Source organism: Xanthomonas sp. CFBP 7698 (assembly GCF_003600855.1).
Lineage (GTDB): Bacteria > Pseudomonadota > Gammaproteobacteria > Xanthomonadales > Xanthomonadaceae > Xanthomonas > Xanthomonas cannabis.
Genome location: NZ_PRDN01000001.1, coordinates 867,585 through 982,927 on the forward strand (window position 1 = coordinate 867,585; position 115,343 = coordinate 982,927).

97 protein-coding genes and 5 tRNA genes (1 of these 102 only partly in view) are annotated in these 115,343 nt (G+C 63.1%); 13 read left to right on the plus strand and 89 right to left on the minus strand.

Features of this window, described 5'->3' with window-relative positions:
- Positions 1-13: 13 nt before the first annotated feature.
- The 9 genes from XnspCFBP7698_RS03640 to thrS all read right to left on the minus strand — a co-directional run bounded on the left by XnspCFBP7698_RS03640 (position 14) and on the right by thrS (position 7,926).
- A tRNA-Pro gene (locus XnspCFBP7698_RS03640) sits at positions 14-90 on the minus strand.
- A gap of 60 nt (positions 91-150) precedes the next feature.
- Complete coding sequence (locus XnspCFBP7698_RS03645) at positions 151-507, minus strand: MerR family transcriptional regulator (RefSeq protein WP_005995911.1); 357 nt, start codon at positions 505-507, stop codon at positions 151-153.
- Positions 488-787 (minus strand): integration host factor subunit alpha, encoded by a 300-nt coding sequence (locus tag XnspCFBP7698_RS03650; protein ID WP_002811076.1) that lies wholly within the window; start codon positions 785-787, stop codon positions 488-490. The genes XnspCFBP7698_RS03645 and XnspCFBP7698_RS03650 overlap by 20 nt, the downstream gene beginning before the upstream one ends.
- A 21-nt stretch (positions 788-808) precedes the next feature.
- The gene (gene pheT, locus XnspCFBP7698_RS03655) at positions 809-3,187 is read right to left on the minus strand and encodes a phenylalanine--tRNA ligase subunit beta (protein ID WP_104580437.1); all 2,379 of its coding nucleotides are present in this window, start codon (positions 3,185-3,187) and stop codon (positions 809-811) included.
- A 126-nt stretch (positions 3,188-3,313) separates the two neighbouring features.
- The gene (pheS, locus tag XnspCFBP7698_RS03660) at positions 3,314-4,309 is read right to left on the minus strand and encodes a phenylalanine--tRNA ligase subunit alpha (RefSeq protein WP_039410829.1); all 996 of its coding nucleotides are present in this window, start codon (positions 4,307-4,309) and stop codon (positions 3,314-3,316) included.
- A gap of 303 nt (positions 4,310-4,612) precedes the next feature.
- Entirely contained in the window at positions 4,613-4,972 is a 360-nt protein-coding gene (gene rplT, locus XnspCFBP7698_RS03665) for a 50S ribosomal protein L20 (protein ID WP_003484828.1), read from the minus strand.
- A gap of 10 nt (positions 4,973-4,982) precedes the next feature.
- The gene (gene rpmI / locus XnspCFBP7698_RS03670) at positions 4,983-5,180 is read right to left on the minus strand and encodes a 50S ribosomal protein L35 (RefSeq protein WP_002811096.1); all 198 of its coding nucleotides are present in this window, start codon (positions 5,178-5,180) and stop codon (positions 4,983-4,985) included.
- 250 nt (positions 5,181-5,430) lie between these two features.
- A complete protein-coding gene (gene infC / locus XnspCFBP7698_RS03675) occupies positions 5,431-5,958 on the minus strand; it encodes a translation initiation factor IF-3 (RefSeq protein WP_074052463.1) in 528 nt (175 codons plus the stop codon).
- A gap of 63 nt (positions 5,959-6,021) precedes the next feature.
- Entirely contained in the window at positions 6,022-7,926 is a 1,905-nt protein-coding gene (gene thrS, locus XnspCFBP7698_RS03680; RefSeq protein WP_005930235.1) for a threonine--tRNA ligase, read from the minus strand.
- Positions 7,927-8,248: 322 nt separating this feature from the next.
- Here thrS and XnspCFBP7698_RS03685 point away from each other — a divergent pair, with 322 nt between their 5' ends.
- Positions 8,249-9,370: a LacI family DNA-binding transcriptional regulator gene (locus tag XnspCFBP7698_RS03685; protein ID WP_184371447.1), complete on the plus strand. Its 1,122-nt coding sequence runs from the start codon at positions 8,249-8,251 to the stop codon at positions 9,368-9,370.
- Between the two features lie 146 nt (positions 9,371-9,516).
- Here the strand turns inward: XnspCFBP7698_RS03685 and XnspCFBP7698_RS03690 are convergent, their stop codons facing one another.
- From XnspCFBP7698_RS03690 to XnspCFBP7698_RS03700, 3 genes are read right to left on the minus strand one after another with little or no spacing between them, the layout of a single operon-like run.
- Positions 9,517-11,142 carry an alpha-amylase family glycosyl hydrolase gene (locus tag XnspCFBP7698_RS03690; RefSeq protein WP_199680092.1) on the minus strand — a complete coding sequence of 542 codons (1,626 nt, stop codon included), beginning with the start codon at positions 11,140-11,142 and terminating at the stop codon, positions 9,517-9,519.
- A gap of 47 nt (positions 11,143-11,189) precedes the next feature.
- A complete protein-coding gene (locus XnspCFBP7698_RS03695; RefSeq protein WP_104580440.1) occupies positions 11,190-12,671 on the minus strand; it encodes an MFS transporter in 1,482 nt (493 codons plus the stop codon).
- Positions 12,668-14,854, minus strand: coding sequence for a Six-hairpin glycosidase-like protein (locus XnspCFBP7698_RS03700; protein WP_104580441.1), 2,187 nt, complete (start codon positions 14,852-14,854; stop codon positions 12,668-12,670). The genes XnspCFBP7698_RS03695 and XnspCFBP7698_RS03700 overlap by 4 nt, the downstream gene beginning before the upstream one ends.
- A gap of 242 nt (positions 14,855-15,096) precedes the next feature.
- On the opposite strand from XnspCFBP7698_RS03700, the gene XnspCFBP7698_RS03705 reads away from it, so the two are divergent.
- Positions 15,097-17,178 (plus strand): glycoside hydrolase family 97 protein, encoded by a 2,082-nt coding sequence (locus XnspCFBP7698_RS03705; protein WP_104580442.1) that lies wholly within the window; start codon positions 15,097-15,099, stop codon positions 17,176-17,178.
- A 309-nt stretch (positions 17,179-17,487) separates the two neighbouring features.
- On the plus strand, positions 17,488-20,262 hold the full coding sequence (locus XnspCFBP7698_RS03710) for a TonB-dependent receptor (protein ID WP_047693120.1): 2,775 nt from the start codon (positions 17,488-17,490) through the stop codon (positions 20,260-20,262).
- 855 nt (positions 20,263-21,117) lie between these two features.
- Here XnspCFBP7698_RS03710 and XnspCFBP7698_RS03715 read toward each other — a convergent pair.
- The 19 genes from XnspCFBP7698_RS03715 to uvrB all read right to left on the minus strand — a co-directional run bounded on the left by XnspCFBP7698_RS03715 (position 21,118) and on the right by uvrB (position 41,620).
- Positions 21,118-22,734, minus strand: coding sequence for an alpha-glucosidase (locus tag XnspCFBP7698_RS03715; RefSeq protein ID WP_104580443.1), 1,617 nt, complete (start codon positions 22,732-22,734; stop codon positions 21,118-21,120).
- Positions 22,735-23,049: 315 nt separating this feature from the next.
- Positions 23,050-24,348, minus strand: coding sequence for a peptidoglycan-binding protein (locus XnspCFBP7698_RS21870; RefSeq protein WP_123137255.1), 1,299 nt, complete (start codon positions 24,346-24,348; stop codon positions 23,050-23,052).
- 104 nt (positions 24,349-24,452) lie between these two features.
- On the minus strand, positions 24,453-25,259 hold the full coding sequence (locus XnspCFBP7698_RS03725) for a PliI family lysozyme inhibitor of I-type lysozyme (RefSeq protein ID WP_233548920.1): 807 nt from the start codon (positions 25,257-25,259) through the stop codon (positions 24,453-24,455).
- A gap of 20 nt (positions 25,260-25,279) precedes the next feature.
- Positions 25,280-25,771, minus strand: a complete 492-nt coding sequence (locus tag XnspCFBP7698_RS03730) for a DUF4189 domain-containing protein (RefSeq protein ID WP_104580445.1) — start codon at positions 25,769-25,771, stop codon at positions 25,280-25,282.
- A gap of 32 nt (positions 25,772-25,803) precedes the next feature.
- Positions 25,804-26,871, minus strand: coding sequence for a type IV secretion system protein (locus XnspCFBP7698_RS03735; protein WP_104580446.1), 1,068 nt, complete (start codon positions 26,869-26,871; stop codon positions 25,804-25,806).
- Between the two features lie 93 nt (positions 26,872-26,964).
- Complete coding sequence (locus tag XnspCFBP7698_RS03740; protein ID WP_233548921.1) at positions 26,965-27,789, minus strand: hypothetical protein; 825 nt, start codon at positions 27,787-27,789, stop codon at positions 26,965-26,967.
- The gene (locus tag XnspCFBP7698_RS03745; RefSeq protein ID WP_104580448.1) at positions 27,782-30,235 is read right to left on the minus strand and encodes a VirB4 family type IV secretion/conjugal transfer ATPase; all 2,454 of its coding nucleotides are present in this window, start codon (positions 30,233-30,235) and stop codon (positions 27,782-27,784) included. Before XnspCFBP7698_RS03745 ends, XnspCFBP7698_RS03740 begins: the two co-directional genes overlap by 8 nt.
- 98 nt (positions 30,236-30,333) lie before the next feature.
- A complete protein-coding gene (locus tag XnspCFBP7698_RS03750) occupies positions 30,334-30,645 on the minus strand; it encodes a VirB3 family type IV secretion system protein (protein ID WP_104580449.1) in 312 nt (103 codons plus the stop codon).
- Complete coding sequence (locus XnspCFBP7698_RS03755) at positions 30,638-31,048, minus strand: TrbC/VirB2 family protein (RefSeq protein WP_104580450.1); 411 nt, start codon at positions 31,046-31,048, stop codon at positions 30,638-30,640. Before XnspCFBP7698_RS03755 ends, XnspCFBP7698_RS03750 begins: the two co-directional genes overlap by 8 nt.
- A 58-nt stretch (positions 31,049-31,106) precedes the next feature.
- The gene (locus tag XnspCFBP7698_RS03760) at positions 31,107-31,931 is read right to left on the minus strand and encodes a lytic transglycosylase domain-containing protein (RefSeq protein WP_199680093.1); all 825 of its coding nucleotides are present in this window, start codon (positions 31,929-31,931) and stop codon (positions 31,107-31,109) included.
- 60 nt (positions 31,932-31,991) lie between these two features.
- Positions 31,992-33,032 carry a P-type DNA transfer ATPase VirB11 gene (gene virB11 / locus XnspCFBP7698_RS03765; protein ID WP_040942284.1) on the minus strand — a complete coding sequence of 347 codons (1,041 nt, stop codon included), beginning with the start codon at positions 33,030-33,032 and terminating at the stop codon, positions 31,992-31,994.
- Between the two features lie 14 nt (positions 33,033-33,046).
- Complete coding sequence (locus XnspCFBP7698_RS03770) at positions 33,047-34,216, minus strand: TrbI/VirB10 family protein (protein WP_104580452.1); 1,170 nt, start codon at positions 34,214-34,216, stop codon at positions 33,047-33,049.
- The gene (locus tag XnspCFBP7698_RS03775; protein ID WP_047693135.1) at positions 34,213-34,980 is read right to left on the minus strand and encodes a TrbG/VirB9 family P-type conjugative transfer protein; all 768 of its coding nucleotides are present in this window, start codon (positions 34,978-34,980) and stop codon (positions 34,213-34,215) included. The genes XnspCFBP7698_RS03770 and XnspCFBP7698_RS03775 overlap by 4 nt, the downstream gene beginning before the upstream one ends.
- A complete protein-coding gene (locus XnspCFBP7698_RS03780) occupies positions 34,977-35,996 on the minus strand; it encodes a type IV secretion system protein (protein ID WP_179454060.1) in 1,020 nt (339 codons plus the stop codon). Before XnspCFBP7698_RS03780 ends, XnspCFBP7698_RS03775 begins: the two co-directional genes overlap by 4 nt.
- Positions 35,997-36,119: 123 nt before the next feature.
- Complete coding sequence (locus XnspCFBP7698_RS03785; RefSeq protein ID WP_047693136.1) at positions 36,120-36,530, minus strand: TcpQ domain-containing protein; 411 nt, start codon at positions 36,528-36,530, stop codon at positions 36,120-36,122.
- Positions 36,531-36,862: 332 nt separating this feature from the next.
- The gene (locus XnspCFBP7698_RS03790) at positions 36,863-38,536 is read right to left on the minus strand and encodes a type IV secretory system conjugative DNA transfer family protein (protein WP_104580454.1); all 1,674 of its coding nucleotides are present in this window, start codon (positions 38,534-38,536) and stop codon (positions 36,863-36,865) included.
- A 34-nt stretch (positions 38,537-38,570) separates the two neighbouring features.
- The gene (locus XnspCFBP7698_RS03795) at positions 38,571-38,813 is read right to left on the minus strand and encodes a hypothetical protein (protein WP_104580455.1); all 243 of its coding nucleotides are present in this window, start codon (positions 38,811-38,813) and stop codon (positions 38,571-38,573) included.
- A 615-nt stretch (positions 38,814-39,428) separates the two neighbouring features.
- A tRNA-Val gene (locus tag XnspCFBP7698_RS03800) sits at positions 39,429-39,503 on the minus strand.
- Between the two features lie 95 nt (positions 39,504-39,598).
- Complete coding sequence (uvrB, locus tag XnspCFBP7698_RS03805; protein WP_104580456.1) at positions 39,599-41,620, minus strand: excinuclease ABC subunit UvrB; 2,022 nt, start codon at positions 41,618-41,620, stop codon at positions 39,599-39,601.
- A 141-nt stretch (positions 41,621-41,761) separates the two neighbouring features.
- Between uvrB and XnspCFBP7698_RS03810 the strand changes: the two genes are divergently transcribed.
- The gene (locus tag XnspCFBP7698_RS03810) at positions 41,762-42,304 is read left to right on the plus strand and encodes a GspH/FimT family pseudopilin (protein ID WP_104580457.1); all 543 of its coding nucleotides are present in this window, start codon (positions 41,762-41,764) and stop codon (positions 42,302-42,304) included.
- A 50-nt stretch (positions 42,305-42,354) separates the two neighbouring features.
- Here the strand turns inward: XnspCFBP7698_RS03810 and XnspCFBP7698_RS03815 are convergent.
- The 12 genes from XnspCFBP7698_RS03815 to grxD all read right to left on the minus strand — a co-directional run bounded on the left by XnspCFBP7698_RS03815 (position 42,355) and on the right by grxD (position 57,726).
- A tRNA-Asn gene (locus XnspCFBP7698_RS03815) sits at positions 42,355-42,431 on the minus strand.
- Positions 42,432-42,490: 59 nt separating this feature from the next.
- Positions 42,491-42,922, minus strand: coding sequence for a type IV pilin protein (locus XnspCFBP7698_RS03820; RefSeq protein WP_052076965.1), 432 nt, complete (start codon positions 42,920-42,922; stop codon positions 42,491-42,493).
- A 5-nt stretch (positions 42,923-42,927) separates the two neighbouring features.
- Positions 42,928-47,955, minus strand: a complete 5,028-nt coding sequence (locus tag XnspCFBP7698_RS03825) for a PilC/PilY family type IV pilus protein (RefSeq protein WP_233548922.1) — start codon at positions 47,953-47,955, stop codon at positions 42,928-42,930.
- 2 nt (positions 47,956-47,957) lie between these two features.
- Positions 47,958-48,431 carry a PilX N-terminal domain-containing pilus assembly protein gene (locus XnspCFBP7698_RS03830; protein WP_104580458.1) on the minus strand — a complete coding sequence of 158 codons (474 nt, stop codon included), beginning with the start codon at positions 48,429-48,431 and terminating at the stop codon, positions 47,958-47,960.
- A 2-nt stretch (positions 48,432-48,433) separates the two neighbouring features.
- Positions 48,434-49,690: a PilW family protein gene (locus XnspCFBP7698_RS03835; RefSeq protein ID WP_047693143.1), complete on the minus strand. Its 1,257-nt coding sequence runs from the start codon at positions 49,688-49,690 to the stop codon at positions 48,434-48,436.
- Entirely contained in the window at positions 49,687-50,166 is a 480-nt protein-coding gene (gene pilV / locus XnspCFBP7698_RS03840) for a type IV pilus modification protein PilV (protein WP_047693144.1), read from the minus strand. The genes XnspCFBP7698_RS03835 and pilV overlap by 4 nt, the downstream gene beginning before the upstream one ends.
- Positions 50,166-50,681 carry a GspH/FimT family pseudopilin gene (locus tag XnspCFBP7698_RS03845; RefSeq protein ID WP_047693146.1) on the minus strand — a complete coding sequence of 172 codons (516 nt, stop codon included), beginning with the start codon at positions 50,679-50,681 and terminating at the stop codon, positions 50,166-50,168. Before XnspCFBP7698_RS03845 ends, pilV begins: the two co-directional genes overlap by 1 nt.
- 289 nt (positions 50,682-50,970) lie before the next feature.
- Positions 50,971-52,356: a nucleotide 5'-monophosphate nucleosidase PpnN gene (gene ppnN, locus XnspCFBP7698_RS03850; protein WP_104580459.1), complete on the minus strand. Its 1,386-nt coding sequence runs from the start codon at positions 52,354-52,356 to the stop codon at positions 50,971-50,973.
- Positions 52,357-52,462: 106 nt separating this feature from the next.
- Positions 52,463-55,708: a TonB-dependent receptor gene (locus tag XnspCFBP7698_RS03855; protein WP_104580460.1), complete on the minus strand. Its 3,246-nt coding sequence runs from the start codon at positions 55,706-55,708 to the stop codon at positions 52,463-52,465.
- 361 nt (positions 55,709-56,069) lie between these two features.
- Positions 56,070-56,669, minus strand: coding sequence for a YhgN family NAAT transporter (locus XnspCFBP7698_RS03860; RefSeq protein ID WP_039407493.1), 600 nt, complete (start codon positions 56,667-56,669; stop codon positions 56,070-56,072).
- Positions 56,666-57,409, minus strand: coding sequence for an SDR family NAD(P)-dependent oxidoreductase (locus XnspCFBP7698_RS03865; RefSeq protein WP_104580461.1), 744 nt, complete (start codon positions 57,407-57,409; stop codon positions 56,666-56,668). Before XnspCFBP7698_RS03865 ends, XnspCFBP7698_RS03860 begins: the two co-directional genes overlap by 4 nt.
- Positions 57,406-57,726, minus strand: coding sequence for a Grx4 family monothiol glutaredoxin (gene grxD / locus XnspCFBP7698_RS03870; RefSeq protein WP_039407489.1), 321 nt, complete (start codon positions 57,724-57,726; stop codon positions 57,406-57,408). The genes XnspCFBP7698_RS03865 and grxD overlap by 4 nt, the downstream gene beginning before the upstream one ends.
- A gap of 120 nt (positions 57,727-57,846) precedes the next feature.
- On the opposite strand from grxD, the gene XnspCFBP7698_RS03875 reads away from it, so the two are divergent.
- The gene (locus tag XnspCFBP7698_RS03875; protein WP_039563610.1) at positions 57,847-58,425 is read left to right on the plus strand and encodes a Fe-Mn family superoxide dismutase; all 579 of its coding nucleotides are present in this window, start codon (positions 57,847-57,849) and stop codon (positions 58,423-58,425) included.
- 143 nt (positions 58,426-58,568) lie between these two features.
- On the opposite strand, the gene XnspCFBP7698_RS03880 is transcribed toward XnspCFBP7698_RS03875, so the two are convergent.
- Both XnspCFBP7698_RS03880 and purE read right to left on the minus strand, forming a co-directional pair.
- Entirely contained in the window at positions 58,569-59,714 is a 1,146-nt protein-coding gene (locus XnspCFBP7698_RS03880; protein ID WP_104580462.1) for a 5-(carboxyamino)imidazole ribonucleotide synthase, read from the minus strand.
- Positions 59,711-60,214 (minus strand): 5-(carboxyamino)imidazole ribonucleotide mutase, encoded by a 504-nt coding sequence (gene purE / locus XnspCFBP7698_RS03885; protein ID WP_104580463.1) that lies wholly within the window; start codon positions 60,212-60,214, stop codon positions 59,711-59,713. The genes XnspCFBP7698_RS03880 and purE overlap by 4 nt, the downstream gene beginning before the upstream one ends.
- 58 nt (positions 60,215-60,272) lie before the next feature.
- Between purE and XnspCFBP7698_RS03890 the strand changes: the two genes are divergently transcribed.
- The 3 genes from XnspCFBP7698_RS03890 to XnspCFBP7698_RS03900 all read left to right on the plus strand — a co-directional run bounded on the left by XnspCFBP7698_RS03890 (position 60,273) and on the right by XnspCFBP7698_RS03900 (position 62,554).
- The gene (locus XnspCFBP7698_RS03890; RefSeq protein ID WP_039407479.1) at positions 60,273-60,542 is read left to right on the plus strand and encodes a Trm112 family protein; all 270 of its coding nucleotides are present in this window, start codon (positions 60,273-60,275) and stop codon (positions 60,540-60,542) included.
- The gene (gene nadC / locus XnspCFBP7698_RS03895) at positions 60,539-61,420 is read left to right on the plus strand and encodes a carboxylating nicotinate-nucleotide diphosphorylase (RefSeq protein WP_047693155.1); all 882 of its coding nucleotides are present in this window, start codon (positions 60,539-60,541) and stop codon (positions 61,418-61,420) included. Before XnspCFBP7698_RS03890 ends, nadC begins: the two co-directional genes overlap by 4 nt.
- Positions 61,421-61,483: 63 nt before the next feature.
- Complete coding sequence (locus XnspCFBP7698_RS03900; RefSeq protein WP_104580464.1) at positions 61,484-62,554, plus strand: DUF2272 domain-containing protein; 1,071 nt, start codon at positions 61,484-61,486, stop codon at positions 62,552-62,554.
- A 509-nt stretch (positions 62,555-63,063) separates the two neighbouring features.
- On the opposite strand, the gene pnp is transcribed toward XnspCFBP7698_RS03900, so the two are convergent.
- From pnp to tpiA, 25 genes are all read right to left on the minus strand, one after another.
- Positions 63,064-65,178 (minus strand): polyribonucleotide nucleotidyltransferase, encoded by a 2,115-nt coding sequence (gene pnp, locus XnspCFBP7698_RS03905; protein WP_047693157.1) that lies wholly within the window; start codon positions 65,176-65,178, stop codon positions 63,064-63,066.
- A 167-nt stretch (positions 65,179-65,345) separates the two neighbouring features.
- On the minus strand, positions 65,346-65,606 hold the full coding sequence (gene rpsO, locus XnspCFBP7698_RS03910; RefSeq protein WP_005991399.1) for a 30S ribosomal protein S15: 261 nt from the start codon (positions 65,604-65,606) through the stop codon (positions 65,346-65,348).
- A 156-nt stretch (positions 65,607-65,762) separates the two neighbouring features.
- The gene (truB, locus tag XnspCFBP7698_RS03915) at positions 65,763-66,689 is read right to left on the minus strand and encodes a tRNA pseudouridine(55) synthase TruB (RefSeq protein WP_104580465.1); all 927 of its coding nucleotides are present in this window, start codon (positions 66,687-66,689) and stop codon (positions 65,763-65,765) included.
- A gap of 78 nt (positions 66,690-66,767) precedes the next feature.
- Positions 66,768-67,160 carry a 30S ribosome-binding factor RbfA gene (gene rbfA / locus XnspCFBP7698_RS03920; RefSeq protein WP_104580466.1) on the minus strand — a complete coding sequence of 131 codons (393 nt, stop codon included), beginning with the start codon at positions 67,158-67,160 and terminating at the stop codon, positions 66,768-66,770.
- Between the two features lie 142 nt (positions 67,161-67,302).
- Positions 67,303-70,011, minus strand: coding sequence for a translation initiation factor IF-2 (gene infB, locus XnspCFBP7698_RS03925; protein ID WP_166745163.1), 2,709 nt, complete (start codon positions 70,009-70,011; stop codon positions 67,303-67,305).
- Between the two features lie 95 nt (positions 70,012-70,106).
- A complete protein-coding gene (gene nusA, locus XnspCFBP7698_RS03930) occupies positions 70,107-71,618 on the minus strand; it encodes a transcription termination factor NusA (protein WP_039407455.1) in 1,512 nt (503 codons plus the stop codon).
- 4 nt (positions 71,619-71,622) lie between these two features.
- Positions 71,623-72,213, minus strand: a complete 591-nt coding sequence (rimP, locus tag XnspCFBP7698_RS03935) for a ribosome maturation factor RimP (RefSeq protein ID WP_047693160.1) — start codon at positions 72,211-72,213, stop codon at positions 71,623-71,625.
- 197 nt (positions 72,214-72,410) lie between these two features.
- Positions 72,411-72,487: transfer RNA gene (locus XnspCFBP7698_RS03940), tRNA-Met, on the minus strand.
- Positions 72,488-72,689: 202 nt separating this feature from the next.
- Positions 72,690-74,150 carry an NADH-quinone oxidoreductase subunit NuoN gene (nuoN, locus tag XnspCFBP7698_RS03945; protein WP_039407547.1) on the minus strand — a complete coding sequence of 487 codons (1,461 nt, stop codon included), beginning with the start codon at positions 74,148-74,150 and terminating at the stop codon, positions 72,690-72,692.
- A gap of 35 nt (positions 74,151-74,185) precedes the next feature.
- The gene (locus XnspCFBP7698_RS03950) at positions 74,186-75,688 is read right to left on the minus strand and encodes an NADH-quinone oxidoreductase subunit M (protein WP_104580468.1); all 1,503 of its coding nucleotides are present in this window, start codon (positions 75,686-75,688) and stop codon (positions 74,186-74,188) included.
- Between the two features lie 20 nt (positions 75,689-75,708).
- The gene (gene nuoL / locus XnspCFBP7698_RS03955; RefSeq protein WP_104580469.1) at positions 75,709-77,883 is read right to left on the minus strand and encodes an NADH-quinone oxidoreductase subunit L; all 2,175 of its coding nucleotides are present in this window, start codon (positions 77,881-77,883) and stop codon (positions 75,709-75,711) included.
- A gap of 7 nt (positions 77,884-77,890) precedes the next feature.
- Positions 77,891-78,196: an NADH-quinone oxidoreductase subunit NuoK gene (nuoK, locus tag XnspCFBP7698_RS03960; RefSeq protein ID WP_039407444.1), complete on the minus strand. Its 306-nt coding sequence runs from the start codon at positions 78,194-78,196 to the stop codon at positions 77,891-77,893.
- On the minus strand, positions 78,193-78,855 hold the full coding sequence (locus tag XnspCFBP7698_RS03965) for an NADH-quinone oxidoreductase subunit J (protein WP_184371547.1): 663 nt from the start codon (positions 78,853-78,855) through the stop codon (positions 78,193-78,195). The genes nuoK and XnspCFBP7698_RS03965 overlap by 4 nt, the downstream gene beginning before the upstream one ends.
- Before the next feature lie 4 nt (positions 78,856-78,859).
- Positions 78,860-79,348 (minus strand): NADH-quinone oxidoreductase subunit NuoI, encoded by a 489-nt coding sequence (gene nuoI / locus XnspCFBP7698_RS03970; protein WP_003485557.1) that lies wholly within the window; start codon positions 79,346-79,348, stop codon positions 78,860-78,862.
- Between the two features lie 3 nt (positions 79,349-79,351).
- Positions 79,352-80,443, minus strand: a complete 1,092-nt coding sequence (gene nuoH, locus XnspCFBP7698_RS03975) for an NADH-quinone oxidoreductase subunit NuoH (protein WP_047693164.1) — start codon at positions 80,441-80,443, stop codon at positions 79,352-79,354.
- Positions 80,440-82,674 carry an NADH-quinone oxidoreductase subunit NuoG gene (gene nuoG / locus XnspCFBP7698_RS03980; RefSeq protein WP_104580470.1) on the minus strand — a complete coding sequence of 745 codons (2,235 nt, stop codon included), beginning with the start codon at positions 82,672-82,674 and terminating at the stop codon, positions 80,440-80,442. The genes nuoH and nuoG overlap by 4 nt, the downstream gene beginning before the upstream one ends.
- Entirely contained in the window at positions 82,671-84,005 is a 1,335-nt protein-coding gene (gene nuoF / locus XnspCFBP7698_RS03985; protein ID WP_047693166.1) for an NADH-quinone oxidoreductase subunit NuoF, read from the minus strand. Before nuoF ends, nuoG begins: the two co-directional genes overlap by 4 nt.
- Positions 84,006-84,008: 3 nt before the next feature.
- Positions 84,009-84,536: an NADH-quinone oxidoreductase subunit NuoE gene (gene nuoE / locus XnspCFBP7698_RS03990; protein ID WP_003485548.1), complete on the minus strand. Its 528-nt coding sequence runs from the start codon at positions 84,534-84,536 to the stop codon at positions 84,009-84,011.
- Entirely contained in the window at positions 84,533-85,840 is a 1,308-nt protein-coding gene (locus XnspCFBP7698_RS03995; protein WP_047693168.1) for an NADH-quinone oxidoreductase subunit D, read from the minus strand. The genes nuoE and XnspCFBP7698_RS03995 overlap by 4 nt, the downstream gene beginning before the upstream one ends.
- Positions 85,837-86,589 (minus strand): NADH-quinone oxidoreductase subunit C, encoded by a 753-nt coding sequence (locus XnspCFBP7698_RS04000; RefSeq protein WP_039407413.1) that lies wholly within the window; start codon positions 86,587-86,589, stop codon positions 85,837-85,839. Before XnspCFBP7698_RS04000 ends, XnspCFBP7698_RS03995 begins: the two co-directional genes overlap by 4 nt.
- A 36-nt stretch (positions 86,590-86,625) precedes the next feature.
- Positions 86,626-87,180 (minus strand): NADH-quinone oxidoreductase subunit B, encoded by a 555-nt coding sequence (locus XnspCFBP7698_RS04005; protein WP_010371165.1) that lies wholly within the window; start codon positions 87,178-87,180, stop codon positions 86,626-86,628.
- Positions 87,171-87,527 carry an NADH-quinone oxidoreductase subunit A gene (locus XnspCFBP7698_RS04010; protein ID WP_047693170.1) on the minus strand — a complete coding sequence of 119 codons (357 nt, stop codon included), beginning with the start codon at positions 87,525-87,527 and terminating at the stop codon, positions 87,171-87,173. Before XnspCFBP7698_RS04010 ends, XnspCFBP7698_RS04005 begins: the two co-directional genes overlap by 10 nt.
- Before the next feature lie 102 nt (positions 87,528-87,629).
- Positions 87,630-87,714, minus strand: a tRNA-Leu gene (locus XnspCFBP7698_RS04015).
- A gap of 49 nt (positions 87,715-87,763) precedes the next feature.
- Complete coding sequence (secG, locus tag XnspCFBP7698_RS04020) at positions 87,764-88,237, minus strand: preprotein translocase subunit SecG (protein WP_104580471.1); 474 nt, start codon at positions 88,235-88,237, stop codon at positions 87,764-87,766.
- Between the two features lie 33 nt (positions 88,238-88,270).
- Complete coding sequence (gene tpiA / locus XnspCFBP7698_RS04025) at positions 88,271-89,026, minus strand: triose-phosphate isomerase (protein WP_047693172.1); 756 nt, start codon at positions 89,024-89,026, stop codon at positions 88,271-88,273.
- Positions 89,027-89,138: 112 nt separating this feature from the next.
- Between tpiA and XnspCFBP7698_RS04030 the strand changes: the two genes are divergently transcribed.
- The gene (locus XnspCFBP7698_RS04030) at positions 89,139-89,939 is read left to right on the plus strand and encodes an SDR family NAD(P)-dependent oxidoreductase (RefSeq protein ID WP_104580472.1); all 801 of its coding nucleotides are present in this window, start codon (positions 89,139-89,141) and stop codon (positions 89,937-89,939) included.
- Positions 89,940-90,145: 206 nt separating this feature from the next.
- Here the strand turns inward: XnspCFBP7698_RS04030 and XnspCFBP7698_RS04035 are convergent, their stop codons facing one another.
- From XnspCFBP7698_RS04035 to trpB, 10 genes are all read right to left on the minus strand, one after another.
- Positions 90,146-90,574 carry a group 1 truncated hemoglobin gene (locus XnspCFBP7698_RS04035; protein WP_047693174.1) on the minus strand — a complete coding sequence of 143 codons (429 nt, stop codon included), beginning with the start codon at positions 90,572-90,574 and terminating at the stop codon, positions 90,146-90,148.
- On the minus strand, positions 90,574-91,446 hold the full coding sequence (locus XnspCFBP7698_RS04040; RefSeq protein WP_104580473.1) for a DUF3034 family protein: 873 nt from the start codon (positions 91,444-91,446) through the stop codon (positions 90,574-90,576). The genes XnspCFBP7698_RS04035 and XnspCFBP7698_RS04040 overlap by 1 nt, the downstream gene beginning before the upstream one ends.
- Positions 91,443-93,809 (minus strand): EAL domain-containing protein, encoded by a 2,367-nt coding sequence (locus XnspCFBP7698_RS04045; protein WP_104580474.1) that lies wholly within the window; start codon positions 93,807-93,809, stop codon positions 91,443-91,445. The genes XnspCFBP7698_RS04040 and XnspCFBP7698_RS04045 overlap by 4 nt, the downstream gene beginning before the upstream one ends.
- On the minus strand, positions 93,806-94,489 hold the full coding sequence (locus tag XnspCFBP7698_RS04050; RefSeq protein ID WP_047693177.1) for a methylamine utilization protein: 684 nt from the start codon (positions 94,487-94,489) through the stop codon (positions 93,806-93,808). Before XnspCFBP7698_RS04050 ends, XnspCFBP7698_RS04045 begins: the two co-directional genes overlap by 4 nt.
- Positions 94,490-94,740: 251 nt before the next feature.
- The gene (locus XnspCFBP7698_RS04055; protein WP_104580475.1) at positions 94,741-95,679 is read right to left on the minus strand and encodes a 2-oxoglutarate and iron-dependent oxygenase domain-containing protein; all 939 of its coding nucleotides are present in this window, start codon (positions 95,677-95,679) and stop codon (positions 94,741-94,743) included.
- Positions 95,680-95,802: 123 nt separating this feature from the next.
- On the minus strand, positions 95,803-97,152 hold the full coding sequence (glmM, locus tag XnspCFBP7698_RS04060; RefSeq protein ID WP_104580476.1) for a phosphoglucosamine mutase: 1,350 nt from the start codon (positions 97,150-97,152) through the stop codon (positions 95,803-95,805).
- On the minus strand, positions 97,149-98,036 hold the full coding sequence (gene accD, locus XnspCFBP7698_RS04065; protein ID WP_047693180.1) for an acetyl-CoA carboxylase, carboxyltransferase subunit beta: 888 nt from the start codon (positions 98,034-98,036) through the stop codon (positions 97,149-97,151). The genes glmM and accD overlap by 4 nt, the downstream gene beginning before the upstream one ends.
- Positions 98,037-98,485: 449 nt before the next feature.
- A complete protein-coding gene (gene trpA / locus XnspCFBP7698_RS04070; protein ID WP_104580477.1) occupies positions 98,486-99,304 on the minus strand; it encodes a tryptophan synthase subunit alpha in 819 nt (272 codons plus the stop codon).
- Positions 99,301-99,768 (minus strand): hypothetical protein, encoded by a 468-nt coding sequence (locus XnspCFBP7698_RS04075; RefSeq protein WP_199680028.1) that lies wholly within the window; start codon positions 99,766-99,768, stop codon positions 99,301-99,303. The genes trpA and XnspCFBP7698_RS04075 overlap by 4 nt, the downstream gene beginning before the upstream one ends.
- Positions 99,769-99,815: 47 nt before the next feature.
- The gene (trpB, locus tag XnspCFBP7698_RS04080) at positions 99,816-101,033 is read right to left on the minus strand and encodes a tryptophan synthase subunit beta (RefSeq protein ID WP_104580479.1); all 1,218 of its coding nucleotides are present in this window, start codon (positions 101,031-101,033) and stop codon (positions 99,816-99,818) included.
- Positions 101,034-101,140: 107 nt separating this feature from the next.
- On the opposite strand from trpB, the gene XnspCFBP7698_RS04085 reads away from it, so the two are divergent.
- Entirely contained in the window at positions 101,141-102,067 is a 927-nt protein-coding gene (locus tag XnspCFBP7698_RS04085) for a LysR family transcriptional regulator (RefSeq protein WP_104580480.1), read from the plus strand.
- Between the two features lie 348 nt (positions 102,068-102,415).
- Here the strand turns inward: XnspCFBP7698_RS04085 and XnspCFBP7698_RS04090 are convergent, their stop codons facing one another.
- The 8 genes from XnspCFBP7698_RS04090 to prmB form a co-directional block, all read right to left on the minus strand.
- A complete protein-coding gene (locus XnspCFBP7698_RS04090) occupies positions 102,416-103,084 on the minus strand; it encodes a phosphoribosylanthranilate isomerase (RefSeq protein WP_047693184.1) in 669 nt (222 codons plus the stop codon).
- The gene (gene truA, locus XnspCFBP7698_RS04095) at positions 103,081-103,854 is read right to left on the minus strand and encodes a tRNA pseudouridine(38-40) synthase TruA (RefSeq protein ID WP_104580481.1); all 774 of its coding nucleotides are present in this window, start codon (positions 103,852-103,854) and stop codon (positions 103,081-103,083) included. Before truA ends, XnspCFBP7698_RS04090 begins: the two co-directional genes overlap by 4 nt.
- 177 nt (positions 103,855-104,031) lie before the next feature.
- Positions 104,032-104,424 (minus strand): VOC family protein, encoded by a 393-nt coding sequence (locus XnspCFBP7698_RS04100; protein ID WP_104580482.1) that lies wholly within the window; start codon positions 104,422-104,424, stop codon positions 104,032-104,034.
- The gene (locus XnspCFBP7698_RS04105; protein ID WP_199680030.1) at positions 104,421-106,442 is read right to left on the minus strand and encodes a FimV/HubP family polar landmark protein; all 2,022 of its coding nucleotides are present in this window, start codon (positions 106,440-106,442) and stop codon (positions 104,421-104,423) included. The genes XnspCFBP7698_RS04100 and XnspCFBP7698_RS04105 overlap by 4 nt, the downstream gene beginning before the upstream one ends.
- 176 nt (positions 106,443-106,618) lie before the next feature.
- Complete coding sequence (locus tag XnspCFBP7698_RS04110; protein ID WP_039566622.1) at positions 106,619-107,644, minus strand: aspartate-semialdehyde dehydrogenase; 1,026 nt, start codon at positions 107,642-107,644, stop codon at positions 106,619-106,621.
- A gap of 83 nt (positions 107,645-107,727) precedes the next feature.
- Complete coding sequence (locus XnspCFBP7698_RS04115) at positions 107,728-108,801, minus strand: D-glycerate dehydrogenase (protein ID WP_104580485.1); 1,074 nt, start codon at positions 108,799-108,801, stop codon at positions 107,728-107,730.
- The gene (aroC, locus tag XnspCFBP7698_RS04120) at positions 108,794-109,897 is read right to left on the minus strand and encodes a chorismate synthase (RefSeq protein WP_104580486.1); all 1,104 of its coding nucleotides are present in this window, start codon (positions 109,895-109,897) and stop codon (positions 108,794-108,796) included. The genes XnspCFBP7698_RS04115 and aroC overlap by 8 nt, the downstream gene beginning before the upstream one ends.
- Positions 109,898-109,907: 10 nt before the next feature.
- Positions 109,908-110,834 carry a 50S ribosomal protein L3 N(5)-glutamine methyltransferase gene (gene prmB, locus XnspCFBP7698_RS04125; protein ID WP_104580487.1) on the minus strand — a complete coding sequence of 309 codons (927 nt, stop codon included), beginning with the start codon at positions 110,832-110,834 and terminating at the stop codon, positions 109,908-109,910.
- 80 nt (positions 110,835-110,914) lie between these two features.
- Here prmB and XnspCFBP7698_RS04130 point away from each other — a divergent pair, with 80 nt between their 5' ends.
- On the plus strand, positions 110,915-111,565 hold the full coding sequence (locus tag XnspCFBP7698_RS04130) for an SCO family protein (RefSeq protein ID WP_104580488.1): 651 nt from the start codon (positions 110,915-110,917) through the stop codon (positions 111,563-111,565).
- Complete coding sequence (gene asd / locus XnspCFBP7698_RS04135; RefSeq protein WP_104580489.1) at positions 111,562-112,404, plus strand: archaetidylserine decarboxylase; 843 nt, start codon at positions 111,562-111,564, stop codon at positions 112,402-112,404. The genes XnspCFBP7698_RS04130 and asd overlap by 4 nt, the downstream gene beginning before the upstream one ends.
- A 407-nt stretch (positions 112,405-112,811) precedes the next feature.
- On the opposite strand, the gene XnspCFBP7698_RS04140 is transcribed toward asd, so the two are convergent.
- The gene (locus tag XnspCFBP7698_RS04140; protein WP_047693195.1) at positions 112,812-114,395 is read right to left on the minus strand and encodes a transglycosylase SLT domain-containing protein; all 1,584 of its coding nucleotides are present in this window, start codon (positions 114,393-114,395) and stop codon (positions 112,812-112,814) included.
- A gap of 285 nt (positions 114,396-114,680) precedes the next feature.
- Between XnspCFBP7698_RS04140 and XnspCFBP7698_RS04150 the strand changes: the two genes are divergently transcribed.
- A protein-coding gene (locus XnspCFBP7698_RS04150; protein ID WP_104580491.1) for a helicase HerA-like domain-containing protein crosses the window boundary here: on the plus strand, positions 114,681-115,343 show its beginning. 843 nt of this gene lie beyond the right edge of the window; 663 of the gene's 1,506 nt are visible here — the first part of the coding sequence; it begins with the start codon at positions 114,681-114,683; its stop codon lies off the right edge, out of view.

Here is a 115,343-nt window from a genome sequence, read left to right on the forward strand (position 1 = left end):
GGGCTTTGCTGTCTGGTCGGGGTAGCCGGATTCGAACCGACGACCACTAGTCCCCCAGACTAGTGCGCTACCAGGCTGCGCTATACCCCGAAGATGCTGCACCCGTCGCGAGGACGGCCTGCGATTATAGCGGCTTTGTGAAGCGTTTTCCTAGCGGCGCAGCAGTTGAAGCACTTCTTCCAGCTCCATCCGCACCTGCTTGATGATCTGGTTGCTCAGTGCCGACTCGCTCTTGGCACCGTCGCCTTCCAGGCGCAGGCGTGCGCCACCAATGGTGTAACCCTGCTCGTACAGCAGTCCCCGGATCTGACGCACCATCAACACGTCGTGTCGCTGGTAGTACCGGCGATTGCCACGCCGCTTGACCGGCTCCAGGCTGGGGAATTCCGTCTCCCAATACCGCAATACATGCGGCTTGACGTCGCACAGCTCGCTGACCTCACCGATGGTGAAGTAGCGCTTGGCCGGGATTGGCGGTAGCTCGCGATTACTGCCCGGATCCAGCATAAGCCTCCACCCGTTCCTTGAGCTTCTGGCCCGGGCGGAAGGTCACCACCGTCCTGGCCGAGATCGGAATTTCCTCGCCGGTCTTGGGATTGCGACCGGGCCGTTGATTCTTGCGCCGCAGATCGAAGTTGCCGAAACCCGACAGCTTCACCTGACGACCCTGCTCCAGGGCATCGCGCAGCACGTCGAAAAACGCGTCGACAAATTCCTTTGCCTCGCGCTTGTTCAGACCGACCTCGTCAAACAGACGCTCGGCCATCTCTGCTTTCGTCAATGCCATGCCACTCCCCTGATTACCGCCTCAACTCCGGATCCGGGCGCGATGCTCGCGCTCGATCACGGCCACCACGTCGGTGACAACCGCGTCCACGTCCCGGTCAGTGAGAGTGCGCGAGTTATCCTGCAAAATCAAGCCCATAGCCAGACTCTTGAAACCTGGCTCGACCCCCTGCCCGACATAGCGGTCGAACAGCTGCACCTCGCGCAACAACGGGCCCACCGTGGTCTGCACGCTCGCCGACAGCGCCGCCCAGCTCACCTGCTCGGGTACCAGGAAGGCCAGATCGCGACGCACCGACGGGAACCGCGACAGCTCGCCGGCGCGTGGCAATGCGCGCTGCACCAGCGGTGCCAGCTGCAGTTCGAATGCGATCACATCCACATCGATCTCCAGCGCCTTGGCCAGGCGTGGATGCACCTGCCCGATCCAGCCGATGCGAACGCCGTCGCGATAGACGTCGGCCGACCGCCCCGGATGCCCGAACGGCTGGGCGGACGGCTGGAATTCCAGCTTCGCGCCGCTGGCCGCCGCCAAGGCCATCAGGTCGCCCTTCACGTCGTGGAAGTCCACCTTGCGCGACGGTTCGCCCCACTGCAGGGCCAGCGCATCGCCGCACACGGCCGCGGCCACGTGCTGGGATTCCTGCGGCGCGGCGCCGGACTGCTCGGCTGCGGCAAATACCTTGCCCAGCTCGAACAATCGCACCCGCCCGGCCTGACGGGCGACATTGCGGCCCAGCGTCGCCACCAGGCCCGGCAGCAGGCGCGGACGCATCACGGCCAGCTCGGCGCTGAGCGGATTGGCTAGCGACACCAGGCCCTCATCCAACTGCCAGCGCTGCAGCAGCGCGGCATCGACAAACGCGTAGTTGATGGTTTCCTGCAGCTCGCGCGCCACCAGCTGGCGGCGCACGCTCAATTCGTCCAGTTGGGTCTCGCTTGGCATTGCGATCCGGCTGGCGCCGCCGGGCAGCGTGGTCGGCACGCGATCGTAGCCGTGGATACGCGCCAGCTCCTCGATGAGATCTTCTTCGATGGCGATATCGAAGCGCCGGCTCGGCGCCATCACCTGCCAGCCCTCGGAAACCGCATCGACCTGCATGCCGAGCGCGCTCAGGATGCGCACCACCTCGGCATCGTCGATCGCGATGCCGAGCACGCGCGCGATGCGCGCGCGACGCAACAGGATGGGCGCGGCCTGCGGCAGATGCTCCGGCAACTGCGCGTGCACCACTGGGCCTGGCGTACCGCCGGCCAGTTCCAGCACCAGACGCGTGGCGACCTCGATTGCCTGCGGCGGCAAGGCCGGGTCCACGCCGCGTTCGAAGCGATGCCCGGCGTCGGTGTGCAGGCCGAACTTGCGGCCACGGCCCATGATGGCGGCCGGGTCGAAGTACGCCGATTCCAGGAACACATTGCGCGTGGTCTCGGTGACGCGCGTGTCCAGCCCGCCCATCAACCCCGCCAGCGCAACCGGACGCCCGGCATCGGTGATGGTCAGGAAGCTGTCGTCCAGGGTCACCTGACGCCCATCCAGCAGCGCCAGCTGCTCGCCGCTGCGCGAATGCCGCACGCCGATCGGCCCCTGCAAAGTATCCAGATCGAAGGCATGCATCGGCTGGCCCAGTTCCAGCATCACGTACTGGGTGATGTCCACCAGCAAGGACACCGGACGCACACCACTGCGGCGCAGGCGCTCGGCCAGCCACACCGGCGTTTTCGCGGCCGGGTCGATGCCCTCGATCACCCGCCCGCAATACCGCGGGGCATCCTTGCCGGCTTGCAGTTCGACCGCGAGCGTGCGCGTGGACGCCGGCGCCACCGCACCGGCGTCGAAAGCCACCACTTCGCTGGCGCACGCGGCCGCCACGTCGAAAGCGATGCCACGCACGCTGAAGCAATCGGCGCGATTGGGCGTGAGTTTGATTTCGATGCTGGCATCAGGGAGCCCCAGATAGTCGGCCAGCGCCTGGCCCACCGGGGCATCGTCGGGCAGCTCGAACAGGCCGGACGCATCGCTGTCCAGACCCAGCTCCTTGGCCGAGCACAGCATGCCGTTGGAGGCCACGCCACGCAGCTTGGCCGCGGTGATGGTCAGCTCGCCGATCTGCGCACCGACCAGTGCCAGCGGCGCCACCAGACCGGCGCGCGCATTGGGCGCCCCGCACACGATCTGCAGCAACGCGCCCTGCCCGGCATCGACACTGCACACCTGCAGACGATCGGCTTCTGGATGACGCACCGCCTCGACGATACGCGCCACCACCACCTGCCCCAGCGCCTCGCCCAACGGCGTGACGTCTTCGACTTCCAGACCGATCGCCGTCAGCGTCGCAGCCAGTTCGTCGCGCGTGGCCTGGGTCGGGACGTGGCTACGCAGCCAATTTTCAGAGAATTTCATGAGGAACCGGGAATCGAGAATGGGGAATGGGGAATCGCAAAAGCGAGGTTGCCGGGCCTTCGGAACCGAACCGATGGAGCGCGCGGCTCTTGCGATTCCCGATTCCCAATTCCCGAATCCCCGCCGTCAAGCAAACTGCCGAAGAAAACGCACATCGTTTTCGAAGAAGGCGCGCAGGTCGTTGACGCCGTAGCGCAGCATCGCGAAGCGCTCCACGCCCAGGCCGAACGCGAAACCGGTGTAACGCTCGGGGTCGATGCCGACGCTGCGCAGCACGTTGGGGTGCACCATGCCGCAGCCCAGCACTTCCAGCCAACGGGTGCTGCCGTCGGGCTGCTGCCAGGCGATGTCCACTTCCGCCCCCGGCTCCACGAACGGGAAATAGCTGGGACGGAAACGCATTTCGAAGTCGCGTTCGAAGAACGCGCGCACGAACTCGGACAAGGTGCCCTTGAGGTCGGCGAAGTTGGAATGCTCGTCCACCAGCAGGCCTTCGACCTGATGGAACATCGGCGAGTGGGTCTGGTCCGAATCGGAGCGGTACACCTTGCCGGCCGCGATCATGCGCAGCGGCGGTGTGTGCGCATCCATGTAACGCACCTGGACGCCGGAGGTATGCGTGCGCAGCAGGCGGCCATCGCCGAAGTAGAAGGTGTCGTGCATCGCACGCGCTGGATGGTGCGGCGGAAAATTCAGCGCCTCGAAGTTGTGCCAGTCGTCTTCGATTTCCGGGCCATCGGACAACTCATACCCCAGCCGCGCGAAGATTTCGACGATGCGCTCCAGCGTCCGCGTGACCGGATGCAGGCCGCCACGTTCGCTGCGGCGGCCCGGCAAGGTGACGTCGATAGTTTCGCCGGCCAGACGTGCGTCGAGCGCAGCCGTTTCCAGGGTGTTCTTGCGTTCGGACAACGCGGCGGTCAGCACATCGCGCGTCTGGTTGATCGCCTCGCCCGCCGCCTTGCGCTGCTCGGGCGGCAACGTGCCGAGCTGCTTGAGCTGGGCGGTGATGCTGCCGCTCTTGCCCAGCAAGGCCACCCGCAATGCTTCCAGTTGGTCCGGCGTCTGCGCCGCGGCAACATCGGCCAGCGCACGCTCGGTCAGGGATTGAATCTCACTCATTGCACTTGCGCCTCAACTGCTCAACCGAACGGTGTTTCCGGATGCACCGGAACGCATTGTCACTGCATTGACCTGTCATCGCCCACTTGGCGACGTCGCTAAAACGCAAAAAGGGAAGGACTCGCGCCCTTCCCCCTGCATCTGTGCGTCTCACCTCACCGAAGGCATGCACACCAGGTGTGACTACATCCGATGACCCGCTTCTTCAAGCAGTCCGCACATGGATGTGCGGGCTCCTGCGAGGGACTATCTCATTAAGAAGTCCGCACACGGATGTGCGGGCTCTTGCAGAGGGATCTGCATTTACGCAGCCAGCGCGCCCTTTGCCTTCTCGGCCAGCGCGGCAAAGCCGGCGGCGTCGTGCACGGCGATATCGGCCAGCACCTTGCGGTCCAGGGTGATACCCGCCTTGAGCAGGCCATTCATGAAACGGCTGTAGCTCAAGCCGTTGATGCGGGCAGCCGCATTGATGCGGGTGATCCACAGCGAACGGAAATTACGCTTCTTCTGCTTACGGCCAATGTAGGCGTACTGCTGCGCCTTGATGACCGCCTGCTTGGCAACGCGGAACACCTTGCGGCGAGCGTTGTAGTAACCCTTTGCCAGGGTCAGAATCTTCTTGTGGCGGCGACGCGCCTGTACGCCACGCTTTACTCGTGCCATGGGTCAGTCCTCAGAGGTAGGGAAGCATACGATCGAGACGGCCAGCGTCCTCGGCACGGACGTGATTCGTCTGCCGCAGGTTGCGCTTCCGCTTGGTCGCTTTCTTCGTGAGGATGTGGCTACGGTTTGCGTGGCCGCACTTGTACTTGCCGGAGGCGGTCTTGCGGAAACGCTTGGCCGCCGCCCGGTTGGTCTTGATCTTGGGCATTGCAATGTCCTTGATGGTGTTTTGTCACTGACACGGGCGGCAGTCTTGCGACCACACTTTCCATCCTTGCCCTTGCCTGCTTGTAAGTCCTTGATCGAACACGATCCGGACAGGTCCTGGTGCCGCTCGCACGGCGCCCCCGATAAAGCGGGCCGCGCAGTCTACCCGTTGCCGGGAATTGTTGCAAGTCGTTGATCTTGCGGCTGCGACGGACCCGCCAGGGGCGCCGTCGCAGGACGAAAGAAGATCCTCAGATCTTCTTCTTGGGCGCGATCATCATGACCATCTGACGCCCTTCCAGGCGCGGGCGGGATTCGATGACGATGTCTTCGCCCAGGTCGGCCTCGATCCGCGCCGCCATCTCGCGGCCGAGCTCCTGGTGGCTCATTTCGCGCCCACGGAAGCGGATGTTGACCTTGACCTTGTCGCCCTCTTCCAGGAAGCGGCGCATGTTGCGCAGCTTGATCTGGTAGTCGCCCTCGTCGGTGACCGGACGGAACTTGAGTTCCTTGATCTCGACCTGCTTGGTCTTCTTCTTGGCCTCATTGGCCTTTTTCTGCTGCTCGAACTTGAACTTGCCGAAATCCATGATCTTGCAGACCGGCGGATCGGCCTGCGGCTGGATTTCGACCAGATCCAGGCCTTCTTCTTCGGCCTTGGCGAGCGCTTCGTCGCGCGACAACACGCCGACCATCTCACCGTCGCTGCCGATCACGCGAACGCGCGGCACACGGATTTCTTGGTTCTTGCGGTTCTGTTTGTTGTCAGGGGTACTGATATTGCAATCTCCCAGAGGAATCGAACCGGCGCATCCGGATCATCCAGACCGGCCGGGGTTGGCTCACGCTGCCTGCTCTGCCTGCAGGCGTTCGATAAAGGCCGAGACCGTCATGGTCCCGAGGTCCTCCCCCGAACGCGTCCGCACGGCGACAGCGCCATTTTCCTTCTCACGGTCGCCGACCACGAGCAGATATGGCACGCGTTGCAGCGTATGCTCGCGAATCTTATAACCGATCTTCTCGTTACGCAAATCGGCGCTGACACGGAAGCCTTGATTTGCAAGGGTTTTCCTAACCGAGTCGACATATTCAGCCTGAGCGTCGGTGATGTTGGCGACAACGACCTGCACCGGGGCCAGCCAGGACGGGAAGGCGCCGGCGTGGTGCTCGATCAAAATGCCGATGAACCGCTCCATCGAGCCGACGATGGCCCGGTGCAGCATGACCGGATGCTTCTTCTGGCTGTTTTCGTCCACATACTCGGCGCCGAGGCGGCCCGGCATCATGAAATCGACCTGCATGGTGCCCAGCTGCCAGGTACGGCCGATGGCGTCCTTGAGGTGGTACTCGATCTTGGGGCCGTAGAAGGCGCCCTCGCCCGGCAGCTCCTGCCATTCCACCCCGCAGACGCCCAGTGCGCTGCGCAGCGCGGCTTCGGCCTTGTCCCAGGTGGCGTCGTCGCCCAGGCGCTTTTCCGGACGCAACGCGATCTTGATCTGGATGTCGTCGAACCCGAAGGCGGTATAGACCGCCAGCGCCTGCTGGTGGAAGGCGGTCACCTCGGATTCGATCTGCGATTCCAGGCAGAACACGTGGCCGTCGTCCTGGGTGAAGCCGCGCACGCGCAGGATGCCGTGCAGCGCGCCGGAGGGCTCGTTGCGGTGGCAGGCGCCGAATTCGCCGTAGCGGATCGGCAGGTCGCGGTAGCTGTGCAGGCCCTGGTTGAACACCTGCACGTGGCCGGGGCAGTTCATCGGCTTGACCGCGTAGGTGCGCTTCTCCGATTCGGTGAAGAACATCGCGTCCTGGTAGTTGTCCCAATGGCCGGATTTCTGCCACAGCGAGACATCCAGGATCTGCGGGCAACGCACCTCGCCGTAGCCGCTGTCGCGGTAGACCTTGCGCATGTACTGCTCGACCACCTGCCACAGCGACCAGCCCTTGGGGTGCCAGAACACCAGACCGGGCGCTTCTTCCTGCAGGTGGAACAGGTCCTGCGCCTTGCCGATGCGGCGGTGGTCGCGCTTGTCGGCTTCTTCCATGCGCAGGATGTAGGCGTCCAGCTGCTTCTTGTCGGCCCAGGCGGTGCCGTAGATGCGCTGCAGCTGCTCGTTCTTGGCGTCGCCGCGCCAGTAGGCGCCGGAAATGCGGGTCAGCTTGAACGCCTTGAGGAAGCGCGTATTGGGCACGTGCGGGCCGCGGCACATGTCCACGTATTCCTGGTGGTAGTACAGGCCCATCGCGGTGATGTCCTCGGACATGTCCTCGATCAGGCGCAGCTTGTACTCTTCGCCGCGCTGGGCGAACACCTCGATCACCTCGGCGCGCGGGGTGACCTTCTTGATCACGTCGTAGTCCTGCGCGATCAATTCCTGCATGCGCTGCTCGATCGCCGCCATGTCTTCGGGCGTGAACGGGCGCTCGCTGTAGATGTCGTAATAGAAGCCTTCGGCGATGACCGGACCGATCACCATCTTGACCTCGGGGTAGAGCTGCTTGACCGCATGCCCGACCAGATGCGCGCAGGAGTGGCGGATGATCTCCACGCCCTCGGCATCCTTGGCGGTGATGATGCGCAGGCTGGCATCATGGTCGATGACGTCGCTGGCATCGACCAGCTGGCCATCCACCTGGCCGGCGATGGTGGCCTTGGCCAGGCCGGCGCCGATCGACTGGGCGACCTGCATCACCGAGACGGGGGATTCGAATTCGCGGCGGCTGCCGTCGGGGAGCGTGATGTTGATCATGGGCAAGAATGAGGTCTGGTCTGGCTGCAGCGCTCGGCTGCCATGGGAGATCTGGCCATTGCTGGGCAGGCTCGGGAAAAAGCGGGAAAGGTCATGCGAAAGACCGCGTCGCGGGCGCCACGGAAATGGGCGCCGGTCGGGATCAACGGTGGGCGGTGGTAGTGCTCATGTCGCACGCTGGGCCGGCGCTGGGCGCGGGCCACCTTCTCGCAAGGGGTCTTGGGCGTGAATGGTAAACCAATCAGCCGGCCGTTGCGTGCGGCGGCACGGCACCGGCGGGCGCATGGCATGATGCCGGCCACTTGTCCTGCCGTTGCCGACCATGACCATCAAGGGTAAAGCCACCTCGCTGGATATCGCCTACCTGGCCGGCGTCTCGCAGCCGACCGTGTCGCGCGCCCTGCGCGGCAGCCCGATGGTCAACGAGGAAACCCGCCAACGCATCCTGCGCATTGCCCGCGAGCTGAACTACAAGGTCGACAAGAACGCTTCGTCGCTGCGGCTGCGCAATGCCGGCACGCTGGCGCTGCTGTTCTTCGAAGACCCCACCGCCGACGATTCGCTGATCAACCCGTTCTTTCATTCCATGCTGGGCTCGATCACCCGCGCCTGCGCGCTGCAGGGCTACGACCTGCTGGTGTCGTTCCAGCAGCTGTCCAAGGATTGGCAGGCCGACTACGAAGACAGCAACAAGGCCGACGGCATCATCCTGCTGGGCTATGGCGACTACCAGGAGTCGCGGCAGCGCCTGCAGTTGCTGGTGGAGCAAGGCACGCACTTCGTGCGCTGGGGCGCTGCATTGCCGGGGCAGCCGGGCATCTCGATCGGCAGCGACAACTATCAGGGCGGGCTGGACATCACCGAGCACTTATTGGCTCAGGGCTGCCGGCGCATTGCGTTTCTGGGCCATGCCTCCAATCACTACCCCGAATTCGAGGAACGCTACCGCGGCCATGTTGCCGCGCTGGCGCAGCAGGATCTGGTTGCCGATGCAGCGCTGCAGTTCGATGCGATCACTACCGAGTCGTCCGGCCACGCCGCCTGCCTGGCCTTGCTCGACAGCGGCAAGGCGTTCGATGCGGTGTGTGCGGCCAGCGACCTGATCGCCATCGGCGCGATGCGCGCACTGCGCGAACGCGGCCTGCGCGTGCCGCAGGACGTGGCGGTCAGCGGCTTCGACGACATCGCGTTGGCCGCATCGGTGGCGCCGGCGTTGTCCACCGTGCAACAGGACACCAAGCAGGCCGGCACGTTGCTGGTGGAAAGCCTGGTGGCGCTGATCCGTGGCGAAGCGGCGCAGAGCCGTACGATTCCGGTGCGGCTGGCGTTACGCGACTCGTCGCGCAGCAGCGGCTTGCAGCCGCCGCTGGGGTGGACCCCGTCCGGCGCAGACACTGGCGAGGCGGTGGCGGGCCGGGCGGCGGAAGGGGCCGTCAGGCGCTGAATCGGGATTCGGGGTTCGGGGTTCGATTCGGGACAGCATGCACCGCAGGTTGCGAGATCGGCCGCGGCCCGCTAAGCGCTGCGTAGGAGCGCACCCGGGCGCGACGGGGCGTTACCGGCCATGCCTCGTCGTGCCCAGCCACGCTTCTACCTATCGCGGGCGTCGCGTGCGGCTTGTTCGGCCATCTGCGCATCGAGTTGCTTGCGTAATGCCGGATCGGTGACCGGCGCATCCGATAGCAACACCCGTACGCCATGCGCCGGCACCTGCGTCAGTAACCGCCCCCGCACCTGCACCTGCTCGCCGCTGACCGCATCGCGCCACGTGCCAGATTGCAGGAAGCGGCTCACCGTGATCGCGGTTGCCGCATCGCCCTTGTTGAGCAGCACCAGCGCCATCTGGCTGGTTCCGGCGTGCTGGTACACGCGCAGGAAGGCCGCCTGTTCGCCGCGCAGGGCAATATCGACCTGCACGCCACGCTGCAGCGCCGGCGTGTCGCGGCGCACCCGTGCGATCTGTTGCAGCGGGCCGAAGATGGGGCTATGCGGTGCATCGCGGATGCGCTCGACGCCGAAGTAGTTGCGATTGCCGGCGTGCTCGGCGCGCCCACGCATGAAGCCGATCTCCGAGCCGTAGTAGATCACCGGAATGCCGCGCGCAGTGAACAACCAGTTGTGCGCATCGATAAAGCCGGTATCGCTGGCATCCAGCCGCGCCATGTCGTGGTTGTCGTAAAAGCTCATCAGCTCGTAGGGGTTCGCATACGGCCCCTGACGCAGGAACAGCGGCGTGGCGAGCGTTTCGAAACCCGCCTGCGCATGACCGAAAACCGCGGAAAGCTGCTGCTTCAATGGAAAATCCAGCACGCTGACGCCGGCATTGCGCGCCCAGGTATGCCCGGCAATCTTGTCGGCGTCGTAATCGAAGGCTTCACCGAACATGAAAAAGCCCGGGTGCCGCTCACGGATGCGCGCAACAAACGCATGCCAGAAGCGATCGGGCATCCAACCGATCGTATCGATACGGAAGGCATCGGCGCCCTGCTCCATCCATTGCAGATATGCGCCCGCCAGGTAGTCGAGCACCGCCGGATTGTTTTCGTTGAGGTCGGACAGTTCCGCCAGGCCACCACCGGTGTTGTAGAACGCATGCAGCGGGTTGTGCTGCGGGTCCAGCTGCGCCGGCGGCAGGTTCTGGTGGTCGGCCACCAAGCGCCCCTGCGCGTCGTAGAGCTTGCCGAAACCCGGCTGCGCCACCGGCATGGTGTAGGCGGGCGAGCCGTGGTTGCCCACGATGTCCAGCACGACCTTCAATTTGTTGGCGTGCATGGCGCGGGTGAAGCCGGCAAAATCCAGGCCCGGGCTGGGAAGATGCTCGTCGAGCTTGTAGAAGTTGACGCCCCAGTAGCCGTGATACCCGGTCTTGCCGTGGTCACTGAGCGTGCTGCCGCAGGTGATCGGCTTGCCGCCGGTAAACGCCTGATCGGGGTTGTCGACGATCGGGGTGATCCACACCGCACCGAACCCCAGGCCGCGAATGTAGTCGGCATGCTCGACGATGCCTTTGAAGTCGCCACCCAGGTAACCGATGTTGTCCTCGCTGCCATCGGCGCACGGTGTTGGCACGTCGAACGTGCGATGCGCCCCGCCCTGGTCGCGATGATCGTTGCCGGTGTCGCCGTTGACGAAGCGGTCGGTGACCACGAAATACACCGCATCTGCAGCGAACGGTTCCAGGGTGCCGTAATAGTCCTTGGCAGCAGGCGCCGCGATTGCCACGCCTGCGTACATCGTCAACGCCACATACATCGCACTGCGCATCACTGCCCTCCCGCGGCCACTGGAACCCGCACCACGCACACGCCTGCAATCAGCAGGCTGAGCCCACCGATGGCCAGCGCGTAGATCGGTTGGCCGCCCAGCCATGCGCGAAGCACGAAGCCCAATGCGCTGGCGGCCACCAATTGCGGAATCACGATAAAGAAATTGAAGATGCCCATGTACACGCCCATCTTGGCGGCGGGCACGCTGTCGGACAGCAAGGCGTACGGCAGCGACAGGATCGAGGCCCAGGCAAAACCGACGCCCAGCATCGACAGCAGCAACCACTGCGGGTCGCGGATCACCAGCATCGACAGCAGCCCTGCAGCGCCCAGCCACAGATTGCACAGGTGACTCCAACGCAGGCCGATCGCCCGTACCAGCAACGGAATGACCAAGGCGGCCAGCGCAGCAAACCCGTTGTAGGCACCGAACAGCACGCCCACCCAGTTGGCGCCTTCGTTGTAGGCGGCCGATGCGGTGTCGTCACCGGCACCGAAGTGCACCTGGGTGACTGCGGCGGTGGTGTAGATCCACATCGCAAACAGCGCAAACCACGAGAAGAACTGCACCCACGCCAGCCGCCGCATCGTTGTCGGCATGCTGCGCACGTCCTGCACGATGACCACCAGCATGTTGGTCGACGGCAAGGCACGTGCCAGCGCCAGCAGTGCGCCATAGGCAATGCACAGGCCGGCCAGGACGTACAGCATGCGATCGCCATGCTGCCAGGCAATGGCTGCGGCAAGCAGCAGGCCGGCGACACACCACCAGGCACTCGCTAGCCGCGGCGGCAGGATGCCGGTATTAGCCGGAGTCGCGGCAGGCGCATGTGCGTCATCGAACGCGGCCATCTGCGCGGGGCTGTATTCGCGCGTGCGCAACACCGTCCAGGCGATCGAAAGGAACAGCACCGCCGCGCCGAGATAAAACGCGTACCGCACGCTGTCGGGCAGCTGGCCCGGCGCGGCGGTATTGGCAACGCCCCAATGCGTCAGCAGCCATGGCAGAAAGCTCGCCACGATCGCCCCGACACCGATGAAGAAGCTCTGCATCGCATAACCGGTCGGCCGTTGCGAGGGGGGTAACTGATCGCCGACCAGGGCACGGAACGGCTCCATCGAAATATTGATCGAGGCATCCAGCACCCACAGCGTGCCGGCGGCGATCCACAGCAGTGGTGCGTTCGGCATCACCACCAGCGCAAGCGTGGTGAACAGCGCGCCCACCATGAAATACGGACGCCTGCGGCCCCAGGGGGTCCAGGTGCGGTCGGACAGGTACCCGATGATGGGCTGCACGATCAGCCCGGTCAGCGGCGCAGCAATCCACAGCCCTGGCACGTCATCGACCTGCGCACCCAGGGTCTGGAAGATGCGGCTGGCATTGGCGTTCTGCAGTGCGAACCCGAACTGGATGCCCAGAAAACCGAAGCACATGTTCCAGATGTGCCAAAAGCTCAAGCGCGGTTTGGCCGTCATTGCACGCCCTCCGCCGCTGCGGCTGGGCCGATCAGCAACGCACTCACCTGCGCGGTGTTGACCACACCGTCGCGGCCACCCCGGCCGCCGTTGTACTGCACGAAGTGCGCCAGCGCACTCATGTTGAAGCCATCCTCCAGCCGCAACGTACACGACTGCCCGGCCACCACATCGAAGCTCACTTGCGTGGACAGCTGCTCGCCCACGCTATGCGGCATGACGATGACCTGCGACTGCATGGGCTTGCCCGGGCAGTCGAGCAACAGCCGTTTCACTGCCGCGGTGACACCGGTGTTGATCGGGCCAGTGTCGTTGCGATAGCGCAGCGCGACGCGATGCTGTCCGGTGCGTTGGGACCGCCACTGCCAGGACTGCTCGCCTTGCAGTTCCTGCACCGGCCCAAGCGTCAGTGCAGGACTGTGCAGTGATTCGAGCCCATTCCTGCGTCGGGTCAGGCTGAGCACGTGCAGCAGGCCATCATCGGGCAGATCCCAGGCCCCGGTCGCCTCCAGCGCGCGGCCATCCAGATGCAGCGTGGTGCCGGCCGGAATGCCGATGCGAGACCCATTGCCGCGACGTTGCGCAATCGGAGCAGCCGGGGCTTCCGGTGCGAACACCTGGCTGGGTTGCGGCGGAGCGGTCGGATCGGCCTTGCGTCCAATCAGCTGCACGTGGGTGGTCTGGCCGTGCCGGGTGACCGCTCCGGCGACCAGCAACTCGCCGTCTGCACCAGCCGGGCGCTGCAGCACATACCGCTGTGCGCCCTGCTCCAGCACGATCTGCTGGCGCTCGCCAAACACCAACGGCATCAGGCGACGCGGCAACTTGGGGGCCACGCTGCCATCGGCCGCAACGCCAAACACGCCGTCCAGTACCGCAGACAGATAGCCTGCAACCGACCACAGCTGGCGTGGCGAATTGACCACCGGGCCGCTGCGTGCGCCCTCCTCCAGATGCACCGCCAGGCTCTGCATCTCGTAGTTTTCCATGTTGGACCCTGCCAGTGCAGCGCCGCGCATCAACGACTGCAGTTCCAGCGCAATACGCGGTGCGTCGTCCAGCGCGCGTGCCGCACGCAAGGCATAGGCACTGACGAATGGCCAGACAGCGCGGTTGTGGTAGATCGGCTGCGCAGCCTCCTGCGGCCACACCACCGGGCTGCCACCGGCCACCATGGGGTAGTTGCGCAATGCCAGGCGTGCCCGCTCGGTGGGAAAGACATCGGCCAGCACCCCCAGCGACACGCCCAGCAGATCGACCTTGGCATAGCGCACCGGGTGCGCCGCATTGCCGAGATAGCTCACGTACTGGTTGCTGCCCGCATCCCAGAAGCGCGCATCGATGGACTGGCGAAGCGCATCGGCCCATTGCGCGTAGTGCGCGGCGCGTGCATCGCCATGCTGGCGTGCGAGCTGTTCGGCCAGGCGTAGCGCCTGGTAATGCAGCACATTGGTGGAGAGCGCGAAGGATTCGGCGATGAAGCGCACGTCCTGGCGCGTCCACTCCGGGTAGGTCTGCTCGCGCCAATCCAGAAACGAGGTTTCGCCGCGATACAGACCGATGCGCGCATCGAACACCGCAGTGCGATCCTGCGCGATCGTTGCCTGCAGTGCCTGCCAGACCTGGTCGGCAAACGATTGGTCGTCCAGCAGCCCACGTGCGGCCAGAAACCACACCACCCGGTCGCTGCTGACCGGCCAGCTACCGCCGGAGCCGGTGTCCTGCGCAACGAACAGGCCGGGCGTGCGGCCGTCGCGCGCGCTCGACAGCTTGAACCGCAAGGCATTGCGCGTGCGTTCCGGCTCCAGCCGCGCCAATGCCAGATCGGCGGCAAAACTGACGTCGCGGGTCCATACGTAGGGCCAGCGTTCGCCGGTCTCGAAGCACCGGCAGGGCACCGGCTTGCCGTCGTTGAATGCCGGATCGCGGATTGCATCGACGCGGTCGTCGGCCATTTCCTGTTGCGCCAGCGCAAACAAGGCGTCGAACATCGGGCTGGCGGTGTGCGAGCGCATCGGTTGTGCAGCGATGCGGCGCTCGCCTTGCGGCCAACGCAACACGAAACCGCCATCGTCCAGCGCCTGCGCTTGTGCCCGGCGCCCCTGAAATTCCAACACGTCGGCCAATGCCGGCGAGCTTGCCGCCACGCCAAGCGTGGCGGCCATGCAGATCATCTTCAGCATCGAAGCGGCAAGACGGCTCGCACCGTCGGCCTTCCTCCCTCGTTGCACGCGTTATGGTGCGCGGCACTGTCGTGCCACGGGCGCGGACCCTCCCAGGTGCCGTGGCGCCATGGTAGACGCGCGCCCTGCCCCAACGCATCACTGCATACGTATTCATGGCCGTCGACAGCACGCAGCGCGGCCCAGCAGCTGCAGGCGGCTGCATAGTCGCCACTTGTGCAACGGTTGCCTTGGGAGGGGATATGCCGCTGTCTTCACGTCGAGCACGCTCGACACTGGGCGCCGCCTGGATCGCGCGGTTGCTGGTGCTGAGCTGCCTTGGCAGTCTTGCGCCATTGGCCCACGCCGAGGTGACTGCCATTGAGGTGCACTCACCCGGCAACGTCTTGCAGGTCAGCCTGGAGCTGGACGGCGGCACGCCGTACTACCGCGTGCAACGCCTCGGCCAGCCGGTGCTGCAGCGCTCGCGGCTGGGCTTCAACCTGCGCGACGGGCGCCTGGACCGCGGATTGGTGGTGCTCTCGCAGGCACGTCAGGATCACGACGACACCTGGGAACAACCCTGGGGCGAAACGCGCCTGATCCGCAACCACTACGCCGAATTGCGCGTTCGGCTGGGCGAGCGCGACGGTGCGCGGCGCCGCTTCGATGTGATCTTTCGCGTCTACGACGATGGCGTCGGCTTGCGCTATCACTTTCCGCAACAAGCGGGATGGCGCGAAGCGATCATCGACGACGAACTGACCGAGTTCGCCATCGCGCAGCCGGCCCAGGTGTGGTGGATTCCGGCAGGCGAACCGATCCACTACGAATACCTGTACAACCGCACGCCGCTGAACCAGCTCACCCTGGCGCATACGCCGATGACGTTGCGCACCGACAGCGGGTTGCACATTGCGCTGCACGAAGCCGCGCTGGTGGACTACGCCGGCATGTGGCTGCGTCGAACCGACAATCAGCGCCTGCGCGCGCAACTGTCGCCGGCCGCCGAAGGCTGGAAGGTGCGGCGCAGCCTGCCCTTCGACACGCCGTGGCGCACGCTGCAGATCGCCGATCAGGCCACCGGCCTGGTGGAATCGAATCTGATCCTCAACCTCAACGAACCCAATGCGTTGGGGGCCGTGGACTGGGTCAAGCCGTCGAAGTACGTCGGGGTGTGGTGGTCGATGCATCTCAACCAGCAGACCTGGGCCACCGGCCCCACGCATGCCGCCACCACCGCCACCACCCGGCGCTACATCGATTTTGCCGCCGCGCACGGATTTCGCGGCGTGCTGGTCGAAGGCTGGAACCCGGGCTGGGACGGCGAATGGTTCGGCAATGGCGGCAGTTTCGATTTCACCCGGCCAACGCCGGATTTCGACCTTCCCGCACTGAGCAAGTACGCCGCAACCAAGGGCGTGCATCTGATCGGCCATCACGAAACGGGGTGCGCAGTGGACCATTACGAAGACCAGATCGCCGAGGCGATGGACCTGTATGCACGCTTCGGCGTGGACTCGGTGAAGACCGGTTATGTCTGCGACGACGGCCAGGTGGAGCGCCGCAATCCTGCCGGCGGCACGCCGCTGCGCGAATGGCACGACGGCCAATGGATGGCGCGCCACCATCTGCACGTGGTGCAGGAAGCGGCGCAGCGGCATATCGCCGTCAACGCACACGAGCCGATCAAGGACACCGGCTTGCGCCGGACCTATCCGAACTGGATCTCGCGCGAAGGCGCGCGCGGCATGGAATACAACGCCTGGGGCCAGCCACCCAATCCACCCGAACACGAGGTCAATCTGGTTTTCACCCGGCTGCTCGCCGGGCCGATGGACTACACGCCCGGCATCGTCAGCCTGAAGGGCCGCAACGGCCAGGCCATCCCCAGCACGCTGGCGCGGCAGTTGGCACTGTACGTGGCGCTGTATAGCCCGATCCAGATGGCCGCCGACCTGCCCGAGCATTACCTGCAGCACCGCGAGGCGTTCCGCTTCATCGAGGACGTGGCGGTGGACTGGGATCAGACCCGGGCGCTGAATGGCGAGGTGGGCGATTACGTCACCATCGCGCGCAAGGACCGACATAGCCGCGACTGGTTCCTGGGCAGCATCACCGACGAGCATGGCCGCCTGCTGCAGGTACCGCTGGGCTTCCTGGAACCCGGTGTGCGCTACACCGCGCAGATCTATCGCGATGGCGACGACGCGGATTACGTCAGCAAGCCCTTCGCCTTCGTGCGCGAAGAGCGCCTTGTGAGCAGCAGCGACACCCTGGAGCTGCGTCTGGCGCCGGGCGGCGGCCAGGCGATTCGCTTTGTGCCGCTGGAGGCCAAGCGCTGAGCGACACCGCTACGAGGCTGCCGCAGCGCCTGCAAGGCCAACGCGCGAACCACAGCGGCGCCGCGATGGCGTGAGCGCCGCGCCCGCATGGCGGATCGGCAGCCACCGTGGCGCATTGCGTGAACAGCGTGCGTGGAATCGATTTCATCGCGATCAGCACGGTTGAATACGTATGCAGCCCGCGTTTGCACACAGGCGCGGTGTCTACCATACGTTGCCGTCGTGACGTCCGTCCGGGCGTGCGACGCATGACATCCAGGCGTCTGCCGGATCAAAAATCAAAGAACAACATGTACCTGGGAGGGGAAAATGTTGAAGCACAAGCGCTCCGCGCTGAGTATCGCCCTGGCCGTTGCCATGGCACCGACGTTGGCTGCCGCGCAATCGGCAACGCCAGCACAGACCGGCAGCACCGAACAATCCGCTACCGAACAACCCGCCGGCGCCGTCACCGAATTGGACAAGGTCCAGGTCACCGGCCTGCGCCGCGCCATCGAGGGTGCCATTTCGGTCAAGCGCGACTCCACCTCGATTGTGGAAGCCATTTCCGCTGAAGACATCGGCCGCCTGCCGGACGTGAGCATCGCCGAATCGCTGGCACGCCTGCCCGGCCTGGCTGCGCAACGCGTTGCCGGCCGTGCGCAGGTCATCAGCGTGCGCGGCCTGTCACCGGACTTTTCCACCACGCTGCTCAACGGGCGCGAAGTGGTCAGCACCGGCGACAACCGCAGCGTGGAATTCGACCAATACCCGTCCGAGCTGGTCAGCGGCGTCACCGTCTACAAGACGCCCGACGCCGGCCTGGTCGGCCAGGGCCTTTCCGGCACCGTCGACATGCAGACCGCACGCCCGCTCAGTTACAACGAGCGTGTGATCGCCATCGGTGGCCGCTATCAGCGCAATTCGCTTGGCAAGGCCGCCAACGTCGACCCGTACGGCAACCGCTTCAACGTCAGCTATATCGACCAGTTCGCCGACCGCACCATCGGTCTGACCATCGGCTACGCGCACACCGACATGCCGATCCAGGAAAACCAGGTGGGTCTGTACGAACCCTGGCAGCAGGTCAACGCACAGCGTCAACGCCCCGGCGTGGCCGATGGCGTGTATTTCTCCGATGGCATCAAGGCGTTGCGGCGTACCGGCAACCAGAAGCGCGACGGCGTGATGGCCACCCTGCAGTACCGCCCTTCCAACGCCTGGACCAGCACGTTCGACGCGTTTCATACCGAAGCCGAGCAAATCGACACCGCCAACCAGTTCGAGCTCAACCTGAGCAACTACAACGGCGGCTATACGCCGGGCTTGAACATCACCGACGTGCGCGTCAACGATAACGGCAGCTTCGTCGGCGGCACCGCCAGCGGCGTCTATCCGCTGGTCCGCGGCATGTACAACAAGCGCGAAGACAAGATCGAGGCCTTCGGCTGGAATAACGAAATCACCGCCGGCGCGGTCAAGATCGTCGCCGACCTGAACTACTCCAAGGCCACCCGCGACGAATTGAACCTGGAGAACAATCTCCAGCGTGCCCCGATGCCGCAGTTGGACACCGTGGGCGTGTCGGTCGTCGGCAACGGCTTCTCGCAGCTGGCGCCGGGCATGAATTATTCCAATCCCGATGAGCTGTTCCTCACCAACACCATCTACGGCTCCGGCTACGGCAAGGTGCCGCGCGTGGAAGACGTGCTCAAGGGCGCGCGCCTGCAGGCCAGCTTCCCGATGCCCGAGGCGCTGAGCTGGTTCTCGGACCTGGATGTCGGCGTCAATTACGCCAACCGCGAAAAGCAGAAGACCCAGCCGGAAGGCAACATCACCCTTGGCGCACAGGGCGAAGCCACCGTCGGTGCGGACCTGCAATATGCACCGGTCAATCTCGGCTTTGCCGGTCTCGGCTCGCTGCCTGCATGGAATGTACCGGCGGCCGTGTCGCGCTACATGCTGTTCAATCCCAGCGACGATGCCTCGTTCCTGGTCTCCAAGGCCTGGACGGTCGAAGAAAAGATCACCACTGCCTGGCTGCGCGCCAACATCGATACCGAATGGGGCCAGGTGGGCGTGCGCGGCAATATCGGCGTGCAGCTGCAAAGCGCCGACCAATCGTCACAGGCCAATTATTGGGATGCCTCGCAGCCGGCTGGCAGCGAAGTGCGGCCCATCGACGATGGCAAGACCTACCGCGACTGGCTGCCCAGCCTGAACCTGGCCTTCCAGTTCCCGTACGAGCAGACCCTGCGTTTTGCGATGGCCAAGCAGGTCGCACGCCCGCGCGTGGATCAACTGCGTGCCTCGCTGGAATTCGGCGTCGACACCTCCACCGGCCGCCCCGGCGCCAGCGGCGGCAACCCGATGCTCGACCCGTGGCGTGCCAACGCCCTGGATATTTCCTACGAGAAGTATTTTGCCGATCGCGCGTATGTAGCTGCGGCGTTCTTCTACAAGGACCTGAAGAGCTACATCTACACCCAGAGCCGCGACAACTACGACTTCTCCGCACTGGTCGCCGGCTACGTGCCGCCACCGGGGTCTGCGCCGGTGCTTACGACCGGCACCTTCAGCGCCCCGTTCAACGGCAAAGGCGGCACCCTGCGCGGCGCCGAACTCACCGCCTCATTGCCGCTGGACCTGATCTTCGCCCCGTTGGAAGGCTTCGGCATCCAGGCCAGCGCCACCTTCAACGACAGCGACGTCAAGATCCGCGACCCGGAAAGCGCCTCCAGCGTGGGCGACGGTGAAATCAGCCTGCCCGGCCTGTCCAAGCGCGTCTACAACCTGACCGCCTACTACGAGCACAAGGGCTTCGAAGCGCGTGTGAGCCAGCGCCGGCGCTCGGACTTCATCGGTGAAATCGGCAACTTCAATGGCAACCGCACGTTGCGCTACGTCGTAGGCGAAAACATCACCGACGCGCAAATCAGCTACAACTTCAGCGAAGCCAGCAGCCTGTCCGGCCTGACCCTGCTGCTGCAGGCCAGCAACCTCAGCAACTCGCCGTATCGAACCTACGCAGAAACCAAGGACCGTCCGCTTGAATACATCGAATGGGGCCGCACCTTTGTGCTGGGTGTGAACTACAAGTTTTGATGTGAAGTGAACTGGAAGTTTCGATGTGAAGTGAACTAAAAGTTCTGATGTGACGCGAACTGGACGTTCTCCTGTGACATGAACTGGAATTTTTGATGTGACGTGAACTGGCAGTTGTGATGTAACGCGGACTGAAAGTTCTGACGTGACGCGAACTGGACGTTCCGCACCGATTGACCAGTGAACCACTGACCAGCGATGCGCTACTTTGCGACGTCAACCCTTGCCGCTCGAGGCGCCAAAGCCCCTCTCCCACCGGGAGAGGGGTTGGGGTGAGGGTACGCCACCCAAGGAAACAGAATCATCGCCCGAGATGCACCGCGTCACCCGCCTGCATATTCCTCGGCAGAAGCATTGAACTACTATCGCAATGCAATCACGGGCACATCGGTCTAGACGTTGAAAATTTCGTTCCAAGAAAAGCCGCCGTTTAGACAATGGCGGCTTTCTCTTTGCAAGTGCAACATCGCAATTCGGACAAACGGGATCGCCATAGCCCAGACGGGCTCAGCGCCAAGCAGACATGTCTATGTCCCACTGCCTGCCACCCAAACGCAAGACAGGCTGCAAGACAGGAGACACTGCGCTGACTGGCAGGGCCGCCAGTTGCAGTCAGCTTGATCGGGCAACCATTTGAAGCAGTTTGATCAGGCCAAAATTAGACCGGTTCAACAGAGATGCATCACCGTCGCCTGCAACAGCAGCGGCATGTGACGCGTCTTGAACCGCTTGCCAGGCACGCTGCCCTGCGTGCGTGCCGTTTCGCAACCTGACGACCTATAAAAGAAGCGAGGCATCCCAATGGAATGCCTCGCTGGTATCACTCAATCGCGTCCACACCTGCACGCGATGGCGTCACTCCCCGCCCGTCGCGCAAACCACCGCGTGCCCAGGCAAGCCCATGCGGCCATGCTCAATCACGCCGCGCTCCACCCCCGGCACATCGATCTGGCTCCACGCACCTGCAGGCAGCGCAAGCTCGGCAACGTTGGAGGACAAGTTGAAAGCCAACAGCATGACCTGCCCTGCATGCTCACGCCGGAACATCAGCACCGGCTCTGCCGTGTCGTAAAACGTGATCGCGCCTTCGCGCAGTGCTGGCAAGCTCTTACGCCAGGCAAGGAACGCCTGCACGGCGCTCAGCACGGAGTGTGCATCGCCCTGCTGCACGCTCACCGCCGCGAGCCGATGCGGCTCGGACAACGGCAGCCACGGCTTGCCGCTGGTGAAGCCCGCAGACGGCGCGTCGGTCCATGGCATCGGCGTACGGCACCCATCGCGCCCCTTGAACGTCGGCCAGAACGTGATGCCGTAAGGATCCTGCAGATCCTCGAACGCCACGTCCGCCTCGCCCAACCCCAGCTCCTCGCCCTGATAAAGACAGATTGAACCACGCAGCGAACACAGCAACGCCACCACCATCCGCGCAAAGACCGGCGACGCATCGGCGCCGCCCCACCGCGTCACAGCACGCACCACATCGTGGTTGGAAATCGCCCAGCACGGCCACCCTTCCAGCATGGTCGCCTCAAGTCGGCTCACCGTCTCGCGGATGTAGGCCGCACTGTAATCCTGCACCAACAATTCGAAGCTGTAGCCCATGTGCAAGCGGCCGTGGGCGGTGTACTCCGCCGTGGTCGCGAGTGAATCTTCGGAAGAGATCTCGCCCAGACTCACCGCATTTGGGTAGCGATCGAGCAACGCACGAAGGCGCTCCAGGAAGACCAGATTCTCCGGCTGCGTGTTGTTGAAGTAGTGATACTGGTACGCGTACGGATTGTCCGCACTGAAGCCACGCCCCACCCGCTTGTCCGCCGGCTTGGCCGGGTTGTCGCGCAGCTGCGCATCATGGAAGCAGAAGTTGATCGCATCCAGCCGGAAACCATCTACCCCGCGATCCAGCCAGAACCGCACATTGTCCAAGGTCGCCTGCTGCACCTCGGCGTTGTGGAAATTGAGATCGGGCTGATCCACCAGGAAATTGTGCAGATAGTACTGCTCCCGCCGCGGCTCCCATTGCCACGCCACACCACCGAACAGCGACAACCAGTTATTGGGCGGCGTGCCGTCCTCACGCGGATCCGCCCAAACGTACCAATCCGCCTTCGCGTTGGTTTTATCCTGACGGCTTTCCTGAAACCACGCGTGTTCGATCGAGGTGTGGCTCAGCACCTGGTCGATCATCACTTTCAGCCCGAGCGTATGCGCCTTGTCGAGCAATCGATCAAAATCATCGAGCGTGCCGAACAAAGGGTCCACCGCACGATAGTCGGCAATGTCGTAACCAAAATCGGCCATCGGCGACTTGAAGAACGGCGAGATCCAGATCGCATCCACCCCCAACCCGGCAATGTAGTCGAGCTTGGCGATGATGCCCGGCAGATCGCCCACCCCATCGCCATTGGAATCCAGAAAACTACGCGGATAGATCTGATAGATGACGGCCCCGCGCCACCATGGTGTCTGCAACATGCACGCCCCTCCCGGGCAAATGCGGGCGCTGGAATAAGCACCCGGCCAAGGCCATTAGCGTAGCTGCGCTACCGACATCGGGCGTAACCGTGCATACGTATTCATGGGCAGACATTCGTCACACGGGCGTAGGTTTCCTTGCCATCCAGGATCTTCCAGAACCCGTCCATCACATAGATCAGCGGACGGCTGTTGATCAAAGTCTCCAGGCGATGCCCACAGGAAAAACCCTGGCAATGCCAGGGCCATTGATGTCGCCCCACACATAAATGGCACCGGCAACGCCAGAGCCATCGATTCCGCACTATCTAGCCCTTACATCGTTGGGCCGCGCGTCTCGGTGTGCTGCTGTGTCTGCGCCTGTTGCTGCACCTGACGCTGACTCTCCTCAGCCAACTGCCGGCTGCTGTGTTCCAACGGCTGCCCTTGCGCCTGACTGCGATCCACGAAAACCCGCTGCATCGCCGGGTCGGTCATCTCGCCCTGTACCGCGAAGAAGCCGTCGCCACTTTTGTTGGGCACCACGTGGTCGATGCGGTGTAGACCGCTAACCTTGGACTCAAACACGATTTGCCCGGCTGCCTGCTCAAGTTCTTTGCGGCTGGCAAAGCCGCCACGCTCGCCTAACGCCTCCAGCTTGCTGACTGCGCCGTTGTACATCGCATTATCTGGATGGCGGGAATCGGATAACAAGGGGCTGGATGTCTGCACCGGCGCTGCCGGAGTGACTGTCTGCTCGGCCTGCTTGGCGGTGTGCTGCGACAATGCCTGGCCTAATGCAGCTTGCGTCTGCCGTCCCACCAAGCCATCGACCTGCAGTCCATGCTCGCGCTGGAATTGCTCGACCGCATATTTGGTATTGCCACCAAAATCGCCATCGGCGTGAAGCGGCTTGCCGTCACGGCCGGTGGCACCGAGTTGGGCAAGTTGACCTTGGAGCTGCTTCACTTGCTCGCCGCGCTCGCCTTGTTCTAGGCGGCTGTCGTGCGACTTTGCGGCATGATGGGAGGCCGAGCTCGGTGCCACGCTGGCTTTAAGATCAACACCATCCCGCTTAACGCTTTCGATCAAATCGGGAACACGACGTTCCCAACTTTCCGCGTGTCGTTCGCAGTCCTTAGCGGCTTCGATACTCCAAGGTTTACTAGGCGTCACACCGTTAACCACACGCCTGGCGTTGTAAACGTCGTGGTTGTCAGCATCAATATAACGATCGAGCGGCTTGCCAGTAAACAAGCCATCGCGCATACCGACAACCAATACCTTTGCCGCAACTTCAGGGTCTTTCGCCATGTCCGGGTTGCGGACCATTTCGCCATTTAGGCCAAGTAGCTTGTCAAACTTGGCATAATTGTAATCGTGCGTGAGATGCACATAGCCACGGCCATAAAATTCTTCGCCGCCGCTATATCCAAGTTTGCGCGCCTGGCTGCGTCCGAAATCTTCTTCAGGCGCTTGAAAGTTACGCGTCTCATGCTGAGCCGTCGCCAGCATGTAAGATATTTGCTTTGGATCGGTCACACCGTTCTCAAGAGCGGTTTTGACGATCAACCTAACGGAGGATTCCCGATCTACACCAAAGCCTTCGGTGCTACGACCACGTCCATCGCTCATAGTATACTCCGTACGTGCATGTCATTAGAATTTGTTGTTGCATCGCCGGCATTACAGATCCGAAGATGCGTTGCATGTACTCATTACAAACCACTCACCACTTTCTAGTTAACCACCTCCCTCATTTCACCATTTTGAAGCCGCTCAGTCCGCTTTTTGGGCTTAGCCGGATCATTAGTATCTTCGGTTACGCGCTCAATCAGCACCGCCTCATTGTTGTTGAGCTCGTAGGTATCGACCACATGGATGCAGCACCCATCACCAGATGTTGACGTCAGCACATTCCCTTTTACAGAGAACAGACCGTTTGCCATGACCGTGATATCGGATAGCGACTGATTGAAAACCAAGCGTTGCTTAGCGATATCAAAAAGATAGACACTAAATGAAGGGCCGCCATAATTACCCTCCTTACCAGACCACACCACTAAATCTTCATGCCCGTCGCCATTGATGTCAGTCAATATAATAGAATGACGATTCTTCTTGTAGCTTTCGTCCAACGGGCCATTATAAAGCGTTGCATTACTATCCAGATACAGTGCTTCTGGTTCTACCGTGATCGGTGCGCCTCCTAAGAAAGTCAACTCCACAATCGGTGAGCGATTGCAAAGCATGATTCCCGGGCTATCTTCAGTGCAGTTCTGAGCCTTGATTAAAAGGGCAATTTCGTTAATCTTTTCTTTTAATACACCTTGGTCATTCAGGTTAGAATTAATTGCAACCGGCATTTTCAAATCCTTTTGCAGTAGTGATCCAGAACTCCTTTGAACTTGATCTTGAGCGGAGGCCTCCGTTGCACCAGCTTTTATAGAAGTCGCGCTATCAAGCTTACACGCTGAAATCAAGAGGAAGCATGCACCAACAATAGGAAAAAATAAATATTTCACATTTCCAATCAAACAAATCATGAATACCCTTATTTTTAATATTAATACTTTCTAAAAACAGGATCAGAGCAGCCTGAATATCTAACCTCACAAGATCCATTTCGACTGGCTTCACATGACTTAGTTACCAATTCTATAGCGCGCTGCTCGCTAGATGAAGCCTGAAAAAAAGACTCAGAACTAGAGATGGCAAAGGCAGCACATTGATTGCGATAAACGAGATCAACCCTGCAATCACGCGCACCACCCAAAGCGCATTGACGGATCGCTGCTTGTTTTGCATCAGACTCAGATAGCTTGCCGACGGTCGTGCCCACTTCTCCTGTAGAGTCCGATCCTGCGATCGCCCCCCAAGTTTTCAACCATTCACCTGTTGGCCTAGCCGGAGGCGTAGGAATATCACCTCTTGACGTACCAGAATCTGGGCCGCACTGCGGGCTTCCAGGAGCAACGCCAGCAGGGCATGCAGTTTGAGCAAATGCGGAAGAAAAAAAATTTAGCGAGATAAAGAAAATTGTAAAAAAAATGCGCATCAAATTCTCCGAAATCGTTAAAGCAGCACAAATTACTTTTGCGCGAGACCACGGCTACCCACGCTAGATTCTTGAGGCGCAGGATCGGAGCGAACGGTGTTATCTCTCAGATTTTGACTTTTTGTAGCGGTGTCGCCGTTATCTCTAGCCGGCGCACCAGGCTCATACGGCCGCCCAGCGCCCGGCGACTGGCCCGCTCGATCCAACTGCCCCAGCGCCGAGTAGGCGGTGAACTGGCCGAGCGTGCCCTGGAAGAAAGCCGCCGCCATCGGCGGTGCGGTGATGATCAGTGTGGTCAAGACCAAGCCCAATCCTCCTTGCTGCAATGCCATGCTGCTGATGCCTTCACCGGTACCGCCGTTGAGGGCCCACTTCGCCAAGAACGCCACGCCTACCGCGCCCACGACCTTGGTTGCCAAGCTCACCGTAAACGTCAGGACCGACAACGAAAACATGGTGCCCAGCCCATATAGCAGCCACTTGCTGAACAGCGACTTCGTGGCCTGGAACAGCAGGCACAGGATGAACAGTGGCCCAAAGCCCACCACCAGCGCCATCGCCAGCTTGTTCAACAGCAGCATCGAGCCGGCCACCACGCCTGGGCCGGCCATCCCAATGCCAGTGAACCACCGCGCGCGGTTCTTAGAAGCCTCGCTTTCTTCGTCTCCTTCCGTCTGGATCTGGTCCAGCCCCGAAAGCGCGATCTGCATCAGCATCAAATTTTTGTCGATCGCCTCATAGGGGCTCTCTGAATCGCCAGTCACTGTCCGTGTGATCGCCGAACTGATCCCGTCCGTCAATGTCCAGTAAAGCTGAGGCGAGCCCTTCGCCATGCTCGTGGCCAAGCCGATAATCAACGCTGCCCGCAGCGCCGTTACCACCAGGCCCATCGCAGCATCGCGCGACTGGCCGGTCACAATGCGGTAGCCCTGGATGAAGATCCAGAGCGTCAATACTGTCAACGACACCATGCCGACCCAGGCTGTTGTCCGCTGCAACAACTCCCACTGAAAAATAGCGATCTCGTCGCGCAGGTAGTTATTGATCAGACGAAAGAATTCGTACTGGGCGATGTTCGTCAGGAAATCACTGATATTCATAAATCACCACATCCACTGAGACGGCTGCGCCGTGGGCATCTACTGCCCGAAGTTGAGTCCATTGCAATACACGCGCCCACCATGACCTCCGTATCAGTCCTCGTCGATTTCCAACGTCTTGTAGCCATCGGGTTTTTCGCTTCTGATCGTCCTGAATGCAACCTTCATCGCTGCGCCAGCGGCAATGGTCTTACCGAGATTCAGCAGGTCGTCGGGCACCCAGTCCGGCACCCAACTCCAACGATTGCTTTTGGGCGGTTCCTTGCCAGCCATCGCTGCCTTGGCTGCTGCTGTCTGCTGCCCAGTCAAGTAGGCAATGCGCTTGTCATAAGCAAACATCGCCGACTCCATCTGTTGGCGGTCAATATCCATCATCGCCTTCAGCGCCAGCAGTTTGTTGGTGTTGCTCTCAAGCTCGCCGATCTTCTGGTCGCCGATCTTCTTGCGCTCGTCCTCGATTTTGCGTAAACGTTCAAGACGCTTGGTCGTGATCTCGTACATGGCAACCACGTAGTTGTACTGCGAATTGAGAGTGCGTTGAATCAACTCGCATGTTTCCTTCTGCGAGTCCGACACAGGCGTTCCCTTCGTTGAAGCCGCACACGCCGCCACACCTTGATCATCAGGAATCTTTTCGATCTTTTCCTTTGGCTTCTCGACCTCCTTACCGCTGGATTCCTTTCCATCGCCATTCTTGATGGTCTGGTTCTTTCGGATCTGCTCGACTTTCTCGTTGAGATCCTTGTCCACTACCTCCCACTGCGCACTGGCCGCTCCCGCCATGCAGAGCAGCACCAGTCCCATGAAGAGCTGGGAAAAATGTCTGAACGTGGTTGTCATGGTGTTCTTCGCCTCCTGTGACACAGATGAAGTTGGTGCGGAATGAAACGACTGTGGATGAGTGGATTGCCTATGCATCTTCAACTTCCTTGTCCTTGACCGCCTTGCGCTTGCCCGAGCCCTTGCGGTTGGCGTAGAAATCGCTCAACCACTGCTCGGGCGTCAGCTGATCGACGCTGACGCCCAGCTTGCTGGCCTTGCCGGCCAGGACCTGATGCATGATCTCGATGTTGTCGGTCGAGGACGAAATCACCGACAGCGCGTCGTCCATGCCGCGCAGGTTGAGCTGGCACACCGCCGAGGCGTGGCCTTGCTTGACCAGGAAACAGCGCGAGCGCTCATCCAGCGACACCACTACCTGGTACTCGGCATCGGTCAGCTTGAGCCCTTCGATGTAGTCGTCGCGGCTGGCGTTAGGGTTGGGCAGCAACACCATCGTGGCCGTCTGCTCGATCAAGGCGGCGGCGATGTCGCTGGCCAGGGCATCTTCCGGACTCTGCGTGGCGAAGATGCCAAGACCATTCTGCTTACGGATGGTCTTTTGCTTGTTCTTGGCGAATTCCTTCAATCCCCCCTTGCCGTCCAAGATCTTCCAGAACTCGTCCATCACATAGATCAGCGGGCGGCCATCGATCAACGCTTCCAGGCGATGCAGCAGGTAGTTGATCACCGGCACGCGCACTTCGGCGTTGTCGATCACATCGGTGTAGTCAAAGCCGATGATCGAGGCACGGGTCAGATCGATCGTGTCGACCGGGTTATCGAACACCCACCCTAGCGAATTGCCGGCGGTCCACCGGCGCAGGCGCGCATACAGGCCATCGTCGCCCATATTGGGAAGGCTCTTACGGAAGTTACTCATGCTGCGCAGATGCATGGGGGTGTCCAGCATGCCCTCCACTGCGCGATAGATGTCTTCTTCCTCGCGGGCGCTGTATTCGGCCTTGCCGCCAAGCACCTTGATCAACTCGGCCAGAAACTGCGTGTTGGCCTCGTTGCGTTCGCACTGAAACGGGTTGAAACCGGTCGGCACACCGTTTTCCAGCGCCAGATAGTTACCGCCGCAGGCACGCACGAAGATTTCTGCGCCACGGTCCTTGTCGAAGAAGAAGATAGTGGGGATCGGATCGAACTTCTGCACCTGGCTCAGCAGGAAGTTGATCAGCGCCGTCTTACCGGTACCGGATTTACCGATCACCATGGTGTTGCCGATCGCTTTTTCGCCCAGCGAATTCTCCGCCGGATGCGTGGCGTGGAAATTGAAGTAGTACGGCTGGCCGTTGGTGGTCTGCAGTGTGGTGACGCAATCACCCCACGGGTTGTTGTGCTGCTTGCCCTGGGCGAAATTATGCAACGGCGACAAGCCGAGGAAGTTGAGCGAGCTTAGATTGGCGATGCGCGTGCGGAAGCGCCAGTTGCCCGGCAGCTGCGCATAGAACGATGAAGCGATCGCCAGATCTTCCTTGGCCGAAACGAAACCGGCGTTGGAGAGCTCGGCACGGGTGGTGGCGATCTGCCTGGCCAGTTTCTCCTGGCTGTCGGCGTATACCGCTAACGTAAAGTGGTACTCGCCCAGGACAAAGTTGCCCGACGCCACGTCATCCATTGCGATGTCGAGATCGCGAATCTGGGTGGACGACTTGTCACCCGAGGAAATCATCATGCCTTTGGTGCGTTCCAGCACCTTCAGCGCATCATGACGTCCAACCGGGCTGAACGAATGCGTCATGACGTATTCGAAATCGAGGTACTTCAGACCATTGAGGATGCCGGGGTAGGTCCCGTCGGCATATTCCTTGATATTGAGGATCGCGCCGAAGTGATTGACGCCATCCGGCGTACGGATGACAAAGTCGCCCGTCTTGTTGGCAAACATGTGCTTGCTGACAGGCAGGTACGCGGGCACGGGAGCCTGCAATACCGGCACCGGCTCATCGATACGGTTGAGCAGATAGCCTAGAAATTCGAGGGTCTCGGAAAAAACGATGCCGTTCTTGGCCTCATACATGCCCAGCCGATAAGGCGAATAGTCCTTGAGTACCGCCTCCACATTGGTGGCAAGCTCGACGACCTTGGCGACTGCCTGCTCTTCCTCGGCACGGATCCTGTCTGGATTTGCCGACTTTTCGACCAAGCGCCGCCCGGTCACGACCGGCCGATAGATCATGCTGAAGTACAGCTCGTTCTGCATGATTTTTTGCGAGGACAACGCGGCGTAGTACGCGTCCGAGAGATTTTGATTGAAGGACTGCCTGAAACGCCCGCCACTGCCAATCTTTCGACGACGACGCACGTCATGTACCCAAAACGCGACATTGGCGAAATCGGGTGCGCGCAGGGTTTGCAACAGGCGATTGAAGGTGTTGTGCCGTTGCTCCAGCTCGAACTCGTCCCGCCCCACGAACGGCAGGCCAGCCAGATGCCAGATCAACAGGTAGTCGCCGGCGGTCGTCTTGACGACAGATGGCGCGACGTGTGTCGAAATGGAAACAAATTCGCTGATTGGACTGTCTGGGCTGAACATGGTCTTACCGAGTTAAGAAGGAAGCATCACACCAGGATTATCGAAAGCACCAAACCCCACGCGGGTTTGCGCGTGGGGTTGGTGAACCATTCACTTGATTACCGCGACTTTCCCGGGGGGCCCTTGCGGTATTCGTTAGGGCTGAACACCCACATTCCCGAATAACGCTGGAGATTTCGGGCGCGCATTCGAAACAGCCAGCGCAATCCGAGCAACCTGAAGATCATCTCGTCTCGCTTGGCCATCTGCTGCATGGCGAAAATGATGACGGGGATGGTGAGCAGGTACCAAAGATTGATGTACATCCCCAACAGCAGGCCACCGCCGGCACCGATGAAGAAGGGGATGTAAGGCACCCCCAGAAACATCGCCGGGCGGGTGCAGCCGCGGAAGAGGACGTCTTTATGCATAGTACTGAGCGATCTGCACCAACGAACCTGTGATCGTGGAGCATTCGCCTGAATCCGATCCATTGTTCTGCAGGATCATGTTGGCAATCTGGCCAGCAGCACCGATCAGAACGCCACCAATGAGGATCGGGGAGACCTCGGAAATGCGCTTATGTGCGAAGGCGATCTGATATCCGGCCACGATAACTGCAATGGTGACCACTGCAATCGAACCCATGTTCAGCAACTTAGTCACATTGTTCAAAAAGCCACAGACTCGGGTATCAGTATCCGCAAGACCATTGCCGTCTGCTGCTGCGCTACCGGCAACCATCAGCAGCGAGATGAATGCCAGCGCCTTTACGGCCTGGGTGCCAACCATCTTGGCGTCTGCCATTGTTTTCTTGTCGATTTCAAACTTCATGTCTAACTCCTTGGGAACAGAGGGGGTCCAGCAGCCAACTCCTTGGCGATTTTCCATCCTAAAAAACAAATGCACTATCTACTTGCGGCGCCGTCTGTGGTGCACGTGGCATAGAGACGGGACTTACGGATTGGTCGGCCTGCGTCGAGGTCTTTGGTGCGGCGGCGGGCAACGCCACCCCACGCCCCTGGCCTGTCGGCTTTATCACATACAACTCGTTCTCCGCCGCGGGAACCATAGGGGTGGCCCGGCTCGGCAGAGAGTAAGGTGCTGACGGTGCAGGTAGCATAGGCCCTGACGGTGAAGCCACCGTGTTGCCCGCTCCTGCTAGATCCTGAATGCGACGCGCGACAATTGCATCCGCCAATTCAGCGGCCGCCTGCTTGAGCGGATTGGCAGGCCGCAACTGCACTTGCCGCGTCGGCACGACCGCAATGGGCTCTGCTCCAGATGATGCTACCGACTGACGAATGGACGCATAGATCTTCTGGACGTAACCGTGTTTGAAGCCGGTCTCGAAGTTGCCGGAGTAGTAACAGCTGAAAGACTTGCCCCAATTAGCGCCTGAGCGCGAATGGCACTCCGCCAAAATCCTTGAGGCAGCGACAAGATTGGGGCATTTGTCGAATGCCATCTCGTAACTGGTCAGCCCGTATTTTTGAAGGTTGTAGCGATTGACCTGGCCTAACCCGAGGGAGAAGTTGTAACCCTTCTGTTCCAGCATTTTGGCAGTGGCGACCGCCTCAGCCAAGCCGCGTGGCTCACGCACCAAACGACCACCAACGACTCCGATGGCGTACGGATTGCGCGACGACTCGACACGGACAACGTGCTGCATTACCTCGCCAGGAACAGCAAGTCCAGTGCACCCCATCAATTCCATGCCAGGCAACATGTCATTACTCCTTGCAAAACCAAATTAGCCCCACTTTAGAATTTACCTTCAACCGCCGCGCAAGGTTCTCAAAGGATCGAAGTCGATGCCCGTGATAAACCGGCGCCCCGCGTGTGCCTTGATATGGACCACAATGTCGATGGTCATTCTCAGCAAACGCTTGATCACCTCGAACTCCAGGCCAGAGCCTTCATTCGATGCCTTCACCATCAAGGCCAACTGGTCCCAGGTCTGCTCGACACTACCGGCGTGGCAACTGGTGATGGACCCCGGATGCCCTGAAGCGCAGTTACGGATGAAGTAGAACGATTCGTCACCGCGCAACTCTGCCAGGATGATGCGATCAGGCTTCATGCGCAGGCAGGCTTCCATGCAACTTTTGGCGGTCACATTGCTGGCGCTCTGCCCGCCCTTCGAATACAGCAGATGCACGGAATTAGGCTGACTGATGAACAGCTCTCTAGCATCCTCGATGGTTACCAGGCGCTCTTCGTTCGGAATGTGATTCACCAAGGCCTTCATGAAGGTGGTCTTGCCGCTGCCAGTGGCTCCAGCAACAACCACGTTCTTCTTGTACAACACGCACTTTTTGAAGAACTCGGCGTAGTCACGCTTGCGGCGAAGCTCCAGCAACTCCTGATCGTGGTCGCTGACATCTGCCGATTGCTCCAGCACCTCGTCGAAGAACCCATCGTGCTTGTACTGCTCCAGGGACTTGGTGTGCTTGGAAGGAAGCCGGATCGTGATGGATACCTTGCCGGCATCGCATGCTGGCGGCATCACGAACTGCGCGCGCTGCCCCGTCGGAAAGGTGAGTGATACGACCGGGTCAGCGTCGGTAATACGCTGCCCGGTGTTGCTCTCATTGACGACCGCCGTACAAAACTGGCGAGCACGGTCGTAAGTGAGGGACGGCACATCAACCCGCTGCCACCCATGAATGGTCTCGAGATACAACTCACCCGGGCGATTGATGCAGATTTCGGTCACGTCAGGCGAATTTAGATAATCCAGGATTCCCAGCACAGAGTACTGGTAATCCAAGAAGTCGTTCGAAATACGCGCCGTTGGTGAATCGTCGATCGTCATGGCAGCTACTTCATTCACTTCGGCAGGACCGCCGAGAAATCGACGTCCTTGGCAACATAAACGTTCAACACCGTGCCCTGATTGATCGTCAGGGTTGCCGGACGGCGCCCAGACTTTTCGACCGCCTGCTCGGCAAGCTGTTGCATGCTTCGTGCCGTATTACTCTCGAAGGGCTGCTGGGTGACGGTGCCGGTGCCAACGCCGATTGTGGTCGTTTCTGGACCATATTCGGCAGCAGCGTACTTGAAGGCATCGCTCAGCATGCTGATGAACAGCGCTGATGCAATCTTGTTGCCCCAGTGCGCGTTGTAATTGCCTGGATGGCCTGCACTACCCAACGTATCAATGCCGGGCCCCTCAAGCGTGACATCCAGTCCCGTAGGCGTCGTAACACGATCCCAGACCACCTGCAGGCGGCGTGTCGTCGGCTCTCCGGCGCCATACTGGCCAAGCATCTTGGAACCCTTCGGTAGGAGCAGGTTATGCCCGTTGATCGAGTACACCGGCTCGGTCACGATGCACGATGTGTAGCCACCGAAATCGGAAATGATCCGGGTCTCGAGAATGCAGCGAATGTAGGTACCACGCACCAATAAACCATCTGGGTTGCTGATGGGCTTCGCTAGCGTGACCGCAGTGTCTTCCTCTCCGGGTGCAGTTGGCTGACCGGGCTGACCTGGCATGCCTGCGCCGTTGACGGCGGATTCGGCAAGGATTCGACGTTCCAACAATGTGGGACCGCGCTGACGTTCCGGAGCAGAGCTCGCCTCCTCGCCATCATCGGTCGGCATCGGCGGCAGTGGCGGCAGACTGGGCTGCTGTGCGAGCGGAACGGGTGCCTCTTCGACGGGCGCAGTCATGTTCTGCGGCAACGCAGGCGCTACAACTGTCTCGGCTCGCGGCTTCGGCGGCGGAGAATCGTCACCACTTTGCGTCGCCAGCCAGAAGATGACAAGAATCAGCAGAGCTGCGATGGCAGCCAGAAATACAAGCGCCTTACGATTCAGGCGTTTGATGTCGCTGGAGCGCAGCACTGGCTCATTGGCATCCAGGTCAGGCGCGGCACTGGCCTGTTGACGCGCAAAGTACGGATTATTGCGCTCATCATACTCGCCGTTTTTCAACTCTTCTCCGCGGTTGTTCGGAGAGCGATCATCTGGGCCGTTTGGAATATTCGAGTTCACTTTTGCTTGTTCCTTCGCAGACCGAGAACGTTATCGCCGTGGCGAACCACCAGGAAAGGATAGGTTCCATGCACGATCAGGGTGTTGCCTTCCACCGTCGTATTGACGAGAAAATCCTCGGAGTGTTCTTTCTCGCGAGCGAAAACCGCCGGAAAATTCCCGGTCGGAAACCGCGTCAAATCCATGTTGATATAGGTGAACTTTCCGTCATCGTAAACCCGGCTAGGAATCAGCCAGGACTTTTTGGTGCGTGTCGAGTAATCATAATCGTAGTAATAACGACGATCCTTAAGGATCTTGGCGTTCAACAACGGGCCTTTTTTTGATGCATCTGCATCTTCCACGTTCTGAAAACTCGTGTCTTTCGGATACGTGAACACAACCTTGTATTGAACACCCGCTTGCTTTGCCTGCTCTAGGCGCTGCCAATCCGTTGCAACTACCTTGAGCTCGAGAATATAAGAATGCGTCGCCGTACGAATCATCATATTCGTATCGACATCGACATTTTTCGGCTTGAGATAAAAGACATTCTCACGCCGCGTGAGTTCCCACCCACCGGTAAAGCCGGTGCTGTAGTCCAGAATCTTTTCGTTAGGACTTAGCTCAACCTGCGTGGTGATCCCTAGACCAGTGCGAACCTGATAGATACGGTCAGGCGCATACTCGTATTCCTGGACTACCTGGGCCGCTGCGGAAAAAGCACATAGCGCAAGTGGCAGCGCTGAAAATAATGCAGCCCTGTACCGATTAAAAAGTTTCATCGACCGCTTGCTCCATTGACATTATTCGGCATCCCTTGGGGTTGAATCGCGGGCTGCACCCCAGACTGACCTGGCGGCTGCACCTGATCGGGAAACGCTGGCTGGGCTTGTTGTTGCGGCGCGCCCCCCTGGGGTACGGCCCCTTGCTGGAGCGGAACGCCTCCGGGCTGGACCGCACCAGAGACATTTGCAGCATTGGGGTCGACAACGCCTGCGCCAGGCTGCGTCAGCGCTGCTTGAGGCTGCGCGTTTATGACGGCACCGCCTGCAGGAGCAACGGGAAGCGAAGAGTAATCGTTGTCAACCCGATAATCCGTGACCCGAAACCCCAGGGGGTTTTCGACCCGCAAACTATCACTCATCTCCAGATTGTCCTGATAAACAAATCCCATGGTGGCAATCTTGTTGTCGAGCAGCGTGGAGACCGTTGAATTCTTGTCATACACGGTCCGCTGGAAGCGCACGGTCGCGCCCTTATAAGGCTGCCCGCTCCCGCCAATCAGCGTGATGCTCAAAATATTGACGCGGACAGCTCGAAGCTTGCCGTATGTATTCAAAGGTCGTAGCGGATTGTTCGCAGAATGCAGCGCACGATATTCGTTTACAACATTTGTCGCCCCCATCGCTGACACGGTATTCCAGTCGCGCTGACCGATGATCGACAAATCGAATGATTCGCGGGCGATGATGAAGCGCGCGATATTGCTGCGCGCCAATGCCTCGCTAGTGCTGATGGTGCGCCCACCAAAATTTGCTTCAAGCTTGGCGACAGTGCTCGTACCCGAATAGGCGTCTGCCATGACCAGATACGGCACTTTCTCCTTCAGCGGCAACATGTAGTAGTAGCCGCCCGCTGTCATGACGGTGACCACCATCGACAAGGTCGCCACGATCCAGGCACGCTTCTCACTGCGACGCGCGAGGTCGGCAATGCTGACCTCGTAGTTCACCGCTTTCTGGACGGCAGCACCTACTTGGGCAGAACCATCCTTTTCACTGACCTTCTTACGCAACATGTCTAGATCCGTCACCGTAAGGCCTTGTCAGGCCTGAAACTATTGCCGCAACGCGTCGCGGGCACTTGAGATGGCAGGATTGCCAAGGCTCCATGCCAGGTGGCATGGAGTAGAAGGCAGCCCTTAAAGCTTGGCGCCCGACGATACCGGCACCGGCTGGACCAGCAGCTTGTTGGCGGAAACCGAGACCGACACACCCTGCGCCGCGTACACCGCGCTCAGCTCGGTCGCAGCCTGCTGGACACTGGTCGTGCTGATACTGGAGACCGGTGCGACCAGCGTGTAATCCGACGGCAGGTTGTAAGAAAGCTGCATGTTCGAGTCTGCGGCCCAGCGCTCCAGCATCGTCTTCAACGTGCCGTCCATCGGCGTCGCCTGATAGGTATAGGACGTGTAGAGCGGAATTTCGGTCGGAGACTCGTCAAAGTGATTGACGTGCTTCCACCGCCCGCCGAAATCGGGAGCGGGCTTGGTCGCGCATGCGCCCAGCAAGGTGGCAGCGACCAGCACCAACGACAGCTTGGACACGTACATCGGATTCACTCTGACTTCTCCAACTCATGAAATTTCGGGCTTAAAGCAGACAGCACTAAGCCTCCGCGCACCATCGAGTGCCAGAGGAACCTTGTTATCGATGACCTTCTCGCAGCCCTACAAGCCGCTGGGTCGCCCCAGCTGCGCATGTGTTCTGCAGAAACAATGAATACGCTGACAAACCATCCATAGCCTTACTCCAGTACGGCCCCGTCCAGCGCCGCTCCCCTACACCGATACATCTACACTGCAGACTCTTGCTAACTTTGCCCTCAACAGGCAGATCCGTCAAGAATTGCGCGCTTGGCCTCGCACTTAACCAGTGAACTTCATCACATTTTTATCGTAAGCGTTTTCACTTCGGTCTTTGGCAGCAAGCGCGCCGTGAAGTAGCGGTCTTCGTAGTAGCGAATCTTGTCGCACTTCACCGGGTGCGGAATCCCCTCGTACAGGAACACTTCTTTCTCGTTCCCCATCGCCTTGAGCTCCTGCGGCAACATCAGCGCCCGGCGCTCCTCTGACACGCTATGCGTGGTCTCCCGCCCCCTGGTGACGTTCTTCTTCTTGATGGTGGTGTAGCCCAGCATCTCGGAGTAGTCGTTGGCGTCCTGCTGTTCGCGTGGTGCGTAGAGGATCTGCAGGGCGTGGTTGGTGATGATGGTGCGCGACAGGTCCTTGCCGTAGGTCGCATCCAGCTGCGCCATGCTCTGGATGATGGGCAGCAGGCGGATGTTGTAGCCGGCCATATAGGCTACGGCGGTGGCGATGATGTCCACCTTGCCGATTGAGGTGAATTCGTCCATGAGCAGCAAGCATTGATACTTGAGCTCCGGGTTGGACTTCGGCAGCTCACGGGTATTGAGGTTGATGATCTGGCTGAAAAGTAGGTTGATGATCAGGCGGCTTTCGGCCAGCTTGTTGGGCTGGATGCCGATGTAGATCGTCATCTTTTTCTTGCGCAGGTCGGTCAGCAGGAAGTCGTCGGCGCTGGTGGCAGCGTCCAGCACGGGGTTGATCCATGCGTTGAGCGGTTCTTTCAAGGTGCCCATGATCGAGGCGAAGGTCTCATCCGCCTGTGACAGCATGTTGGCAAAGGCCGACTTGGCGTTACTGCTGAGGAACCGCCGCTCCGACAGCGACTTCAGGTACTTCTTCAGGTCGGTGCCGTCGCCCGACGAGAGCCGGTAAATTCCGCCCAGCGTCGGCGCCCCTGCCCCGCCCGGGAAGCCCAACGACAGCTCTTCGTCCCAGTTCTCGAACAGATACAGGGCAAAAGCCATGAATGCATTGCGCGCCTGGCTGACCCAGAATTTCTGGTCGTCCGAGCCATCCGGATACAGCATCGCGGCAATGCTCATCAGATCCGACACGCGGAACGCCGGGTCGTTCGATACGTAGGTCAACGGATTCCAGCGATGGGTGCGCCGATCTTCGGCGAACGGATTGAACAAGAAGACTTCGTGGCCCTGACTCGCACGCCAACCACTGGTGAGATCGAAGTTTTCCTGCTTGATGTCCAGGACGACGATCGATTCCTGGTACTCGAGCAGGTTGGGGATGACGACACCGACACCCTTGCCAGAGCGCGTCGGCGCCGCAAGGATCACGAATTGCTGCCCGCTCAGACGCACCAGCTTGCCGTTGAATTTGCCGACGACGATGCCGTTCCCGCTGGGCTTGAAGAGCCCGTGCTTGGCAAGATCGGCGGCGCCAGCGAAGCGTGCGTCACCATGCAGGGCTCGCGCCTTCGGCTTGAGAATCAATGCAATCGCAATGAGCCACACGATTCCCGGCAGACCGAAGCCAATGACACCGGACATCTTGATCTTGGTGGCGAACGGAGCGACTTGCGGCAAACCCAATGCGCTGAAATAGCGGTAATAGGTATCCCAGCTGTACAGGGCCGTATCAAGCCGCAGCAGGAGCAGCGTGATATAGCCGGACAGCAAGTACCCGGTGAGCACAGCGACCAAGGTGGCAATCGCAATCGTTTTGGGTTTGGACATGCGCCCTTCTCCTTAGGCTTGCATCTGACAACAACTAGCGACGAACGCCGGGCTTATGATCGATCAGGCCGGACTTGCGACCCCCGCTCTCACTTTCGACGAGAGAGTCGATCCATACTTTCGCTTGGTCCAGGGACAGATCGGGCGTGATTCGCGCCCCCGCATCGGTAACGACCGCGTACGCCACAACAGCATCAGGTGCATACATCTCATCGCGCGTGATCGCCACGACGCGATACCCTCCCCTGGTCAGCACGGTGTGCTGATACTCGTCCATCGCCAGCCTTCCTTTCCGTCAGCGCGGGTGGGATGTTAAAGCAGGACGTGTGACGGAGAAAGCGCTTTCGGTGGACTCACGCGATCGCGCTGGACGGACAGCACTGGTCCGGAAGCGGTGCTGGTGAGCCTGGATTGGATCAAGCCTTGCGCAGTGGAAGCTAGCCAGGGACGTCGACTGATCGTAGCAGCCAGCAGCTTGCATTGGCGACGCGTCCAGGTCGTCGTCCGAAGTAGCGTTCAGTTAGCTGGTCGAGCGACCCGCGCAGGCGGCAATCGCGCATAGGCAATAAGAAAGAATGAACTCCGCAGCCCTATCGTAGATCGGATGGGGTTGGCCGCAACATCGTCCCGGGGCCGCGGCAACGTGGACTAGTCACATGGGGAGCATCTTGCAGGCTCACCGCCCAACAGACACAACCAACCACCGTTGCGCAAGGCTAGATCCGAAGCATCTTAAACGCAGCGAAGAAGGGTTGAAATCGATCATCGAAGATCCGACCAAGGACAGGCCGAAGCAAGAGAAGCTTCTGAGCAACGTCACTTCTGGAGTCAGTGGCAAACGTCGTTGCCGATCTTGAAGCCACCCAAGCCCTTATGTCGTCTGGACTTGAAGTGGTGGGCGGTACAGGGTTCGAACCTGTGACCCCTACCATGTCAAGGTAGTGCTCTACCGCTGAGCTAACCGCCCGAATCCTGCGCCAGCATTGCGCTGTGCAGGGCGCGCATTCTAGCGCAGGGTTTTGAGGATCACAACCCCTCATTGCACTTGGGCGACGTCCTGCCCTACCCCAGGCTTGCCGCCTTCAACTTCTGGATCTGGTCACGAATCTGGGCCGCAGCCTCGAACTCCAGATCCTTGGCGTGCTGGTACATCTTCTGCTCCAGGCTCTTGAGCTTGCCGACGATCTCGGCAGGCTTCATCGCACGATAGTCCGGCGCTTCTTCGGCCACCTGACGCGACTTCGAACGCCCCTTGCCAGCCTTCTTCTCGGCGGCGTCCTCGCGGGCACCCTCCATGATGTCGGAGATCGGGCGCGCCACCGACTTCGGTGTGATGCCATGCTCGAGGTTGTACTCGACCTGTTTTTCGCGACGCCGGTCGGTTTCGTCGATCGCCGCCTGCATCGAGCGTGTCATCTTGTCGGCATACAGGATGGCCTTGCCGCGCAGATTTCGGGCAGCACGACCGATGGTCTGGATCAACGAGCCGGTCGAACGCAGAAAACCCTCCTTGTCCGCGTCCAGAATCGCCACCAGCGACACCTCCGGCATGTCCAGGCCTTCGCGCAGCAGGTTGATGCCGACCAACACATCGAACTTGCCCAGGCGCAGATCGCGGATGATCTCCACGCGCTCCACCGTGTCGATGTCCGAGTGCAGATAGCGCACGCGAATACCGTGCTCGCCCAGGTATTCGGTGAGGTTTTCGGCCATGCGCTTGGTCAGCGTGGTGACCAGCACGCGGTCACCGAGCTTGATGCGCTCGTGCACCTCGGACATCAGGTCGTCGACCTGGGTGCCCACTGGGCGGATCTCTACGACTGGATCGATCAACCCCGTTGGACGCACGACCAGCTCGGTGATTTCGCCGGCGGACTCGCGTAACTCATAGGGTCCCGGGGTCGCCGACACATAGATGCTGCGCGGAGAGCGCGCTTCCCATTCTTCGAAGCGCAGTGGCCGGTTGTCGAGTGCCGACGGCAGGCGGAAGCCGAATTCCACCAGCGTTTCCTTGCGCGAACGGTCGCCCTTGTACATCGCGCCGATCTGCGGAATGGTCACGTGGGATTCGTCGATGACCAGCAATGCGTCCGGCGGCAAGTAGTCGAACAATGTCGGTGGCGGCTCACCGGGCGCCTTGCCGGTGAGGTGCCGCGAATAGTTTTCGATGCCGTTGCAGAAGCCTACCTCGGCCATCATCTCCAGATCGAACTGGGTGCGTTGCGCCAGGCGCTGCGCTTCCACCAGCTTGTTCTGCGAATACAGCTGTTCCAGCCGTTCCTTCAGCTCTTCCTTGATCGTATCGACGGCGCTGAGCGTGCGCTCGCGCGTGGTGGCGTAGTGCGTCTTCGGATAGACGGTGTAGCGCTGCAGCTTGCGCAGGGTCTCGCCGGTCAGCGGGTCGAACAAGGTCAGCTGCTCGACATCGCCGTCGAACAACTCGATCCGCAATGCCTCGGTATCGGACTCGGCCGGAAACACGTCCACCACCTCCCCGCGCACGCGAAACGCACCGCGGGTGAGCTCGAATTCGTTGCGGGTGTACTGCAGGTCGGTGAGGTGACGGATCAACTGTCGCTGGTCGATGTGCTCGCCAATCGACAGGATCAGGCGTAGCGACAGGTAATCCTCAGGTGCACCCAGGCCGTAGATCGCCGAGACGGTGGCGACCACCAGCGAGTCACGACGCGAGAGCAGCGTTTTCGTCGCCGACAGGCGCATCTGCTCGATGTGCTCGTTGATCGAACTGTCCTTCTCGATGAAGGTATCCGACGACGGCACGTAAGCCTCGGGCTGGTAATAGTCGTAGTAGCTGACGAAGTACTCGACCGCGTTGTTCGGGAAGAACGACTTGAACTCGCCGTACAACTGCGCTGCCAACGTCTTGTTCGGCGCCATGACCAAGGTCGGCTTCTGCACCTGCTGTACGACGTTGGCGATGGTGTAGGTCTTGCCCGAACCCGTCACCCCCAGCAGGGTCTGCTTAGCCAGGCCGGCCTCGAAGTTGGCCACTAGCTTCTCGATGGCAGCGGGCTGGTCGCCGGCTGGAGAGTACGGGGAGACGAGTTCAAAGCGGTCGGTCATGGAGCGGATCTCGGGGGGAAGGCTGCACGAATTTACGGAAGCCAGCATCAGTAAAACTCTGACACTCATGCAAGTGGAGACAGCGTTACCTGGCAGGCAACCAGTGTTGAGACTGCTTGCTCCACTTCAAGGAGCGGCGCAATGGAGGCAGCAGGCTATTCGAGCGCGAGAGGGTACACCGCGGTCCAGTTGCTCATCGTGATGGCGATCATCGGAATCGGCGCAGTCATTGGTATGCCCAGCTTTACACGACTCATTGAGTGGCAGCGCGCGACCACACGCGTGCATTTGCTGACGGCGCATCTTGCAATGGCCAGAGGTCTTGCCATCACACAGGGCGAGCCTGTCAGCATTTGCCCCACCACGGACGGGATAAGCTGCCGAACAGATCGCAACTGGAGCCAAGGATGGATCCTCTTCAAGGATCCCGAACGCGACGGACGGCCACCACACCCGGCATCCATCGTACGAGTAGAACACGCCTACGCCACCGGCGGGATCGACATCAGCAGTACACTCGGCAGGCCTATCGTCCGCTTTCTGCCGAACGGCCGCAGCAGCGGGACAAACATCACCATCAGCCTGTGCAGCAATGCCAGACGACTGGCTGACGTGGTGGTGAACAACTCCGGAAGAGCACGCACCGTACGCTACACCAGCGCCGTGAGCTGCGCACCCTCTTGACCGAGCAAACAAAAAGCCGCGACACGTCGCGGCTTTTTGTTTGAACATCTTGGCGCCCGAAGTTGGACTCGAACCAACGACCCCCTGATTAACAGTCAAGTGCTCTAACCGGCTGAGCTATTCGGGCGGGGAGGCGAATTGTACCGACCTTCAACCAGGTATGCAACACCTATGCTGCCCCTTGCGTCACCAGCAATCAGACTGCGCACCGGTTTTACGAGCAGCTTGGTCAATAGTCAGCGTTCCGCACTTGTCTTTGTCTTGCCCAGGACGTGGGACAGCCTGGATCTTGAAGGTCGACCGGCCCACATCGCCGTCGAATGACACCTTGTAGTGAGAGGTTGCTTCGGAAGCTGCTTCCCGCGGCGACCAGGCCTTCGGCAGTTCGTAGCCAACGTACGTGTTGTTGACCGTTCGGAAACGCTCTGCCAGCTGCGCATACTCGACAAGGTCGGCCTTCGCCTGCCCTCGCCGAGCCTTGCGAACCTGTTCCTGATAGGACGGATACGCCACTGCTGCCAGAATTGCGATGACCGCAACTACGATCATTAGCTCGATCAAGGTGAATCCCCGCACTGATCGTGCCCTGCGAGACCACAACTTCGTCGTCTTAAACATCCGTATCACCTCAACTGTCGCCAGGACTGACGCCCGCAGGCGCGCAACATGGAAATTGACTTGGTTGGATCGCTAGGATCCAGGATAACTTCGCTGCAGCGTGAATCGGTCGGCGTCCCTGGTGTCAACGGAAGCGGGCAACCCGGCGCCCCTGGAGTGCAGTAGGGCGGCCCTGCGGGAATTGGACGCGTGATCCCAACCCCCTGGTTGGGCGCGTCGCCACCGGCAGCGATCGCCCCTGCCCCACTTCCGCCCCCAGTCTTTCCATCCGGAAGGGTGACAGTACCAACCGCCGCACCGCCCGTAGTTGCATCGAGGATGTAAAGCCAGTTCGTACCTCCGGGATTGCAGTTGACGCTGACCCCGGGCACGTAGGTGGGGAAGAACACACGACCACCCTGGATCGAGGGCGTGCCGATGAAACGCTCCCCCTTTGGATTCAGCTTATCCGCGACCAGATCAATGTACCACCCGCGCTTGGTCAGGTAGCTCACCGGATTGCGTGTGATATCGCGACTGGTCGCCGTGCTCGCTGAAATTGTCTGCTCGACTAGATCGGCGCGCCCAGTTACGGCTGTACCGTTGTCCCAGATGCCGTAGAACGCTCCCACGTTGTTGCTGCTGTTATCGCCCACAACGAAATAACGCCCTGTTCCAAAGTAGACCATGTAGCCGGTACCGGGCCCAACCGCCACCTCGATACCACCTGTAATCGGCTGACGATTGCCAAGACTGTCGCGTGCGATGAACAACGGTCGCCGATTTCCCAATCCATCGGCATAGGCAACCCCCCACCCACTCGCGTCGGTGCCGCCAAGATTGAACTTCCACATGTTGCCGTGCAGATCACCGCCATAAACGGTGTCAACCAGCCCATCGCCATTGGTGTCGACGACCGCAAGGTTGCCGAGTCCGTTGTAGCCCAGGTTAGTAGTGGTGACCTCGGTCGGATCAGAGTCGCCGACTGCTTCGATCTTCTTGATCACCGCACCGGTCGCCAAATTGACCACGAACAGCACCGCCTTCCCGCTGGCACTGTTGTACCCATTCCCGAAGATGGCAGCCCAAGTGCCGTCCTGCAGCGGAACAATCTGTGGCCGTCCCATGGTGAAGCCCATATCCGCATCACTGGTGCTATTGAACTCCCAGAGAACGTTAGAGGCCGCGAACGTACTAGGGGAAGTGACGTCGAGCGCAAAGATCGAGCGCCCGCCCGCGCCAGTTCCGCCCAATAGAACCGAGCGCCAGCTGTCACCGATGTACGCGTCGCCCAGCGTGAGCTTTCCATCCACGTAATAGCGGTGCTGATAGCTACGATCGGCCAGATACGCCATGCGATTGAGCACGCCATTCGGGATGTAGCTGAACTTCTCGACACCGGTATCGTCGAACGCGTGCAACATGCCGTCGTTCGCGCCGACAAACACATGCTCGCGCGCCGACGATGCAGTGCGGGAATTCACGAACGTGGTATAGCTGCTACGCGCCGTATCCGAGAGTCCGCTGGCAGCCGCCCAGCCGTAGTTGGCGCGGCGCGTGGCGATCACCGGCGACGAATTGATGATGTCGCCCAATGGCCCGCTACGACGGCGGAATGGCGCGGTATTGAGCGTCGTACCCTCCATTGACTTTTCGCCGCGCAGGTAACCGACCAACTGAGCAGGCGTTACCGAGCCGCCGAAATTCGCGGTGATCTGCCCGGCTGTGTAGCCAAGTCGATTGAAAATCTCCGACGCATCCGTTGCCGCGCTTCCACTCGAGGTCGCCACCAAGCGAGACGCTTCGAAGGGCCGCACTGCGGTAGCGCGATTGGTATTGGTCACATTGGAGAGCGCGGTAAAGATCGTCTTCGCAGCGACCCCGGTGCTATCGGTCGGCATCGCAGTACTTGCCGACCACAAGGGATTACCCAGCGTCCCATTCTGACTAACCTGATAGGCAGTCAGGTTACCCACCCAGTCCTGCCCGTCGTTGGTCGTGGAATAGGAGGGAACCACACCGAAGGAACCCGACGAAACACGCGTTCCCGCGATGGCGATGGAGCCACTGCTGCCTGCCTGATTCTGGATGGAGTCGAACGCCTTGCCAAGCTGATTCCTGAGATCGAGCGGATTGCTGACCAGGAAGTAATTGGTCGGATTGCCATCGGCATCAACCGTCACCCCCTGATCATTGCCGTACTTGGCGGCGTACCAGAGTGGATCCCTGAGCAGCGTGGCGCCTGGGGTCGTTCCCACCGAGAATGCACGGGTCGTCGTCGGGGGCAACCCGGTGCAATCGGAAGGCATGGATGCCGTGTTGCAGTAGCCCGGGCGGCGCCCCGGTGGCGTATTGAAGCGATAGGCAGTCTGATTGGCACAGCTACCGCGCGTGCCGTCATTGGCCGTTCCGTCCCGCAAGTCGCAGACCTCGAGATAGACACCATCCTGGGTGGTACCGGAAATGACATAGCCCATGTGCTGATCGTAACTGCCTGCCGCATATTCCGACCTGAGCGTTACCTGCAGTTGATTGGTCGCATCTACTGCCAAGGTGTAGAGCGCGATGGCATCCATGTCATGGTCGGCGCCCTGCTCCACGTCTTCGTAGTTGATCCGGAATTCAGCGTAGGGACGTCCGCCATTGACGCTGGCGTCGTAATCCATTCCGGACGTCCCGGAAGTATTGGCCACGCGCTGTACGTAGAAATCGACGATCTGATCGGTGGGCTGGAAAGCGCCGGTTGCAGAGATCGCACCACCTCCCACGGACTTTGCGAACGGCACCAGGGTCACACGCCCGTTGCCCACCGGAAAGTCGAACTTGGGCAACGGCGACGCCAGCGCCACCGAGTACGTACGAACGCGCTTGTCCCCGCCGATCTTGTTGTTCGCACCGTATCGCGCAACAGCAGCCGAATAATAAGTGCCCTGCTTGCTGGGCTCCTCCGGCGCAAGACCCCGCAACGTGGACATATTGGTAGCGAGCTTCGGCGTGGGCGCGTTGTCGGCCACCCCGTTGGACTCACCAATGAAGACCTGGCGGCTACCGCCCCCTTCCGCTTGCCAGATCGCATCCGCCTCCGTGGACACATTCAGCCCTTGCAGAGACGTCGGATCACCCGCAGCGCTGATGCTGGACCACCGCGATCCAGGCACCTTGAAGTCGTAGGAGGGATTGATGTCGCTCAGCACGGTCATGGTCGGCTGCGCACAGATCGGATAACCGCCACCGCCGTCCGCACTCGCCTTGTAAGGCGAACGCCAGGTTGGATTGGAAAGCTGAAGAGTGGCGAAGTCCTGCGATGCGGTACCAATGTCGTACTCCGGACGGGGCCCATTTGCGCCTCCGAAGTATCGGAGCGTTTCGTACATCATCTCAGCGACCGGATTTCCCCACATCCAGCACTCGCCCGCATTGACCGGACGATCAACAATCCATCCACACCCGTAGGTGTAATTACCGTAATTGAAATCCAGGGTACGGAACGTGCTGATGGTATGCACGATACCCTTGACATCTCCGCCAGCGCAGGCGCCATTGAGGCAGAACTGACCGGTATTTGGATTCACCTCGCGCGAGAAACTCGCCATATTGCTATGCAATATGCCGCCAGCCGTGTTCTTCTGATAAGAACCTGTCAGCAAGCCGAAATACATCCGATCGGTTTCGCCGTAGTCATGCAGGATGCCGGTCGGCTTGTACGACGAATTGTTCGCATAAACCTTGCAGGTTGGATCGCGCAAAGCGGCATCGCTTGGGCAGACCTCCACTTGCAACGGATAGTTAGTCATCGCACTTGAGCCGCCTTGCGAAGTCCGCCTCCAGTAAAGCTGCCAGTTGTCGTCTCCGGCACCTTCCTGGTGGCGGAATCTTACCGTATAGGTGCCACGCGCCAGCGAAATCGATCCGGAATGCGACGTGAGCGCCGCGGGACTGCTGTCCTGCCCATGCCCGCCATACCAGCCGGCAACCACTGTGCCCGCGATCTGGACCTCCACCGCATCGTCGCCATTGACCGCAAACTCGTACGTGCCCGCAGTTGGAATGACGATTTCCCCAGAGAACTGCGTCGAATAATTGTCCTGCCGGCAGCCGTTCTGGTTGGTAACGAACGGATTATTATTGCCACCACTTCTATTGATTACGCTTATCGCACCAGAACCGCAACGTTGACCATTCGGAAGTGCATTGAAATTAGTTGTCATCTCCGCTGCGTTATTGGCAACGGTACTGGAACGCCACGTCGTTATCGTAAGGTTATTATAACTGGACGCCGGAACCAGTTCCCAACTTTCAGTGGAGGCCAGACAATTGACCTTGGTGCTGTTGACAGTGAAACAGTCGTCACCAGCTACGGGTCGCTCAATGGACACCCAATTCCATATCCGGTATGACGAATTGCTGAGGACCCGCATTTGCGGTATGCCGTTATCGCTTAGGGTAGTGACCGCAAACAAGTGGTAACGCCCAGAAGCCGGCTGACTCAGCGGCGCGTAATTAGAGATATCGTAGCCATCACGCTCTACGCTGGCATATTCCTTACCCCAGCTGTGCGCATCCTGGGGAGTAAAGGAAGCCTGCAGAATCGTCTGCGTCGCAGTGTCCGTGACGCGATACCCACCGAACAGCACCTTCCGCAAGGCATCCATGCGCGAGGTAGTGACGTAATTCAGAAAGTCGCCGCTCCACGCGCCAGAGCATTGCTTTCGATTGGTGCCAGTTGCTACCGACACCGGCTGAAAACGGGCGCCGGTCGCTCGGTAGCAGACATTGGAGTTGTAGTAGCCGTAGTAGGTAATCTGGTCCGGTTTGTAACCGACATCCAATACGCGATCGTTATTCAGATCGGACGCATCGTTGTACGCCTCGTAGTACAGCTTGTGATCCCGCCCCATGACCAGCATGTTGAGCGGCGGGATGACGTTGCGCGTGAACAGCGGCGCCTGCGCAATATCCAACGGACCGGGCGCGGAGATGCCGGCCTGGATCAGAAAACCCGCCGCAGCCAGAATGCCGGCCGGGATGAGGTACTTCAGGAAATTGGTTTTCATGATCAAGGCCTAACGAAGATCGTGTCGACAGCTGACAGGGACGAAGAGGCATCCACGGAGTCACGATCGCGACTGAATACCGTGGTTCTGAACATATTGCAGCCGCTTTCCGACTGGTCCACGCCGCTGCCGGCGCTGCACTGCTGGGTGCAGATACTGATATTACGGGTACGGGCAACGAACACCACATCATCTCCCACTGCCTGTGCCCAGGCCGCCGGATCATAGGGAACCTGGCAATTTTCGTAGGTATATTCGGTGCCGCTGTTAATCGTGGTTTCGCGTTCCCGCACTCGACGCTCGGCTTGCTGAAAAGCGGCGTTGGCCGCCAGATAGTTTGCAGACATGCGCTCCTGCATGGTCGCGACCTGCATTCCGACAACGCCAATCAGCGCCAACAGGATCAGCATGATGAGCGCCACGTACAACACGGCACCTCGCTGCGCGGAAACGCTGTTGAAGGTGGGTATCTTCATCACTAATTACCGAATAGTCTGTTGCGAAGTGCGACCGTGGTTTCGTAAACGGACCGATACTGTCCATCGCCAGGGGGCGTGACAGTCACTGCGAGCACCGACGGCGCCACGGCGGCCTGACGGGTGGCCGCCGTCTCGGAACTTGCTCCGCGCACCAGTAAGCCGATCTGCACGGCGCCAACACGACGCCAGCGCGGTGCATTCGTAAGCCCGCCCAGGGTATTGGCGGTGTTGGTGTTGCTGATGTAACCAGATGGTGGACCGGTCAATGGCGCGCTGTCTTCCCCATACGCAAACTGCATCAACTCCACGCCCTCCACCACCTCTTCCACCGTCGTGGTCAGGCTAGTCGCGGCAGGTACCGACGTCCACCTTGCACGGTACAGCGAGGGCGTGTTGGTCTGTGCGTTCAAGGCGATGTAATAGGCAACCGACTCCGCGCGAAATAGCGAGGCATTGCCGGGACGAAATGCAAGCGCGCCATCGTAGGTACCCAGGAAAGCCAGGCTCGTCTTGTTGAGCCCACCGACGGCCACCTGCATCCCCGTAGCCGTGGGTGCCGCACTTGCCTGGAAGACCGTTGCCCCCTTGCAATCCGCGATCGCATAAAGCCCACTGCCGCCGATGGCCACCTTGGTGCTACCTGCTGCCGACTCATCGGGATAGGAGATCGTTGGGTTGCTGCCCGGTGCGAATCCGGTCACCATTTCTTCGATTGGCGAAAAGTAACGCAGCACGATGATGTCGCTGCCCTTGATTGGATTCAGACCCGCCAACTCGGTCGGCAATGCCGGGCTCCAGTCGCTGGCCACCCCTGCCACCGGTGTGGCTGGCAAGGTCAAGGTGCCGCCATTTTGAGTTCCGGCAGCTTCGAAGCCCTGGATGGAGACGTCGAATCGCAACGGAAACGGCTGGTTGGCAACGGTATTGCTGTTGCGATCGGCAGCGGTCAGGAACAGCGATCGGATGTTGCCCCCCGTAGGATTGCCGCTGGCATCCGTGCTCAACAGAGATTGGTCATTGACACATCCCGCATGGCCAGCCATACGAATATCCCGCGTGAGGAAATCCATGGCGAAACGACCATTCTCCTGATTGCGCGCGATTGCCTGGGAAAGCTGATACGCCGTGCGTGACGCCGAGAACACCTGAATCACTCCAAGCAGGAGCAGGGAGCTGATTAACAGCGCGATCATCAGTTCGATAAGCGAAAGGCCGGTGCTTGCCGCGGCTGCCGGCGGTCTTGCGTTGCTCTTCATAGACGGCTCTTCACGCTGAATGCGGTGACTTGTTTGTCGACGTCGGTCAACCAGGTCTGATCGCCCCAGCGCACCGTCACGGTCACTTCACCGTTGGATTCAAGGATGACCTGTGCCTTGCCATCCGGAAGCGCTCGCACTACATCGCATCTCCAGCGGCTCATCGCCTCAGTGGGCGAACTGTCGACCGGTCTGGCGCAGTTGGTGCCACTGATGCCATCGAAACTACCGTAAGTGATCGCGGTGTAGTATCCGACCATGCTGCGCTGAGCGCGCATCAAATCGATCATCTCGTAGGCAAGATTGCTGGCGATCGTCCGTTGCTGCGCGCTTTTGGTGAAACGGACGTTATTCGTCTGCAGCAGCGCAAAGCCCAGCAGACCGACGCCCAGAATCAACAGCGCGATCAGGACTTCTATGAGCGAAAAGCCGGACATCCGGCGATGCGTAAGCGACCGTGGGTTGGGTCTGATCATCAGCAGTTACTCTTCACGATGCGGGTGTGGCCGGTGCTGGTCACTGTCACCGTTCGCACCAATTCCTGGCCCGAAGGGCAGGTCCCCGGACGCAGGGTCAGCACCTGATCGGCCGACGCGAGGCGACGCGCCCGGGCGTCGAATGCGACAGCGGTAACACCCGTCCCGGTGACGGTGATGTTCGGGTTCACCTTGGTGTAGCGCAGAACCGTCTCGCCCACATCAAGGGCGCCATTTGCGTTGGCATCGGACCAGGCAATCCAGCCACTGGACCATTGACCGCCGCAGGTCGTCCCGTCCGAACTCGGGCAGATTCCACCGCCACGGGTGCTACGGATTGCCTCGCTGCGCGCCAGCGCCAAGGATGCGACCAATTCGTTAGCAGTGGTGGCCGCCTGATTGGAGCGAATGACCCCTCGAAAGGACGGCAATGCAATGGCCGCCAACACGGCCACCACCGCAATCGTGACGAGAAGTTCCACCAGAGTGAAACCCCGGACACGCAGTTGATTCATCTATACGCTCCCCAGCGTTGATTGGCATAGAGTGGGAGACGTTCAGGAAGCTCGCAACCATCCGCTGACGAGCGGCAGGAAACGGCAGACAAACGTCAACGCTTGCAGGCCGTTGGCGTCGCAGTGCAGCCTTTCGTTCACGTCAGACCAGGTGCCCCCCCCTAGATGGCGACCACCAAAGTGAAACTGCGAAGATGCATTTCAACATTGCAGCCTCGGTTATGCACCGCACTCTCGGCCGTTTAGGCCGTTGCCGTGCACTGGCCGCAGCCAGGCACGGCGGCTGTCCTCAGGTCACCACCCGATAACAAGGCCGGTAATCCCCCGAAATCTTCATTCGGCGCTGTTCGACAAAGCCGCGCAGCAGCTCGTCCAGGGCCTGCATGATGTCGGGGTCGCCGTTGATTTCGAACGGGCCGAATTCTTCGATGCGGCGCATGCCGTCTTCCTTCACGTTGCCGGCGACGATGCCGGAGAAGGCGCGGCGTAGGTCGGCGGCTAATGCCGGTGCCGGGCGGCCGTGGTGCAGGTCCAGGGCGGCCATTGCTTCGTGGCTGGGCTCGAACGGTTGCTGGTACTCGAGCGGGATGTGCACCGACCAGTTGAAGTAGTACGAGTCCTTCTGGTCCTTGCGGTGCGCGCGCACCTCGTGGATGCCTTCGGCCATGCGGCGCGCCACGGCGACCGGGTCGCCGACGATGATTTCGTAACGGGAGGCGGCGGCATCGCCCAGGGTCAGGCGGATGAAGCGGTCGATCTGCGCGAAGTACGGCGCGGAGATGGTCGGGCCGGTCAGGATCAGCGGGAACGGCAGGCCCGCATTTTCCTCACGCAGCAGAATGCCGAGCAGGTAAAGGATCTCTTCGGCGGTGCCGACACCGCCTGGGAACACCAGGATGCCGTGGCCGATGCGGACGAAGGCCTCCAGGCGCTTCTCGATGTCCGGCATGATCACCAGGTGGTTGACGATCGGGTTGGGCGATTCGGCCGCGATGATGCCGGGCTCGGTCACGCCGATGTAGCGCGTGTGGTGCTTGCGCTGCTTTGCGTGGGCAATCGTCGCGCCTTTCATCGGGCCCTTCATCGCACCCGGGCCGCAGCCGGTGCAGATGTCCAGGCCGCGCAGGCCTAGCTCGTAACCCACCTGCTTGGTGTAGAGATACTCGTCGCGCGAGATGGAATGCCCGCCCCAGCACACGACCAGGTTGGGGTCCGACGGCTGCAGGATGCGCGCGTTACGCAGCTGGCCGAACACCGCATTGGTGATGCCTTCGCTGGTGTCCAGATCGCCGCGCTGGGCCTCGAGCTCGATGGCCATGTAGGCCAGATCGCGCACGACGGCGAACAGCAGCTCGGCCACGCCGCGAATGATCTCGCCGTCCACGAATGCCATCGCCGGGGCATTGATCAGATCGATACGGATACCGCGGTCCTGCTGATTCACCTGGATATCGAAGTCCGGATACAGGTCGCGCGCGGCGCGCGGGTCGTCCGAGGCACTGCCACTGGTCAGCACGGCCAGCGCGCAACGGCGCAACAGCTCGTGCATGCCGCCACTGGATGCGTCGCGCAGCCGGGCCACTTCCGCCTTGGACAAGACGTCCAGGCCACCACGCGGGTAGATCCGCGCATCCACCACCGGCAGCGCCCGTGCTGCCGTACTGCTGAGTTCCATAGCTTGCTCCTGTCGTATCTCAGGAACTTTAGCGTACTCACCCGCCCAAAAGAAAACGGCCGGGTTGCCCCGGCCGTTTCCGCAACACACGACACGCTAACCGTAATCAGAACTGGTAGCGGAAGCCCAGCTGCAGCGCCCAGCGGGAGATGCCGCGATCGTCATAGACCGTGGACTGGTCCGGTGTGTTGAAGCGATACACGTACTTGCCGCTGGCCGCATCGATACCGCCGTACTCCACGACACCACGCATGCCCGGGAAGCCATACTCCTCGACACGGCCCCACTTCTTGTTGAGCAGGTTGCCGACGTTCATGACGTCAAGCCAGAGGGAGGCCTTGTTGTCCTTGAAGAAGCCCGGGATCTCCTGCTCGATATGCAGATCGAACTGGTTGATCCAGGAATTGCGTGCGCCGTTGCGCTCGGCGACCTGACCACGGCGGGCAGCCAGATACTCGTTGCCTTCGATGTAGTTCCAGAACGCCTGTTCTTCTCGAGCGGTACCGAACAGCACATCGCCGCGACCGGCCGGGATGTACAGCAGGTCGTTCAAGCGACCGTCGCCATTGGCGTCGTTATCGAAGGCGTAGCTGTACGGACGACCATTGCGACCCTGGTAGATCAGGCCCAACTTGGTTTCGTAATCGCCGAAGAACGCATGCTTCCAGTTCAAGGTGCCGAGGATGCTGTTCTTGACCTCATACGCAGCGGTCGAGGCGACGTTTTCGTTGGCCTGGAAGACCGCGTTGTTGCCCAGCTGCGAACCCGAGGTCGAACTGGTCAGGCCGCTGACTTCGTCGGCGTCGGTGTAGGTGTAGTACAGGCCCCACGACCAGTCACCGCCATTGAAGGGCTTGTTCAGGCCGACGGTAAAGCTCTCGCTGCCACCCTTGTCGGTGGGACGCGCGATGATCGCATCGTTGAAACGCGGATCACGCGAACCGCGCGCATCGACCACCGAAGCGGTGCCGCGCACACAAGCCGCCGGAGCGCCGGCACCGGTCGGGTTACGGCCGTCCTCCAGCCAGCAGGCCGGATTCAAGCCTGCAGTATTCCAGTACAGGTTACGACCATCCTGACCCACGCGGCTGGTATTGCCCAGATTGAGCTGCTGGTAGTAGATCGCCTCGTTGACCTTGGTCACCACCGCCTCGGCAGATGCCACGATGCCGTACCAGGGCAGTTCGGTATCGAATGCCAGGTTGGCCTTCCACACCGACGGCTGACCCAGCTTGCTGTCGACGAAGTCGACGGACTGCGTAGCGCCATTCAACGAACCATTACCAGTCGGCTGGTTATTGATGTCAGGCGTGAAGCGAATGCCATTGGTGTTCACCAGCGTCTGGCTGGAGAAGTTGTAATCCGTGTAAGCCAGACCGGTGTTGGAGTACGGGTTGGACAACCACACGGTTGCCGCGGCACCCTGGAACAGGCCTACGCCGCCGCGCAACTGGGTGGGGCGATCGCTGTCGAAGGTATAGTTGAAACCGAAGCGCGGCTCGAACAATCCGTTGCCATCGATGGTCTGGTCGTTGCGAAAGCCGAACAGCGTCGACGCGGTTGCATTGTAGGCCGGGCTGTTCTTGACCATCGGCTCGTCATAACGCACACCGAACGTCAGCGTCAGGTTGTTATTGACGGCCCAGGTATCCTGCAAGAACACGCCGACATTACGCATGCCCCAGTTGGCCGCGATGTCGTCGATGTTGCCGCTGTTCGAGCGCGAATAACGATAGTTCAGCGGGCGATTGGCGGCGTAGTCGGCAATCGAATTGAACGTGTAGGAACCGAAGACGCGCTGACCAAACAGATTGAACAGGTCGTTATCTTCATAGTCGAAGCCGAACTTGACGGTGTGGTCGTTCAAGAACAACGTGCCGGCAAAGAAGGCATTCCACGTTTCGGTCCGCAGTTCGTTGGCCTGGGTGCTCTGCTCAGTCCCCAGGTTGACCGTGTTGTTACCGATCCGCACGGCAATGGCCGGGAGCTGCGATGCAGCGGTACGCACTGCGGAGTAGTCGCGGTACGAGACCTTGGCTTCCGTGGAGAACGTGTCCGTCCAGTCACTGAAAAGCTGCGCCGTATACGTCTTGAGGCTGAAGTCGCGAACGTAGTGGAACGAATTCAGCGACAGCGCCTGATTGCCGAAACCATTGAGGTTGGCAGTGCTCTGCTCGCTCTCGCCGTAACGAACCGACGCACGGTGCTTGTCGGAGATATTCCAGTCGAGCTTGAAGCCTTTCTCTTCCGAGTCCGAATCCAATGCCGGTAGTGCCAACGTTCCTGGATCGAAGCCGTAGACATTGCGCGAGATGTCGATGATCTGATCGACCTGCGCCTGCGAAATACCGACGATATTGCTCTCGCCCGACCCCAGAGGACCGTAGCCGGAAGCGCCGGTGAACACGCCCTTGCCCTTGTACTTTTCGTAGTTGGCGAAGAAGAACAGCTTGTCCTTGATGACCGGGCCGCCCAGGGTCAAACCATAGGTGGTTTCGTTGTCGAACAGCTGCGGACGGATGTCATTCTGGTTCTTGCCCGACCAATCGTTCTCACGGTAGGTGCCGTACACCGATCCGTGGAATTCGTTGGTACCGGACTTGGTGACCGCATTGATCACACCGCCGGTGGCGCCGGTGATGGTCACGTCGTAGTTGGCCACGTCGACGGAGATTTCGTCGATGACATCCATCGAGAACGGCTGGCGAGGCGTCGGCAGGCCGTTGGATTCGAGACCGAACGCGTCGTTGGTGCTGATGCCATCGACGCGGATCAGGTTGAAGCGCGGATTCTGGCCGCCCACCGAGATCTCGTTACGCGCCTTGTCGGTCTGCGCCACACGCGGATCCAGGCGCACATAGTCCTGCAGGTTGCGGTTGATCGACGGCAGCGATTCGATCTGCTCGCGGGTCACGTTGGTGCCGGTGCCCATCTTGTTGGCGCTGAACAGCGCCGAGCCGTAGTCGCCACCGATGGCCTGCACCGCGCCAAGCGTGGTGACGTCGCCGCCAAGGGAAGCATCGACGCTATTGACCTGATTGAGGTTCAGGTACACGCCCTCTTCGGTCTTGGTGCCTTCGCCGGACTTGGTGATGGTGATCGTGTACGGCCCACCCACACGCAGGCCGCGCGCGTTGTAGCGTCCGCTGGCATCGGTGGTGGCGCGGCTGACGGTGCCCGATTCGACGTGGGTGATCGTGACTTCGGCATTCGGGACCGGCTGGCCGCCGCTGCTGGTGACCAAACCAGCGACGCCGGCGGAGGTGCTCTGGGCAAAGACAGGGGCAGCAGCGAGTGCGGCGACAAGGCCAAGCGTCAGCTTGGACATGCGAAGACAACGGGGGTGGGTCATTTCGGTAGCCTCGATACAGGTTGGGCAGTGACAAAAAGGCGCAGTCAGCCCAACCGTTCCCGGGGGTGGGCTGCCGATGATCTGGGGTCCCTTGCCGCGCGGCTGGTTGCTGCCGCAACGGTTAACAACAGATTAACACGCTAAGGCCTGATTGTGACGGCGGCGTGACAAAGTTCGCGCAGTGCAACATGAACTGCCCATGTGAAGGCTCACATGCCAGGTTGCACGGGGTCGCAGAGAGAGCGAGACGTGCGTCTCGGCATATCGGGAAGTCGCGGCTCGAAGTCTCGTCGCGCACTCACCCCGCCCTTCCGCGCGGATGGCGGCAACCGGTCAGGCGACCGGCCTGATGACAAGCGTCTTAAATCGAAACCGGCAGCTTGAAGTACGTGCCCAAGCCATCCAGGAACATCTGCACCGAGATGGCGACCAACAACATCCCCATCAGACGCTCGACAGCGGTCAATGCGCGGTGACCGAGCAGCTTGTACAGCAACGGCGCCGAGGCCAGGATCGACGAGGCGCCGATCCAGGCGATCATCAGCGCCAGGCTCCAGTCCCACAGTCGCGTGGGCTCGTTACTGCCCATCAGCATGACCGCGGCCATGCCGGACGGGCCAGCCACCAGCGGGATGGCCAGCGGCACGATGAAGGGTTCGCCATCGGGGATCTCGCCCATCAGGCCCTCCGGCCGCGGGAAGATCATGCGGATGCCGATCAGGAACAGCACGATGCCGCCGGCGATCGCCACCGATTCCTGGCGTAGATGCATCAACTCAAGCGCGTATTTACCGCCCCACAGGAACGCCATCAACACACACAAGGCGATCAGCAGCTCGCGCGCCAGCACGAAACGCTGGCGCTTGGGCGGCAGCGGCTTGAGCACGCTGAGAAACACCGGGATGTTGCCCAGCGGGTCGAGAATCAAGAACAGCAGCAGGGCTGCCGAAAGGATGGTCATGCCGAAGGGCTCCAGATCGCACCGCGGTGCGGAGCACCTGCCATGGACAACAGGGTGACGCAGGCCGACGCCGCCACTGCGGGGTCGGCCGCCTGGCTGTCTTCCTGATGGGTAAAGGCACGCGCACGCAACGCGGTGCGCATCGGGCCAGGCTGCAGGCCGTGGATACGCACCGGGCCGGCGGCAGTCTCGTGGTGCAGGCTGGCGATCAAGCCGTGCTGGGCGTACTGGGCAGCCCCATACGCGCCCCAGTACGCCTGACCGATCCGTGCAGCATCGTCCACGACGAACACCACTGCCGCATCGCGCTGCTGCCGCAGCAGCGGCAGGCAGGCCTGCGTCAACCATGCCCGTGCGGTGAGGTTGACGTGGATGCTGCGGGCGAAGTCGGCCGGCGCCGCGAGTTCTGCCGGCGTCAGACCGCCGAACTCGGCCGCACACTGCAGCAGGCCGTGCAGACCGCCCAGCTCGCTCTGCAACCGTTGCGCGAGCACCGCATAGTCGTCGGGCGTGGCACCTGCCAGATCCAGCGGATACAGCAATGGCTCGGGGCCGAGCTTGGCCACCGCGTCATACACGCGCTCCAGCGGCCGCAGTTTGCGGCCGAGCAGCACCAGCGTGGCACCGGCCGACGCGCACGCCTGTGCAGCAGCGCTGCCCAGCCCGCCGGCGGCGCCGGTCACCAGCACGACCCGCCCGGCCAAGGCAGCCGCTTCGGGCTGGCCCTGCACTTCGGTCACGGCTGATAGGCCTCGCTGACAATGCGCTTGAGCTCGCCGGCTTCGAACAGTTCCAGCGTGATGTCGCAGCCGCCGATCAACTCGCCGTGGATGAACAGTTGCGGGAAGGTCGGCCAGTTGGAATAGCGCGGCAGATTCGCGCGCACTTCGGGTTCTTCCAGCACGTTGACCGTGCGCAGCTGGTCGGCGCCGGCAGCGACCAGCGCCTGCACAGCGCGACTGGAAAAGCCGCACATCGGGTACTGCGGGGTGCCTTTCATGAACAGCACGATGGGGTGTTGTTCGACTTCGGCCTGGATCCGTTCCATCACCGGCATTGGACTCTCCTGACTGGGAGCGGCAGGCCCGACCGCCGGGTCGGATAGACTTCCGCAAAGGCGCGCATTGTAAGCCTTCACGCGACCTGCCGCCGGACTCCTTTCGCTGCCCTTGCCACCATGCCGATCGAACACGTTGCACTGCCCTACTCCCGCGCCGCCCTCGAGCCGCACCTTTCGTCCGCGACACTGGAGTCGCACCACGGCATCTGTCATCGCAACGAGGTCGAACGGCTCAATGCGCGCATTGAAGGCAGCGAGTTTGCCGAGCTGACGCTGGAAGAGATCATCGCGCAGGCGCAGGGCACGCTGTTCCACCTGGCGGCACAGGTGTGGAACCACAACTTCTACTGGCAGTGTCTGCGCCCACGCGGCGGCGGCGAGCCGCTGGGCAGGTTGGCCGACAGCATCGCCGCATCGTTCGGCGATTTCGTGCATTTCAGGCAGGAGTTCAATCGCGTGGCCTTGAGCACCTTCGGCTCGGGCTGGACCTGGCTGGTGCAGCGCCCGGATGGCACCCTGGCCATCGTTGCCACGCCCAACGCCTCCACGCCGCTCACCGGCCCGGACACCCCACTGCTCGCCTGCGACATCTGGGAGCATGCGTACTATCTGGACTACCAGCAGGACCGCGCGCACTACCTGGACGCGTTCTGGAAACTGATCAACTGGGACTTCGTGGGCAGCCGATTGAGCTGACCCTCGCAGCGGCAACCGATTCGGTTACCGCGCGCGGCACAACCCAGGCGCCTCAACAGCGCAGGCCCGTCCTTCCTGTCCTCGAGGGGCATCCCGGCACACTGCCGAACGTGGGCGCCGCCGCGTAAACCGCAACGCGCTAGTCAGCCTTCCTGCAGACGCCCGACCACCGGCGCGACCTGTGCATCGCGCTGCAATGCCTTGCCCGCCTGCACCAGCGCAGTTGCCAGCGCTTGCGGTGTATCTGCACGTACGCTGGCATGCCCTACCTTGCGGCCCTCGCGTGCCTGCTTGCCGTAGTCGTGCCAATGCCCACCTGGCACGGCCAAGAATGCACCCGCAGCGGGCATGCTGCCCAGCCAGTTCAGCATGCAGGCATGTCCACGCATCGCGGTGCTGCCCAATGGCAGGCCAAGCACGGCACGCACATGATTTTCGAACTGCGAGGTTTCGGCGCCTTCGATGGTCCAGTGGCCGGAGTTATGCACCCGCGGCGCGATCTCGTTGGCGATCAGCTGGCCATCGCGCACGAACAGCTCCAGCGCGAACACGCCCACATAGTCCAGCCTGTCGGCAATCGCACGTGCATGCGCTTCGGCAGCCGTCTGCAACGCCTCGTCCACCCGGGCGGGCGCGAGACTGGCCGACAGCACACCGTCCACGTGCCAGTTTTCGGTCAGCGGCCAGGCACGGAATCCACCGTCGCGGCCACGCACGGCGACCACGCTCACTTCGCGTTGAAACGGCACGAACGCCTCGAGGATCAGCCCCACCGTGGCCGCCTGCGCGCCCAGCGCGTCCCAGGCGGCATCGGCGTCTGCAAGCGTCTTGATCCGGAACTGGCCTTTGCCGTCGTAGCCGAAGCGGCGGGTCTTGAGCACGCACGGCGCACCGATCTGCGCCAACGCCGCATCCAGGCCGGCGCGATCGTCGATGGCGGCGAACGCCGGCACCGGAATGCCCAGCTCGCGAAACAGGGTCTTTTCGCTAAGCCGGTCCTGCGCCACCGCCAAAGCATCCGGGCCTGGGAACACCGGTACCTGCGCGGCAAGGTGCTGCGCGCCGGCGGCCGGCACGTTCTCGAAATCGAAGGTGATCACATCCACTTGCGCAGCGAATGCGGCCAGGGCCGCCGTATCGTCGAACGCGCCAACCTGCAGCGGCGCCAGCTGCCCTGCGCAGGCATCGGCCGCCGGGTCGAACACCGCAAAGCGCAGGCCGAGCGGCGCACCGGCCAGCACCAGCATGCGCGCCAGCTGGCCGCCACCGAGAATGCCAACGGTGCTCATTGGCGCGGGTCGTCGCTGGCCATCACATCGTCGGTCTGCCTGGCACGGAACTGCACCAGCGCATCACCGATCTGCGGCAGCTCCCGCGCCAGCATCGCCGCTGCGAACAAGGCCGCATTCGCTGCGCCGGCATTGCCGATCGCAAAGGTGGCCACCGGAATCCCGGCCGGCATCTGCACGATCGACAGCAGCGAATCCATGCCGTTGAGCGCCTTGGACTGCACCGGCACGCCAAGCACCGGCACCGCGGTCTTGGCGGCCAGCATGCCCGGCAGATGCGCCGCGCCGCCGGCACCGGCGATGATTGCGCGCAGGCCGCGCTCGCCTGCCTGCTCGGCGTAGGCGAACAACACATCCGGGGTGCGGTGCGCGGAGACCACCTTGACTTCGTACGGCACGCCCAGCGCATCGAGCTTCTGAGCTGCGTGTTGCATGGTGTCCCAATCCGAACGGGAGCCCATCACGATGCCGACCAGCGGCGCGGAGTGGTTGGAGGTCATGGCCCTGCCCTGCGGTAAAGACGTATTCTAGCCAATCTCCACGCACGACAAGACTTCGATGGATCGCAAATTGCTCGACCTGCTGTGCTCGCCCGATACCCGTCAGCCGCTTTCGCTGCTGGACGGCAAGGGCCTGGAAGCACTCAACACCGCCATCGCCGGCGGAAGCCTGCAGCGCGCCGACGGCACCGTGCAAGCACAGCCGCTGCGCGAGGCGCTGATCACCCGCGATCGCAAGCAGATCTTCCGCGTCGATGACGGCATCCCGGTCTTGCTGGCCGAAGAAGCCATCGCGACCGCGCAGATCACCGACTTCCCCGAAAAGTGAGTTCGCCCGTCCGCACCGCGCCGGAGCCCCCGCCCGCGGCGCTGATCGATGCCGACGTGGCGCGCGCGCTGGCCGAAGACATCGGCAGCGGCGATGTCACCGCGGCATTGCTGCCCGACCAGGCAGACAGCGCCTATCTGCTGTGCAAACAGGACGCGGTGATCGCCGGCAGGCCGTGGTTCGACGCCACCCATCGCACGCTCGACCCGCAGGTGCGCATCGACTGGCAGGTGCACGAAGGCCAGCAGGTCAGCGCCGGCAGCGTGCTCGCGCTGCTGCATGGGCGCAGCCGGAGCCTGGTCAGCGCCGAGCGGACCTCGCTCAACTTTTTGCAGACCTTGTCTGCTACCGCCACCACCACCGCTGCGTACGTGGCAGCCGTCGCGGGCACCGGCGCGCGCATCCTGGACACGCGCAAGACGCTGCCAGGCTTGCGCATGGCGCAGAAATACGCGGTGCGCTGCGGCGGTGGCGACAATCACCGTATCGGACTGTTCGACACGGTGATGCTGAAAGAAAACCATATCCGCGCCGCCGGCTCGCTCAGCGCCGCCGTGCATGCCGCACGCGCGCAGCAACCGCAGCTGCCGCTGGTGGTGGAAGTGGAAACGCTGGAGCAGCTGCGCGAGGCATTGCATGTCGGTTGCACGCGCATCCTCATCGACGACTTCGACCCGGCCATGCGCCGCGAGGCCGTGCGTATCGCAGCGTCGCTGCCGCGCGATCGACGCATTCCACTGGAAGTCTCCGGCAGCGTCGACCTGGCGGGCATCCGCGCAATTGCACAGGACGGCGTGGACTGCATCTCCATCGGCGGCCTGACCAAGCATGTGCAGGCGGTGGATCTCTCGCTCAAACTCGGCCCGCCCCCGCCGTGATTTCACGCGTGCGCGCAGGCCGCTCTGGCAGCCTGCGCGGACTGATTTCGTGCGGAATGTTCGATGACTGTAAGACCCTGGCCGTGGATGTGCTTGCTGCTTGCTGGATTGGGAGGCAGCGCGGCGGCTGCGGAGGTGTGCGATATGCCGCCGCGCTTCGGCACCAGCCCCGCCGCCATCGCCATCGTGCGCACGGCCTGCAATGAGCACCGTCTGTGGCAGCACCCGTTTATCGATGCCAAGGGGCGGCTGGCCAGCCTCGGCGTGACCGAAGCCGAATCCGGATACCTGGCCGACCATGGCGTTGTCGCATGGCAACGCGTGGCCGGCTATTGGCGCGACAGCGGCACGCTCGCCTCGATGGGCGGCCGCCCCGGTGCATCCAGCTGTGCCGCACTGGATGGCACGCGCTACACCGCCAGCGATTGCCGCGCGTTCCTGATCGACAACCCGTGGTCGGCCGCCTTCATTTCGTGGGTGATGACCCAATCCGGCCTCGGTGGCTTCCATCGTTCCGCGCGCCATCTGGACTACATCCGCAGCGCGTACAACGACGGTGCCACCGGGCCGTATCAGTTCGCCGACCCCGCCGTCGAAAAGCCTGCGCCCGGTGACATGTTGTGCCTGTTGCGCGGCCGCAGCGTGGCGCTCGGCTATGCGGGTCTAAAGGCTGCGCTGGGTGGCAGCGCACCAATGCCGTGGCAATCGCATTGCGATGTGGTCGTCGCTGCCAACGTCGGCGGCGATCGCACCCTGTACCTGATCGGCGGCAATGTGTTCAACACCGTGATGATGCGCAAGATGCCGCTGGATCGCGCAGGTCGTGTGGTGTTACCCGCCCCGCAGTCCGACAGCAGCCAGGACCAGAACGAAGACAGTCTCGGGATCGCCAGCGAATGCACCCCGGCGCACGAGGAACTCTGCGACTTCAACCGACGCGATTGGGCCGCACTGCTGAAGCTGCGCCCGGATGCGGCGGTGGTCAGCCCGCCACCGACGGCGCCGCTGCCGCCACCCGGCATCGCGCCCGCGGAACAAACGATGCCGCCAGGCTTTCCACGCGTTGTGCCGCCGCGCCCGGAGACGCAGCCTGCGCAGACGCAGCAACAGCAACAGCAACAGCAACCTGAGTAGAGCCTTATTCAAAGCCCCTCTGCTGCGGGAGAGGGGTTGGGGTAAGGGTGCGGGCGAAGCCACTTACATTCCGAATATCGCGAGGCTTCGCACGTACCCTCATCCGCCCCTGCGGGGCACCTTCTCCCGGAGGGAGAAGGAATCAAAGCCCCTCTCCTGCGGGAGAGGGGTTGGGGTGAGGGTACGGGCAAAGCCACTTACATTCCGAATGTCACGAGGCTTTGCACGTACCCTCATCCGCCCCTGCGGGGCACCTTCTCCCGGAGGGAGAAGGAATCAAAGCCCCTCTCCTGCGGGAGAGGGGTTGGGGTGAGGGTGCGGGGCAAAGCCGCTGCAGCATTGAAACTGCATGCGGCTTAGCTCGTAGCCTCGTTACCCCTGCACGGCACTTTTCCCGCTGGGAAAGAAACAACGCACGAGTTATTCCGAACCAACAACGAAAAAGCGGGCCGAAGCCCGCTTTTTCGTCATGCATCACGCGTCACGCGTGACGCATCAGCCAGCAGCGCTTACTCGGCCGAAGCCGGCACGCCCTCGCCTTCTTCCACTGCCTTGATCGACAGGCGGATGCGGCCCTGCTTGTCCACTTCCAGCACCTTGACGCGCACCAGATCGCCTTCCTTCAGCTTGTCGCCGACCTTCTCCACGCGCTCGCTGGAGATCTGCGAGACGTGCACCAGGCCGTCCTTGCCCGGCAGGATGGTGACAAACGCACCGAAGTCCATGATCTTGGCGACCTTGCCTTCGTAGATGCGGCCCGGCTCCACGTCCGAGGTGATCTGCTCGATACGCGACTTCGCTGCCTGCGCGGCAATGGCGTTGACCGAGGCGATGATGATCGTGCCGTCGTCCTGGATGTCGATCTGGGTACCGGTTTCCTTGGTGATCGCCTGGATGGTCGAGCCACCCTTGCCGATCACTTCGCGGATCTTGTCCGGGTGGATCTTGATGGTCAGCAGACGCGGCGCGTAGTCGCTCAACTCCTGACGCGGGGCGGTCAGTGCATGCGCCATCTCGCCCAGGATGTGCAGACGGCCGGCCTTGGCCTGCTGCAATGCCTGCTTCATGATCTCTTCGGTGATGCCTTCGATCTTGATGTCCATCTGCAGCGCGGACACGCCTTCGGCAGTACCGGCCACCTTGAAGTCCATGTCGCCCAGGTGATCTTCGTCACCCAGGATGTCCGACAGCACGACGAAGTCGCTGCCTTCCTTGACCAGACCCATCGCGATACCCGCAACCGGTGCCTTGATCGGCACACCGGCGTCCATCAGCGCCAGCGAGCTGCCGCAGACCGATGCCATCGACGAGGAACCGTTGGACTCGGTGATTTCCGAGACAACGCGAATGGTGTACGGGAATTCTTCCAGGCTCGGCATCACGGCGAGGACGCCGCGCTTGGCCAGACGGCCGTGGCCGATCTCGCGACGCTTCGGCGCACCGAAACGACCGCACTCGCCCACCGAGTACGGAGGGAAGTTGTAATGGAACAGGAAGTTCTCTTTGTACTCGCCCGAGACGGCGTCGATGACCTGACCGTCGCGTGCGGTGCCGAGCGTGGTGATCACGATCGCCTGCGTTTCGCCACGGGTGAACAGTGCCGAGCCGTGGGTACGCGGCAACACGCCGGCCTTGGCACTGATCGGACGCACGGTGTCCAGCGCACGGCCGTCGATGCGCACCTTGGTGCTCAGCACCGAGCCACGCATGGTCTGGTACTCCAGCTCGCCGAATTCCTTGGCCAGATCACCGGCAGCCCAGCCTTCGATCGTCGCGCGCGGTGCCAGCGAACCCAGCACGTCCTTCTTGATCGCCGAAATTGCATCGCGGCGCTGCAGCTTGTCGCGCACCTGGAAAGCCGACGCGAGCTGCTCGCCCACTGCTTCCTTCAGTGCGGCAATCATGCCGTCGTTCTTGGCCGGAGCCACCCAATCGGACGGCTTGGTGCCGGCTTCGACGGTCAGCTCGTTGATGATGTTGATGACCTTCTGCATCTCGCGATGGCCGAAGGTCACTGCACCCAGCATCACTTCTTCCGACAGCAGCTCGGCTTCGGACTCGACCATCAGCACCGCGTTGGCGGTACCGGCCACGACCAGCTCCAGCTGCGAATCCTTCAGCTCGGTCACGGTCGGGTTGAGGATGTATTCGCCATTCTTGTAACCGACCTTCGCCGCAGCGATCGGGCCGTTGAACGGGGTGCCGGCCAGCGACAGCGCGGCCGATGCGCCGATCAGCGCGGCGATATCGCCGTCGATGTCGGGGTTCATCGACATCACGGTGGCGATGATCTGCACTTCGTTCTTGTAGTCCTCCGGGAACAGCGGACGGATCGGGCGATCGATCAGGCGCGAGATCAACGTTTCCTTCTCGGTCGCGCGTCCTTCGCGCTTGAAGAAGCCGCCCGGGATGCGGCCGCCGGCGTAGAACTTCTCCTGATAATCGACCGTCAGGGGGAAGAAGTCCTGCCCTTCGCGCGCGCTCTTGGCGGCGACGGCGGTGACCAGCAGTACGGTGTCGTCGAACTTGACGATGACGGCGCCGCCTGCCTGGCGAGCGATTTCGCCCGTCTCAAGAGTGACGGTGTGCTTGCCGTACTGGAAGGTTTTGGTGATTTTTGCCACGGAGGTTTTTTCCCTTAGGTGTTGCTGTCTGCGTTGGACCGTCGTCGACCCATGCCGAGAACGGGCGGCCGGGAGGCTCCGGCCCAAGAATGCGTGTTGCAGTAACGTAGTGCGATTGACCAAAACAAAACCGCGGCGCATCGCTGCGCCGCGGCGGTAGGACTCGATTAGCGGCGCAGGCCGAGCTTCTCGATCAAGGACTTGTAACGATCGTTGTCCTTCTTCTTCAGGTAGTCGAGCAGGCTGCGGCGACGGTTGACCATCTGCAGCAGGCCACGACGGCTGTGGTGATCCTTCTTGTGGGTCTTGAAGTGACCGGTCAGCAGCTCGATGCGGGCGGTCAGCAGAGCGACCTGCACTTCCGGCGAACCGGTGTCCTGGGCGCTGCGCTTGTTGTCTTCAATAACTTTCTGGGTGTCGACGGACATGATGTTTTCTCGATAGACGCGTGGTCGACAGGAACGTGCGTGACGCACCGCCGGACTCGCCGTTTGCTTGGGATGAGCGCGCTTGGCGCTGAGGTGCCCCGATCGGGGCCGCGAAATTGTACCGTCGCACGGCCCGGGTAACAAGTTGACTAAACCTTAACAAGTCGATTCCTGGTTCAGTCCATTGAACAATCGCTGCGGCGACAGACGTCCGTCGGCGTCCACCAGGCCAAGTCCCGACGGGCTTCCATCCGGCCCGAACACAGCCACCTGCCCCGTCGGGAAGGCCGGATCGCGCAGCCGCTGCCCCATCCGGAACCGGGCCGCATGCGCCTCATCGAGCGTGATCTGCGCAAAATCAGCCAGCCCGGCCTGGATCGGCAGCAGCAGATCTTGCGCTCGCGTGCCCATCTCCAGCGCGGCGGCCAGCTGTTCCAGGGTGATCATCTGCGGCGCACGGAACGGCTCCACCCAGCGCCGACGCAGCGACGCGATATGCGCACCGCAGCCGAGCACCTCGCCCAGGTCGCGGGCCAGGCTGCGGATGTAGGTGCCCGAGCCGCAGGTCACGCGCAGTTGCAGACGCGGCGCGCGATAGCCGAGCACCTCGATCGCCTGCACCTCGACCTCGCGTACCGGCGCCTCGATGACTTCGCCGCGCCGGGCCTTGGCATACAACGGCTCGCCGCCCTGCTTGAGCGCGGAATAGATCGGCGCCTGCTGCTGGATCCGCCCGATGAAAGGCGCCAGTGCGGCTTGCAGCGCGGCATCACCGATATCGGGCACCGCACGCTCGCGTAGCGGCTCGCCATCTGCATCGTCGGTGTCGGTGGTGACGCCCAGCACAATCTCGGCGTCGTAGGCCTTGGCAGACCCAAGCAGCAGCCCGGCGATCTTGGTGGCTTCGCCAAAGCAGAGCGGCAACAGGCCAGTGGCCAGCGGATCCAGGCTACCGGTATGGCCGCCCTTGTCTGCGCGCAATAACCGGCGCGCGGCCTGCAGTGCATTGTTGGAACTGAGCCCGGCCGGCTTGTCCAGCAACAGGATGCCGTGCAGCGGGCGGTAGACGATGCGGGGTTTCAAAAGATCGATGCTCGAATCGGGCACTGTGCGCGCCCGCAGGATCAGGGCCGCAGCAAAGGCGGCAGGCCGTGACAGCGCTTAGCGCTGTTCGGCGTCTTCGTCGCTGGACGTGGCCTCGGGGCCTACGTCGTCCAGGTCACGCAACAGATTGTCGATGCGCTCGCCGCGATCGACCGAGTCGTCGTAATGGAAGTGCAGCTCCGGCACGTGACGCAATTTCATTGCACGCGCCAACTGCGAGCGCAGCTGGCCGGCAATCTCCTTGAGCCCTTTCACTGCTTCGGCCGAGCGCTCCTGCTGCAACGCGGTGACGAACACCTTGGCATGCGCCAGGTCGCGGCTGATTTCGACATCGGAAACGCTGACCGACGGCAGGCCGTGGTCGCGCACGGCCGCGTGCACGATCGTGCCGAGGTCGCGACGCACCTGTGCAGACACGCGGTCGGTGCGATGGAATGATTTGGTTGGCATGGTCGTGGACCTGGTTGATTCGGAGGGCCAGATGGCACCGAAGCCAAAAACGAACGTGGGCGGCCATGCCGCCCTCGCCTTGCAGAACTTGCACGCAGCATCGGCTGCGTAGAGAACCGGGGCCTGCAGGCCCCGGCCTCCATTACAGCGTGCGGGCAACCTCGATACGCTCGAAGCACTCGATCTGGTCGCCAGCCTTGACGTCGTTGTAGGCCTTCACGCCGATACCGCACTCGGTACCGTTGCGCACTTCGTCGACGTTTTCCTTGAAGCGACGCAGCGATTCCAGCTCGCCCTCGAACACCACGACGCTGTCGCGGAGCACGCGGATCGGCTTGCTGCGCTTCACCACGCCCTCGACGATCATGCAGCCTGCAACCGCGCCGAACTTGGAGCTGCGGAACACATCGCGCACCTGCGCAATACCGATGATCTCTTCGCGGATTTCAACACCCAGCAGACCGGATGCCACCTGCTTCACCTGATCGATCACGTCATAGATGATCGAGAAGTAACGCAGGTCGATACCGTTGGACTCGACGATCTTGCGCGCCGATGCGTCCGCACGCACGTTGAAGCCGATGATCGTGGCCTTGGACGCAGCTGCCGAATTCGCATCCGACTCGGTGATGCCACCCACGCCGGAGTGGATCACGTTGATGCGGATGTCGTCGTTGGACAACGCCACCAGCGACTGCTTCAGCGCCTCCACCGAACCCTGCACGTCGGCCTTGATCACCAGGTTCAACACCTGCTGACCTTCACCCTTGCCCATCTGGGCCAGGATGTCTTCCATGCGGTTGCTGGCCGAGGCCACCAGGCGCGATTCGCGACGCTTGGTTTCGCGCTGCTGCGCCACGTCCTTGGCCAGACGCTCGTCGTCGACGACCACGAAGTCGTCACCAGCTTCCGGCACGCCGGACAGGCCGAGCACCTGCACCGGAATCGACGGGCCCGCCGAGGCCGGCTGATGGCCGGTCTCGTCGAACAGCGCACGCACGCGGCCGTACTGGATGCCGCACACCAGGTAATCGCCACGCTTCAGCGCGCCCTGCTGCACCAGCACCGTCGCGACCGGGCCACGGCCCTTGTCCAGCGAGGATTCGATGACGGTACCGCTGGCGCGGCCTTCGGCCACTGCCTTGAGTTCCAGCACTTCGGCCTGCAACGAGATCGCATCCAGCAGCGTGTCCACGCCGGTACCAACCTTGGCCGACACTTCGATGAACTGGGTGTCGCCGCCGAACTCTTCGGCCACCACGTTTTCGGCCAGCAGTTCGTTCTTGACCCGCAACGGATCCGCGCCGGCCTTGTCGATCTTGTTCACCGCCACGATCAGCGGCACACCGGCCGCCCTGGCATGCGCCACCGCTTCCTTGGTCTGCGGCATCACGCCGTCATCGGCAGCCACCACCAGCACCACGATGTCGGTGATCTTGGCGCCGCGCGCACGCATCGAGGTAAACGCGGCATGGCCGGGCGTATCCAGGAAGCTGATGACGCCACGACCGGTTTCGACGTGGTACGCACCGATGTGCTGGGTGATGCCGCCGGCTTCGCCGGAGGCGATCTTGGTGCGGCGGATATAGTCCAGCAGCGAGGTCTTGCCGTGATCGACGTGACCCATGATGGTCACCACCGGCGGACGCGGCGAGGCGTCGCGCTGCGCATCTTCGGCGTGCGCCAGCAGCGCATCCTCGAAGTCGGCATTGTCGGCACGCACGGCCTTGTGGCCGAGTTCTTCGGTCACCAGCGCGGCGGTATCGTGATCGATGCTCTGGGTGATGGTCGCCATGACGCCCATCTTGAACAACGCCTTGACCACGTCGCCGCCCTTGAGCGCGAGCTTCTGCGCCAGGTCGGCCACGGTGATGGTCTCGCCGATCGCCACCTCACGTACCACCGGTGCGGTGGGACGCTCGAACCCGTGCGGGCCGCTGTTGCCCTGGTTACCACCACGGCCACCATCGTTGCCGCGACGCGACGACGACGAACCCGGACGCCCGGTCGGCTTGCCACGCACATTGGAACGGCGCGCACGGTCGGCGGCGGACAGATGCAACTGCCCGGCGAAGCGCTTGGTCGCATCGTCGTCTTCGACGCCGGCCACCATGACGTGCGAACCGCGCGTCTTGTGCTTGGCCGCGTTGTTGCGGTCGTCCGGACGGGCCGGCGTCGCCGGGCGCGATGCGGGCGAGGCGCCAGCCGGACGGGCCGGACGCGGCGCGGAAGACGGCGAGGACGGTGCACGTGCGGCAGGCGCCGACGGCGTCGGCGCAGCAGCAACCGGGGCCGGCGCGCTGGCAGCCGCAGCGGCTTCCTCGGCAGCCTTGCGCTCGGCTTCTGCACGGTCCTTTGCCGCCTGCTCTTCCTCGCGCTTGCGCTGAATTGCTTCATCGCGCACGCGGTCGCTTTCGGCCAACGCCTGCTGCTCGTCGAGATTGCGCTGACGCGAGGCGGCGAGCTTGGCCAGGATGTCGGCGCGCTCTTCGTCCGGCGTCATCGGCGCGGCGCGGCCGCTGCCTTCGTTCTCGGATTTCACGTAGGTACGCTTCTGCCGCACTTCCACGTTGACGGTGGTTTTGGTGCGACCGGCGTTGACCGTGACTTCCTGCAGCTTGCGCCGGTTGAGCGTGATCTTCTTGGCTGCTTCGCTGGCCGCATCGGCGGGCGTGTCGGCCTTGCCATGCGTGCGACGCAGGAAGCCAAGCAGTTTCATCTTCTCGGTGCTGGTCACGACCTGGTCGGGACCGCTGAACTTCATTCCGGCCTCGGCCAGTTGAACCAGCAGTTTATCGACCGGCGTATTGACCAGTTCGGCAAGCTTGCGGATGGTGGTTTGCTGCGACATTCGGATCCTATGATCTGGTTGGCGCCCCCTCGCCCAGAGCAAGGGATACGCTGATTCTAAGCCCTGATGGGGTCAGGGCGCGGTTCATTGCCGGCTCATTCGCCGCGCTCCAAACGGGCGATCTCCTCGGCGCGGGCCGCCAGGATCAGCGCCGCGGCGCGCTCCTGGGTCATGCCCTCGATGCCGAAGTCGACGATCTCGTCCGCGGCCAGGTCGGACAAGTCCTCGCTGGTGCGCACGCCGTGCTCGGCCAGAGCAAAGGCCGTTTCCTCGTCCATCCCCTCCAGCGCCAGCAGGTCCTCGGTGGGCTGAGTCCCTTCCAGGCCTTCTTCCTCGGCCAGCGCGGCGTTGAGCAGCGCATCACGGGCGCGGGCACGCAGTTCCTCGACGATGTCTTCGTCGAAGCCTTCCACCGCCAGCAACTCGCCGACCGGCACGTAGGCGATTTCTTCCACCGTGTTGAAGCCTTCGGACACCAGGATCGCGGAGATTTCCTCGTCCACTTCCAGGCGGTCCATGAACAGCTGGCGTGCCGACGCCTGTTCAGCCTCGGACTTGGCAGCCACCTGGTCGGCGGTCATCACGTTGAGCTGCCAACCGGTCAGGCGGCTGGCCAGACGCACGTTCTGGCCGCCCTTGCCGATCGCCTGGGCCAGGCGGTCTTCTGCCACGGCCAAGTCCATCGAATGCTTTTCTTCGTCGACGATGATCGACTGCACTTCGGCCGGCGCCATCGCGTTGATCACGAAGTTGGCCGGATTCTCGTTCCACAACACGATATCCACGCGCTCGCCATTGAGCTCGTTGGACACCGCCTGCACGCGCGAACCGCGCATACCGATGCACGCGCCGATCGGATCGGTGCGGGTGTCGTGCGCAATCACCGCGATCTTGGCGCGGTCGCCCGGGTCGCGTGCGCAGGCCTTGATCTCGACCAGGCCCTGGCCCACTTCCGGCACTTCGAGCTTGAACAGCTCGATCATGAATTCCGGCGCAGCGCGGCTGATGAACAACTGCGGACCACGCGGCTCGGAACGCACCTCGGCCAGGTAGCCGCGCACACGGTCGCCCGGGCGCAGCACGTCGCGCGGAATGCCCTTGTCCTTCGGAATGAAGGCTTCGGCATTACCACCCAGATCGACAAAGATGTTGCCGCGCTCGGCGCGCTTGACCACACCGGTGATCAGCTCGCCCACGCGGTCCTTCCATGCATCCACGACCTGCTGGCGCTCGGCCTCGCGCACACGCTGCACGATCACCTGCTTGGCGGCCTGCGCGGCGATGCGGCCGAAATCCGGGTTTTCGATCTGCTCTTCGATGTAGTCGCCCACATCCACGCCGTCGGCTTCGTCGATGGCATCCATCAGGCGCACCTGGCGGTCCGGCGACTCCATCACCACATCGTCGGCCACCACTTCCCAACGGCGGAAGGTTTCGTAGTTACCGTCCTTGTGATCGATGGTCACGCGCGTCAGCACGTCCTGGTCGGGATAGCGCTTCTTCGCTGCGGACGCCAACGCGGCCTCGATCGCATCGAAGATCACTTCGCGCGGCACGCCCTTTTCGTTGGCTACCGCATCCACTACCAGCAAAAGTTCCTTGCTCATTTCGTCACTCCGCGCGCGGCTTGCCAGCCGCCGACTCGTTGGATGGTTTCTTCTTGTCGTGCCCGGGTTTTTTCGGGCCGGGCTTATTCGGTTTTTGCGGTGCCAGGCCCAGAGCGACCCAATCCGGCACGATGCGCGCCTTGTCGATATTGTCGAAACCGATCTGCAGGTCCTTGCCGTCCACTGCAAACACCACGGCATCGGCGTCGGCCTCGATCCGCAGAATCTGGCCCTGGAAGCGGCGCCGACCATCCTGCGCAAGCTTCAACACGATCTTGGCGGACTCGCCAGCGTGACGCGCGAACTGCTCGAGGGTGAACAACGGACGATCCACACCCGGCGACGACACCTCGAGGGTGTAATTGCCGCTGATCGGGTCTTCGACATCGAGCTGGGCCGACACTTCGCGGCTCACGCGCTCGCAGTCGTCGACGTTGATCACGCGCTCGGGCTGTTCGGCCAGCGGCACATCGATATACAGGCGCAATGTGGCGCCACCTGGAGCGGGAAGATACTCCACGCCCAGCAGTTCCAAGCCCAGGGACTCAACCGTTGGACTCAGCAGATTCGCGATTTCGGTCGCTTTTTCGCTCACAGACTGCCCTGATCAGATGATTGCCAGTAGAACCCCGGCAACCGGCAGCTAACTTTCCGGTTCCGGAAAAAACAAGGGGCCCGATGGGCCCCTTGCGTGAAAAAAGCCCGACCTCTCAGGGTCGGCGTAAAGACGGGAACAAGCGTCCTTACGATCCAAGAAGTTGAATCACTGCGGTAAAGCAACAATTCGAAACTTGGTAGCGGGGGCAGGATTTGAACCTGCGACCTTCGGGTTATGAGCCCGACGAGCTGCCAGACTGCTCCACCCCGCAGCAGAAGCGGAATTATGAAGAACTTGAGCGGCAATTGCAAGCCCTAGTTTTTCATCTGTTGGACACCGTGGCGGGTGTCTAACGTCGCGGCGAATGATACCCGCAATGCAACAAAAACGAAACACTTATCACGACTTTCTTTCAACCTCTCGCCGCATGCCTGGGGCGAGAGCCGCCGCGCCTGCGGCGCAACGCAGCGTGCTTACGCAAGACCGGCGAAGGCGCGCTGGCACCACACCATGATCGGGCTCCAGGCCAGGCCGAGAGCGAGCAAGGCCAATGCGTTGACGCCCAGCACCGTCCCCAACACGCGGTCGTTGTTGGCCGGCAAAGGCTCGCCCACCGGCTCGTCGAAGTACATGACCTTGATGACACGCAGGTAGTAGTACGCACCGATCACGGCACAGATTACGCCGACTAAGGCCAGCCACAGCATGTCGCCCTTCACCGCAGCGCCAAGCACGGCCAGCTTCGTCCAGAAGCCCAGAAACGGCGGAATACCTGCAAGCGAGGCCATGATGCACAGCACCAGGCCCGCCATCCACGGATTACGCGCATTGAGCCCCTTGAAGTCGTCGATGTTCTCGGCTTCGAAGCCATTACGCGATAGCGCGATGATGGCGCCGAACGAGGCGGTCGACATGATGGTGTAGCTGACCGCATAGAACATCGCGGCGGCGTACCCCTCCTCTCCACCACCGGCCACGCCCATCAGCAAAAAGCCGATATGCGAGACCGTGGAGTACGCGAGCATGCGCTTGAGATTGCTCTGTGCGATGGCCATCAGGTTGCCGATAACCAACGACACCGCCGACAGGCCGCCGATCAGCAGATGCCATTGCGGCGACAGCGGGCCCATGCCCACTTCCAGCAGACGGTACGCCATGCCGAACGCCGCCAGCTTGGGCGCCGAGCTGATGAACAGCGCGATGGGAGCCGGCGCGCCCTGATAGACGTCGGGCAGCCACATGTGGAACGGGGCCGCACCCAGCTTGAACGCAACGCCGGCGATCATGAAGATGGTGCCGGTCAACAGCAGCGTGCGCTCGCCCGAGCCATCGATTGCGTCATGGATGCCGGCCAGGCTCAAGGTGCCCGTGGCGCCATAGACCAGTGACATGCCATATAGCAGCAGGCCCGACGCCAGCGAACCGAGTACGAAATACTTCATGGCCGCTTCGGTGGCCAGACCGTTGTCGCGGTTGGAGGCCACCAGGGCATAGGAGCACAGCGCCAGCAGCTCCAGGCCGAGGTAGACCATCAACAGGCTACCGGCGGAGGCGAGCAGCATCATGCCGGCGGTGGCGAACAGCACCAGTACCGGAATCTCGCCCTGATACAGATTGCGCTCGCGCAGGTAAGTCCAGCCGTACACCAGGCTCAGACCACTGACCAGCACGATGACGGTCTTCATGACGTCCGCCGCGGTATCACGCACGAACATGCCGTGGAAGATCTCGCCCTGCCCGCCCGTACCGGTCGCCAGCAGTGCGAACACAACGGCGAGAACGGCGACGGAAAACAGGTGGGTCCAGACCTTGTTCCGCTGGCTCACGAACAGGTCGAGCATCAGCAGTGCGAAGGCGCCGCCGATCAGCACCAGCTCCGGAACGAGCGGAGCCAGGTCAGCGGTGGTCAACGGCGCGAGCGTTGGCGTGGTCATCATCAAATCCTGGAGTCAAAACGTACGGCAAGCAGTCACAGCTTGGTCGCGGCAATCTGGGTCGCCAGCTTGGCGATCGAGGGTTCCATCAGATCGGTCAGCGGCTTCGGGTACAGGCCCAGGGCCAGTACGCCAGCGGCGAACACCCCCAGCACGAATGCCTCGCGGCCATTGATGTCCTTCAGCTCGGCCACATGTGCGTTGGCCACTTCGCCGAAGAACACGCGCTTGTAGAGCCACAGCGTGTACGCGGCGGTAATGACCAGCGTGGTGGCAGCGGCAAAGGCGATCAGCGGATGCTTCTGGAAGCTGGCCAGAATCACCATGAACTCGCCGACGAAGCCGCTGGTGCCAGGCAGACCGGCATTGGCCATGAAGAACAGCATCGCGAAGGTGGCGAACCACGGCATCACGTTGACCACGCCGCCGTAGTCGGCGATGCGGCGGGTATGCATGCGGTCGTACAACACGCCGATGCAGGAGAACATCGCGCCGGACACGAAGCCATGGGAGATCATCTGCACCATCGCACCCTGCAGGCCGAGGCGCGCAGCGTCAGTGCTGCCGTATTCGCGCACCAGGGTGAAGGCGATGAAAGTACCGAGCGTGACGAAGCCCATGTGTGCAATGGACGAGTACGCCACCAGCTTCTTCATGTCTTCCTGCACCAGCGCCACCAGGCCAACGTAGATCACGGCAATCAACGACAGCGCGATCACCAGCCAGGCGAACTCGTGGCTGGCGTCCGGCACGATCGGCAGGTTGAAGCGCAGGAAGCCGTAGCCACCGATCTTCAAGGCGATGGCGGCCAGGATCACCGAACCGGCGGTTGGTGCCTCGACGTGTGCGTCCGGCAACCAGGTGTGCACCGGGAACATCGGCACCTTGACCGCGAATGCGATCAGGAACGCAAAGAAGATCCAGGTCTGTTCCTTGGCAGTCAGCTGCAACGCATACAGATCGGCCAGCTGGAAGCTGCCGCCCTTCAGGTACAGGTACACCAGGCCCACCAGCATCAGCACCGAGCCGAGGAAGGTGTAGAGGAAGAACTTCATCGCTGCGTAGATGCGACGCGGGCCGCCCCAGACACCGATGATCAGGAACATCGGGATCAGCATCGCTTCGAAGAACACGTAGAACAGCATCGCGTCGGTGGCAGCAAAGATGCCGACGGTGACGCCTTCCAGGATCAGGAAGGCAGCCACGTACTGATTGACGCGCTTGTCGATCGACCGCCAGGCGCCAATGAGCGAGAGCACGGTCACCAGCGTGGTCAGCACGATCAACGCGACCGCGATGCCATCCACGCCGAGGTTGTAGCCGATGTTGTAGGCCGGGATCCAGGCGTGCAGCTCGACGAACTGCAGGGCGTCATTGGCGGTGTCGTAGCCCAGCAACGGCAGACTCAGCACAAAGGTCGCCACTGCCACCGCCAGGGACGCCCAGCGGGCGGTCTCGGCGTTGCGCAACGCAAGGATCAGGGCGCCACCGATAATCGGCAGCCAGATCAAGATAGACAGTAAAGGCCAGTTCGACACGTTTTCTTATTCCGTACAGGTCAACGCCAGAAATGCATCAGTACCGCCAACAAGGCGATCAAACCGATGATCATTGCGAAGGCGTAGTGATAGAGGAAACCGGATTGCGTGCGACGCAGCAGATTTGCAGCCAGGTCGATCAGTCGGGCAGAACCATTGACGACCACACCATCGACCACATGGGTATCGACGGCACGTGACGCCTTGCCAAGGACAACACCGCCATCGGCGAAGCCATTGATCCACAGCTTGTCGAAGCCGTACTTGTTCTCCAGCAGCCACACGATGGGCGCGAACGCCTTGCGCGACTTGGTGGCCAGGTCCGGCTTCCACAAATAGAACAGCGCCGCGAGCAGCAGACCGGCCACCGTCAGGAAGAACGGAGCGGCCATCATGCCGTGCAGTGCAAAGGCCACCGGGCCATGGAATTCTTCCGCCAGCGCGCCGACGGTGTCGCGTGCCGGATCGTAGAAATCGACGATGCCGGTGAAGAACGAGACGGCCTGGCCCTTGAGCGCGTGCGCCGCATGGTGTCCCTGCCAATCAGTACCGAACAGCATCGGGCCGATGGTGAAGAAGCCGATCGCCACCGACGGAATCGCCAGCAGGATCAACGGCAACGTCACCACCCACTTCGACTCGTGCGGCTCGTGAGCACCGTGGTGACCATGCCCGTGGTCGTCGTGACCATGGCTGTCATGGGCGTGTGCGTCGTGCGCTTGGCTGTCATGCGCATGGACCTGCGCTTCAGCATCGGTATGCGCGCTGTCGTGGTGCGCATGCGCGTCGTGCGCATGGGCATCGCGGAAACGCTCCTTGCCATGGAAGGTCAAGAACAACAGGCGGAAGCTGTAGAAGCTGGTGACCAGCACGCCACCAAGCACCGCCCAGTAACCGTAAGTCGCGATCCAGCTATGCGATTCGTGCGCATGGTGCGCCGCTGCTTCGATGATGGTGTCCTTCGAGTAGAAACCCGAGAAGAACGGAGTCCCCACCAGCGCCAGGGTGCCGATCACGCTGGTCCAGTACGTCACCTTCATGTACTTGCGCAGACCACCCATCTTGCGCATGTCCTGCTCATGGTGCATGCCGATGATGACCGAGCCAGCCGCCAGGAACAGCAGCGCCTTGAAGAAGGCGTGCGTCATCAGGTGGAACACCGCCGCCGAATACGCCGACACACCCAATGCTACGGTCATGTAGCCGAGCTGGGACAGCGTCGAATACGCAACCACACGCTTGATATCGTTCTGCACGATGCCGATCAGGCCGGTGAAGAAGGCCGTGGTCGCACCGATGAACAGGATGAAGTTCAGCGCGGTTTCCGACAGCTCGAACAGCGGCGACATGCGCGCAACCATGAAGATGCCGGCGGTCACCATCGTCGCGGCGTGGATCAGCGCCGAGATCGGCGTCGGGCCTTCCATCGAGTCAGGCAGCCACACGTGCAACGGCACCTGCGCCGACTTGCCCATTGCGCCAATGAACAGGCAAATGCAGATCAGCGTCATCACGCTCCATTCGTGACCAGCAAACAACTGCACCTTGGCACCAGCCATGGTGGTCGCGTTGGCGAACACGGTGGAGTAATCCAGCGAGCCGAACCACAGCAGCACGCCGGCAATGCCCAGAATGAAGCCGAAGTCGCCGACGCGGTTGACAAGGAACGCCTTCATGTTGGCGAACACGGCAGTCGGGCGCTTGAACCAGAAACCGATCAGCAGGTAGGACACCAGACCCACCGCTTCCCAGCCGAAGAACAACTGCAGGAAGTTGTTGCTCATCACCAGCGTGAGCATGGAGAAGGTGAACAACGAGATATAGCTGAAGAAACGCTGGTAGCCCGGATCTTCTTCCATGTAGCCGATGGTGTAGATGTGCACCAGCAGCGACACGAAGGTCACCACCACCATCATCATCGCGGTCAGGCGATCGACCATGAAGCCGACATGCGCGGAGTAGTTGCCGACGTCGAAGAAGGTATACAGGTTCTGGTTGAACGGGCTGGCGCCCTGCTCCACCAGTTGGTACAGCGTCAGGCACGACAGCACGCAGCTGACCGCCACGCCGAGGATGGTGACGTACTGCGCGCCCTTGCGGCCCACCTGACGACCGAACAAGCCGGCGATGATGCTGCCGACCAGCGGTGCAAGCACCACTGCGATCAGCAGACTCTTGGAGAGAGTGATTTCCATCTACGGGTCAGCCCTTCAACGTGTCGACTTCGGCCACATTGATCGTGCGGCGCGTACGGAACAGAGTCACCAGGATCGCAAGGCCAATCGCGGCCTCCGCAGCGGCAACGGTCAGGATGAAGAACACGAACAGCTGGCCGGCGGTGTCGCCGAGCTCGCGCGAGAATGCGATGAAGTTGATGTTGACCGACAGCAGCATCAACTCGATCGACATCAGCAGCACGATGACGTTCTTGCGATTGAGGAAAATGCCGGCCAGCGAGATGCAGAACAGCACCGCGCCCAGTCCCAGCAGGTGGCCCAAGGTAATCAAGACTTTGCCTCCTGTCCGTCCGCCGCATCGACGCGCGGCGCAACCTGTGCGGGTTTTTCCACTGCCATCTTGACGATGCGCAGGCGGTCGGTCGCCTTGACGCGCGACTGCTCGCTGGCGATCTGGATCTTGATGCCGGTGCGCTTGCGCAAGGTGAGCATCACTGCAGCCACCACGGCCACGGTCAGGATCACCGCAGCAAACTCGAACGGCAGCAGGAACTCGGTGTACAGGCTCTTGGCCAGCCAGGTCAGGTTCGAAACGTCTGCAGCCTGTGCGGCCGCATTGTCGGCCGGAAACGGCGTGGCGCTGCGCGACTTGACGCCGATCAGGGTCACCATCTGCGCCAGCATCGCAACCGCGACGATGACGCCCAACGGCATGTACTTGACCCAACCCTCGCGCAGGCGGCTGGTGTCGATGTCGAGCATCATCACCACGAACAGGAAAAGCACCATCACCGCGCCGACGTACACCAGCACCAGCGTGACGCCAAGGAACTCGGCACCCACCAACAGCCAGATACACGCCATCGAGAAGAAGGTGAGGATCAGGCACAACACGGCGTACACCGGGTTACGCACGCTGATCACCGCACCGGCGGACACCACCGCGATGGCGGAGAAGGCGTAGAAAGCAATAGAGACCCAGTCCATCATGACCTCAACGGAAGGCGGCATCGGCAGCGCGACGCTCGGCGATCTCGGTTTCTAACCGGTCTCCGATCGCCAGCAGCTGCGGCTTGTTGACAATGTTCTCGCCACGCTTCTCGAAGTGGTACTCGAGGATGTGCGTCTCGACGATCGAGTCCACCGGGCAGCTTTCTTCGCAGAAGCCGCAGAAGATGCACTTGAACAGGTCGATGTCGTAGCGCGTGGTGCGGCGGGTGCCGTCTTCGCGCTTGGCCGAGTCGATGGTGATGGCCAGCGCCGGGCACACCGCTTCGCACAACTTGCAGGCGATGCAGCGCTCTTCCCCGTTGGGATAGCGACGCAGTGCGTGCAGGCCACGGAAGCGCGGCGACTGCGGGAACTTCTCCATCGGATACAGCACGGTGTACTTGGGCTTGAACGTGTATTTCAACGTCAGCCACAGGCCGCCGAGCAGTTCGAGCAGCAGCAGGCTCTTGAAGTAATGGGTGATCTTGTTCATCAATTACACGCCCTTCTGGATCACGCCGTAAAACACCATCAATGCCGTCACTGCGATCCACACGATCGTGAGCGGAATGAACACCTTCCAGCCCAGCCGCATGATCTGGTCGTAGCGGTAGCGCGGGAAGCTGGCACGGAACCAGATGTAGGCACTGGCGAAGAAGAAGACCTTCATCAGCAACCACGGCCAGCCACCCGTCCACAGCCAGTTGATCCACGGAGAAACGTCCGCAGTGACCCAGCCCTGGATCGGGCTCAGCCAGCCACCGAGGAAGAAGATCGAGATCAGGAAGCTGACCAGGATCATGTTGGCGTATTCGGCCAGGAAGAACAGCGCGAATGCACCGCCCGAGTATTCCACCATGTGGCCGGCAACGATTTCCGACTCGCCTTCCACCACGTCGAACGGCGCGCGGTTGGTTTCGGCCACGCCGGACACCCAGTACACGATGAACAACGGGAACAGCGGAATCAGGAACCAGTCGAAGAAACCGGAGTTGCCGGCCTGCGCGAATACGATCTGGCTCAGGTTGACACTGCCGGAAGCGATCATTACGCCGACCAGCGCAAAGCCCATCGCAATTTCGTAGCTGACCACCTGCGCTGCAGAGCGCATCGCGCCGAGGAACGCGTACTTGGAGTTGGACGCCCAGCCCGCGAGGATGATGCCGTACACGCCCAGCGAGGTCATCGCCAGCAGATACAGCAGACCGACGTTGGCGTTGGACAGCACCAGCTGCGCATCGAACGGCACCACCGACCAAGCTGCAAAGGCCGGTGCCAGTGTCAGCAACGGCGCGATGATGAACATCGCCTTGTGCGAGCTGCTCGGCTGCAGGATCTCCTTGAACAGGAGTTTGAACACGTCGGCGAAGGCCTGGAAGATGCCCATGCCCACGTACATGGGCCCGTGACGCACGTGCATCCAGCCGATCAGCTTGCGCTCCCACACCACGTAGAAGGCCACCGACACGATCACCGGCACGGCGATCAGCAGGATCTTCAACACGGTCCAGAGCACCACGCCGCCATCGCCCAGCCCGAGGAACCACTGGTGGAGGGGGTCGACCACGTTCAACAGCAATTCGTTCATGCAGCCACCACCGTTACGCGACCGGCGCCGAGCGGCGCAGTTGCGCCATGGCCGGATTCGATCCACACCGTGCCCGGTGCAACGCGCTTGTCCAGCACCACCGGCAACGTCGCCTTACCAGCGTCCGTACCGACCTTGACCATCTGACCCGCGCCAAGCTGCAACTGCCCCGCCTGGTCCGGGTGCATTGCCACACACGGCGCGATGTTGAGCGGATGCGACTGCAACGCAGCGGCCCGGCGTACGACAGCATCGGTGCGATAGATCGCCGCGGTTGCCGCAACCTCCAACCCGTCGCTCGCCGTGGCCGGCTGCGCAGACGCGACCGGACTAACGCTGCGGTTCTGCATGCCCGCACGCAGACCGACCAGATCGATGAATTCGAAACCGGCCAGGCCGAGCTCGCCGCCCAGTGCACGCAGCACCCGCCAGCCTTCGCGTGCCTCGACCGGCAGGCGCCCTGCGGCGCGTGCGGTCTGTACACGACCATCGAGATTAGTCAGCGACGCATCGATTTCCGGCAACGCACCAATCGGAAGGATCACATCGGCCACGTCGCGCGTCGAGGCGCAAGCGAACTGACTGAACGCCACGACCTTGGCACCGGCCAGCGCACTGCGTGCCGCAGCGGCGTCGGCAAAATCCAGACCGGGTTCGATCCCGTACAGCACATAGGCCTGACGCGGCTGAGCCAGCATGCCGGCGACGTCGCGCGCGGTCGGCAACACGCCCTGCGACACCAGACCCACCGCGTTGGCGCCCTGTGGAATGCGGCACAGCGACGCACCGGTTGCAGCGGCAAAATCACGTGCGGCCGCACGCAGCGCAGCAGCCTGCGGATGATTTTCGACCAGCGCGCCGACCACGATCACGGCGCGGTTTGCGCCCTTGACCGCATCGCGCAACGCGGCGTCATCGAGCGCCGCAGCCAGCTGCGACGGTGCCACCACGGTGCGCGAGGCCTGGGTGAAAGCAAAGTCGAAATCGACCGGATTGACCGAGTGGATCTGCGTGCGGTTCTGGATGTGCGCCTTGCGCAAGCGTGCATGCAGCAGCGGCAGCTCGTGGCGCACGTTGCTGCCGAACAGCACGACAACATCGGCCTGCTCGATCTCGGCCAGCGGCGTTGCGAAAGCTTGCGCCACCGCAGCGTCGGAAAAGTCACGATTGAGCAGACGGTGATCCAGATTGCCGCTGCCCAGCCCTTCGGCCAGACGTGCCAGCAGCGCGCCCTCCTCGTTCGAGGTGGACGGGTGCACCAGCACGCCGAGCGCATCACCCGCGTTTTCGCGCAGGATCTGGGTCGCTGCGGCCAGACCTTCGGTCCAGCTCACTTCGGTCCACTGCCCGTTGACCTTTTTCAGCGGCTTGACCGCACGGTCCTCGGCGTACAGGCCCTGATGCGAATAACGGTCGCGGTCGGACAACCAGCATTCGTTGACCGCCTCGTTCTCGCGCGGCACGGTGCGCAGCACTTCGCCGCGGCGCACGTGCAGGAACAGGTTCGAACCCATCGCATCGTGGTAGCCCAGCGACTCGCGCGCCATCAGTTCCCACGGACGTGCGCGGAACTGAAACACCTTGTTGGTCAGCGCGCCCACCGGGCAGACGTCGATGACGTTGCCGGAGATTTCGGTGGTCAGCGGCTTGCCGTCGTAGGTGCCGATCTGCAGGTTCTCGCCACGATACATGCCGCCCAGCTCGTAGGTGCCGGCAATGTCTGCAGTGAAACGCACGCAGCGGGTGCACTGGATGCAGCGGGTCATCTCGGTGGCGACCAGCGGACCGATATCCTCGTCCGGCACCACGCGCTTGCGCTCGTTGAAGCGGCTCACCGAACGGCCATAGCCGAGCGAAACGTCCTGAAGCTCGCACTCGCCGCCCTGATCGCAGATCGGGCAGTCCAGCGGGTGATTGATCAGCAGGAATTCCATCACGCTGCGCTGGTACTTCAGCGCCTTTTCGCTACGCGTGGTGACCTTCATGCCGTCCATCACCGGCGTAGCGCAGGCAGGCGACGGCTTGGGCGACTTTTCGACATCGACCAGGCACATGCGGCAGTTGGCCGCGATCGGCAGCTTCTCGTGGTAGCAGAAGCGCGGGATCGGGATACCGGCCTTGTCGGCCGCCTGGATGATCATCGAGCCCTTCGGCACCACCAGGGACTGCCCGTCGATCTCGACGGTGACATGGTCCGGTGGCACGTTCGGGTTCACTGGTTGGGCGCTCATGCAGCCACTCCGACTTGCGTATCGACGATCGAACGACCGTTGACGATGTAGTACTCGAACTCGTCCCAGAACTGGCGCAGGAAGCCCTGAATCGGCCATGCCGCCGCTTCGCCGAACGCACAGATGGTGTGGCCTTCAATCTGGCCGGCAACCGTGCGCAGCTGATGCAGGTCTTCCATCGTGGCCTTGCCGGCAACGATGCGCTCCAGCACGCGGTGCATCCAGCCGGTACCTTCGCGGCACGGGGTGCACTGGCCGCAGGATTCCTTGTGGAAGAACTGCGAGATGCGGCAGGCGAAACGCACGCAGCAGACGCTGTCATCCAGCACCACGATGGCGCCCGAACCCAGACCGGTGCCCAGCGCACGCAGGGTGTCGTAATCCATCTGCAGGCCAGCAACCTGGTCGGCCTTCAATACCGGCATCGACACGCCGCCAGGCACCACGCCCTTGAGCTTGCGACCCGGACGCAGGCCACCGGCCATTTCCAGCAATTCGTCGAAGGTGGTGCCGAGCGGCACTTCGAAATTGCCGCCCTTCTGCACGCAACCGGAGACCGAGAAAATCTTCGGGCCGCCGTTCTTGGTCTTGCTCAAGCCGAGGAACCACTCCGGGCCGTTGCGAATGATCGCCGGCACCGACGCATAGGTCTCGGTGTTGTTGATGGTGGTCGGCTTGCCGTACAGGCCGAAGTTCGCCGGGAACGGCGGCTTGTAGCGCGGCTGGCCCTTCTTGCCTTCCAGCGATTCCATCAATGCGGTTTCTTCGCCGCAGATGTAGGCGCCAGCGCCCAGCGCACCGTAGATGTCGATATCCACGCCGCTGCCGAGAATGTTCTTGCCCAGCCAGCCATTGGCGTACGCATCCGCCAGTGCCAGTTCGAAGTTTTCGAATGGCTCGTGGTGGAACTCCCCACGCAGGTAGTTGTAGCCCACCGTCGAGCCGGTGGCGTAGCAGGCGATCGCCATACCCTCCACCACCGAATGCGGGTTGTAACGCAGGATGTCGCGGTCCTTGCAGGTGCCCGGCTCGGATTCGTCCGAATTGCACAGGATGTACTTCTGCATCGTGCCCTTGGGCATGAACGACCACTTCAGCCCGGTCGGGAAGCCCGCGCCGCCACGGCCGCGCAGGTTCGATGCCTTGACCATTTCGATGACGTCGGCCGGCGCGATCTTCTCCTCGAGGATCTTGCGCAGCGCTGCGTAGCCACCGGTCTTCAGATAGCTCTCGTACGACCACGGGGTGTCGTAGTGCAGCGTCGTGTAGACGACCTGGTGCGGCAACGGCGCCGGGCCGACCGGACCGGTAGGTGCGTGATGATGTGCCATGTCTTACTCCAGCCCGTCCAGCAGCGCGTCGACCTTCTCTTTCGTCAGGTGCTCGTGGTAATGGCCGTTGATGACCATCATCGGCGCTGCAGAGCAGGCCGCCAGGCACTCTTCCTCGCGCTTGAGGTAGACGCGGCCATCGGCCGTCGACTGCCCCAGCTTGCAACCCAGTTTCTTTTCCGCATGCGCCAACAGATCTTCGGCGCCATTGAGCCAGCAGCTGATGTTGGTGCAGAACGCCACGTTGTGGCGGCCGACGCGTTCGGTCTCGAACATCGAGTAGAAGCTGGCGACCTCGTAGGCCCACACTGGCGGCAGTTCCAGGTACTTGGCCACGCCGACGATCAACTCGTCGGTCAGCCAACCCTGGTTCTGCTCCTGCGCAGCGTGCAGACCCTGCAGCACCGCCGACCGCTTGCGGTCCGGCGGAAACTTGGTCAGCCAATGATCGATGTGCGCACGCGTCTTGTCGCTCAGCACAACCTGCGGATCGACGTCGCGCGCCGCTTCGAAATTACCCGTCGCCTTCATCGGTCAACCTCACCGAAAACCAAATCGTAAGTACCGATCATCGCCACGACGTCGGCCAGCAAATAGCCACGCACCACCGCGTCCATCGACGACAGATGCGCAAAGCCCGGCGCGCGCAGATGCACGCGGAACGGCTTGTTGGCGCCGTCGGACATCAGGTAGCACCCGAACTCGCCCTTGGGCGCTTCGACCGCGCTGTAGGTTTCGCCGGCCGGCACGCAATAGCCTTCACTGAACAGCTTGAAGTGATGGATCAGCGCTTCCATGTCGTCCTTCATGCCTTCGCGGCTGGGAGGAGCGACCTTGAAATTGGTGACCATGACCGGACCGGGATTGGCCTTGAGCCACTTCACGCATTGCTTGATGATGCGGTTGGACTCGCGCATCTCGGCCACGCGTACCAGGTAGCGGTCGTAGCAGTCGCCGTTGGTGCCGACCGGGATATCGAAATCCACTGCGTCGTACTTGGCGTAAGGCTGCTTCTTGCGCAGATCCCACTCGATTCCCGAGCCACGCAGCATCGGTCCGGTCATGCCCCAGGCACGCGCCAGATCCGGGCTGATGATGCCGACATCGACGGTGCGCTGCTTCCAGATACGGTTGTCGGTGAGCAGCGTTTCGTATTCGTCCACGCGCGCCGGGAAGGTATTGGTGAACTCCTCCAGGAAGTCCAGCATCGTGCCTTCACGACCGGCGTTACGCTTCTTCAGTGCCCCACCCTTATGCCAACGGGATTCCTTGTACTTGGGCATGAAGTCGGGCAGATCACGATACACGCCACCGGGGCGGTAGTAGGCCGCGTGCATGCGCGCACCGCTGACCGCCTCGTAGACGTCCATCAATTCTTCGCGCTCGCGGAATGCATACAGCATCACCGCCATTGCTCCCAGATCGAGCGCGTTGGAGCCAACCCACATCAGGTGGTTCTTGATGCGGGTGATCTCGTCGAACATGGTGCGGATGTACTGCGCACGCTCGGGCGCCTCGATCCCCATCAGGGATTCGATCGCGCGCACGTAAGCGTGCTCGTTGCACATCATCGACACGTAGTCCAGGCGATCCATGTACGGAACCGACTGGTTGAACGGCTTGGACTCGGCCAGCTTCTCGGTGCCACGGTGCAGCAGGCCGATATGCGGATCGGCACGCACCACGGTCTCGCCGTCCATTTCCAGGATCAGGCGCAACACGCCGTGCGCCGCAGGATGCTGCGGGCCGAAGTTCATCGTGTAATTGCGGATTTCCTGCTTGCTTTCCACAGGATTGCTCGCGAAGGCTTCGGTTGCCTGGCGGAACTCACTCACTTGGCAGTCTCCGACTTGCCCACTTCACCAGCGGCAGTCTCATAACGGGCATCGTCGCGAATCACGCGCGGCACGCCAACGCGCGGCTCGACCGAAGTGACCGGCTCGTAGACCACGCGCTTGCGCTCTTCGTCGTAACGCACTTCGACGTTGCCGATCAGCGGGAAATCCTTGCGGAACGGGTGGCCGACGAATCCGTAGTCGGTCAGGATGCGACGCAGATCCGGGTGCCCATCGAACACGATGCCGAACAGGTCGAACGCCTCGCGCTCGAACCAGTTCACGCCCGGCCAGATATCGGTGACCGACGCCACCACCGGCACCTGCTCGTCCGGTGCGTAGCAACGCACGCGCAGACGCTGGTTGTGTTGGTAGGAAATCAGTTGCGCGACCACCGCAAAACGCTGCTTGGGCAGCTGCTGCGGCTGGGCACCATCGGAACTTTCCTGGCTGGGAAATTCGCCCCAGGCAAAACGGCCGACGGCCTTGCCTTCGACGCCACGGCTGAAACCCTGCGATGACACGTCGGCGGTATCCCACTCGTCGCTGCCATAGCCCAGGTAATCAACGCCGCACAGGTCGCTGAGCTGCTCGAAACCGAGCTCATCGCGCAGGGCCAGACAGGTGGCATGCCAATCGGCGGCAGCGACTTCCAGCGTCACTTCGCCGCGCGGCAATGCCACGGCGATCTGCGCACCGGCGAAACGTGCCGCAAGTCGGTCAGTGAAGGAAGATGCTTGCTCTGCCATGGGGGCTTGGCTGCTCTCGGTAGGAGAAGACGGGTGTCAGCGTGCGATTGTCTGGGTGCGCCAGATCTTCTTCTGCAGCTGCAGGATGCCGTAGACCAGCGCCTCGGCGGTCGGCGGGCAGCCCGGGACATAGATGTCCACCGGCACGATGCGATCGCAACCGCGCACCACCGAATACGAATAGTGATAGTAGCCGCCGCCATTGGCGCAGCTGCCCATCGAGATGACCCACTTCGGGTCGGGCATCTGGTCGTAGACCTTGCGCAGCGCCGGGGCCATCTTGTTGACCAGCGTGCCGGCCACGATCATCACGTCGGACTGACGCGGCGACGGGCGGAACACCACGCCGTAACGGTCCAGGTCCAGACGCGAGGCGCCGGCGTGCATCATCTCGACCGCACAGCAGGCCAGGCCGAAGGTCATCGGCCACATCGAACCGGTCCGCGCCCAGTTCAGCAGCGCGTCGACGCTGGTGGTCACGTAGCCCTTTTCGAGCAACGGGTTTTCGCCTTCCGGGCGCAGGATGTCTTCCACCCGGCCTTCCGGCATCGGGTTGGTCATCAGACGATCCAGGGTCTGAATCACTCCCATTCCAGCGCTCCCTTCTTCCACACGTAGATAAAGCCGAGGAACAACATGCCGACGAACAGCCCCATGGTGACCAGCGAGCGTGCGCCGATCTCCATGAACACCTGCGTCCACGGCACGATGAAGATGATTTCCAGGTCGAACACGATGAACTGGATCGCGATGAGGTAGTAGCGCACATCGAACTTCATGCGCGCGTCTTCGAAAGCTTCGAAGCCACACTCGTAAGGCGAGAGCTTGCGCGCGTCCGGGGTGCGTGGAGCGAGGAATCGACCGACCAACATCAGCACGATGCCGATACCGGTGGCGACGATCAGAAACAGCAGACTCGGCAAATATTCGGCCAGCACAGCGATTCTCTCTTGCCTCTGCCCGCACGCGCCGCGTGCCGGCATGGGGTATAGGCAGGCCCCGCGCGCGACAAGCGATGCGCAGGAACTGCAGCCAAACAATGGTGCCCAAGAGGGGACTCGAACCCCTACGACCTAAGTCGCTACCACCTCAAGGTAGTGCGTCTACCAATTCCGCCACCTGGGCATACGTTGCGCCGCTGGGCATCCCAGTGCGCAGCGTATTGTAACCGGCTTCAGCGTTTTTGTGCTGGTTCTGAAGCGTTTTCTTCGCCGGCTGCAGGCGCCGGCTGTGCCGGGGCAGACTGCACCGGGGCTGCCGCCGGCGCAACGGCAGGAGCCGGCTGCGACGGAGCGGTCGGCACGGCACCAGCGGCCGGAGCCTGCGGCAACGGCTGGGTGAGTTCGCCTGCGGCGGCCGGAGCCGGCGTTGCCGACTGCGACATCACGCCCAGGTTCTGGTCCGTTGGACGCGCCCCATGCGTGGCGTACCACGCCATGAACAGGCTGATGCTGAAGAACACCACGGCCAGCCACTTGGTCGACTTGGACAGGAAGTTCGACGCACCCTGCGAACCGAACACCGTGCCCGACGCGCCGGCACCGAAGCCGGAACCGGCCGCCGCACCCGCACCACGCTGCATCAGGATCAGCGCAATCATCGCCAGCGCGACCAGCACGTAGACCACATTGAGGATCAACATCAGCATTTCGAAATCCGTCCCCGGACAAAACTTAATGGGTTAACAAGCAGCCGCCGCACGTGCAATGGCCAGGAAATCTTCGGCAACCAGTGATGCGCCGCCGACCAGCCCCCCATCGACATCGGGCTGTGCGAACAGCTCGCCGGCGTTGTCGGGCTTGACGCTGCCCCCGTACAGGATGGGCAGACCATCCGCAATTCTAGCATCCGCCTTCGCGACTTCGCCACGCAGGAAGGCATGCACGGCCTGGGCCTGCTCGGGGCTGGCGGTGCGGCCGGTGCCGATCGCCCAGATCGGCTCATAAGCCAGCACCGCGCGGGCAAAGCCTTCGCTGCCCACCAGGGCCAGGACCGGTTCGAGCTGGGCACGTAGGATTGCCTCAGTCTGACCGGCCTCACGCTGTTCCAGCGATTCGCCCACGCACAGCACCGGGATCAATCCGGCGTGGATGGCAGCGGCAAACTTGCGCGCGACCAGCTCGCTACTCTCCTGATGGTACTGGCGCCGCTCGGAATGACCGACCAGGCCATAGCCGGCGCCCACGTCCACCAACATGGTGGCCGAGACTTCGCCGGTGTAGGCGCCTTTCTCGTTGCTACTGACGTCCTGGGCTCCAAAGGACAGGTGATGTGCCTCGAAATCCTCGATCAGGTCACCGAGGTAAGGCAGTGGTGGCAGGATGACGACATCGACACCCTCCAGGGGCATGTGTGCGGCGACCTTTGCCACCAGTTCGGTGGCAAAGGTGCGGCTGCCATGCAGCTTCCAGTTTCCAGCAACGATCTTTCGACGCATCAGGCGCAGGTTCCTGAGTTGAAGACAGGCGACAGAATAGCCCATGGCCTGTCGGCAACCGGCACACTTCTGTCCGCTGCATGTCCCGTCCCTCCCCCACCAGGAACCCGTCATGTCCGTTTCGCCTGTCTTTGCGCTGATCACCGGTGCCTCCAGCGGCATCGGCCGCGAGATTGCGCGGGCCTATGCCCGGCGCGGGGTGCCGTTGATCCTGACCGCGCGGCGGGTGGACCGGCTGCAGGCGCTGGCGGAGGAATTGCGCAGCGCCGTGCGGGTGGAAGTGCTGCCGGCCGATCTGGCCGACCCTGCAGCGGCAGAGGCACTGGCGACGCAAATCCAGCGCAACGGCTGGACGGTGGGCACCCTGGTCAACAACGCCGGCTACGGTGTGCCGGGCCGCTACCTGCACAACGACTGGGCCACGCATGCGCGCTTTCTGCAGGTGATGGTGGGCGCAGTGTGCGAACTGACCTGGCGGCTGTTGCCGATGATTCGTGCCAGCGGCAAGGGCCGCATTCTCAACGTCGCCTCGTTCGCGGCACTGACACCCAGTGCCGATGGGCAGACGCTATACGCGGCCAGCAAGAGTTTCATGCTGCGCTTCAGCGAATCGCTGGCGCTGGAAAACGCCGATTGCGGCGTCAAGGTCTGCGCCCTGTGCCCCGGCTTTGCATGGTCGGAATTCCACGATGTCACCGGCACGCGCGAGGCGATGTCCACCCTGCCCGGCTGGGCCTGGCTGCAGGCCGATGACGTGGCCGAGTACGGCATCCAGGCGCTGGAGCGCGGCCAGGTGCTGGCGGTGCCGGGCTGGCGCTATCGGCTGGTCCATGCGGCGCTGCGCCTGCTGCCGCATGCGCTTGCCCTGCGGCTGATGGCACGCGGCTCGCACCGGGTGCGGCCGCTGGAGTAAGCGGCTATGGACGATCGGTGGAAAGGCATCGCATCAGTGCAGGTGCCCGTGCGCCGGGCTTCGACGTGCAGCGGCTGGGCAAAGCGCGATGACCGCGCAAGCGCGCAGTTGAGGAACGTGCACGTGCTCGAACACAGGCTTATCGCATGCCGCAGCGCTCCCGACTCATGCACGCCCGACGAACGACGGCAGGAGACCCGTCGCTCTCAGCGATTGACGATCTCGCCATGCATGGCTGCCAGCCGCGCGAGCAGGCGATTTTGCGTGCGGCGCGGGATCTTTTGCTGGTCCATCGCCCAGTTCAGGTCTTCGACCAGTGCGTTGAAATCGCCTTCGCGGATGGCCAGGTGCGCGTGCGCCTGCTGCATCGACTTGGCCGTGTCCGGGCAGGGGCCGTCGGCGACGTGGCAGAACTTCTGCACCAGGCGTGCATTGAGCATGACGATGTTGACGCGGGCGAACTTGTCGACGATGCGCTGGTCGTCGGCGATACGCGAGAGCATGGTTTCTACCAGTGCTTCGATGCCGGCTTGCCCGCCGAGCTCGTCGTAGAGCGTCTGGCGCGGTTGCGTGCTGGCGCAGGCGCTCGTCAGGCCCAGCACGCACAGCAGGCACCAGCGCAGCCATAGGTTCATCAGAACGCCACCTGCAAAGAGAGATAAGGACCACGCTGATCGGCCAGCGTGGCGACATTTCCCAGATCGGCCCAGGCGGCAGTCAGCGAAACGTGCTTGCCGGGGAACCAGGCGACGAACACATCTGCCCACGCCTGCTCGCGCGCGAAGCGCAGGTTATTCGGTTTGTCGCGATATTCCACGCCCACCGCCCAGGATGGCGACAGCACGACGGCGGCACTGGCCTCGGGCACCAGACGATAACCGTTACGCCGGTCGCCGCCGAAACCGAGCAAGCCGGTCTGGTTGGCGCGGGTGGCGCGCACCGTCCCGTTGAGCAGCAGCTGGTACCCGCCAGCGCCCTGCAGCAACAAGCGGCTTGCACTGAGGTAGACGTCCGTGCCGTGATCGTCGCGCGCACCGATTGCCAACGGCAAGGTCCCGTCGCGCAAGCGCTTGTACTGCACGCCCAGGCTGACTTGCGGTGCATGCCCGTAGATAAGGTCGCCGGCCAATCGCACCTTGGCACCGAACACGTCCTGGCCGAGCGCATTCCACGGCAATCCGAGCCGGTCCTGCAGCGCGCCCAGATCCAGACGCTGGCGCGCAAGCGACAGCTCCAGCCGATTACCGACCGTAAGCGCCGCGCCCTGCACGTCGAGGCGGTAGTCGCCGCTATCCACATGCGTGGCGAACAGCACGGCGCCCAACTCATCGCGCGTGCCGTAACCCGACAACGTGGCCCATGGCACGATGCCGCCACCGCTGCTGCCTTCGATCATCGACACGCCACCGGTAGCGAGCAGGCGCCCGTCGCCAGCCATTGCCTTCAATGGCGCCAACGCACCGGCAACAACGGTCACGACGAGGGCGACACGCAGACACGCGCTCATCGCTGCATGCCTGCATGGGCTGCCGAGGGCATGCCCAGTTGGCGCATGCACCACGCCACCAGCGGGGCCTCTTCCAGTGGCGGCGCGTACAGGTAGCCCTGCACCATGTCACAGCCATAGCCGCGCAGCAGGCCCAGGGCCGTGGTGTTTTCGACGCCTTCGGCGATCACGCTCAGGCCGAGGTTGTGGCCCAGGTCGATCGTGCTGCGCACGATGAATGCATCGTCGGTGCCTTCGGCCAGCTGCATCACGAAGCTCTTGTCGATCTTCAATTCGTTCACCGGCATGCGCTTGAGTTGGGCCAACGAGGAATAGCCGGTGCCGAAGTCGTCGATGGACAGACGCACGCCCACGCCACGCAGCTGATGCAGCATGTGCAGCGCAGATTCGACATCGCGCATCAGCGCGCTTTCGGTCAACTCCAAAGTGACCGACTGCGCCGGCACGGCGTGCTGCTCCAGCCGCGCACGCACGTAGTCGGGCAGACCCGGATCGGACAGATCCAGGGCCGACAGGTTGATCGCCATGCCCAGTTCCAGGCCTTGCGCGCGCCAGTGCGCCTGGCAGCGCAGTGCCTCGTCCAGCACGAAGCGGGTCAACGGGTGGATCACGCCGGAATGCTCGGCCAGCGGAATGAATTCGTCCGGGCCGATCGGGCCCAGCGTCGGGTGATGCCAGCGCACCAGCACTTCGACCTGTTCGACACGGTCGGTCCGCAGGCAGATCTTGGGCTGGAAGCGCAAGGTCAACTCGTTGCCGCCGATGGCCTGACGCAGATCGCCAGTGAGCCGCAGCCGGCGCAGATGCTGCTCGTCCTGGCCCATGCGGTAGACGCTGGCCCCCATGGTGGTCACATCGCCCACCTGGCGCCGTGCGATATCGGCGCGACGCAGCAAGGTGTCCGGGTCGGCGCCATGCTCGGGAATCAGCGCGATGCCGATGCTGGCTTCGAGCTGGATGCGTGCCTGCGGCAAGGCCAGCGGGCGGCGCAATTGCAGCAGCAGCCGTTGTGCGTCCAGCTGCACGCTGTTCGCATCGGCCTGCGCCACCACCACCATGAACTCGTCGCTACCCAGGCGCCCGACCAGGTTGGGCGCGTGCACCACATCGGCAAGCCGTCGCCCGGCCTCGACCAGCACCTGGTCGGCAAAATCATGGCCCAGGCTGTCGTTGAGCTCCTTGAAACGCTCCAGATCCAGGATCAGCACGGCCGCGGTGCCACCGGAAGCGACGGCGTGTTCGACCACCTCCTTCAACCGCTCCAGCAGCCACAAACGGTTAGGCAAGCCGGTGAGTGCGTCGTGCCGCGCCTGATGCAGGATGTGCTGCTCACGGCTGGCGATCTGCTGCTGCATCCGCCCGAAGCTGTCGGCCAGCTCGGCCAGCTCGCGGCCCGGCGGCACATCCACTGCCGTCTGGTAATCGCCACGCTGGATGCGCCGCGCGGCCTGCACCAGTTGCGCCACCGGCTTGCTGACACTACGCGCCAGAAAGATCGCCACGCCCAGGGCCGCAGCCGTTGCCAGACCGGCCAGCAACAGGATGCGCAACTTGAGAATGCGATACGGCGCGATCGCCCGGTCCAGCGATGCCTGCAAGGCCACCCGCACATGGCTGTCGCCCTGGATCGGTTGCAGCTTGACCAGGTAGCGCGACTGGCCCAGCGTCAGCGGAATCGCTGCTGCCTGGGTGCGCTCGGCGGTGGGCAACTGCTGCGCAAATTCGGCACGCGCAGGCGGCTCCAACGTCGACGCGAGCACGTGCACGGGCGGGCCGTCGGTAAAGAACGTGGCATCCAACCCGGTGGTCGTGCGGAAATCCTGGGCCAGGCCCTCGCCGGATTCGTTGCCGATCGCAATCCAGCCGACGCGACTCGGCGCCAGCACCTGGACCACGGCCAGCCGCACGATCTGCCGATTCAGTGCCACCACCCCCACCGCACGACCATCGCGCTGCGCCTGCTGCAACAGGGCCTGTACCGCACGCAATTGCTCGGCCTGGGGCAGATCGGCCAGGCCGGTCAAAAATTCGCCATCCGGCGAGAGCAGCACCGCAGTCTGCGCGGACATGCGCGCGGCATGATTGCGTAGCGCCGACTGCATGGTGGGCACATCGCCGCTGGCCACCGCAGCACGAAAGCCGAAATCATCGGCCAGCACCGAGGCCGATTGCAGCAGTTGTTCGTCGCGGCGCAGGTTGATGCGCTGCCAGACGCGCTCGCCGATCTGCAGTTCTTCGCCCAGCTGTGCCTTGACGCTGCGGTCGGTTGCCAGCTGCACCGCAATGAAGGTCAGTGCCTGGGTGGCGAGCACGACCAGCACCAGCAGGACCGCGATGCGGGTATGCAGTCGCATCGCCCTCATGGATGGGTCTTCTTCGGCTCGGCGCGGCGAAATTTATCCTGCAACGCGCGGACGCGCGCATCCGGCGGCGCAACCACCGGTGCCGCGCCCGTGGTCTGCACGGTGATGCGGCGCTGCACCGGGTCGCGCGCGACGACCAGCGGCTCGGTCACTGCAGCGCCCTTGATGCGGGGATGCCACACGCGCAGCGTGTAATTGCCGGCGGGCGCATCGAGCTGCACGCGCCCGTCGCTGCCGGTCTTGCCGAAATAGGGGGTCTCCAGCACCACGATATAGCCCAGCATCCAGTCGTGGATATTGCAGCCAACCGTCACCAGACCGGCTTGATCGAAGCGCACCGGCGCGGCCGTAGTGCCCTGGAACAGCGGCAGCTCAAAGCGCTTGGCCGGCGAGAACGAATACACCTGATGGCGGATCTGATCGTTGTTCGGAAACCGCACCGACGTGCCGGTACGCACCGCCAGCACCGCAGGCACGAACTGCGAATTGACCTGGTCCATCTCCATGGTCTTGCCGGCACTGGCCGCGGCGGGCCGCGGCAACTCCAGGCTGACCACCGCATCGACCAGGACGCCGTTGGCATCGGCCACCGCCACGCTCACCGGCGCTGCTGCCAGCGGCGCTGCCACGCTGCAGAGCGCAAGCAGGCCCAGCGCCCCCATGTGTTTGATCCCCTGCATCCGCATGCGCCCCCCTGACCGTGCAATCGGCAGCGGGCGCCAGGCGAGTCCGACGTCGCGCTAGCGATCAGACTGGATTATCGGCGCGGGTGAACGCAAGCTTTAACCAGACGCGAGCACAATTTTATGAACAAAACTGTGGTCGCTGTCATGGCCAATATTGCGAGCGCGACTACGGGCTGTGCGCACTGCCTGCCGCCCAAGTGCGGCGCGACCATTGCCACGCACAGCGCCAGCGGCGACCAAACCGCTTACTTCAGCTTGATCTCGCGCAGACGCTCTTCCAGGAAGCCGTGCGCAGTGATCGGCTCGGGATACCGGCTCGGGTTGTCGGCACTGATGCACGAGGGCAACACGTCGATCAGGAAATCCGGGTTGGGGTGCAGGAAGAACGGCACCGAATAGCGCGGCTTGCGCGCGGCCTCGCCGGGCGGATTGACCACACGATGGATCGTGGATGGATACACGTGGTTGGTCAGGCGCTGCAGCATGTCGCCGATATTGACCACGATGGTATCGGCGTCGGCGGTGAACGGCACCCACTCACCATCGTTGGAACGTACTTCCAGCCCGGCGGCACTGGCGCCGACCAGCAAGGTGATGAAGTTGATGTCGCCATGCGCGCCGGCACGCACGTTCGGGATGTCGTCGCTGGTGATCGGCGGGTAGTGGATCGGCCGCAGGATCGAATTGCCGTTGTTGGTCTTGTCGACGAAATAGTCCTGCGGCAGACCGATATGCAGTGCCAGCGCGGAGAGCACGCGCGAGCCGAGTTGATCCAGCTGCTGATACAGCTGATAGCCACGCTCACGGAAATCCGGCACTTCCTCCGGCCACAGGTTCGGCGGCATCACCGCGCGATACGGCGAGTCGTCCGGAATCTCGCGACCGATATGCCAGAACTCCTTCAGGTCGAAGTGCTTGGAATCCTTGGCGGTTTCCACACCGAAGGCGGTATAGCCGCGTGCGCCGCCGCTGCCCGGCACGTGATAGCGCCGCTTCACCTCCTCGGGCAAGGCAAAAAACGCCTTGAACACTTCGTAGGCGGCATCGATGTCGGCCTGGGCGATGCCGTGATTGCGGATGCCGGCAAAGCCCCACTGCCGATAGGCTGCGCCGAGTTCGGCGACGAAGGCGTCGCGGTCGCTGTCGAAGCGGGTGATGTCCAAGGTGGGGATGCGGGCGCTCATACGGGTGTCTGCAATGGAAGTTTGAAAAGGTCGAGAGAGCCTGCGGTTCAGATCAGCAGGCGATACAACAGGTAGAACGTCGCGGCCTTGGCCACGATCACGCAGACGCCAATGATCAGCGACTCACGCCGCGTCACGCACCGCACCTGAGAGTCGGTCGAGCGTGTCCTGCATCAGGCCGGCATCGTCGGCTTCCACGGTCACGCGCACCACCGGCTCGGTGCCGGACGGACGCAGGAACGCACGCCCCCGGCCCTGTACGGCCGCCTGCGCCTGCTGCAGCGCCTGCTGCACGCTCGCCGCCTCGACGATGGCCTTTGCCGCGCCGCCGCCCAGACGCACGTTGACCGTCTTTTGCGGCACCTTGGTCAGGTCGCGCAAGGCCTCGCGCAGGCTGTGGCCATCGCGGCTGAGGGCTTCGAGCACCTGCAGCGCACTGACGATGCCGTCGCCGGTGCTCGCGCGGTCCAGGCACAGCAGATGGCCGGAGGTTTCTCCGCCTAGCGTGCCGCCGCCTTCGACCAGCGCCTGATGCACATAACGGTCACCCACCTTGGCGCGCTGGAACGGGATGCGCAGCGCCGCCAGCGCCGGCTCCAGCCCGTAATTGGTCATCAAGGTGCCGACCACGGTGCCGGTGAGCCGGCCGCTGGCCTGCCAGGAGCGCGCAAGCACATACAGCAGGTCGTCGCCATCGACCGGGTTGCCTTGATCGTCGGCCATCAGCACGCGGTCGCCGTCGCCGTCGAAGGCGATGCCCAGCTGCGCCCCGCTCTCGCGCACCTTGGCGGCAAGATTGTCGATATGCGTGGAGCCGACGCCGTCGTTGATGTTGAGCCCGTCCGGCGCTGCACCGATCACCACCACCTCGGCGCCGAGCTCGCGAAACAGCATCGGGGCAATGTGATAGGTGGCGCCATGCGCGCAGTCCAGCACCATCTTCAGGCCCTGCAGGGTGAAGCCGCGCGCCACGCTGGCCTTGCAGAACTCGATATAGCGGCCGATCGCATCGCGGGTGCGGATCGCCTTGCCCAGGCGCTCGGATTCCACGGTATGGAACGGCTCGTCGAGTGCGGCTTCGATGGCCGCCTCGGTCGCGTCGTCGAGCTTTTCGCCTTCGGCAGAGAAGAACTTGATGCCGTTGTCGTAATGGGGATTGTGCGAGGCGCTGATCACCACGCCGGCATCGGCACGCAAGGTACTGGTCAGAAACGCGATGGCCGGCGTCGGCATCGGGCCGATCATCTGCACATCGGCGCCTGCCGCCACCAGGCCGGCTTCCAGCGCCGCTTCGAACATGTAGCCGGAAATGCGCGTGTCCTTGCCGATCAACACCAGCGGCCGCTTGCTGCGGCCCTGCGTCAACACGCGTCCGAGCGCATTGCCCAGACGCAGCACGAAATCGGCCGAGATCACGCCCTGCCCGACCCGACCGCGAATGCCGTCGGTGCCGAAGTATTTGCGGGCGCTCATGCGACGTCGGCGTCCTGTGGACGCGGCTGACGCATCATCATCGCGCTCAGCTCGGCAATGCGGTCACGCATCTGGCGGCGGTCGCAGATCTGGTCGATGGCGCCGTGGTCGAGCAGGAACTCCGAACGCTGGAAACCTTCAGGCAGGGTCTCGCGCACGGTCTGCTCGATCACGCGCGGGCCGGCGAAACCGATCAGCGCATGCGGCTCGGCGATGTTGATGTCGCCCAGCATCGCGAACGACGCCGACACGCCACCGGTGGTGGGATGGGTCAGCACCGAGATGTACGGCAGGCCGGCTTCGCGCAGGCGCCCGAGCGCCGCGGAGGTCTTGGCCATCTGCATCAGCGAGAACAGCCCTTCCTGCATGCGCGCACCGCCGCTGGCGGAGAAGCACACGAACGGGCAGCCCACTTCCAGCGCCACTTCGGCGGCGCGTGCAAAACGCTCGCCGACCACCGAGCCCATCGAGCCGCCCATGAAGGCGAAGTCGAAGGCGGCGGCGACCAGCGGGTTGCCCTTGAGCGTGCCGCGCATGGCGATCAGCGCGTCGTATTCGCCGCTGGCCTTCTGGCTGGCCTTGATGCGCTCACCGTAACGCTTCTGGTCCTTGAACTTGAGCACGTCGACCGGGCCGAGCTGGGCGGCAATCTCGGTGGTTGCGGTGTCCGGGTCGAACAGCGAGTTCAGGCGCGCGCGCGCGCGGATCGCCATGTGGTGGTCGCACTTCGGGCACACCTCGAGGTTTTCCTCGAGTTCCGGGCCGTACAGTGCGCTACCGCAGTTGCTGCACTTTTCCCACAGCCCCTCGGGGACGCTGCGCTTCTTGGCCGGGGTGTTCTCGGTGCGGATGCCGGAGGGCATCAATTTGCTGAGCCAGCTCATGCGTGTATGACAATCCATGCAGGGCGGCCTGGCGGGCCGCAGAGGGGCGACAGTCTAACGCAGCGCCCCAGGGCGGTGCAGCGCGCGCTGGACATGACGGGTTGCCGTTGTGGCGGAGCGTTATGGCATAGCGATGTGGTGCAGGCTGTTGGGCGATGTGCAGCAGGTTGATGTGCTGTGGCGCGCTTTGGTGCAGGCTGTCGAGCGATGTGCAGCAGGTTGGCTTGCTGTGGCGCGCTGTTTGTTGCCTGGCCGTCAATACCTTCGCTCAGCACGGCGCGGCTTCGCCCGTACCCTCACCCCAACCCCTCTCCCGCAGGAGAGGGGCTTTGATTCCATCTCTCATCGGGACACCGTCCTTCTTCAAGAGGGAGAAGGTGCCCTGCAGGGGCGGATGCGGGCGCGGGCCAAGCCACGTGCATTCACGTGTGAGGGGCCTTGGCCTGGCCTCAGGGATGATCCAGCGCCTGGCGTAACGGTGTCAGGAACGCCTCCGCGCGCTCGCGCGCACTGCGAACGTCGTCTGCGTCGGCCAGGGCAGCGACCAGGGCGCTGCCTACCACCACGCCGTCGGCATCCACGGCCATGGCCTTGGCGCTGGCGGCGTCCTTGATGCCGAAACCGGCCACCACCGGCGCACCGGCACGTTGCCGCAGCTGGCGCAGGCGGTCGCTGGCGGCATGGGTGTCGAGCAGGTTGGAGGCGCCGGTAACGCCAGCAAAGCTGACGTAGTACAGGTAGCCCTGCGCCGTGCTGCACAACATGTCCAGGCGCTGCTCGCTGGTGGTCGGCGATGCCAGCGCAATCAGCGCCAGCCCGACCTCGCTGAAGATGTGGCGGGTTTCGTCCGCCTCTTCCGGCGGCAGGTCGACCAGCAACAGACCGTCAACGCCCGCCGCGACGGCGGCTTCGGCGAACCGGCGCGTGCCGTGGATTTCGATCGGGTTGAGATAGCCCATCAGCACCACCGGGGTGGTGGCATCTTCGCGGCGGAATTCGTGCACCGCTTCCAGCACATAGGCCAGGCCGGCACCGCGTGCCAGCGCGCGCTCGGAGCTGCGCTGGATGGTGGGACCGTCGGCCATGGGGTCGGAGAACGGCACGCCCAGCTCGATGACGTCGGCACCGGCGCGCACCAGCGCGTGCATCACCGGGACGGTGGCTTCCAGCGATGGGTCGCCGGCGGTGATGAAGGGGATCAGCGCCTTGCGGCCGGAGTGGCGCAAGGCATCAAAACGCATAGCGATACGGCCTGGCGCGCGGCTCATGCGCAGCCCTCCACCAGTTGCACGGTGTCCCAGCTTCCCCAGTACATCGATGTCACAGTGCCTTCTCCGGTTTCGTAGCGAACGGCGAACTCGCCTTGCGGGTCGCGCCAAGTCAGATAAAGATCGGTCCCGCCGTCCCTGCCATATTTATGGGGCTGGACGCTGTAGCCCGCTGGCAGACGCGCACGCGCTGCGGCTTCGCTGTCGCCGACACGGATGCCGAACGGGCCCACCGGACCGGCGTCGCTGATGTCGAAGCGGACGACGCGGTCGTCTTCCACCATCATCGCAACTCCATCAGGCAACAGACCGGCCTGCACATAGTCGCAGTGTCCGATCGGGCCGGCGTTGAGCGGCGTCCAGGCCGCCTGTGGCGCCAGCTCGCTGAATCGCTGACCGACCCGCACCGCGCCGCTGCGATCCAGCGCGGAGCCCGCGACCGCGGCCACCGCCAGGATAGACATGCACAGCAGCGCGATACCGCCGCCCCACTGCTGCAGCCGGGCTGCCCTCACAACGCCAGACCCTCGCGCGCGGCGATGGTGTGCACGTCCTTGTCGCCACGGCCGGACAGGTTGCACAACACCAGCGCATCCTTGGGCAGCTCGCGCGCCAGCTTGATCGACTGCGCCACCGCATGGCTGGACTCCAGCGCCGCCAGAATGCCCTCGGTGTGCGCCAGCAGGTGGAAGGCGGCCATCGCCTCGTCGTCGGTGATGCCCTGATACACCGCGCGGCCGCTGTCGGACAGGAACGAATGCTCCGGACCCACGCCGGGGTAATCCAGGCCGGCGGAGATCGAATGGGTTTCGGTAATCTGGCCGTCGTCGTCGCAGATCACGTAGGTGCGGTTGCCGTGCAGCACGCCGGGGCGCCCGGCGGCGATCGATGCCGCGTGGCGGCCGGTGGCGATGCCGTCGCCGGCCGCTTCGGCGCCGTAGATCTTCACGCCGGGGTCGTTGAGGAAGGCATGAAACAGGCCGATCGCATTACTGCCGCCGCCTACGCAGGCGCTGATCGCATCCGGCAGCCGGCCGTAGTCCTGCAGCATCTGCTCGCGCGCTTCGCGCCCGACGATGGCATTGAAGTCGCGCACCATGCGCGGATACGGGTCGGGGCCGGCAACGGTACCGATGATGTAGAAGGTATCGCGCACGTTGGTCACCCAGTCGCGCATCGCTTCGTTGAGCGCGTCCTTGAGCGTGGCCGAACCGGAGGTCACCGGGATCACCGTCGCGCCCAGCAGCTTCATGCGGTAGACGTTGATCTTCTGCCGCTCGATATCGGTGGCGCCCATGTAGACCACGCATTCCAGGCCCAGGCGCGCTGCGACCGTGGCGCTGGCCACGCCATGCTGGCCGGCGCCGGTCTCGGCGATGATGCGGGTCTTGCCCATGCGGCTGGCCAGCAGCGCCTGGCCAATGGTGTTGTTGATCTTGTGCGCGCCGGTGTGGTTCAGGTCTTCGCGCTTGAGCAGGATCTGTGCCCCGCCCACTTCGCGACTGAGCCGCTCGGCGTGGTAGATCGGGCTGGGCCGGCCGACGTAATGCTTGAGGTCCTTGTCGTATTCGGCGATGAAGCTCGGATCCTGGCGCGCCTGGTCATAGGCGGCGGACAGCTCCTGCAATGGACCGATCAAGGTCTCGGCGACGAAGCGGCCGCCGAACTTGCCGAAATGGCCGGCAGCATCCGGATAGGCGTAAAAGTCACTGATGGGCTGGGCCGACATGGGAATCCTCTGCAACGGTGCGGTCATACGCGAGGCCGTCACTCTACCCCAGCCCGGGGCGGCGATAAATCGATAAGATTGCTGCAACCTGTGATCTGAGCTCACACATGAGCAGTCTGCTCCCACCACTGGCGGCCCTGCGCGCCTTCGAAGCCGCCGCGCGCCTGCAGAGCGTGAGCCGCGCGGCGCAGGAGCTGCACGTGACCCATGGCGCCATCAGCCGCCACGTCCGTGCGCTAGAACACGCCCTGGGTGCGGCCCTGTTTGTCCGCCAGGGCCGCGGCCTGGTATTGACCACTGCCGGCGCGCGCTTGCGCGATGCCACCGGAGAAGGGTTCGCCCTGATTGCCGACACCTGGGCCGGTCTGCGACGCCCGGCCACCGAGGCGCCATTGGTGCTGGGCTGCTCCGGCAGCCTGCTTGCCCGCTGGGTCATCCCGCGCCTGGGCCAGTTGCAACACGACCTTCCGGACATGCGCCTGCACCTGTCGGCCAACGAACAACCGCCCGGCGCGGATCTGGATGGCCTGGACGCGGCCTTGTTGCTGGACACCCCACCCTGGCCCGGCAACTGGCAAGTGCATGACCTGGGCGTGGAATGGATCGGGCCGGTGCTCAGCCCGCAACTTGCCTCGGCCTTGCGGCTCGCTGGCAACCGCCCGGCCGCCCTGCTCGATCACGCCGTGCTGCACACCCGTTCGCGCCCACAGGCGTGGCCGGAATGGGCCCAGGCCCACGGCCTGGCGCCCGACGCGTTGCGGCTGGGAACCGAGTTCGAACACCTGGTCTATCTGCTGGAGGCGGCCGCTGCGGGCCTGGGCATCGCGATCGCCCCGCAGGCCCTGGTCGCGGCCGATCTGGCAGCCGGGCGCCTGCTGGCGCCCTGGGGATTTACCGCCACCCGCGGCCGTTGGGTGCTATGCGCCGCAAAGCGCAACCCGGACCCACGCATCGCCCAGCTGGCGGATTGGCTAGGCAGCGCCCTGGCAAACGATCAACACACCTCGCCGGCCATGCATGCCGCAGCCACCTGAGCCGCATCGCGGGCGGCCGTCGCACGACCGCAGCGCCAGCACGGCTGATAACGACCATGCACCGACGACACGATTACCAGGCGAAAGACCACGCACCGATGTCGCTACCAACGAGGCGCGGAACGACACGTCTAGGCATCGCAAGCGGGAAAGCTGCAGTCACTGGCTGAATCGCTCAAGCGGACAGGCTCCACCTCAGCGCAACCGGCATAACAACAACGCGCGAGTCTAAAGCTGCCCGCCGGATCGAAGGCAGGACCTGCCAGCGCGCAAACGGGTAGGCCTTGCCCAATCAACCAATCGCCTCGACGCACCGCTGTTACGAATCCCGACTCCCGACTCCCGCCCTCACCCCATTTCGTGACAATCGGCGCGGCGCACCTCTTCGACAAACTTGCGCATCTTGTGGCCATCCTTGATGCCGGGCGCAAGTTCCACACCACTGGAGACATCCACGCCCCAGGGCAGCGTCGCGACGATCGCGTCGAACACATTGTCGGCGGTGATGCCGCCGGCAAGAAGAAATGGGCGGTGCAAGCCGGTGGGGAGTCGCGACCAGTCGAAGGTCTTGCCGGTACCGCCGCCAGCGCCAGGTGCATGGCTATCGAACAGGAAACCGGCCGTATTGGGATAGGCCAGCTGCAGCGTGCGTGCATTGGCGTCTTCGCCGTTCACGCCGGCGCTGCCCATCGGCACGGCCTTCAGATATGGGAGGTTGAAACTGCGGCAGAACGCGTCGTCTTCCTCGCCGTGGAACTGCAGCAGGGTTGGGCGCACGGTGCGCACCACCTCACGCACTTCTTCCTTGGAATTGTTGCGGAACAGGGCCACCACATCGACCATCGGCGCGGTGGCCTGGCGCATGGCGCGCGCCTCGGCCGGCGCCACGCGGCGCGGGCTGCCGTGGGCAAAGATGAAACCTACCGCGTCCACACCCAGCTCCCCGGCCAGTCGGATGTCACCGGCGCGGGTCATGCCACAGAACTTGATACGGGTGCGGTACAGCGATCGATTCATTGGGTCACCTCGGCGGGCAGAAGCCACTCTGCAGGATACAGAGGCCCGATAAACACCAGACCTTGTGGCGGCGCTGTCGGCCCGGCAACCGTGCGGTCGCGCCCGGCGAGCAACGTCGCGATCCAGTCGGCCGGCTGTTCGCCGGTTCCGACCAACATCAGCGAGCCCACAATATTCCGCACCATGTGATGAAGGAATGCATTGGCCTGCACCTGCACCTCCACCACTTCGCCGATGCGCTGCACGCTGATTGCCTGCAGGTTGCGACGCGCATGCAAGGCCTGGCATTGCACGCTGCGAAACGCGCTGAAGTCGTTTTCGCCCAGCAAGGCCTGGGCGGCAGCATGCATGGCCTGGGCATCGAGCGGCCGACGTTCCCAGCTCAGCGTCTGCCGATACAGTGCCGGGCGGATCTGACGATTCAGCAGGCGGTAGCGATACCGCCGGGCGCGCGCGGAAAAGCGCGCATGAAAGTCGTCGGCAACGGGCACGCACCAGCGCACCGCGATCGAAGCCGGCAGCCGCGCCGTGGTGCCCAGCATCCAGCCACGCGGCTGACGTCGCGCATCGCTGTCGAAGTGCACCACCTGGCATTCGCCATGCACGCCGGCGTCGGTTCGCCCTGCGCAGACCACCTGGATCGGGGCATCGGCCACCGACGACAGCGCCGTCTGCAGGCTGGCCTGCACGCTCGGCCCGCCATGCTCGCCCAGTTGCTGCCAGCCCTGAAACTCGCTGCCGTCATATTCCACGCCCAGCGCGTAACGCATCGGTACCTGCCCTATGAATGAATCGATGAAACCGAACGCCGGTCATGCCGACGCCGCCATCGCAGGCAGGTGCCAGCACAGCCACGCTATGCGGAGAAGGTGAAGTGTACGAGCAGCGTTGTCCGATAGCATCGGCCGATGGCGAGCCGCGGTAGCACGCGGCTCACATAGGCGCGGTCAGTCGTTTGACGCGATCGTGCGCTCGGACCACACGGCCAGCGTGGCGCCGCCGGGCTCGCGGAAGTGGAACCGGCTGCCACCCGGAAAGCCGAAGACCGGCTTGACGATCTCGCCGCCGGCGGCACGCACCCGATCGAGCATCGGCGTCAGGTCGTCGGCATACAGCACGACCAGGGGGCCGCCTTCTGCCGGAGCGGGCGTGCCCGCGCGGTAGAAGCCGCCATCCAGGCGGCCGTCGTTGAAGGCCAGGTAGTCCGGCCCGTAGGCCTGGAACTGCCAGCCAAACACGGTTTCGAAGAAGGCCCGGCTGGCGTCGGGATCGGTGGATGCGAACTCCACGTAGTCGATCCGTCGCTCGCGCACCGCAAGGCTGTCCATGGCCGGGCTCATGCCAGGCGTTCCAGCAGTTCGGCGGCTTCGGCGCGGGTGGCATCATCGCCGGTGGCCGCAACTTCCAGCAGCAGGCCACGCGCCGTGTCCTTGTCGCCCAGGTCCATGTACGCCAACGCCAGTTCCAGGCGGTCACGGCCTGCGGAGGCAACCTCCCTGCGGCCCACCGCGCCGGGTGCAGCCGCTGCCAGCGGAGTCGCAGGGGCCGGAACGACATCCTGGGCCGCGCGTTCGACGTCGAAGCCGTCCTGGACGCCATCGTGCGCAGCCGACGCTGCCGCGGATGGGACGCCGAGGTCGGGCGCGCGCTCCGCGTGCACGGGCTGGACAGGCTCGGCCTGCTCGGGCACCTGCGACGCGTCAGACGGGAACGGGGCATCGGTGGCCTGGAACGCGGCGGCCGGTGGCGACGATGCCGCCGGGGTGGCACGCAGCGAACGCCACTCGTCGCTGTTGACCACCGGCGGCGGCGCCGCTGGCTCGGACAGCAGCGGCTCGCGCCGCAGCACCTCCGACAACGGCGGCTGCACGTCATGGGTGCGCTCGTCTTCGCGCAGGTCGACCTGTTCGAATTCGGTTTCGTGCACCACATCGCGCTCGCTCGGCTCGGTGGCGTGCACGTCGTCCTGCGGCTCGCCGCCATCGGCCGGCGCGACCGGTGGCACGAAGTCGAACTGGCGCCGCGGCAACGGCGGCAACGGCGAGGGCTTGCGGCGACGCGCGGCCAGCCACGCGACAACCGCGGCCACGATCAGCACCAGCCCACCGATCAGCCACAGCGGGAAGCCACCACCTTGCGGTGCTGCCTGCGGTGCCTCGGCAAGGCGCTTCTGCGCGGCGGCCAGGTCGGTGTCCTTCATCGCGATCAAGGCTTGCTGCTGCTGCTTGAGCTTTTCCAGATCGGCCACGCGTGAGCGCAGGTCCTGCAATTCCGCATCGCGGGTGGCGATGTCTTCCTTGGCCTGTTGCAACTGTTGGTTGGCCGCCATCTCGCCCTCGCCTTCGGCACTGGTGCCGGACGTAGCGCCGGCGGTGTTGGTCTGACTCGCCACTGCCGGGGCGATTTCGAGCCGCGCGCCGGCACCGGGTGCGGTGGACGCGGGCGGGGCCGGGGCTGTTGCGGCCGCGGCACCGGCATCGGCCGGTTGCGGAATGGCCGACCGCGCCTGACGCCACTGGGCAGCCTGCTCGCGCACCATCACGGTGGCTTCGGCGGCACCGACCTGCGCCAGCGCGTCTTCCTGCGGGGTGCGCAGCACTGCGCCCTGCTTCAGTCGGTTGATGTTGCCGTTGACGAAGGCATCGGGATTGGTGCGCAGCAGCGCCAGCATGGTCTGGTCCAGCGAATGCCCGCTGGAACGCGCCAGGCGCGCCGCGATCTCCGACAAGGTCTGGCCCGAGCGCACGGCGGGAAGCGCATCGCCGGTCTGCGACGCCGCGGCGGTTGCCGGGGCGGGCCGTGAGGGCGCCGCAGCGGCGCTGGGGGCGCCCTGCGCAGCGCGCTCGACCGCCGCCTGCGCAGCCGCCGGCTCACGGGCGATGGTATTGCTGGCGCCGGCGCGCGGCGCCTCGATGGCGGGCTCGGCGATCGCGGCAGCGGTGTTGGGCGCATCGACCAGGGCGGCGTACTCGCGCACCAACCGGCCCTGGCCCCACTCCACTTCGATCAGGAAGTTGATCGCCGGTTGATCCACCGGCTGACTGCTGGTCACCCGGATCACCGCCCGCCCACGCGCATCCTGCGCGAACTGGAACTGCAGACTGCTGACCAGACCCTGCGGCCGCTCCAGTCCGACGCGCGCGAAGGTGGTGGCCGATGCCAGTGCCACGCGGGCGTTGTCGAGCTCGCCCGGCTCGTTGGAGATGACCGGAATTTCGGCCACCAACGGCTGCCCGGGCTTGGACAGCACCCGGATATCGCCAAGCCCCAAAGCCATGGCTGCGCCACTGCAGGCCATCAGCAGCAACGCACCCAACCCGTGTATCGGACGCATCGCGCCCCTGCCCCTATGTTTCATGGGCATCAATATAGCCGCTGAATGAGCGAAAAAGTCGGCGACCCCGTGCAGAGCGTACAAGCCGTCGCAATGCGACATCCATGCGTCAGGTCATCGGTAGGAGCGCGCTTGTGCGCGATGGGGCTTCACCGGGAAAGCCCCATCGCGCGCAAGCGCGCTCCTACGCAGCCGACGGATCAGCCTTCCTGGGCGACCAGTTCGGCCAGCTGCACCGCGTTGAGTGCAGCGCCCTTGCGGATGTTGTCGGAGACGATCCACAGATTCAGGCCACGCGGGTGCGAGAAGTCTTCGCGGATGCGGCCGACGAACACCGCGTCCTTGCCGGAGGCATGCGTCACCGGGGTCGGGTAGCCGCCAGGCTTGCGCTCGTCCACCACTTCCACGCCCGGCGATGCAGCCAGCAGGGCACGCGCCTGCTCGACGGTGATCTTGTCGCGGGTCTCGATCGCCACCGCTTCGGAGTGGCCGTAGAACACCGGCACGCGCACTGCCGTCGGGTTCACCTGGATGCTGTCGTCGCCGAGGATCTTGCGGGTCTCCCAGACCAGCTTCATCTCTTCCTTGGTGTAGCCGTTGTCCTGGAAGTCGTCGATGTGCGGGATCAGGTTGAAGGCGATCTGCACCGGAAAGCGCTGCGGGTCGATGTCCTGGAAGCTCAGCAACTCGCTGGTCTGCTTGCCCAGTTCTTCCATCGCCGAACGCCCGCCGCCGGAGACCGACTGGTAGGTCGCCACGTTGATGCGCTCGATACCGTACGCACGGTGGATCGGGCCCAACGCCACCAGCATCTGCATGGTCGAGCAATTGGGGTTGGCCACGATGCCGCGCGGGCGCTGCTTGAGTGCTTCCGGGTTCACTTCGGAGACCACCAGCGGCACGTCGTCGTCGTAACGGAAGGCGGAGGAATTATCGATCACCACCGCACCGGCCGCGGCGAACTTGGGGCCGTACTCCTTGGACACGCTGCCGCCTGCGGAGAACAGCGCGATGTCCACGCCGGTGGGGTCGAATTCGGCCAGGTCCAGCACATCGACCTTGCCGCCGTTGAATTCCACCTGCCCGCCGGCCGAACGCGACGACGCCAGCGCGTACAGGGTGGCGACCGGGAAATTGCGCTCGGCCAGGATGCTCAGCATGGTCTCGCCGACAGCGCCGGTGGCGCCCACGACCGCGACGTTGAAACGACGGTTTTCGTTGCTCATGAGTTTGTCTTTATCGAAAAGGGGAAAGAGGAAGCACTGCGCGCTGGGTTCGGGGAACCTCCAAAGCTGGCCGCGGAGGTTCCCTATCGTTTGGTCGAAATCGTGCCGGTGACGCCGGTCTTTTTCGCGTCCACACCGGTGCCGCCCTGTTTGGCAGCGGCAACCGCATCGGCATTGAGCGCGCTCGGCGGATGGCCGGCATTGGGGCCTTTGCCCAGCGCAGCGATCAGGTTGTCCACCGCCAGCTGCACCATCGCGCGGCGCGTGGCCAGGCTGGCGCTGCCGATATGCGGGGTGAGCACCACGTTGCGCAGCGCCAGCAGTTCCGGGCGCACGCGCGGCTCGCCTTCGTAGACATCCAGGCCGGCACCGGCCAGGCGCCCGTTGGCCAGCGCATCGGCCAGCGCCAGCTCATCGACGATGCCACCGCGGGCGATATTCACCAGCGTGGCGGTAGGGCGCATCTTGCCCAGCGCCGCCGCATCGATGATGTGGTGCGAATCCTTGGTGTACGGCAGCACCAGCAGCAGATGATCGGACTGCGCCAGCAACGTCTCGAAATCGACGTATTGCGCGCCCAGCGCCTGTTCGGTGGTGGCAGGCAGCTGGCTGCGGTTGTGATACAGCACACGCATGCCGAAGCCGTGTGCGCCGCGGCGTGCGATGCCCTGCCCGATCCGACCCATGCCCAGGATGCCGAGCGTGCTGCCGTGGATATCGGCGCCGAGCATGGTCTTGAACGACCATTGCCCCCACTGCCCGTCACGCAGCCAGCGCTCGGCTTCGGTGATGCGGCGCGCGGTGGCCATCAGCAACGCGAAGCCGAGATCGGCGGTGGTTTCGGTGAGCACGTCGGGCGTGTTGCTGGCCAGGATGCCGGCCGCACTCAGCGCCTCGATGTCGAGATTGTTGTAGCCCACGCCGACATTAGCGATGGCGCGCAGTTGCGGCGCCGCCGCGATTTCGGCCGCGCCGATGCGCTCGTTGAGGGTGATCAGCGCACCGTCCAGCGGTGCCAGTTGCGCGGCCAGTTCGGCCGGCGAATACGCGCTGACGTGCTTGGTGGTGGTCAGCTCGAAATGCTCGCCCAGCTGCGCGACGACATCGTCGAACAGCGGCTGGCTGACCCACACCTTGGCGCGCCGCGTATCAGACATCGATCTGACCGGGAATGCGGGGCGACACCTCGCCGACATCGCCGCATTGGGCGCGATGACGCAGCGCCTGGTCCATCAACACCAGCGCCATCATCGCTTCGGCGATCGGGGTGGCGCGGATGCCCACGCATGGGTCGTGCCTGCCGGTGGTGATCACATCGACCACGCTGCCGTCGGCATCCACCGTGGCACCGGGCAGGCGCAGGCTGGAGGTGGGCTTGAGCACCATCGAGGCGGTGACCGCCTGGCCGGTGGAGATACCGCCCAGAATGCCGCCGGCATGATTGCTGAGGAAGCCTTCCGGGGTGATCAGGTCGCGGTGTTCGGTGCCCTTCTGCGCCGCGCTGGCGAAACCGTCGCCGATCTCCACGCCCTTGACCGCGTTGATGCTCATCAAGGCGGCGGCCAGTTCGGCATCGAGCTTGCCGTAAATCGGCTCGCCCCAGCCGGCCGGCACGCCGCCAGCCACCACATCGACGCGCGCGCCGACAGAATCGCCGGATTTACGCAGCGCATCCATGTAGCTTTCCAGCTCCGGCACCTGCGCGGCGTGCGGCCAGAAGAACGGGTTGTCTTCCACCGCATCCCAGTCGAAACCGGTCGGGCGGATTTCGCCCAGCTGCGAGAGAAATCCGCGCACCAGCACCCCGTAACGCTGCTTGAGCCACTTCTTGGCGATGACGCCGGCGGCCACACGCATGGTGGTTTCGCGCGCCGACGAACGTCCGCCACCGCGCGGGTCGCGGATGCCGTACTTCTGCCAATAGGTGTAATCCGCATGGCCGGGGCGGAACTGCTGGGCGATGTTGCTGTAGTCCTTGCTGCGCTGATCGGTGTTGCGGATCAGCAGCCCGATCGGCGTGCCGGTGGTGCAGCCTTCGTACACGCCGGACAGGATCTCGATGGCGTCGGCCTCGCGGCGCGCGGAAGTGTGCCGGCTCTTGCCGGACGCACGCCGTTGCAGATCGTGGGTGAATTCTTCCGGCGCAATTTCCAGGCCGGGCGGGCACCCGTCGACGACGCAGCCGATGGCCGGCCCGTGCGATTCGCCGAAGGTGGTGACGGTAAACAGCTTGCCGAACGAATTGGCACTCATGCGCGCAGGCTCATCGCTGCGCGGCCAGCTCGCTGATGCGCGCGTGGTGTGCGATCAGCTCGCGGCATTCCACCGCAAAGATGCCCATCTGCCCGACCTTGAACTCGACCCAGGCCAGATCCACCTCCGGCAGCAGCTTGATCAGATGCTGCTCGGATTCGCCCACTTCGCAGATCAGCAAGCCGTCTTCGCTGAGGTGCTGCGGCGCATCGCGCAGGATCTTCAGCACCAGATCCAGGCCATCGTCGCCCGCACGCAGGCCGAGTTCGGGCTCGTAGGAATACTCCTGCGGTAGCGCATCGGTTTCATCGTTGGTGACGTACGGCGGGTTGGTGACGATCAGGTCGTACCGACGCCCGGCCAGGCCAGTGAACAGGTCCGACTTGAGCAGGGTGACGTTGTCGGCATGCAGGCGCGCCTTGTTGTCGGCAGCCAGTGCCAGCGCGTCGTCGCTGATGTCCACGCCATCCACATCCCAGTGCGGGTTGTAGTGGCCCATGGCAATGGCGATGCAGCCCGAGCCGGTGCACAGGTCCAGCGCGCGGGTGACTTCGCGGCCGCCCAGCCAGGGCTCGAAGCCGGCTTCGATGAGTTCGGCGATCGGCGAGCGCGGCACCAGCGCACGCGCGTCGCTCTTGAAACTCAGCCCGGCGAACCAGGCCTCACCGGTCAGGTACGCCGCCGGGACGCGCTCGGTGATGCGACGCTCGAACAGACCCAGCACCTGCTCTTTTTCCGAGCGCAGCAAGCGCGCCTGGCCGTAGGCCGGGCCCAGGTCGTGCGGCAGATGCAGGCTGTGCAGTACCAGTTGGGTGGCTTCGTCCAGCGCATTGTCGTAGCTGTGGCCGAAGGTCAGACCGGCTGCGTTGAAACGGCTGGTGCCGTAGCGGATCAGGTCGATGATGGTGTGCAGTTCGTCGGCCGCGGCGGCAGTCATGGCAACAACTAAAGAGGAATCGGCCCCCGATTATAGAGGTCGGATCGGTATCATGAGCGTCCGTTGCACTGGAAACCGCCATGTTCAATCGCAATACCGGCATCGTGCTGCTGGTGGCGCTGGCCGCCGGCCTGGGGCTCTTGCTGGGGCAGAAGTTCCTCGGCGGCACGCCCAGCTCGCCCTGGCCCCCCACCCAGACCATCACCTTTTACCCGCAGCCGCGCCCGCTGCCGCAGTTCAGCCTGCGCCAGTCCGACGGCACCCAGCTGGTGCCAGGTGAACTGAAGGGGCATTGGACGCTGGTGTTTCTGGGCTTCACCTTCTGCCCGGACGTGTGCCCGACCACGCTGACCGATCTGGCGGTGGCGCAGCAGCAGTGGGAAAGCATTCCCGATGGCCTGCGCCCGCGCGTGTTGTTCGTCTCGGTGGACCCGCAGCGTGATCCGCCCGCGCGGCTGGGCGAATACGCACACGCCTTCCACAAGGACACCCTGGCCGCCACGGCAGATGTTCCGGCGCTGGAGCGCTTTGCCACCGCGCTGGGCTTCGTGTTCCAGAAGGTGCCGGGCAAGGGCTATGCGCAGAATCCCAACGACTACAGCATAGATCATTCGGCCGGCATCGCCGTGCTCGATCCGCAAGGCCGCCTGGCCGGGCTGATCCGTCCCCCGCTCGACCCGAAGGCGATTGCCGCCGATCTCCAACAGCTGACCAAGGTAACCGCACCGTGAGTCTCGTCACTTCCCTGACCTATGTGCTGCCGCACCGGTTGCTGTCGTCGCTGGCGCGCGCGCTGGCCTATTCCGATACGCCATCCACCAAACAGTGGTTGATCGACACGGTGACGCGCAAATTCGGCGTGGACCTGAGCGAAGCGCAGCAGCCGGACCCGCGCGCCTACCCCACCTTCAATGCGTTTTTCACCCGCGCCTTGAAACCCGGTGCACGCGTGCCCGATGCCGACCCGGCTGCCCTGCTGATGCCGGCCGACGGCCGCATCAGCCAGCTTGGCCCGATCGAGAACGGCCGCATTTTCCAGGCCAAGGGGCAGTCATTCACCGCCGCCGAGTTGCTCGGCGATGAAGCGGCCGCAGTGCCGTTCAACAACGGCCTGTTCGCCACCGTGTACCTGTCGCCCAAGGACTATCACCGCGTGCATATGCCGTGGACCGGCACCCTGCGCGAAACGGTGCACGTGCCAGGCCGGCTGTTCAGCGTGGGCCCGGACGCGGTGCGCAATGTGCCGCGCCTGTTCGCGCGCAACGAGCGCCTGGTGTGCCACTTCGACACCGACTTTGGCCCGATGGCGTCGGTGATGGTGGGCGCGCTGCTGGTCTCCGGCGTGGAGACGGTCTGGAGCGGCGTGGAGATTCCGCGCTATGGCGACCGCATCACGCGCAAGGATTACCGCGGCAAGGGCATTGTGCTGGATCGGTTTGCGGAGATGGCCCGCTTCAACTACGGCTCGACCGTGATCGTGTTGCTGCCGCCGGGTGTGGCCTGGCTCGATGGTGCACTTGCTGCAGAGACATCGGTGCGGCTGGGGCAAGCGCTTGCGCGTCGCCAGTGAATTGCAACGACACCGTCTTAGGAGCGGACCTGGTCGCGGCCAGGCATTCCCAACGATGCGTCGCCCCTGCGCGCGCCGTTTTGCTCAGCCCAGATAACGCAACACACTGCACACAACAGGACTACCTGGACGGCTTCGTCGCGGCCGGCTCCGCTCCTACGGCAAGCAGCCTTGTCGTGCGCTCGCCGCCATCGTAGGAGCGGACCTGGCCGCGACGAGGCATTCCCGACAAGGCGTCGCACACCCGCGCGCCATTTACCAAACCTTCGATTGAAAACACGCTGCCCAGACCCGGGCTAACGGAGCGGCGTTCGCGCGGCCTGGCCTGCTCCCACGCCGGCGGGTTCAGGCCGATGCGCACCGCCGTCTAAAGGGTGCGGCCATCAGTACGGCACCACCTGCGCAACTCAGCGGTCGCAGCCCGCCAGCTTGATGCTCTGCCCCGGCTTGAGCGCGTATGCCGGCGCCTTCAGGCCGTTGGCCTTGGCCAGCTCCTTGATCTCGCACTGGTACTTGTTTGCCACGCGGCCGAGCGTGTCGCCCTTGGCGATGGTGTAGCTGCGCGCCTGCCTGGCCTTGGGCTTGGCGACCGCCGGCTGGCCGGTGGCCACGGTGGTCGGCACGCCGGCCATCGGACTCACATCGCCGACCGCCACGCTTGGCGTGTACTCGGGAGATGCGCTGCTGCGCACGATGGCGTTGTTGAGATCGGCCGTGATCAGAGTGCGTGCCAGGTCCGCACGCGGGCCGCTCACGCAGTAACGCGTGTACAGGCTGGCGATACGATTGGTGGCATTGATGACGGTGCCGGCCGGAATCCAGCCATCGGATTCGTAGCGCGGGTTGAGGTTGCGCAGCGCACGCATGTAGCCATCACGCGCGCCCATACCACCCAGGCAGATGGTGAGTTCGTAGATCGTGGTCGACTTGGCCAGCTTGAGCGTGGCCGGCTGCGCGTCGAGCTTGGGGAAGTCCACGCCGTACTGTCGCGGGTGCAGGAAGATCCACGCCGCCGCAATCACCATCGGCACGTAGTCCTTGGTTTCGGCCGGGAACTGGTTATAGACATCCTGTTCCCAGAAGCCGCGCCCGCCGAACTGCGAAAACACGCGTGCCGCGCGCCCTTCGCCGCCGTTGTAGGCCGCCAGTGCCAGCTCGATGCTGCGGTTGAGCCCGGCCATGCGCTCGTTGAGATAAGCGGCGCTGGCTTCGGCGGCGCTGCGTGCATCGAAGCGCGTGTCGAAGCCGGTGCCGTCCGGGCCCAGCCCGAAACGGCGCCCGGTGGCTGGCATGAACTGCATCAGTCCGGCCGCGCCGGCACGCGAATTGGCGTGCACCTTGCCGTTGGATTCCTTGGCCATGATGCCGAACAGCAGCGCCTCCGGCAGCCCGCGCTTCTGCCATTCCGGCCACATCACCCCGCGCAGGTTGCTGTAGTTGTCGTAGCTGGTCATCAGCGCCGGGCGCATGTCGGTCAGCCAGCGCCGGATGCCGGCCTGCACCGCCGGGTTGTACTGCACCATCTTGTCGAACTCATGGCGCTGGTCGTTGAGCAGAGTCGCCGCCCGCGCCGCCTCGGGCACGCCGTTGGAAGCCGGGCCGAGATGGTCGGGGTCGGCCTGCAGCAGGGTGTCGTCATCTTCCGGGTCTTCGGCAGCCGGCGCTTCGGCATCGGCGCGTGCCTTGAGCAGGCGCTTGTAGGTGGCCAGCTGATTGGCGACCAGGCAACCGCGCTGCTTGATGCAGGCGTCGATGACGTCCTCCATGTCCTCCAGTGCAGCGTCGCCCTCGGCGGTGCCCTTCGGATCGGAGTTGTTCACCAGCACCAGCGCATCGCGGTAGCGCTTTTCGGCAGCGGCCATGCGCGCATCGAGCGCGGCGGCCTTCTCCGTGTCGCGTTTGGAGATCGCGTGGGCGGCGGGGACGACAGACATCAGCGCCACCACAGCCAGGACAGGCCATGGGCGCAAACCAAAATGAGCGAGCGGCATCGTAGGCAGTACAGCGGAAAGGCAGGCAGGGTAGCCGCCGGGGCGATACCGGGGCAAGGCGCGGCGGACGCCAGGGTCAGTGGCCCGTTAGCTTGGCGAGCGGGCGACATGCAGCGACATCGCATCGGTACGGCGGTTCGAGGACGGGACGGCACAGCGCCGACCGCCCCGCGCCGCAGGCATGTCAACCCGATCGCAGGGCCAGCCCCCCTCGTCGTTACCGCCCGCCTGGACGAGTGAGGTTGCCCGCTAGAATCGGCGTCTTTCTTCCACCGGATCTGTGCCATGGCCTCGTTCCTGCTCGGCAAAGGCGTTACCGACGACATCCCGGTCACCCTGGAAGGCCGCTTCGGCAATCGGCATGGCCTGGTGGCCGGCGCCACCGGCACCGGCAAGACCGTGACCCTGATGACCCTGGCCGAAGGCTTTTCGCGGTTGGGGGTGCCGGTGTTCCTGGCCGACGTGAAGGGCGACGTCGCCGGGCTGGCCGTGGCCGGCGACGGCGCGCCCGGTGTGCTGCAGCGCGCCACGGATGTGGGCATCGCCGACTACGCGCCGGCCGCCAGCCCGGTGGTGTTCTGGGACCTGTTCGGCCAGCTCGGCCACCCGGTGCGCACCACCGTGAGCGAAATGGGCCCCACCCTGCTTGCGCGCATCCTGGAACTCAACGACACCCAGTCCGGCGTACTCGACATCGTGTTCAAACTCGCCGACGACCGTGGCCTGTTGCTGCTGGATCTGGACGACCTGCGCGCGTTGCTGGCGCTGGTGGTGGAAGAGCGCAAGGAACTGTCCACCAGTTACGGACTGGTGTCGGCGCAGTCGGTGGCCGCGATCCAGCGCGCGCTGCTGCGGCTGGCGCAGGACGGCGGCGAGCAGTTCTTCGGTGAACCGGCGCTGGAACTGGCCGAGTTGATGCGCGTGGCCCCGGATGGTCGCGGCGTGATC

What these genes read in the sequence shown, in the direction of transcription:
- nuoI (WP_003485557.1), bottom strand. Translation starts at nt 79,348, where the DNA reads ATGAACAAGATCACCCATTACTTCAAGAGCCTGCTGCTGCTCGAACTG.
- XnspCFBP7698_RS03875 (WP_039563610.1), top strand. Translation starts at nt 57,847, where the DNA reads ATGCCGATCGAACACGTTGCACTGCCCTACTCCCGCGCCGCCCTCGAG.
- XnspCFBP7698_RS03890 (WP_039407479.1), top strand. Translation starts at nt 60,273, where the DNA reads ATGGATCGCAAATTGCTCGACCTGCTGTGCTCGCCCGATACCCGTCAG.
- nuoH (WP_047693164.1), bottom strand. Translation starts at nt 80,443, where the DNA reads ATGAACGAATTGCTGTTGAACGTGGTCGACCCCCTCCACCAGTGGTTC.
- XnspCFBP7698_RS03725 (WP_233548920.1), bottom strand. Translation starts at nt 25,259, where the DNA reads ATGATTTGTTTGATTGGAAATGTGAAATATTTATTTTTTCCTATTGTT.
- XnspCFBP7698_RS04050 (WP_047693177.1), bottom strand. Translation starts at nt 94,489, where the DNA reads ATGCAGGGGATCAAACACATGGGGGCGCTGGGCCTGCTTGCGCTCTGC.
- pheT (WP_104580437.1), bottom strand. Translation starts at nt 3,187, where the DNA reads ATGAAATTCTCTGAAAATTGGCTGCGTAGCCACGTCCCGACCCAGGCC.
- XnspCFBP7698_RS03645 (WP_005995911.1), bottom strand. Translation starts at nt 507, where the DNA reads ATGCTGGATCCGGGCAGTAATCGCGAGCTACCGCCAATCCCGGCCAAG.
- XnspCFBP7698_RS04000 (WP_039407413.1), bottom strand. Translation starts at nt 86,589, where the DNA reads ATGGCAGAGCAAGCATCTTCCTTCACTGACCGACTTGCGGCACGTTTC.
- trpB (WP_104580479.1), bottom strand. Translation starts at nt 101,033, where the DNA reads ATGTCGGCCCAGCCCATCAGTGACTTTTACGCCTATCCGGATGCTGCC.
- XnspCFBP7698_RS03880 (WP_104580462.1), bottom strand. Translation starts at nt 59,714, where the DNA reads ATGAGCACCGTTGGCATTCTCGGTGGCGGCCAGCTGGCGCGCATGCTG.
- XnspCFBP7698_RS03900 (WP_104580464.1), top strand. Translation starts at nt 61,484, where the DNA reads ATGACTGTAAGACCCTGGCCGTGGATGTGCTTGCTGCTTGCTGGATTG.
- XnspCFBP7698_RS03650 (WP_002811076.1), bottom strand. Translation starts at nt 787, where the DNA reads ATGGCATTGACGAAAGCAGAGATGGCCGAGCGTCTGTTTGACGAGGTC.
- trpA (WP_104580477.1), bottom strand. Translation starts at nt 99,304, where the DNA reads ATGAGCCGCGCGCCAGGCCGTATCGCTATGCGTTTTGATGCCTTGCGC.
- glmM (WP_104580476.1), bottom strand. Translation starts at nt 97,152, where the DNA reads ATGAGCGCCCGCAAATACTTCGGCACCGACGGCATTCGCGGTCGGGTC.
- secG (WP_104580471.1), bottom strand. Translation starts at nt 88,237, where the DNA reads ATGCTGATGTTGATCCTCAATGTGGTCTACGTGCTGGTCGCGCTGGCG.
- XnspCFBP7698_RS21870 (WP_123137255.1), bottom strand. Translation starts at nt 24,348, where the DNA reads ATGAGCGATGGACGTGGTCGTAGCACCGAAGGCTTTGGTGTAGATCGG.
- prmB (WP_104580487.1), bottom strand. Translation starts at nt 110,834, where the DNA reads ATGACTGCCGCCGCGGCCGACGAACTGCACACCATCATCGACCTGATC.
- XnspCFBP7698_RS04100 (WP_104580482.1), bottom strand. Translation starts at nt 104,424, where the DNA reads ATGAGCCCGGCCATGGACAGCCTTGCGGTGCGCGAGCGACGGATCGAC.
- XnspCFBP7698_RS03855 (WP_104580460.1), bottom strand. Translation starts at nt 55,708, where the DNA reads ATGACCCACCCCCGTTGTCTTCGCATGTCCAAGCTGACGCTTGGCCTT.
- pilV (WP_047693144.1), bottom strand. Translation starts at nt 50,166, where the DNA reads ATGATCAGACCCAACCCACGGTCGCTTACGCATCGCCGGATGTCCGGC.
- XnspCFBP7698_RS04130 (WP_104580488.1), top strand. Translation starts at nt 110,915, where the DNA reads ATGTTCAATCGCAATACCGGCATCGTGCTGCTGGTGGCGCTGGCCGCC.
- XnspCFBP7698_RS04115 (WP_104580485.1), bottom strand. Translation starts at nt 108,801, where the DNA reads ATGTCTGATACGCGGCGCGCCAAGGTGTGGGTCAGCCAGCCGCTGTTC.
- XnspCFBP7698_RS03745 (WP_104580448.1), bottom strand. Translation starts at nt 30,235, where the DNA reads ATGTTCAGCCCAGACAGTCCAATCAGCGAATTTGTTTCCATTTCGACA.
- XnspCFBP7698_RS04090 (WP_047693184.1), bottom strand. Translation starts at nt 103,084, where the DNA reads ATGAATCGATCGCTGTACCGCACCCGTATCAAGTTCTGTGGCATGACC.
- XnspCFBP7698_RS03795 (WP_104580455.1), bottom strand. Translation starts at nt 38,813, where the DNA reads ATGGACGAGTATCAGCACACCGTGCTGACCAGGGGAGGGTATCGCGTC.
- nuoG (WP_104580470.1), bottom strand. Translation starts at nt 82,674, where the DNA reads ATGAGCGCCCAACCAGTGAACCCGAACGTGCCACCGGACCATGTCACC.
- XnspCFBP7698_RS03705 (WP_104580442.1), top strand. Translation starts at nt 15,097, where the DNA reads ATGCCGCTGTCTTCACGTCGAGCACGCTCGACACTGGGCGCCGCCTGG.
- XnspCFBP7698_RS03825 (WP_233548922.1), bottom strand. Translation starts at nt 47,955, where the DNA reads ATGAAAACCAATTTCCTGAAGTACCTCATCCCGGCCGGCATTCTGGCT.
- XnspCFBP7698_RS03785 (WP_047693136.1), bottom strand. Translation starts at nt 36,530, where the DNA reads ATGTACGTGTCCAAGCTGTCGTTGGTGCTGGTCGCTGCCACCTTGCTG.
- XnspCFBP7698_RS03695 (WP_104580440.1), bottom strand. Translation starts at nt 12,671, where the DNA reads ATGACGGCCAAACCGCGCTTGAGCTTTTGGCACATCTGGAACATGTGC.
- thrS (WP_005930235.1), bottom strand. Translation starts at nt 7,926, where the DNA reads ATGATCAACATCACGCTCCCCGACGGCAGCCGCCGCGAATTCGAATCC.
- XnspCFBP7698_RS04075 (WP_199680028.1), bottom strand. Translation starts at nt 99,768, where the DNA reads ATGTCTATCCTGGCGGTGGCCGCGGTCGCGGGCTCCGCGCTGGATCGC.
- truA (WP_104580481.1), bottom strand. Translation starts at nt 103,854, where the DNA reads ATGCGTTACGCGCTGGGCGTGGAATATGACGGCAGCGAGTTTCAGGGC.
- rpmI (WP_002811096.1), bottom strand. Translation starts at nt 5,180, where the DNA reads ATGCCCAAGATCAAGACCAACCGGGCGGCGGCCAAGCGTTTCCGCAAG.
- XnspCFBP7698_RS04035 (WP_047693174.1), bottom strand. Translation starts at nt 90,574, where the DNA reads ATGAACCTATGGCTGCGCTGGTGCCTGCTGTGCGTGCTGGGCCTGACG.
- uvrB (WP_104580456.1), bottom strand. Translation starts at nt 41,620, where the DNA reads ATGACCGACCGCTTTGAACTCGTCTCCCCGTACTCTCCAGCCGGCGAC.
- XnspCFBP7698_RS03965 (WP_184371547.1), bottom strand. Translation starts at nt 78,855, where the DNA reads ATGATGGACTGGGTCTCTATTGCTTTCTACGCCTTCTCCGCCATCGCG.
- XnspCFBP7698_RS04140 (WP_047693195.1), bottom strand. Translation starts at nt 114,395, where the DNA reads ATGCCGCTCGCTCATTTTGGTTTGCGCCCATGGCCTGTCCTGGCTGTG.
- nuoN (WP_039407547.1), bottom strand. Translation starts at nt 74,150, where the DNA reads ATGACCACGCCAACGCTCGCGCCGTTGACCACCGCTGACCTGGCTCCG.
- accD (WP_047693180.1), bottom strand. Translation starts at nt 98,036, where the DNA reads ATGAGCTGGCTCAGCAAATTGATGCCCTCCGGCATCCGCACCGAGAAC.
- XnspCFBP7698_RS03735 (WP_104580446.1), bottom strand. Translation starts at nt 26,871, where the DNA reads ATGAATATCAGTGATTTCCTGACGAACATCGCCCAGTACGAATTCTTT.
- XnspCFBP7698_RS03820 (WP_052076965.1), bottom strand. Translation starts at nt 42,922, where the DNA reads ATGTTTAAGACGACGAAGTTGTGGTCTCGCAGGGCACGATCAGTGCGG.
- XnspCFBP7698_RS03830 (WP_104580458.1), bottom strand. Translation starts at nt 48,431, where the DNA reads ATGAAGATACCCACCTTCAACAGCGTTTCCGCGCAGCGAGGTGCCGTG.
- XnspCFBP7698_RS03715 (WP_104580443.1), bottom strand. Translation starts at nt 22,734, where the DNA reads ATGTTGCAGACACCATGGTGGCGCGGGGCCGTCATCTATCAGATCTAT.
- XnspCFBP7698_RS03845 (WP_047693146.1), bottom strand. Translation starts at nt 50,681, where the DNA reads ATGAATCAACTGCGTGTCCGGGGTTTCACTCTGGTGGAACTTCTCGTC.
- aroC (WP_104580486.1), bottom strand. Translation starts at nt 109,897, where the DNA reads ATGAGTGCCAATTCGTTCGGCAAGCTGTTTACCGTCACCACCTTCGGC.
- XnspCFBP7698_RS03730 (WP_104580445.1), bottom strand. Translation starts at nt 25,771, where the DNA reads ATGCGCATTTTTTTTACAATTTTCTTTATCTCGCTAAATTTTTTTTCT.
- XnspCFBP7698_RS03700 (WP_104580441.1), bottom strand. Translation starts at nt 14,854, where the DNA reads ATGCTGAAGATGATCTGCATGGCCGCCACGCTTGGCGTGGCGGCAAGC.
- XnspCFBP7698_RS04085 (WP_104580480.1), top strand. Translation starts at nt 101,141, where the DNA reads ATGAGCAGTCTGCTCCCACCACTGGCGGCCCTGCGCGCCTTCGAAGCC.
- XnspCFBP7698_RS04055 (WP_104580475.1), bottom strand. Translation starts at nt 95,679, where the DNA reads ATGAGCGCCCGCATCCCCACCTTGGACATCACCCGCTTCGACAGCGAC.
- XnspCFBP7698_RS03860 (WP_039407493.1), bottom strand. Translation starts at nt 56,669, where the DNA reads ATGACCATCCTTTCGGCAGCCCTGCTGCTGTTCTTGATTCTCGACCCG.
- XnspCFBP7698_RS04045 (WP_104580474.1), bottom strand. Translation starts at nt 93,809, where the DNA reads ATGAGGGCGATGCGACTGCATACCCGCATCGCGGTCCTGCTGGTGCTG.
- XnspCFBP7698_RS03835 (WP_047693143.1), bottom strand. Translation starts at nt 49,690, where the DNA reads ATGAAGAGCAACGCAAGACCGCCGGCAGCCGCGGCAAGCACCGGCCTT.
- XnspCFBP7698_RS03780 (WP_179454060.1), bottom strand. Translation starts at nt 35,996, where the DNA reads ATGTTGCGTAAGAAGGTCAGTGAAAAGGATGGTTCTGCCCAAGTAGGT.
- nuoE (WP_003485548.1), bottom strand. Translation starts at nt 84,536, where the DNA reads ATGAAGGCGACGGGTAATTTCGAAGCGGCGCGCGACGTCGATCCGCAG.
- nuoF (WP_047693166.1), bottom strand. Translation starts at nt 84,005, where the DNA reads ATGGCACATCATCACGCACCTACCGGTCCGGTCGGCCCGGCGCCGTTG.
- XnspCFBP7698_RS04105 (WP_199680030.1), bottom strand. Translation starts at nt 106,442, where the DNA reads ATGAAACATAGGGGCAGGGGCGCGATGCGTCCGATACACGGGTTGGGT.
- XnspCFBP7698_RS03755 (WP_104580450.1), bottom strand. Translation starts at nt 31,048, where the DNA reads ATGAAGTTTGAAATCGACAAGAAAACAATGGCAGACGCCAAGATGGTT.
- virB11 (WP_040942284.1), bottom strand. Translation starts at nt 33,032, where the DNA reads ATGACGATCGACGATTCACCAACGGCGCGTATTTCGAACGACTTCTTG.
- XnspCFBP7698_RS03790 (WP_104580454.1), bottom strand. Translation starts at nt 38,536, where the DNA reads ATGTCCAAACCCAAAACGATTGCGATTGCCACCTTGGTCGCTGTGCTC.
- rbfA (WP_104580466.1), bottom strand. Translation starts at nt 67,160, where the DNA reads ATGCCAACCAAATCATTCCATCGCACCGACCGCGTGTCTGCACAGGTG.
- XnspCFBP7698_RS03710 (WP_047693120.1), top strand. Translation starts at nt 17,488, where the DNA reads ATGTTGAAGCACAAGCGCTCCGCGCTGAGTATCGCCCTGGCCGTTGCC.
- purE (WP_104580463.1), bottom strand. Translation starts at nt 60,214, where the DNA reads ATGACCTCCAACCACTCCGCGCCGCTGGTCGGCATCGTGATGGGCTCC.
- rpsO (WP_005991399.1), bottom strand. Translation starts at nt 65,606, where the DNA reads ATGTCCGTCGACACCCAGAAAGTTATTGAAGACAACAAGCGCAGCGCC.
- infB (WP_166745163.1), bottom strand. Translation starts at nt 70,011, where the DNA reads ATGTCGCAGCAAACCACCATCCGCAAGCTTGCCGAACTGGTCAATACG.
- XnspCFBP7698_RS03810 (WP_104580457.1), top strand. Translation starts at nt 41,762, where the DNA reads ATGGAGGCAGCAGGCTATTCGAGCGCGAGAGGGTACACCGCGGTCCAG.
- grxD (WP_039407489.1), bottom strand. Translation starts at nt 57,726, where the DNA reads ATGCCGGTGATGGAACGGATCCAGGCCGAAGTCGAACAACACCCCATC.
- XnspCFBP7698_RS03760 (WP_199680093.1), bottom strand. Translation starts at nt 31,931, where the DNA reads ATGGAATTGATGGGGTGCACTGGACTTGCTGTTCCTGGCGAGGTAATG.
- XnspCFBP7698_RS03685 (WP_184371447.1), top strand. Translation starts at nt 8,249, where the DNA reads ATGACCATCAAGGGTAAAGCCACCTCGCTGGATATCGCCTACCTGGCC.
- ppnN (WP_104580459.1), bottom strand. Translation starts at nt 52,356, where the DNA reads ATGGAACTCAGCAGTACGGCAGCACGGGCGCTGCCGGTGGTGGATGCG.
- tpiA (WP_047693172.1), bottom strand. Translation starts at nt 89,026, where the DNA reads ATGCGTCGAAAGATCGTTGCTGGAAACTGGAAGCTGCATGGCAGCCGC.
- XnspCFBP7698_RS03775 (WP_047693135.1), bottom strand. Translation starts at nt 34,980, where the DNA reads ATGAAACTTTTTAATCGGTACAGGGCTGCATTATTTTCAGCGCTGCCA.
- XnspCFBP7698_RS04040 (WP_104580473.1), bottom strand. Translation starts at nt 91,446, where the DNA reads ATGAGCGCGTGTCTGCGTGTCGCCCTCGTCGTGACCGTTGTTGCCGGT.
- XnspCFBP7698_RS04005 (WP_010371165.1), bottom strand. Translation starts at nt 87,180, where the DNA reads ATGGGAGTGATTCAGACCCTGGATCGTCTGATGACCAACCCGATGCCG.
- XnspCFBP7698_RS03750 (WP_104580449.1), bottom strand. Translation starts at nt 30,645, where the DNA reads ATGCATAAAGACGTCCTCTTCCGCGGCTGCACCCGCCCGGCGATGTTT.
- pheS (WP_039410829.1), bottom strand. Translation starts at nt 4,309, where the DNA reads ATGAGTGAGATTCAATCCCTGACCGAGCGTGCGCTGGCCGATGTTGCC.
- rplT (WP_003484828.1), bottom strand. Translation starts at nt 4,972, where the DNA reads ATGGCACGAGTAAAGCGTGGCGTACAGGCGCGTCGCCGCCACAAGAAG.
- nuoL (WP_104580469.1), bottom strand. Translation starts at nt 77,883, where the DNA reads ATGGAAATCACTCTCTCCAAGAGTCTGCTGATCGCAGTGGTGCTTGCA.
- nusA (WP_039407455.1), bottom strand. Translation starts at nt 71,618, where the DNA reads ATGAGCAAGGAACTTTTGCTGGTAGTGGATGCGGTAGCCAACGAAAAG.
- XnspCFBP7698_RS04030 (WP_104580472.1), top strand. Translation starts at nt 89,139, where the DNA reads ATGTCCGTTTCGCCTGTCTTTGCGCTGATCACCGGTGCCTCCAGCGGC.
- XnspCFBP7698_RS04110 (WP_039566622.1), bottom strand. Translation starts at nt 107,644, where the DNA reads ATGAGCAACGAAAACCGTCGTTTCAACGTCGCGGTCGTGGGCGCCACC.
- XnspCFBP7698_RS03740 (WP_233548921.1), bottom strand. Translation starts at nt 27,789, where the DNA reads ATGCATAGGCAATCCACTCATCCACAGTCGTTTCATTCCGCACCAACT.